Here is a 110999-nt window from a genome sequence, read left to right on the forward strand (position 1 = left end):
CTTGTCTCCCCTTTGCCCCCCCCCCCCCCGGCCGGGCCCCCCGCCCCCCCCCCCCCCCCGCCACTCTGCTTTCGGCGCACTAATCGTTCAGCGCGCCGCGGGCTTCATCCCCACGGTGACGGCATCGGCCGCGCGCGGCCTGCGCGTGGCCAGCCCCAGCACCACCTGCCATGCGAACGACACCGCGCCGACGATAAACACCACGTCGCCGAAGGTGCGCACCCAGCGCAGCGTCTGCAGGATGGGCTGCTGCATGAAGGCTTCGCTGCGCGCGTACCAGGTGCCATGCTCGACGCTGGCCAGGAACTGGATAATGCCGATCGGCAGCAGGCTGGTGCCGATCATCAGCACCAGGCCGAGGTTCAGGCCCCAGAAGGCGGTCTTCATCAGCGTGGGGCTGAGACGGTAAGCCGGCCGTACATAGCGCAGCACCAGCAGCGTGAAACCGAGCGCCAGGAAGCCATAGACCCCGAACAGCGCGGCATGGGCATGGACTGGCGTGGTGTTCTGGCCCTGGATGTAGTACAGCGCGATCGGCGGGTTGATCATGAAGCCGAACACGCCCGCGCCCAGCATGTTCCAGAACGCCACCGCGACAAAGCACATCAGTGGCCACTTCAGGTCGGCCATCCACGGCGCGCGCCGCTTCAGGCTCCAGTTCTCCCACGCTTCATGGCCCAGCACGATCAGCGGCACCACTTCCAGCGCACTGAACGCGGCGCCCACCGCCATCACCGGCGTGGTGGTGCCGGCGAAGTACAGGTGATGGAAGGTCCCGGGAATCCCGCCCAGCATGAACAGCGACGCCGACGCCAGGCTGGCCGCGGTGGCCATCGGGCGCGACACCAGCCCCAGCGTGGAGAAGATGAAGGCCAGCGCCGTGGTCGCGAAGACCTCGAAGAAGCCCTCGACCCACAGGTGCACCACCCACCAGCGCCAGTACTCCATCACCGTCAGGCTGGTGCGTTCGCCATAGGCCAGGCCCGCGCCATAGAACAGGCCGATCGCCACCACCGACGAGGTCAGCAGCGCCAGCAGGTTGCGGTCGGTGCCGCGCGCGCGCAGCGCCGGCAGGATGCCGCGCATCATCAGCACCAGCCAGATCAGGATGCCGGCGAACTTGCCGATCTGCCACAGCCGGCCCAGGTCGACATACTCATAGCCCTGGTGGCCCAGCCAGAAGTTCAGGTGCGGCGGCAGCTTCTGCGCGATCGCCAGGTAGTTGCCGGCGAACGAGCCCACTACCACGACCACCAGCGCCCAGAACAGGACATCGACGCCCAGGCGCTGGAACTTCGGGTCCTTGCCGCCGTTGATCAGCGGCGCCAGGAACAGGCCCGCGGCCAGGAAGCCCGTGGCGATCCAGAACAGCGCGCTCTGGATATGCCAGGTGCGCACCAGTGCGTATGGGAACCACTGCGAGACGTCGATGCCGTAGAACTTCTGCCCCTCGACGGTGTAGTGCGCGGTAAAGCCGCCCAGGAACACCTGGAACACGAACAGCGCCACCACCAGGAACAGGTACTTGCCCAGCGCGCGCTGCGACGGGGTCAGCGCCACGGACAGCAGCGGGTCGCGCGCGGGCGCCTGCGGCGGCGTCTCTTCCTTGCCGCGCAGGAAGGCCCACGCCCACACCAGGAAGCCCACGCCGGCCAGCAGCACCACCACGCTGATCACCGACCACACCACGTTTTCACTGGTCGGCTTGTTGCCGATCAGCGGCTCGTGCGGCCAGTTGTTGGTGTAGGTGGCTTCATGCCCGGGGCGCGCGGTCGAGGCGACCCATGCGGTCCAGAAGAAGAACTGCGTCAGCTGCTGGCGCCGCTCGGCGCTGGGCAGCGTGTTCTCCTTCATGGCGTAGTGCTCGCGCGTGGTGTGCAGCGCCGGCGCGTCGGAGAAAAGCTGGTCGTAGTAGGCGGCGGTGTCGGCGATGGCTTGTGCGCGGCGCTTAGACACGGTCAGCACGTTGCTGTCCGCATCGGTGGCATTGCCGCGGTACTCGGCGCGCAATTGCTCGCGCAAGGCGGCCTGCGCCGGCGCGTCTAGCTGCGCGAACGAGCGGCCGTGGCCGTCGCGCGCGGCCAGCTCCAGCCACGCGGTCAGTTCGCGGTGCAGCCAGTCGGCGGTCCAGTCCGGCGCCTGGTAGGCGCCGTGGCCCCAGATCGAGCCGAGCTGCATGCCGCCGACGGACTGCCATGCGGTCTGGCCGTCGAGGATGTCGTCGCCGCTGAACAGCGTGCGGCCCTCGGCCGTGACCACCTTGGCCGGGATGGGCGGGGCCTGCCGGTACACCTCGACGCCATAGTAGCCGAGCAGGGAGAAAGTGACCGCCAGCACGGCGATCAGCAGGAACCAGAGTTTGCGGTAGGGACCCATGATGCGAAGTCGTTGAGGGTGGTGTCGGGCGGGCTCAGGCGTGCGCCGAGCAACCGCAGCCGTTGGCCGGCGGGATGGCGGAAGCGGTGGCCGCCGCGGTTTCGAACAGCACGTTGTTTTCCAGGTGGATGTGTTCCATCAGGTCTTCGCGCAGCGCGCGCAGGCCCAGGTAGAGCGCGCGCCAGGTATTGCAGGCCGCGCGCGGCAGCGTGATGTCGTCGGTCAGCTCGGCCAGCCGCTGCAGGGCCACGCCGTGGTCGTCGTGCTCGGCGCGCATCACGGCGATCGGGCGGCTCGCGGCGGCATGCAGGCCGCGCAGCAGCATCGGGAACAGCACCTGCTCTTCCTTCTGCATGTGCGATTCCAGCTCGCCCAGCATCTCGCTCAGGTGGTCGGCCAGGCCAAGCGGGCACTCCGGCCGGTCGCCGTGGACTTGCTCGACGCGCCGCGCCAGGCGGATCAGCTCGGGCAACTGCTCGCGATGGCGGGCGTGGAAGCGCACCAGGATATGCTCGATCAATGCCGGCGGCGCGGCCCTGTTCCAGTCCTGCGCAGAAGGATCCGCGTCGTTCTGCAGGGCTTGCAGCTGTGCTGCGATGGCGGCCACGGCGGCGGCATCGAGCCCCTTCTGCTGCGCGGCGTCGCGCAGGGTGTGCTTGCCGCCGCAGCAGAAGTCCAGACCGTGGTCGTGGAAAATGCGGGTGGCACCGGGAATCTGGCGGGCCAGCTGGCCCAGCGAATGGTCTTGTAACGTCATGGGGGTTTCTCCGTGTGGATGTGGTGATCGCCAGACATACGCGAGCAGCGTGCCAGTTAAAAACCCCGTGTAATCAACGTCTTGGAAAACACAGGGTATTAACTACCTTATACTTGCCACGGTATAAACCACCCTTTACGGTGTTTTTCACCATGATTCCTGCCGCCGCCATGTATCCCGACCTGCTGGCCGACCTCGTCATCGACCTGCCGCACGCGGTGCGCCTGCAGCGGCTGGTCAGCGCGTTGCGCACGCATTTCCGCTGCGGCGCGGTGGCGCTGCTGCGGCTGGAGGAAGACCACCTCCGCCCGCTGGCCGTCGACGGCCTGGTGCGCGACGCGCTGGGCCGGCGCTTTGCGGTGGGCCTGCATCCGCGCCTGGCCGCGATCCTGGCGCGCCGCGGCGTGACCTGCTTCCATCACGACAGCATGCTGCCGGACCCGTACGATGGCCTGATCGACGAGCACGTGGGCGAGCCGCTGCCGGTGCATGACTGCATGGGCACCCGGCTGGAAGTGGACGGCCAGCCGTGGGGCGTGCTGACGCTGGATGCGCTGACGGTCGGCACCTTCGACGGCGCGGCCCAGGCCGAATTGCAGCGGCTGACGGCGATCGTCGAGGCCGCCATCCGCACCACCCGGCTCGAGGGCGAGATCCGCGCGCTGCAGCTCGCGCGCGGCACGCCCGATGCCGAGGAAGGCGCGGCCCCGCACGACATCGGCGCCGAGATCATCGGCCAGAGCGAGGCCATCGCCAACCTGCTGCATGAACTGGAAGTGGTGGCCGACACCGACCTGCCGGTGCTGCTGCTGGGCGAGACCGGCGTGGGCAAGGAGCTGTTCGCGCACCGCCTGCACCGCCAGTCGCGCCGGCGCGCGCAGCCGCTGGTGCATGTCAACTGCGCAGCGCTGCCCGAGTCGCTGGCCGAGAGCGAACTGTTCGGCCATGCGCGCGGCGCCTTCTCCGGCGCCATCGGCGAGCGCCCGGGGCGCTTCGAGGCCGCAGACGGCGGCACCCTGTTTCTCGACGAGGTGGGCGAACTGCCGCTGGCGATCCAGGCCAAGCTGCTGCGCACGCTGCAGAACGGCGAGATCCAGCGGCTGGGCTCGGACCGCCCGCGCCGCGTCAACGTGCGCGTGATCGCCGCCACCAACCGCAACCTGCGCGAGCATGTGCGCGACGGCTCGTTCCGCGCCGACCTGTACCACCGGCTGTCGGTCTACCCGATCCCGATCCCGCCGCTGCGCGAGCGCGGCAACGACGTGCTGCTGCTGGCGGGGCGCTTCCTGGAGCTGAACCGTGCCCGCCTGGGCCTGCGCAGCCTGCGGCTGTCAGGCGGGGCGCAGGACGCACTGCGCCACTACCGCTGGCCCGGCAACGTGCGCGAGCTGGAACACGTGATCAGCCGCGCTGCGCTGCGCGCGGTCAGCCGCGGCGCGGGCCGCAATGACATCGTGACGCTGGAGCCGGAACTGCTCGACCTCGACGGCCTGGAGTTGTCGACCGCCACGCACGCCGGCACCGGCGCGGCCAGCCCGCCCGCCGCGCCGGCGCCGGCCGCGGGCATCACCCTGCGCGACGCCGTCGAGCACACCCAGCGTGCCTGCATCGCGCAGGCCCTGCACGACCACGGCGGCAACTGGGCGCAGGCGGCGCGCCAGCTCGGCATCGACGCCAGCAACCTGCACAAGCTGGCCCGGCGGCTGGGTTGCAAGTGAACCCGGCCCGGCTCCGGGGCCGCGGCGGCATGGCAAGTCGCGCCATTACCGCATAAGCTGATCCGGATGCCCAAGCCGGGCGCCATCGTCGTGTGCAGCAACTGCCGCGCACTGCGCGCCCGGCCCGCCACTGGAGAATCCCCGTGATGATGACCGCAACGCAAATCTTCTGGCCGCCGGTGTTCTGGCCCTTCCCCACCGTCTACGCCAGCTTGCCGCAGTTCGAGGCCATGCAGGCCGACCTGGCCGGCACCTGGCACCGCATGGCCGAACTCAACCTGGACTTCACCCGCACCCTGTTCGAGAACATCCAGTTCGACGCCATGGGCACGATGATGGAGCCCGACCCCGAATCCCGCTACGCGCGCGAGATCGCCAGCGAGCTGCCGCTGCTCGGCGGTTCGCTGCATTACGCCTCGGCCATGCTGGAGCTGTATGCCCGTGCCCAGCAGAAGTGGATCGACGGCTGGGGCCACCTGCTGACGCGCGGCATGGGGTTCGAGTGGCCGGGCCTGCAGCAGGATGTCGTCGACATCCCGTTCTGGCTGGTGCGGGAAACCCCGAGGCAGGTTTGAGCGGGTCCTGATCCCGCCACGGCGCGCTTGACCGGGCGGCGGCCGCGCGGCCGCTGTTGCATCGGCGCACCCGCTGCCAAGCCAGCGATGCCGCCCGGTATCATGCTGGCTGACGAGATCGCGGAGCGCATGCAACCGGCGTGCGCCTGGCCGGGCGGCGGCACCCATGCCCGGGTCTCGAAGACGCGCGCCGCCTTCAATGCCCTCATATTCGCTGGTTCTCCTGCTTACCGTCGCCGTGGTTGCCTGCATCGGCATGGCCATCGCCACCTGGCCGCGGCGCGACGATCCGACCGTGCAGGCCTTCCTGGTGCTGGCCGCCGGCGCGGCCACCTGGAGCGGCGGCCGCCTGCTCGAGATCAGCTCGACCGACCTGGAGGGGCGCATCCTGTGGGCCAAGATCCAGTACCTCGGCATCGTCGCGGTGCCGATCGGCTGGCTGGTGGCGATGGTGCACCTGAGCCGCCCGCGCTACGTGGTGCCCTGGTCGCGGCTGTGGCTGCCGGTGCTGGCGGCGGTGGTCACGGTGGTGATGGTCTTTACCAACGAGCGCCACGGGCTGGTGTGGCCGCGCATCACGCTGATGCCGCCCGGCGTGCTGCCCGGCGCGGTGTTCGACCATGGCATCGGCTATGCCGTGGTGGCGGCGTGGTCGTACCTGCTGCTGGCGCTGAGCCTGTATTTCCTGGTCACGGCCGAGGTCCCCAACGGCGCCTTGTCGCGCCGCGGGCGCGCCATCCTGGGCGGGGGCCTGGCCCTGCCGCTGGTGGCCAATGTCGCCTATCTCAACCGCTGGACCGGGCCGCTGGGCGGCGACCTGACGCCGGCGACGTTTTCGCTGATGGCGGCGCTGGTGTGGTTCTGCGGGCTGCGCACGCACCTGGACGATATCGGCCACTACGCGCGGCTGCGCGTGTTCGATGCGCTCGGCGAAGGCTGCGTCATCGTCGACGGCCATGGCACCATCGTCGAATTCAATCCCGCGGCGGCGCAGCTGTGGCCGGCGCTGCGTCGCGGCGACCCGCTGCCAGCCGGCTGGGACACCGCACTGCGGCCTTCTCCTGCAAACGCTGAGGCACACGCCGCGGACAGTGTTGCCATGCCCTTCGTGCCGCCGGGCGCGCCGTTCGAGCTGACCGGCGAACGCGTCGCGCGCCTGGATGGCAGGCAGATGGGCAGCCTGCTGTTCCTGCGCGACATCAGCCGCTTCCAGTCGCGCGAGCTGGCGCTGAGCGCGCGGCTGGGCCAGACCGAAGAGCAGCTGTGGCAGGTGCAGGCGGACCTGGACATCGATGCCCTGACCGGCATCCGCAACCGCCGCTACTTCCAGCGCGAATCGATCGCCGCCGTGACGCGCGCGTGCGAGCGCGGCCAGCCGCTGGGGCTGCTGATCCTGGACGTTGACCAGTTCAAGCAATACAACGACCTGCATGGCCACATGGCCGGCGACGATTGCCTGCGGCAGATCGCCGGCGCCCTCAGCGGCGTGCTGCACGGCGAGCAGTTCTGCGCGCGCCTGGGCGGCGAAGAGTTCGCCGCGGTGCTGCCCGGCGCGAGCCGCGACGAAACCCGCGAGCTGGCGCGCCGCATGGTGGCCGCGGTGCGCGACCTGGGCATTGCGCATCAGGGCACGCCAGTGCAGCCGGTGGTGACGATCAGCGTGGGCGCGGTCTGGGCCATGCCCGAAACGCCGCGGCTGGAGCCGCTGCTGCACCGCGCCGACAGCGCGATGTATCGCGCCAAGCGCGCCGGGCGCAACCGCTTCATGCTGGACGGCGAGGCCTGAGCCGCGCTCAGGATGCGGCGCCGGCCCGTCCCGCGGTGGCGCCATGCAGCGCCACCAGCCGCGCCGCGGCCTGGCTGACCCACGCCGGCCGCGGCGCCGCATCGAGCCAGTACTTGACCTCCAGCCCCAGCGCAGTGTCGCCGCTGATGACCAGCCGGCGCTGGAAGAACAGGGTGTCGGTGTCGGCCTCGCCGCCCAGCAGGCGCAGGTAGTCCACGGCGCAGGCACGCAGCGTCAGCGCGGGCTCGGCGTCGGTGCTGCCGGCGCGGAAGCGCCCGCCTTCGCAGCGGAACGGCACGGCCAGCTCCAGGTCCTGCACCGTCAGCAGGAAGGCATGCCCATCCAGTGCCGCGGGCGGCTCCAGCCAGCCGGCGCGGCGCGCCAGCTCCAACGCGGCCACCAGCGGCAGCGCCCGCGCGCGTGCCGGCAGGCGCCGGTGCACGCCCGCCATCAGCTTGTGCAGCGCGCTCATGCCGGGGCCTCCCAGGCGATGCCGGCGCGGCCGTGCCAGTAGCCGTTGCATGGCTGGGCACCGGCCGGCGCGATGCCGCTGGCGGCCGGCGGTCGTTGCCCGGCGCGGATCGCCGCCAGCTGCTGCACCACCGCGAGCGTGCCCGACGAATGCGGGCTGACGCGCAGCATCCCCACGCCCATTCGCGCCATCGCCAGCGTCTCGGCGCACAGGTCAAGGCAGGTGGCGCTCTGCGTCTGCACCCCGTTCAGCGTGAAGAACGCCTGCCCTTCGCCGGTCGCGGCGACCAGGCCATCGGGATAGTCCATGCAGCGGAATTCGCAGCTGTCCTTGCGCAGGCGATGATGGCGCGCGGTAAAGCAGCGCGCCGAGAACGCCAGCGGCAGGCGGCCCCAGACGAAGGCTTCGAGCTGCATGCCGGCGGGCCGCGCCGCCGCCAGCGCGGCCAGCGTGGTGCCGTCCATTTCCACCGGCGCGACACAGCCCACCGCGCCCAGGCTGGCGAGCCACGCCAGCGTATCGGCATGGTAGGCATTCAGATGCGGGCCGCCGAGGAAGGGCCGCCCGCCCATGCAACGCACCGCGCCGGGATCGTTGGCCTCGACCAGGTAGTCGTCCTGCGCGCACACGCGCCGCATCCAGGCGATATCGGTGTCGGACTCGACCAGCACCGGCGTGGACAGCACCACTTCCTTGCCGGCATCGCGCAGCATCTGCGCAATCTCCAGCCATTGCGCATGACGGATTTCATGGCGGCGGGTGCAGACGGTTTCGCCCAGGTAGACGCGGTCGACCGGCGCGTCGGCGACCGACGCATAGAACTGCAGCACAGCCTCGCGCGGCCAGTAGTACAGCAGCGGACCGAGGGCGATGCCGAAGCCGGGCATCGCGGCGGCGTGCGGCATCGCGGCCGCGGCGGTGTGTGGCATGGAAAGCTCCATCGTGGCCGGCATGTCCAGCATGTCCGGATACAGGCAGGTGGGTGACATGGTGTCAGCGCCAGGGGCGGTCGTAGGCGCCCTGCGTAACCTGGTCGCCTTCGGCATGGCGTCCCAGCGTGCCCTGCCACTCCTGGCGCGGCGCGAAGCGCGCCGGATCGGCGCAGGCGGCGTCGATCGCCGCGCGCAGCACGCCGACCACGTCGCCGACATAGCGCGGGCTGCGCTGGCGCCCTTCGATCTTGATCGCGGCAATGCCCATGTCGATCAGCGCCGGCAGCAGCGACAGCGCGTTCAGGCTGGTGGGCTCCTCCAGCACGTAGCCGCGCTCGCCCTCGACCTCGAAGCGGCCCTTGCACAGGGTCGGATAGCCGGCCGGCTCGCCGGGCGCGTAGCTGTCGATCAGGATGCCCGACAGCCGTGCCTGCATGGTGCCGTCCTGCTCGGTCCAGCGCACCGCATGCGCGGGCGAGCACACCCCCTTGTTGTTGGGCGAATCGCCGGTGGCATACGACGACAGCAGGCAGCGCCCCTCGGCCATCACGCACAGGCTGCCGAAGCCGAACACCTCCAGCTCGACGCCGGTCTGGCGTGCCAGCTTGCCGATCTGCGCCAGCGACAGCACGCGCGGCAGCACCACGCGGCGGATATTGAAGCGCTCGCGCATCAGCTCGATGGCATCGGCGTGCGTGGCCGAGCCCTGTACCGACAAGTGCAGCCGCAGGTCCGGATGGCGCGCGCAGGCATAGCCCATCAGGCCCGCGTCGGCCATGATCACGGCATCGGCGCCCAGGTCCGCGGCCGCATCGACGGCGCGGTGCCACTGCGCCACCGCACCCATCTGCGCGAAGGTGTTGATGGCGAACAGCACCTCGGCGCCGCGCGCATGGGCTTCGGCCACGCCGGTGCGGATGTCGGCCTCGGTGAAATTCAGGCCGCCGAAATTGCGCGCGTTGGTGGCATCGCGCAGGCCCAGGTAGACCGCGTCGGCGCCGTGCTGCAAGGCCACGCGCAGCGCCGCCAGCGAGCCGGCGGGCGCAACCAGTTGCGGGCGGCGCGGCGCGCACGCGGCGGCCGGGGGGGAGTCGGATCGGGCGGGGGTGGAACAGGTCATCGGGGACTGGCGCCGGCGGCGGCGCGGGGGAAGGAAGACAGCGGCCGATGCTAGCCAAGCGCCCGCGGCAGGGGCTTGACCGTGCGCAAACCCACGCCAACGGCACCCCGGCCGCGACGGGCTATGCCGGTCGGCGTAGGCCGATGGCAGGCCACCCGGCCACGCTTGACCTGCGGCAAACGCGGGCCCGTGCCGCTGTGCCACGCTTGCGCGTCATCCCCGCGCCGGGGCCGCCGTGCGGCCCGGCGTCCATCCCCTTCCGGAGACCCGTTTATGAATCACCCCTGGCTCAAGCTGGGCGGCCGTCGCCTGCTGCCGATCGTGCAGGGCGGCATGGGCATCGGCATCTCGGCCCACCGGCTGGCCGGCGCCGTCGCGCGCGAGAACGGCGTCGGCACCATCGCCAGCATCGACCTGCGCCACCACCACCCCGACCTGATGGCACGCACCCGCGGCAGCCGCGACAAGCCGGCCATCGAAGCCGCCAACCTCGAGGCGCTGGACCGCGAGATCCGCGCCGCGCGCACCGCCTCCGAGGGCCGCGGCCTGATCGCCGTCAACGTGATGAAAGCCGTGGGCTCGCACGCGGCGCTGGTGCGGCAAGCCTGCGAAAGCGGCGCCGATGCCATCGTCATGGGCGCCGGGCTGCCGCTGGACCTGCCCGAACTGACCGCCGGCCATCCCAGGGTGGCGCTGATCCCGATCCTGTCCGAGGCGCGCGGCATCGGCCTGGTGCTGCGCCGCTGGATGAAGAAGGGCCGGCTGCCCGACGCCATCGTGGTCGAACACCCGGCGCACGCCGGCGGCCACCTGGGTGCCGCCACCATCCAGGACCTGTCCGAGCCCCGCTTCTCGTTCTCGCGCGTGCTGGGCGAATGCCGCGAACTGTTCGCGCAGCTGGGCCTGGCCTGGGACAGCATCCCGCTGATCCTGGCGGGCGGCATCGACAGCCACGCCAAGGTGCGTCACTGGCTGGGCGAAGGCGCCGCCGCGGTGCAGCTGGGTACGGCCTTCGCCGTGACCGAGGAATGCGATGCCCATCCGGCCTTCAAGCAAGTGCTGGCCACCGCGCGGCCCGAAACCCTGCGCGAATTCACCAGCGTGGCCGGCCTGCCCGCGCGCGCGGTGCTGACGCCATGGCTGCAGCGCTACCTGTCGAGCGAAGCGCGCCTGCAGCGCCGCGCCCGCGTGCGCGAATGCCTGGAAGGATTCGATTGCCTGCAGGCCTGCGGGCTGCGCGACGGCATCGCGCGCATCGGCCAGTTCTGCATCGACCTGAAGCTGGCGCAGGCGGTACGCGGCGACGTGGAACGCGGCCTGTTCTTCCGCGGCCGCGGCGCGCTGCCGTTCGGCGAGGCCATCCGCCCGGTGGCGGAGCTGATGCACTATCTGCTGACGGGGGAGAAGCCGGCCGGGCTGACACCGGCGGCCGGCTGACCGTTTGTGTGCTCCCTCTCCCGCTTGCGGGAGAGGGTTGGGGGTGAGGGCGAGAGCATCGACGAAGTAAAGGCTGTCGCTATTGCCACCGCCTGCCCTCACCCCCGCCCCTCTCCCGCAGGCGGGAGAGGGGAGCAAACCGGCGGCACGCCCATCCCCTCCACAACACGCGGCGGCAACCCTCCACACCTGCGCATCCGCCGCATGCAGCGCAGCGCCGCCAGCAATTGCCATCCCAGCCATGCATTGGCCCCCGCCAGCAGCAGCCCGCCGACGCGGGCCAGCAACGCCGGCGCCAGCGGCAGCGCCAGCAGCACCGCGTAGGCCGCCAGCAGCAGCCACGCCTGCCCGCGCTGACTGCCCGGCGCGATGATCGCCTGCATCGCCGGCACGCGCGCCCTTGGCGGCAACAGCCGGCGCAGGTGCAGCCACACCAGGAACGGCACGATCTTGCCCAGCATCGCCGTCACCGGCAGCACGCCAACGCCGACCAGCGCCATCGTGCCCGCCCACCACGCCAGCGGCAGCGCCGCCGCGGGCAGGACCACCGCCGCCGCTCCCAGCACCGCCGCGCCGAGCATGCTGGCGCATGCCACCGGCCACAACGGCCACAGCGGATCGTGGCACCGCCGCGCGCGCAGCGTGCCGGCGAGCCCGCATGCCCCCAGCACCGCCACGAACGACAGCCACACCACCAGCGCGGCCCGTGCCAGCACCGGCTCCCGTGGCCACAGCACCAGCGCGGCGCTGAACACCGCCAGCGGCGCCCAATGACCCAGCGGCAGCCAGCGTGCCAGCGCCGCCGGCGCGCGCGGCGTCTGCCAGAACATCGGCAGCACCGTGGCGGCAACCCCGCTGACCAGCGCCGCCAGCCAGCCGCCCAGTGCCCACGCCATATGCAGGCCAAGCGCCTGCGCCACCGGCCCGCGCCACAGCCCGCCCAAGGTGCCCGCCAGCGCGATGCCGGCGACCACCGCCACCATCAGCGGCGCGCCAATGCCGGCCAGCGTGCGCGTGGTGGCGTCCACCGCGGCCACGCGCCGGCCCGCGGCAAGCAGCGCCGCGCCCGCCAGCAGCAGCACCGCGCCCAGGGCAGCCGCAACCCGCAACGCCGCCGGCTCACCGCCCAGCAAGCCGAAACCGAGCGCAGCCGCGACCGCCGCGCCGGTCGCGGCCATCAACGGCGCCAGCCGCCCGGCACCGGGAACGTCCACGCGCGCCACCACCGGCATCATCTGGAACAGCGCCCCGACCATCACCGGCAGCAGCATGCCCAGCGCCAGCGCATGCACCGCCGCCAGCGCCAGCGGCGCGAAGCGATCTGGCAGACCGGTCGCCGGCCCCGCAGCCAGCAGCAGCCCCGCGGCCGCGCCCAGCCACGGCGCCGGCATCAGGCACCCGAACACCAGCGCAGGCCGCGGCGCGCGCGCGTAGTCGAGATCCGCGCCTTTCATGCGCGCCCCGTGGCGTGACGGCGGTGACGCATGCGTGCGCCGATTGAAGTGGATACGGCCATTGCTTCTTCTCTCCAGTCCCGGACAAAAGGCCCGATGCTAGGGCGCAACGCCGTGCAGGGACTTGACCGGGGCCAAGTCCGGCGCGGGCTTTACATATCACGGTGTGATGGAAACCGCCCTGGCGCCACACGCCCTGACGCGATGCGCCGCTGCCGGCACAAATTCGCGCCAAAGCCGGGTTTCCTTGATCTGGCGCAGGTAGCCCAGCCTGTCGCGCGGAGAAAATCACTTCCGACTCCTTGCGTGACCCCTGGTAGCCCCCGATACCACCATGTCAGATACCGATCCTCCTGCCGCCTCCGCCACGGCGGCATCCGCGTTGCCCGCGCTGCGGCACCGCCTTTCCACGCGCATCATCTCGCTGTCGCTGGCCGTGCTGCTGGTGGTATTGGGCATGATCTCCGGCACGCTGTGGCTGTCCTGGAAGCTGGAAGGCGCCGGCGCCGCCATCAACGATGCCGGCAGCCTGCGCATGCGCGCCAACCGCGTGGCGATCGAGCTGGCGCTGGCGCACGCGGGCCGCGTCAATGACCTGCCCGCGCAGGTGCAGGCGCTCAACGCCACCCTGGCGCTGCTGAAGAAAGGCGACGCGGCGCGGCCGCTGTTCCTGCCGGACGAGCCCGCCATCCATACGCAGATGACCCGCGTCACCCATGACTGGCAACAGCGGCTAAGACCGCTGGCCGTGGCCGGCGCATCGCCCGCCGCATACATTGCCGCGCTGCCGGGTTTTGTCGCGCAGGCCGACCGCCTGGTCGTCATGATCGAACACGACAGCGCGCGCAAGACCGACCTGCTGCGCCTGTCGCAGACCGCGCTGGCGCTGATGGCCTGCATCGGCACGGTCGCCGTGATCTACCTGCTCTACCTGTGGATCATCCTGCCGGTGCTGCGGCTGCAGGACGGTCTGCGGCGCATGGCCGCGCGCGAATTCTCGCTGCGCCTGCCGGTGGAAAGCCGCGACGAGTTCGGCACCCTCAGCGAGGGCTTCAACCGCATGGCGGGCGAGCTGCAGGGCCTGTACCACGACCTCGAAGCGCGCGTGGCGCAGAAGACCGCCGAGCTGGAGCGCCACAACCGCGACCTGGAAACGCTGTACGAGATGGCCGCCTTCCTCAACCAGGCAGCCGACGCCGAAGCCATGGCACAAGGCTTCCTGGCGCGGGTGATGCGCCAGTTCGATGCCGATGGCGGCAGCGTGCGCGTGCTCGACAGCCGCCACGGCCGCATGCACCTGCTGGCCGCCGCGGGCCTGCCGGCGGCGCTGGCCGAGGCCGATTCCTGCGCCTCGGCCGACGGCTGCCATTGCGGCGATGCCACGCGCGAGGCCGTGATCGCCATCGTCGACCTGCGCGGCGCGGCGCGTGCCGGCGCGGCCGACGAAACGCCGTGCGGCCGCGACGGCTTCCAGTCGCTGGCGGCGTTCCGCATCGAAAGCCAGCGCGGCGCCACCGGCATGTTCGCGCTGCACTTCCGCGCGCCGCGCAAGCTGCCGCCGTCGGACCGGCAACTGCTGCAGACGCTGGCGCAGCACCTGGGCACGGCGCTGGAACACCTGCGCCTGTCCGCCACCGCGCGCCAGCTGGCGGTGGTGGAAGAGCGCAACCTGGTGGCGCAGGGACTGCACGACAGCATCGCCCAGGGGCTGAACTACCTGAACCTGCAGGTCCAGCTGCTGGACGACGCGGTCGCGCGCGACGACCTGGCCGAGACCCGCGAACTGGTGCCGATGCTGCGCCATGGCGTGGAAGAGAGCTACCAGGACGTGCGCGAGCTGCTCAACAATTTCCGCTCGCGCCTGGGCACCGGCGAGCTGCGCCCAGCGGTGGAAGAAACCGTCGGGCGCTTTCGCCGGCAATGCCGCACCGAGGCCACGCTGGCCATCGACGAACGCGGCGGCGCCTGGCCGCTGTCGCCCGAGCAGCAGCTGCAGGTGCTGTTCATCCTGCAGGAGGCGCTTTCCAACGTGCGCAAGCACGCCATGGCGGCGCACGTGGCGGTGGCGCTCAGCCATGGCCGCGATTTCCGCCTGGTGGTGCAGGACGACGGCGAAGGCTTCGATCCCGACGAACTGGCCACCCGCGCCGACGCGCATATCGGCCTGAGCATCATGCGCGAGCGCGCCGCGCGGCTGGGGGCACAGCTGCACGTGCAGGCCAGCCCCGGCAGCGGCGTGCGCATCGAACTGGTGCTGCCCGTCGGCAGCCAGGGCGCCGCGCGGCGCGACCGCAGCGCCAGCCCCATCACCAGCCTTAGCCGCCTGCCCCTCCCGAGCGAGACCCAGCCATGACCATCCGCATCCTGCTGATCGACGACCACACCCTGTTCCGCTCGGGCATCCGCGCGCTGCTGCAGCGCCAGGCCGACTTCGAGATCGTCGACGAAGCCGCCGACGGCGTGGAAGGCATCAAGCGCGCCAAGCAGCACCGCCCCGACGTGATCCTGCTCGACCTGAACATGCCGGGCCTGTCCGGGCTCGAAGCGCTGCAGCTGCTGGTCGAGGACCTGCCCCAGACCGCGGTGATCGTGCTGACGGTGTCCGAGGAGGCCGAGGAGCTGGCCGCCGCGCTGCGCGGCGGCGCGCGCGGCTACCTGATCAAGAACATCGAGACCGAGGCGCTGATCGCCGCCATCCGCCGCGCCGCCGCCGGCGAGCCGGTGATCTCCGACAGCATGACCGCCAAGCTGGTGGCCCAGTTCCGCGCGCCCGCGCCCGTGGCCGCCCCGCGCCAGGAAGAAGCGCCGCGGCTGACCGCGCGCGAGCGCGAGATCGTGCAGGGCCTGGCCCGCGGCGAAAGCAACAAGGAGATCGCGCGCGACCTCGGCGTGGCCGAAAGCACGGTGAAGATCCACGTGCAGAACATCCTGAAAAAGCTGAACCTGGCCAGCCGGGTGCAGGTGGCGGTCTATGCGGTGGAACACGGGCTGAACACGGCCTGAACACCGCCCGCGCGGGCCGCGCGGGTTGCCTTGCCCGCACTTGGGCGTCGTCCGATTCCTACATCGATATCAGTCCCTGCCCGGAGGGATGCCCGCACCCCTTGTTCTACGCTGAACGGTAAGCGGATGGCTCTGCGGAGCCGCCTCGGAGTCGGAAGCCGCGCGGCTTCCCCGATCCACGAACAAGGAGCACGCCATGGGCATCGGCACCATCCTTCTGATCATCCTCGTCCTGCTGCTGATCGGCGCCCTGCCGGCCTGGCCGTACAGTTCCGGCTGGGGCTACTGGCCGAGCGGCGGCCTGGGACTGATCGTCCTGATCGTGGTGCTGCTGGTGGTGCTGGGCCGGATCTAGCGTCCGGCAGGCAGCGAACCGCGGCACGGAGCGCGCAAGCCGGTTGCGTGCCGGCCGCGCTTGTCGCGGCCGCGCCTGGCACCTATAACGAAGCGCGGGCACGCGCGACAGCGTGCGCCCGGTCCTTTCAACTTTTCACCTTTCGCAAGGAGACTCAGATGCCAGCAAAATCCAAGGCGCAACAGCAGGCCGCCGGAGCGGCACTCTCCGCAAAGCGCGGCGAAAAGAAGGCCGGTTCGCTGAAGGGACCTTCCCGCTCGATGTACAAGTCGATGAGCGAGAAGGAACTCGACAAGATGGCTTCGACCAAGACCAAGGGCATGCCGAAGCACAAGTCGGAACGTTGACCGGTACGCAACGGCCTTGCACCTGAGGCCGGGCCGCGCTGCCGGCGCGGCGGCATACCAGCACAGGGCAGGCACACGCCTGCCCTGTTGCTATCCGGCCCTGCCGTTCTTGCCCTTGCCGGTCTTCAACGGCTTCGCCGGTTTGCCGGTCTTCCCCTCCAGCGGTCCGCCGCAATATCCCGGCAGGCGCCTGGCCCGGGGACTGCGTGCAAGCTTGATCGATTCCGCCAGCGCCAGCCCGAACCCCGCAATGCTGTCCAGGTCCTGCTCCACCCGCTTGCGCAGGAAGCCGGCCCAGCAGAAGTCGCCGTAGGCGCTGTCCGGCTTGCGGTACGCGCCCGCTTCGCGGGCAAAGGCGGCCAGGCTGCGGTACGGGTCGTCGCGCATGCTGCGCACGGTCGCGGGCAAGGCCCTGGGCCCCTGGCGCTTGCCGTGTTCATCGTAGGGATGGACATGGCCCAGTTCGCGCATGCGCTTCCAGAACGCGGCGCCGTCCAGATCGCTGAAATCCGCCAGCACCCGCACCGGCGCCAGCTGGTAGCCGAGGTCCAGCCACGCGCGCGCCCAGTGGTGGTGGTCGACGATATAAAGCTCTCCGCCCGGCCCCGCCACGGTCTTGATGCGATGCCGGCGCATGAAGCGCTGCAGCGCCTCGCGGTTTTCCGGATCGGCGTGGCGCTGCGTGACTTCCATCTTGTGGTGGACGTGGATGTAGCCGAGCGTCAGCTGCGTCGGACGCAGCCGCGCCAGTTCGGCGACGGCCTTGCCGCGCGGGCAGCGCGGCACGACCACCGGCGCGAACAGGGGCTCGGCGCCGGGGGCCGGCTCGGCGGGGCGTTCAGTCGTGTTCGACACGTTTCTGGTTGACGAAGTGCTCGAGCTCGCTGCCGGGGTCTTCGTTGCCGGTGCTTTCCTCGGCGGTGGCGTCGCTGGCCAGCGGCCGCGGCCAGTATTCGCCCTCGCCCTCGCGCACCGGCTCGCCGTGCCGGGCCGGATCGAAATCGGTCCACTGCCCGCATTCCCAGGTGCCCTGCGCGCGCTCGAGCTGGCTGGCGCCGGTTTCGCGCAGCACGTCGATGACCACCGAACCCAGCCCGTTGTTGACGCACGCGGCCAGCATGACGTTGTCGGCCCGCTGCTGCGCGGCGGCGTCGTCGTCCTGCTGATCCCTGCCAGGGTCCTGCACTGACACGATGGATACCTCCCACACCGAGAAGCCGCGCGCGAACAGGATGCGCGCGGCATCCTCGGCGCTGGCGAGCGAATCGAAACGTCCCGCGATGATCGATGACATGATGCCTCCCAGAGATTGCCGATGGCGGTAGGCTGATCTCACCCGTATTGCAAGAGCCACGCCCGCGCAGGATCTGCACGGCACGGCAGGCGGCGGGACCGCTGCATGCAATATTTGCAAACGCGGCGCCGAACTACATGCACGTGCACGCGCATGGCGCAAGCCCGCTCGCTCATCCGTTCACGACCTCGCCGCCATTGATGTGCAGGATCTGCCCGGTGATATAGCTGGCCGCATCCGAGGCCAGAAACACATAGCCCCCGGCGACCTCGAACGGTTGCCCCGGGCGGCCCATGGGTGTCTTCTTGCCGAATTGCGCCACTTCCTCGGGGCTGAAGGTGGACGGAATCAGCGGCGTCCAGATCGGGCCCGGAGCCACGCCGTTGACGCGGATGCCGCGCTCCACCACCTGCAGCGCCAGCGAGCGCGTGAACGACACGATCGCGCCCTTGGTCGCCGAATAGTCGAGCAGGTGCTTGCTGCCGCGATAGGCGGTCACCGAAGTGGTGTTCAGGATCGACGCACCGGCCTTCAGGTGGGGCAGCACCGCGCGCGTCAGGTGGAACATCGCAAACACGTTGGTGCGGAAGGTGGCCTCGACCTGGCTGGCATCGACTTCCTCGAGCGATTCCTTGGGATGCTGCTCGGCGGCATTGTTGACCAGGATGTCGAGCTTGCCGTACTGCTGCAGCGTCTGCCGCGCGACCGCCTCGGCGTGGTCGCAGTCGGCGAGGTCGCCGGCGATGGCCAGGCATTTGCGGCCGGCCTGCTCGACCAGGTTGACGGTCTCGCGTGCGTCCGCATGTTCGTTCAGGTAAGCGATGGCGACATCGGCGCCTTCGCGCGCAAACGCCACCGCAATGGCGCGGCCGATGCCGCTGTCGCCGCCGGTGACCAGCGCGACGCGACCGTTGAGCCGGCCGCTGCCGACATAATCGTCCGCGCCGCTGTCCGGCTGCGGGCGCATCGGGGCTTCCAGGCCCGGCTGGCGCGACTGGTGCTGGGGCGGGACGCTCTTGGGTGTGGACATGGCAGTGTCTCCTGTCGGGGTCGGCCGCGCCATGCGACGCCGGCGTGACGGCGCGCCGCGGCCATGCAAGATGCCAGGGTGGCGCGCAAGTTCCATGCCGCAAAGCGCAAGGCGCGGGCCCCGCATGCCGGCACGCGCGGCAGCGCCGGCCCGGCGGTGCTGCCCGTAACCCTTACATCGCACGGCAAACCTTACAGCGCGCGCGTATGCGGCACTGCGCCGGCTCGTCTGCGCGCCGGGGCACGGATTTTGCGGCCTTCTCCATATCCGAAACGTCAACGGCTTCCGGCGCCTGCCGCACATGCCTGCGGGCAGTGCCGGCGCGCGGGGCCTCACCGCCAGGAGGCAGATATGTTCAACTTCCGCAATGACCGCGGCAGCCGCGGCCGGCCCGAAGCGCAACGCCGCGACCGCGGCCCCGAGCAAAGGATGCGCGATGAGAGCGAGGGGCGCGGCTCGGAGGACTGGGGGCAGGAATGGGGCGAGGACTGGCGCGGCGAAAGCAGCCCGCGCCGGGGCGAGTATGGCGGCCAGGGCTATGAAAGCCGCCAGCGCTGGGAAGAAAGCCGCCGCGACCAGGATCGCGACGAGCGCCGTCAGGAACAGCGCAACGAAAGCCGCGGCCAGGGCCGCAGCATGGGCAGCGAGCGCGAATCCTCGCGCCACGGCGGCCCGTGGTATCAGCAGGACACGCCCGCCGGCCAGCGCCGCGGCAGCTGGGGCGAGAGCGGCTATGGCGCCGCCGATGTCGGCGGCAGCGGCCATCCGTATAGCAGCGCCTATGGCGGCTACCGGCCGTCGCAGCAGGACAGCGGCTACCGCAGCCAGGAACGCGAATCGGGCTACGGCTATCGCGACGAAGACCGCTTCGGTCCGCGCGGGCGCCGCAGCGAATCCAGCGGCGAGCGCTATGAGCGCGACGAACGCAGCGAACGCAATCAGCGCGGCCAGGGCGGCTGGGGCTCAGAGCGCGGCCGCAGCGAAGGCGGCCGGGCCATGCACTGGCAGGAAGGCAGCGAACGCGACCGCGCCCAGCGGAGCGGACAGCCCAGCTACGGCGGCGGCTACTTTGGCGATTCGGGTCGTGGCGGTCAGTCGTTCAGCGGCGGGCAGCGCGTCTACCCGGACGACCCCGGCTACCGCCGCCGCACGCCGTTCGCCGGCCAGGCCAGCGCCTCCGGTACGCAGGGCGGGCAGCATGCCGGCCGCCGCGCCACCGGCCCCAAGGGCTACCGGCGCTCTGACGAGCGCGTGCGCGAGGATGTGTGCGAACGGCTGGCGATGAACCCGTATATCGACGTCGGCGAAGTCAGCGTCGAGGTAGCTAATGGGGTCGTGACGCTGGACGGCACCGTCAGCGAGCGCCGCGAGAAATACGTGGTCGAGGAGATCGCCGATGCGGTGTTCGGCGTCACCGAGGTCGACAACCGCCTGCGCGTGCAGCGCCAGCAAGGCAGCTCGTGGGCGGCAGGCTCCGAGGTGGGCGGCGACACCTCGACCGGCAGCAGCGACACGGCCTCGGCGGGCGGCACTTCGCCGGACCGCACGCTGAACAAGAGCTGAGCCTTGCCCTCCGGCCAGGCCCCCGCGCACACGGCGCCCGCCCCGCGGCGGGCGCCGCGCAAGCTGGCGCCCGACAGCAAGCTGATGGTGCCGCTGGACGCGCTGCGTCCCACCCAGATCACGGTGGGCGGCTACCACGTGGCGCAGAAGATCCACGTCACGCGCCGCATTGCGCCCGAGGCGCGCGCGGCGTTCCTGGACCGGCACCGCGTGCACCTGGTGATCGGTCCGGAGCAGATGCTCTATGTGGTCGACCATCACCACTGGGTGCGCGCCTGGCATGACCTGGGACTGACCCATGTGCCCGGCCTCGTGCGTGCCGACCTCAGCGACATGGACGTGTCTGCGTTCTGGCGCCACATGGTCGCCAATCATCTGGTCCATCCCTACGACGAGCATGGCCGCCGGCGGCCCCTGACCGAACTTCCCGAGGCCATCCACGATATGCGCGACGACCCCTACCGCAGCCTGGAGGCCTTCGTGCAGCTGGCGGGCGGCTATCGCAAGGTCAAGACCGCCTACCCAGATTTCCGCTGGGCAGACTTCTTCCGGCGCCACGTGCCGGGGCCGTTCGACACGCCGCATCACTTTGCCTTTGCGGTGGCGAGCGCGTTCAAACTGGCGCACTCGCGCCAGGCCAAGGACCTGCCTGGCTATATCGGCGCCCTGGGTTGCTGAGCGCCGGGCCGCGGACGATTAACCGCTATTGCCTTTCTTGCCGTTGGCTGGCTGGGATTGCGCCGCCGCCAGCAATTGCAGCAGCCGCGCCTCGTCCGCGCGCAGCCGCGTCATGGCGGGCGCGCGGCCGCGCGCCTGCAGCACGCCGGCCAGGTAGGCATCGATGACGTCGGGGTGGACATAGCATTTGCGGCACACCGCGACGGTGTTGCGCAGCTGGTTCGCGACCTCGCGGATGGCATCGGACACCGCCTTGCGGCGCGCAGTGTCGCTGGACGCTTCCGGCAGCTTGCGCAGGATCGCCAGCGCATGCACGCTGCCGGCCCAGGTGCGGAAGTCCTTGGCGGTAAAGTCCCCGCCGGTCACTTCCTGCAGGTAGGCGTTGACATCCGCCGAGCCGATTTCGCGGATCTCGCCGTCGCTGTCACGGTACTTGAACAGGCACTGGCCAGGCAGGTCGGCGCAGTTGCGCACGATGCGCGCGAGGCGCGGGTCGTTGACCGAGACGTCGTGCGTGATGCCGCTCTTGCCGGTGAACTGGAAACGCAGCCGGCTGCCGCGCACGGTCACGTGGCGCCGCCGCAGCGTGGTCAGGCCGTAGGTGCGGTTCTGGCGCGCGTAGCGCGGCGAGCCGACGCGCACCAGCGTGGCGTCGAGCAGCAGCACCACCGCGCCCACCACCTTTTCGCGCGGCATGCCGTTGCGGCGCAGGTCGCGCGCCACGCGCGCGCGCAGGCGTGGCAGCGCGGCGCCGAACGCCGCCAGCCGCGCGTACTTGTCGGTGTCGCGCAGCGTGGCCCATTGCGGGTGGTAGACGTACTGCTTGCGCCCGCGCGCATCGCGCCCGGTGGCCTGCAGGTGGCCGCGCGGATCGGGGCAGATCCACACCGACTCATAGGCCGGCGGGATCGCCAGTGCCGCGATGCGCGCCAGCGTGGCGGCATCGCTCACGCGCTTGCCGTCCGGGCCCGTATAACGGAAGCCGCTGCCGTGGCGCCGGCGCGTGATGCCCGGGCTGCCGTCGTCGACATAGCGCAGCCCCGCTTCGCGCAGCACCGTGTCGAGCGCGGCGGAGGCTTCGGTGGCGGGCAGCGTGCTGTCCATGGGCGCGCGAGTTCAGGCGGCGCCCGGCGCGCTGGCCGACTCGGGCTGCGGGGTTTCGAGCCCGGCGTCGGGCGCGGGCGGCGCGGGCTTTGGCGGCGCCGGTGGCACCGCGCGCTCGGCGGTGACCGGGCCGGCGCGTGCCACGGTGACCATTTCACGCAGCCAGTTGACCAGCATGCTGCTGTAGGTGCGCTGGAATTCCTCGTCGCTCAGGCCATGGTCAGCGCCCTTGATCACGCGGTAGGTCAGCGAGTTGGCATGGATGCAGGAATCGACATAGCTCATCACCACGGCATGGGGCACGATCTGGTCGTGCTCGGATTCAATCACCAGCACGTCGCCGGTAAACGCGGTGCAGGCGCGCAGCGCGCGATTGCTGGCGGGTGGCACCATGCTGCGGCGGTAGGTCACCAGGTCCTGCTCGCGGTGCAGCTGGCGCTTGGGCAGGTCCCAGCCCGTGTCCATGTACAGCGCCGGGGCCCGGAACGCCAGCCAGCGCACCTGGCGCAGGCTGCTGAGCAGCGCGGCCAGGTAGCCGCCATAGCTGCTGCCCACCACCGCGATCGCGTTGCGGTCGACCTCGGGCTGGCGCACCAGCACATCGTAGGCCGCCACCACGTCGGCAAGATTGCGCGTGCGGCTGACGGTCTCGTATTGCGCGCGCGTGCCGGCATGGCCGGTCAGGTCGAAGGTCAGGCAGACGCAGCCCAGCCCCGTCACCTTGCGCGCGCGCGCCAGGTATTGCTGCTGGCTGCCGCCCCAGCCGTGCACGAACAACACACCCGGCAATTTGGTCTCCGGGCTGATCAGGGTACCGGCAATGGTGCCGCCTTCGCTTTCGATCTGCAGCAGTTCTTCATGCGTTGCCATCGGATTCAGGCTCCAGTCGTGCGTATTTGGTCAGGGGGCCGACATGGCGGTCTTCGCCCTGGTAGTAGATCTCGGCGTCATCCGGCACGCGCACGTCGTTGCCGTAGACCTCGCGCGTCGACGCCACCACGCGCGTGCGCCCCGGGTCGTCGCGCAGCGCCGCCAGCGCTGCCAGTTCGGCACCGGTGGCACCGCCGACGCGCCAGGACTGCTCGAGCACGCCACCTAGCATCTGCCCGTCATTGGCGCCGCCGGCCGGCGCGCCGAAGGCGACGTCGTAGTTGCAGCGCGACAGCACCATGCCGCCGCCCTCGCCATAGCAGGCCAGCGCGGCCTCGTGGTACACCATCGCCGCGCGCACCGCGGCGAGGATGCGGGCGTCGAACGGGTGCTGCAGCAGCGCGTCAAAGCCGCCGCGCACCACGGTCAGGGTCGAGCCGCCGTAGACCTTCTGGCCGCGGTTGTTCTCGGTCAGCCCCTGCGTGCCGCAATAGCTCGCCTCCAGTCCCGCCAGCACGACCTTGCCGACGCTGAAGGTCTGCGGCGCGCGCAGGTCGCGCTCCACCACCAGGCCGTCGCGCTCGACCTGCTCCGGGGCAAGCGCGGCCAGCGCTTCCTCCAGCGCAGCTTCGCCGTCGACCACGCGCTGGCCCAGCCCGCCGACACCGCCGGTATCCTTCAGCCGCACCGGCCCCAGCGTCAGCAGCCGCAGCGCCGCGATGCGCGCATCGCCGAGGCTGAACGCGGTAAAGCCCGGCAGCGTGGCGCCCACCACGCGCCGCACGAAGGCCTCTGACCAGCCCCGTGGCGCCGCGGCACCGGGCTCGACCAGGCCGTGCGTGATCGCCTTGGTGGCGACGAACGCATACGGCACCACGCCGCCGAAGAGATCGCCCTCGCCCTGCACGCCCAAGCTTGCCGCCAGTTCGTGGCCGACCAGCGTCTGCGCCGGCACCAGGTACGGCGCGGGCCGTCCCGCTGCTGGCCCGGCGTAGCCGCCGGCGAACGGCTGGCCGGCAATCCGGGCCACCTTGCGGGCAATATTGGCAAGGGTCATGCCATGGTGGCTGTCGGCCCGGTCCAGGGTCTCGCAGCCGTAGGCCATCACCGGGCGGCTGCTCTGCTGCGCGGCTGCCGGACCCGCAGCCGGCAGCACCGGTTTTCGCTTGCTTGCGTTGCTGGATGCGGTCACGGCCTGCTCCTGTTTCGGTTGGTCGCATGGATCCTGCGCAAGGGGCCGCTGGCCGGCAAGCTAGGAGGCTGCCGAGGCGGGGGTTGCGGGTGTGCCGCCGGCGGTCGCGGCGGGCGGATGCCCGCGCGCAGCCCGCGCGTGACGCTTGGCGGCGTGGTTTTCGCGCGCCTCGTCGAGCGAATGGCTGGTCTTGATGCCGTCTTCCTGGTCGGCCAGCTCGGCCAGCTGGCGGTAGAAGCTGACCAGCTGGCGCAGTTCGTCTTCATCCAGGTCTTCGATCGACACCAGCATGTTGCTGGCCTCGCGGTGCGAGGCCAGCAGTTCGTTGAGCTTCAGGTGGACCGCCACGGCGTCCTTGTTCTGGCTCTGCTGGATCAGGAACACCATCAGGAAGGTGACGATGGTGGTGCCGGTATTGATGACCAGCTGCCAGGTTTCGGAGTACCCGAACATTGGGCCGGTGAGCGCCCACGCCACCACCACGCCGACCGCCAGCACGAAGGCGGTCGGCGACCCGGCATGGCGCGTGGCGCCGCCGGCAAAGCGGTCGAACAGGTGCAGCACGGTGGCACGTTTGCCGGCGCCGGGCCGATGGCCAACGCCGGGCAGGATGGGGCTGGATTTGCGCATCGTTGCACTCCCACGGATAAGTCGCCGGATTGGCCGCCGGGACGGGTGATGGCCTGGGCGGCATGCTGATTTCATTGTATGGAGCGCATCGCCAATGTGCAGCGGGCGCAGTCCTACAACGGGCGCAGCACTTGCCGCGCTCTGCACCTTTCGTTTCTACATCGGGTGATAAATCTTGCCGGCAGCGTGACCGCGTTCATGCGTGCGGGGCGTGCGCGGGCGACGGGAACGCTTCTTGCGCCGCATTCCGTGACGAAGCGGCGACTCCCGTGCGCCGGTGGCTGCCGGTTTGCCGGAACGCCGCCCTGTTGACCAGGGCCCGATCCGCACGCGGTGTCGGTCCCAAGCAAACGGAGCCAGCCATGTTCCAGTCCCCTGCCACGCAACCCCGCGCGCCGCGCCGCGTCGTCGACATCATGACGCGCCAGCCGGCCTATATCACCCCCGATGAAACCATCCAGCATGCCGCGCAGCTGATGGCGGACCTGCATGTCGGTTCGCTGCCGGTCTGCGACGGCCGGCGCCTGGTCGGCATGCTGACCGACCGCGACATCACCGTGCGCGCCACCGCCGGCGGCCAGCCGCCGCAGGCCACGCGCGTGGCCGAGGCGATGTCGCCGCAAGTGCAATGGTGCCTCGAAGACGAATCGCTCGAAGACGCGCAGCACAAGATGGAAGCCGCGCAGGTGCGGCGTCTGCCGGTGCTCGATCACGACCGTGCCCTGGTGGGCATCGTGTCGCTGGGCGACCTTGCCAGCAAGGGTGCCGATACGCGCGATGCCGGCGAGACGCTGGCGTCGATCTCCACGCCTTCGGCGCCCGCGCGCTGAAGCCGCATCGACCAGGAGCCGCGATGAGCGCAACCCCTTCCGCCGATGACGAAGCCCTGCGCGTGGCCGTACGCGCCCAGATTGCCGCGGCCTTCGATGGCCGCTTTCCTGACGGCGTGACGCTCGAGGTGGCGGACCGGCGCGTGACCGTGCGCGGCTGCGTGGAAGACGTAGACACCGCGCAGCGCGTGGAAAAGGCCGCGGCGGTCAGTCCCGGCGTGCTGGGCGTGCATAACGCGCTGTCGACGCGGCAGCCGCCCGCGCCCGAGCCGCAGGGACAGCCCGCCGGCAGCGGCAGGCACGCCGACCCGGCCGACAAGCCGGCCGGGCAGGTGAATCACAAGGTCTGAACGACAACGCTGAACGACAACGCTGAACGACAAGGCGCCGGAGGTTTGCTCCGGCGCCCTGGCGTTTACGAGGGGCTAACGGCCCGATGAGTTGGGATCAACCCCAAGGGTCATAGCGGTCGGCTTCCCAGTACGGCGAGATGCCGTAGTACTGGTGGATGCTGGTGGCCCATTGCGAATCGGCCATGGTCGGCCAGTGGTCCTTGTCGAAGCCTGGCGCGGCCTTGAGCCGGTCCTTCTCGACGCCGAGCACGAAGCACTTGCGCCGCGTGTCCAGCGTCAGCGCGGACCACGGCAGCGCGAACAGCTTTTCGCCAATGCCAAGGAAGCCGCCCATGGCCAGCACGGCATAGGCGACGCGGCCGCCGAGCACGTCGATCATGATGTGGTCGATGGTACCGATATCGTCGCCGGCCGGGTCAACCACCTTGTTGCCCTCGAGCGTGTCGGCCGCCATCACGAATGGGCCGGGTCCCGGGGAATTGCGGTCGATGCCGCCGACGATCGAGGCGCCGTGCGGATGTTCGGCGCCGGGGGTTTCAGGTTGGACTGGGTTCATGGATACCTCCGTTTGGCTGCTCGGGTAGCGGGTTGGGGCGAAATGCGTAGCACGATGCGCTAGCGGCGTGCGCGCGTGTCGGCCGGCACCGGCGGTACCAGCGGATCGAAGTCGGCCCAGCGGCCATCGACCCACTCGCCGTCGGCGCGCTCGACATCCTTGGCGCCGCCCTTGCGCAACACGGTCGCGACCGTGTCCGCCGCGGCGGTGTCTGTGCCGGTCAGGTGCGCGGCCAGCACGACCCCGGCATTGCGCACCGGCGGCTGGCCGGTGCGCGGGTTGCGCCCGGCATGGCGCGCCAGTGCCAGCGCACCCGCGAGCGAGCCCAGGTAGGCACCCAGCCCGACCGCGAATACCAGCACCAGGATCGACAGCGGTGGCGTCGCGCCCAGCGCGGCGACCAGCGCCGCACCAACTGCGGCGCCCACGGCGGCGCCGATCAGCACCCCGCTGATGGCGCCCACGCCCGCCTTGCGCGCGCCGGCGTCCGCGGCGTGGTCGCCGCCGATGGCATAGGCGGCGTGCTGCCCGGGCGGGTTCACGTAGAACAGGTTCAGGTCCTGGTCGGCAAACCCCTGCGCACGCAGCCGGCTTGCGGTGGTCTCGGCGGTGGCGAAGCTGTCGAAGCGGCCAGCGATGATGGCGGACATGGTGGCTCCTTTTCGTTCATCGATGTGTTCGGAACCGCGGCGGTGCTGGTGGCAGCCACGCCGCGGCGCTTGGACTCAAGGTGGACTAAAGGGGGCAGGCACGCTCCTCAGCGCTTGGCCGACTTGCCCGGCTTGGCGGACTTGGCCGCAGTCCTGGCCCCGGCCTTGCCCCCGGCCGCTGCTCCGGTCTTTGCGGCAGGCTTGGCTGCGCGCTTGGTAGCGGGCTTGGTAGCGGGCTTGCTAGCGGGCTTCGCAGCGGACTTGGCGGCAGGCTTGGCCGTCGCCGACCTGGTCGCAGCGGACCCGGTCATTGCGGACCTGGCCGTGGATTTGGCAGCTGTCCGGGTCGGCGGCTTGGCGCCCGGCATGTCGCTCGCCTTCGAACCCGCCTTCGCGCTCGCCTTCGCCCCGGTCTTTGCAGCAGGCTTGGCCGAGCGTCCCGGCTCCGCGGCTGCGCCCTTGCGCTGGCCGGCCGGCTTCGCGCCTACCGGCTGCTCCTGGCTGCCTTCCCTGAGCTTCCAGTCGACGTCGTCGCGCGCGGTCTGCGTCTTCTTCTCGGCGTGCATGGCAGCGCTGGGCGAGATCGGATCGCTGGCCGGGAAGGTCATCTCGAGCGAATCGTCGACGGCGGCCTGGTAGGTCTTGGCTTCCTTGCCGCGCGGCCGGGTGCCCGCGGCCGGCTTGCCGGCTGCGCCCTTGCCCGCGGACGGGCCGCTGCTGCGGGTGGCCGGCGCGCTGCCGGCACGCGCCGATGGCGTGGCCCTGGTGGACTGCGCGGACCGCGTGGCGGTCGCGGACTTCGCCCGGGACGGCTTCTGTGCAACCTGCTCGGCCTGGGCGGACTTGCGGCTGGCGTTGGGCATGGTTGTTCCCTCCTTGGTTTAGGGTGCTTGATCCATGCAAGGGGCGGGCCAGAAATTTGTCAGCGGCCTTGCACGCAGGCAGGCGCTGCGGCGCGCGTGTGAACGCAGCCATACCGTGGCGCGCGGCCACCGCGCGATGGCGCCGCGGGCAAGTGGTACGCGTAGCGTTGGCGCCGGCCGGGTAAAAACTACATCGATATCGGCGGCGGAGCCGCGTTCAGGCCTGGCGCATATGGCGCGGGAACCGGACCGCGATGCAGACGCTGACCTTGTCGCTGTCGCAGCCGTCGCTCTCCGCGCTCAGCACGGCGCCGTGCATTTCCACCATGCGCCGCGTCAGCAGCAGTGCGCTGCTTTGCCGGGACGGCGGCTCGCCCCCCTGCGGCGGACGGCGGCCGAAGAAGTCGGTCAGCGCCGCCAGCCGGCTGGCGCTGCGCTGCGAATCCAGCGGCGGGCTTTCGGTGATGCGCAGCTTGACGTAATCGGGCTCGCTGAACAGGTGCATGCTGACCGCGCCGCCGGTGGGGGCGCGCCAGATGCAGTGCACCAGCAGGTGCCGCAGCAACGGCCCCAGCCGCATGGCATCCCCGTCGATCCGGTAGGCGTCGGCATCCGCCGCGTCCGGGGCGGCGCCCGGCTCGGTCGAGCGGGTTGCCGCCTCCGCCCAGATCGCGGAGCCGTCCGCGCTCAGCGGCGACAGCAGCACGCCGCGCGCCTCGGCCGCATGGCGGCGGTCGGCAATTGCCTGCAGCGCCAGCGTGCGCAGGTCCAGCTGCTGCCAGCGGGGCGGGGTCTCGTCGGCCAGCAGCCGCACCCCCTCTTCCATTTCCTCGATCAGCGCCAGCTGTTGCTGCATGCCCGAGCGGATGCCGTCGAGCGCGCGCTGCGCCGGCGCCGGCGTGGTATCGAAGGCGCGGTCCAGCACGTAGGCCCAGCTCTGGATGGCGTTCAGCGAAGAGCGCAGGTCATGCGCGGATTGCTCGATCAGCGTGCCGACCTCCCGCACGCTACGCACCGGCTGGACGCTGCCGTTGCCGGCCGCGGCCTGCGCGTTCGGCGCCTGCGCGTCGGACGGCTGCGCGGAATCTGGCTCAGAGTTGCCCGGCAAGCCGGACGGCGGAGATAGCTGCGTCATGTGCGGATCGGCCGCAACGGCCCGTAGACATGGCAGGCCGGATCGGCCGGAGACATTGCCCTGCTCGGAAGCAAGAAACGTGCTCCACGCGCCCATGCCGCCACCGGGGCCGCCGCGCGCACCCGCCATCCCCGTGGTCCCAAGCGATGGCCCACGCTGTCATCCGGTTGCGGACGGACCCGAGTCATTGCGCGAGGCGCGCAACCACTCTGGCAATTCGCCACGGGCGGCATAATCTTCCAGCCGGTTGTACAAAGTCTTCAGGCTGATGCCGAGGATTTCCGCCGCGTGCTTCTTGACCCCCGCGCACTGCTCCAGCGTGGCGAAGATCAGCTGGCGGTCGGCATCGGCCAGCGACATCCCCACCGGCACCGACACCACCGCCGCGCCCGGCGCCTGGGTGGCCGCGACCTGCAGCGGCACCTGGGCTTCGGTGATGAGGTCGTCGTCAGCCATGATGAAGGCGCGCTGCACGAAGTTGCGCAGCTCGCGCACGTTGCCGGGCCACGCGTGCAGGCGCAGGCTGTCGAGCACATTGGGCGCGAAGCGGCGCTGCACGCCCTGTTCGGCATTGAGCTGGTCCAGCATCATGTTGGCGATCTGGATTACGTCGTCGCCGCGCGCGCGCAGCGGCGGCAGCTCCACCGGGAAGACATTGAGCCGGTGGAACAGGTCGGCGCGCAGCTTGCCGTCGGCGACCGCTTCCTCGGGGTTGCGGTTGGTGGCGGCCAGCACGCGCACGTCGGCATGGCATTCGCGGTTGGTGCCGACCCGCATGAAGGTGCCGGTCTCGAGCACCCGCAGCAGCTTGACCTGCAGCTCGGCGGGCATCTCGGTGATTTCGTCCAGGAACAGCGTGCCGCCGTCGGCGCGCTCGAAATAGCCCTTGTGCTGGCGATCTGCCCCGGTAAAGCTGCCGCGCTCGTGGCCGAACATCTCGCTTTCGATCAGCGTGGGCGAGATCGCGCCGCAGTTGACCGCCAGGAACGGCTGGCGCCGCCGCGCCGACAGCTCGTGCACGGTCTGCGCGGCCAGCTCCTTGCCGGTGCCGCTTTCGCCGATCAGCAGCACGGTAGCCTCGGTGGGCGCCACGCGCGCGAGCTGGTCGTAGACCGCCTGCATCACCTCGGAGCTGCCCATCAGGCGCCCGAAGCGGCCGTAGCGGCGCAATTCGCCACGCAGCGAATGGATCTCGGCGCGCAACTCGCCGGTGGTGGCCAGGCGCTTGAGCACGGTCTGCAGGCGCGCGACGTTGATGGGCTTGACCAGGTAATCGGTGGCGCCGGCGCGCAGCGCTTCCACCGCGCTTTCCACGCTGGCGTAGCCGGTGGTCAGGATCACCTCGACGCCGGAAGCGCCGACCTCCTCGAACAGTTCCATGCCGTTGCCGTCGGGCAGGCGCAGGTCGGCCACGATGGCTTCCGGCATGCGCCAGCCGATCTGCAGCCGCGCTTCACGCAGCGTGCCGGCGGTGGCCGAGGTGAAGCCTTCCATGGCTACGATCTCGGCCAGCGCGGCGCATGCGTTTTCGTCGTCATCGACAATCAGGATGTGGGGCATACGATCCGTCAGTGAGACCTAATGGAAACTCAAGGCAACCCCCCGGGCGCTGCCTTCCGCAACCGCAACGCCGACCGGCACCGGGTCAGCGGAAATCCGCCGGCGCGCCTCATGCGTGGCGCGTACGGCAGCCTTGGCAGGCACAGAAGGGCACGGCCCTGACTGCGGATTCTGGTCCGCGGGGGCGGGTCCACACTGCGTAATGCCAGTCTAAGCCTGGGCAGGCACGGTCGTTGCCGGTGTCCGTCTGACACAGCTGTCGGAACTTGCCGCGCAGGTGCGCGCCGCTATGGCAAGCCCCCACGCCAAAGGCTAGCATAGGAACTTCTCCCGGCAACCCGCCACCTGCAACCCTCGATCGGCCGATTTCGGGCCAGCAACCCGTGCCAGTGACCGCCAGCACTTCGCGGCGCAGCAACGCCGCCTCTTCCAGCCACGGCGCCAACCACGGCGCCGGCCACGCCGCCGGCACCGCGCCGGCCAGCGAACCCGCGCCGCGCCGCGCCGTGCCGTCGCAGGTGTCGCTGCTGTGGGAAAGCACCGCGCCCGCAATGCAACGCCTGCTGGCGCAGATCGAGCGCGTGGCGCCCACCGATGTCACCATGCTGGCCGTGGGGGAAAGCGGCTCGGGCAAGGAAGTGGTGGCGCGCGCGGTGCATGAACGCAGCGCCCGCCGCAACGGCCCCTTCATTGCCGTCAACTGCGGCGCGATCCAGCCCACGCTGATCGAATCCGAACTGTTCGGCCATGAAAAGGGCGGCTTTACCGGCGCCATCGAGCAGAAGGCGGGCTACTTCGAGCAGGCCCAGGGCGGCACGCTGTTTCTCGACGAAGTCACCGAGATGCCGCTGGAGATGCAGATCAAGCTGCTGCGGGTGCTGGAGGGCCGCACCTTCCACCGCGTCGGCGGCGATACGCTGATCGCCACCGACGTGCGCATCCTCGCGGCCACCAACCGCGACCCGGTGGAAGCCGTGCGCGGCGGCCAGCTGCGCGAGGACCTGCTGTACCGGCTGGCGGTGTTTCCCTTGCATATCCCGCCGCTGCGCGAGCGGCCCGACGATATCGTGCCGCTGGCACGCCACTTCCTGGCCGAGTACAACGCCATGGAGCGCACCGACAAGAGCTTCTCGGCAGGCTCGCTGGACCGCCTGGTGCGCTACGACTGGCCCGGCAATGTGCGCGAGCTGAAGAACGCGGTCTACCGCGCCTTTATCCTCGCCGACAAGGTGGTGGAGATCGGCAACCCCAACCTGGCCACGCAGGCGCCGCGGCCGACCACCGTCGACGGCGTGGTCAACGTGCGCGTCGGCACCACCCTGGCCGACACCCAGCGCGAGATCATCATGGCGACGCTGGCGCGCTTCGACGGCGACAAGCGCCAGGCCGCGCGCGCCCTCGGCATCAGCCTGAAGACGCTTTACAACCGGCTCGACGCCTACCGCTCCTTGTGAGGCCCCGCGGGTCTTGCCGGCACCGGCTCGGCCAGGGCCCGCGACAGGGCTTCGATCGACAGCGGCTTGGTCAGGTGCGCATCGAAGCCGGCCTGCCGGCTGCGGCGCTGGTCCTCGGCGGTGCCGCGCCCCGACAGCGCCAGGAACCGCACCGGGCGGCCGCGCAGGTCCTCGCGCAGCGCTTCCAGGACTTCATAGCCGGACATGTCGGGCATCTGCAGATCGAGCAGCACGCAGTCGGGCCGGAACGCCGCGGCCACGCCTACCGCCTGCTGGCCGCGGTGCACCGCCTGGGCCTCGTGGCCAAGCAGGGTCAGCAGTTCGGCCATGCTGTCGGCGCAGTCGGCATTGTCATCGACCACCAGCACGCGCCGGCACGGCGCCCTGCCCGGCGCCAGCGTGGCGGGCTCGGCCGGACGCGCGCTGGCGCGCGGCAGGATCACGGTGAAGGTGCTGCCCTTGCCCGCGCCCGCGCTGTCGGCCTGGATCGCGCCGCCATGCGCTTCGAGGATGGCCTTGGCCAGCGCCAGGCCGATGCCCAGCCCGCTGCGGCTGCCGGCATCGCTTTCCTGCGTGAACAGGTTGAAGATGCGGTCCAGCGCCGCGCGTTCCAGCCCGCGGCCGGTATCCGACACCGCGGTGATCACGCGCTCCGCCTCCACGCTGACCTGCACGCTGACGGTTCCCCCGCGCGGCGTGTACTTGGCGGCGTTGCTGAGCAGGTTCAGCAGCACCTGCCCGAGCCGCGCGGCATCGGCCCGCACAAAGGGCGAGACCTCCGGCAGCGCCACCACCAGTTGCTGGCCCGACGCTTCCAGCGTGGGACGGATCGCTTCCAGGCTGGTGGCGACCACTTCGTTATAGGACGTCGGCGTCAGCTCCATCTTGAGCTTGCCGGCGGTCACGCGGCCCACGTCGAGCAGGTCGTTGACCAGCCGCTCCACCTGGCGCAGCTGGCGCTCGATGATCTCGGCGCAGTGGCGCACGCGCGGCCCGGTGTCGGGGGTCAGCACGATCACTTCGACGGCATTGCGCACCGGCGCCAGCGGGTTGCGCAGCTCGTGGGCGAGGATGGCGAGGAAGGACTGCAGGCGGCGGTTGCCGGCATCGAGCATTTCCAGCCGCAGCGCATCGCTGAGGTCGCGCGCGGTCCACAGCAGGCATTCCGGGCAACCGGCCGCGTCGCGCACCAGCACCATGCGCGTGGCGCAGCGCATTACCGAGCCGTCCTTGCGCGCCAGCCGTTCTTCGCCAGCCCATTGGCCGCAGGCCCGTGCCGCCTCCAGCGCGGCCTGCGGGCGGCCCGCGGCGGCATCCTGGCGGGTATAGAGCCAGGCCAGCGGCCGGCCCGCCGCCTCTTCGGCGGTATGGCCGGCAAGCGCGTGCGCGCCGGCGTTCCAGCTGCGAATGGTGCCATCGAGCGAGAGTTCGCAGACCGCGGTGCAGGGCAGGTTCTCGGCCAGCAGGTGCAGCTTGTCGGCGGCCAGGCGCGCATGGTCGGCGGCGGCCTGCTGCACGGTGGTGTCGCGGCAGGACACGATAAAGCCCGTGCCCGCCGCGCCATCGGGCAGGTCGGCCGCGTCCATGCAGCGCATGTCGCAGCTGGCCCGCAGCAGGCTGCCGTCGCGGCGCACGCGCCAGCCTTCGTCGCGCGCCTGGCCGCTGCGCGCGGCCGCATCCAGCCATTGCTGCGCCAGGCCCGCGGCAGCGTCCTCGGCACGGTGCAGCCGCGACACATGACTGCCTACGATCTCCGCGGCACTGTAGCCGAACAGCCGGCGTGCCGGTTCGGGCCACGCCACGATCACGCCATGCGCGTCGAGCTCGAACACCGCACAATCCTCCACCGCGTCAAGCAGGCGGCGATATCGTTGCGCCAAATGCAGGGCGTCGCCCTCCGGCGCCAAGCCGCCGCACGATTCCACGAGGGTCGAGCGAACTTCCGTTGCCGCTTGCATCCCGGTCATGATCACATTCGGTAGATGGGATTGTCGACGGTCTGGCCTGCGTAGCGTGCAGCCACGGCCGGCGCAGAGGCACAGCGCCAAATGCCCGCGAGGCGCGGGCATTCAAGTCAATAATAGGCGCTCGCTGCCCTTGCGCCACCCGATATCGCGGCGCAAGCGACGCACGCCGCGTTGCGGGGAGTCCGAGAACGGCGGCCCGCCGCACGCATGCCGTCTGCGGCGGCGGGCGGCGCAGCGGCGCTAGCGGCGGCGCAGCTGGACCATCGCCGCGACCGCGGCCGAGGCCCCGACCACCAGTGCGGTGGTCAGCATGGGGTAGCGCGCGGTGGTGGTGTACGGGCAGGAATGCAGCGCGGCGTGGGTGCCGGTGCGCTCCTGCAGGCCGCTGCCGCTGCCGTAGAGCGCGTTGTCCTCGAGCGGGCCGGCCGGATGGCGGGTCTGCTGGGCGCGGCCCATGAAGCGGCGCATGAAGCGGTCGAAGGTGTGCGGCGCATGGTACGCGGCAGCCGAGAAGGCCTTGGCCGCGGCGCCCACGAACAGCTCGCGGCGCGGGTTTTCCGCGGCGAACAGGATCGCGTCGGCGGCCAGGGCCGGGTCGTACAGCGGCGGCGGCAGGCGCGGCTCGACGTCGAGGAAGTTCTTGGCGTGCATGGCCAGCGGGGTTTCCAGGCCGGCGGGCTTGATCAGCGTCACGCTGACCGGGGCCTGCTCCTGCTCCAGCTCCAGCCGCAACGAATCGGTGAAGCCCTTGATCGCATGCTGCGAGGCCGAGTAGGCGCTCTGCAGCGGCATCGGGCCGTCGGCGGCCTCGCTGCCCATGTTGATGATGGCGCCGCCATGCTCGCGCAGGTGTGCCGCGGCCGCCAGCGAGCCATGCACGGTGCCCCAGTAGTTGGTGTCGAACAGCCGCCGCTGGTCTTCCAGCGGCACATCACAATGGCGTCCGAAGATGGTCACGCCGGCGTTGTTGATCCAGGTGTCGAAGCCGCCGAAGCGCTCGATCGCGGCATGCGCCACCTTGCCGACCTCATCGTGCCTGCCCACATCCGCGACCACTGTGATCACTTCGGTACCCTGCTCGCGCAATTCTTCCGCCAGCTGGTGCAGCGACCCCTCGCTGCGCGCCACCAGCACCAGGCGTGCGCCCTGCTGCGCCGCCTTGCGCGCGGTGACCAGCCCAACGCCGCTGCTGGCGCCGGTCAGCACGATGACCTGCGAGCTGATTCTCTTCAAGGTGGGTTTCATCTGCCGCGTCCTCCAGTGGGGAGTCCCGGCCCTGCGCCGGGCGTATCGGTGGAAAGTCGCAAGGAGCGTTCCCGTCGCGGGCCCGCCGTGACCGCGGCGGCGGGGCATGACGTCCACGGCAGATTTACAACGCCTGGTAAGAACCACATGGCGCTGGGGGCGCATCGCGGCGATGTCCGCTACCGCGCCGTTCCTGGTTGCTTGCTCTGTGCAGGATGTAGGACGGGCGCCGATTTCAGCGCGGCCATGTGCTGCCTAAGCTGGATGCATCCACGCAACCGGCGACCGCCATGGCCAAGACCACTTCGCAGGACTCGCGCGCACCGCGCGCCGCTGGCAAGCGTGCGGCGAAGCCTGCCGCCAGGACGGGCAGCAAGCCCGCCAGGACGACCTCGGCGAAGCCCGCCACCAAGCCCGGCACCAAGCGCGCCGCCAGCGCCCGCCCCGCGGCACGCGGCGCGGCACCGGCTCCAGTCACGCCCGCGGCGCTCGAAAAATACCGCCGCATGCGCGACTTCGGCGCCACGCCCGAGCCCAGCGGCGCCGCTGCCCGCGCCGCACCGCGCAAGCGTGCCGCGGCGTTGTCGTTCGTGATCCAGAAGCATGCGGCACGGCGGCTGCACTACGACTTCCGTCTGGAGCTGGGCGGCACGCTGAAGAGCTGGGCCGTGCCCAAGGGGCCCAGCCTGGACCCCGCCGACAAGCGCATGGCGGTCCATGTGGAAGACCATCCGATGGACTACGCCGGCTTCGAGGGCGTGATTCCCGCCGGGCACTATGGCGCCGGCACGGTGATCGTCTGGGACCGCGGCACCTGGGTCCCGGTGGGCGATCCCGAGGCGGGCTATCGCAGCGGCAAGCTCAAGTTCGAGCTGCGCGGCGAAAAGCTGCACGGGCACTGGACCCTGGTGCGCATGCACGGCAGCCGGCAGAAGGAGCAGGACGCCTGGCTGCTGATCAAGGAACGCGACGACGCCGCGGTGCCGGCGTCGGAGTTCGACGTGGTCGAGGCCCTGCCCGACAGCGTGCTGGGCGGCACCCAGCGCAAGCCCGCGGCCAGGCGCGCCGGCGCCGGCAAGGCAGCCGCGGCCGAAACGGCTACACCGGCCGCGCACGATGCCATGCGCGCGCTGAAGCCACCGCCCGGCGCAACGCGCGCGGCGCTGCCGCTGGCGCTGGCGCCGCAACTGGCGACGCTGGTCGAGAAACCGCCGCCCGACGCCGCGGCCTGGCGCTACGAGATCAAGTTCGACGGCTACCGGCTGCTGGCGCGCGTCGACGGCAAGGACGTGCGGCTGTTCACGCGCCAGGGCCATGACTGGACCAGCAAGCTGCGCGCGCTGGCGCGCGATGTCGGCGCGCTGGGCCTGCCCGACGGCTGGCTCGACGGCGAGATCGTGGTGCTCGGCAAGCACGGCGAGACCGATTTCCAGGCCTTGCAGAATGCCTTCGATACCTCGCGCGTCGAAGCCATCCAGTACTTTGTCTTCGACCTGCCCTACTTTGCCGGCCATGACCTGCGCAAGGTGGCGCTGGTGGAGCGCCGCGCGCTGCTGCGCCGGATCTTCGGGCACAACGTCTCGCCGCGCCTGCAGTTCAGCGAAGATTTCGAAGCCAGCCCCGGCGACATGCTGGACGCGGCGTGCCGCATGAAGCTGGAAGGCGTGATCGGCAAGCGCGCCGACTCCGCCTACGTCAGCGCGCGCAGCAATACGTGGATCAAGCTCAAATGCACCTTGCGCCAGGAATTCGTGGTGGCGGGCTTCACCGATCCCAAGGGCAGCCGCACCGGCATCGGCTCGCTGCTGCTGGGCGTGCACGACAGCGGCGGACGGTTGCGCTATGCGGGCAATGTCGGCACGGGCTTCGACACCCGCACGCTCGACGAGCTGCGCGCGCAACTCGATGCGCTGCGTGCCGATGCGTCGCCGTTCCACACGCTGCCGGCCGGCGTGCGCGGGCATTGGGTCAAGCCCACGCTGGTGGCCGAAGTTTCGTTCGGCAGCTGGACCCGCGAAGGCCGCGTGCGCCATGCGGTGTTCCATGGCCTGCGCACCGACAAGCCCGCCGGCGCGGTTTCGGTGGAGCAGCCGGCGGCGCCCGCTGGCAAAGGCAAGGCGGCAGCCACGACGCGGGACAAGCCAGCAGCCAGGCCTGAGTCCAGGCCAAAGGCGGGCGCGGCCAAGCGCCAGACCGCGGTGGGCGGCAAGGTCTCGATCAGCCACGCCGAGCGCGTGATCGACGCCGACTCGGGCCTGACCAAGGGCGACCTGGTGCGCTACTACGAACGCGCCGCGCCGCTGATGCTGCCGCACCTGCGCGGACGCCCGATCGCGATGGTGCGCGCGCCGTCCGGCGTGGGTGGCGAGCAGTTCTTCCAGCGCCACAGCGACACGCTGCGCGTGGACGGCCTCAACGTGCTGGACCCCGGCCTGTGGCCGGGACATCCCGCCCTGCTGGAGATCGCCTCGGCCGAGGCACTGGTGGCGGCGGCCCAGCTCAACGTGGTGGAGTTCCATACCTGGAACGCGAGCAAGCGCAGCATCGACCGGCCCAACCGCATCATCTTCGACCTCGACCCCGGCGAAGGCGTGCCGTGGACACAGGTGCAGGAAGCGGCCGCGCTGATGAAGGCGCTGCTGGACGAGCTGGGGCTGGCCAGCTTCCTCAAGACCAGCGGCGGCAAGGGCCTGCACGTGGTGGTGCCGGTCACGCCGCGGGCGGGCTGGGACGAGCTGAAGGATTTCGCGCGCGACGTGGTGCTGCACGCGGCCGCGACGCTGCCGCAGCGCTTCGTCGCCAAGAGCGGCGCGCGCAACCGGGTCGGCAAGATTTTCATCGATTACCTGCGCAACGGCATGGGCGCGACCACGGTGGCCGCATTCTCGGCACGCGCGCGGCCCGGGCTGGGGGTATCGATTCCGGTGGCGTGGGAGGAGCTGGACACATTGACCAGCGCCGCGCAGTGGACCGTCGCCAACGTCGAAGCCCGGCTGGACGCGCTGGAGGCGGCAGACCCGTGGGCGGACTACGCCGGCACCCGGCAGGCCATCACGCGCGCCGCGGCACGCCTGGCGCGCGCCGGATAGCCCCTGTGCCGGGGCTGTCGTTGCCCGTGGCCGGCGGCACATTTCTTGCCCCTTGGTGACGAGCGTGTCCCGGCGATATCCCTGTTGCGAATCACGCCAGGACGGCAACACCCAACGGAGACAGACCATGGCCCCACTGAAGATTCTCGCGAACCTGCGCGCCGCCGGCAGCACCGGCGCGGCCCCGCGCAACCGCCGCGGCCTGCGCCGGCTGCTGGTGTCCTGCGCCATGCTGTCCTGCGCGGCAGCCCCGGTGCAGGCCAAGCTGCCGCCGCCCACGCCGGAGCAGCAGCAGGCCGCCGAAGCCAAGAAGGCCAAGGAAGCCGAAACCGCCAAGCAGCAAGCCGACGCGCTGGCCGTGGTGCAGGACCGCATTGCCGCGCGCTTTGGCAAGGGCACCGATTACAAGGGCTGGACCGAGCCGGGCAAGATCCCGCAGAAGGCTGCCGAAGCGCCGCGCTCCACCGGCCCGCAAGGCGGCACCTCGCCCAGCGCCGAGGCCCACAGCGGCGAGGCGGCGCGCCGCTAGCCCGCACGGCACTCTCGGGTCAGTCACGCCGGTCCGGACGGCGGTATGCCGCGCCGTGCCCTCCTCGCTGTCCGCGACGTTGCCCAGCCGGCACGCGTCTTGCCACTGCGAAGCGGAACGGCCCGCGCAAAACACCGCGGCCACGTTGATCAACAAGGGGACGGCGATGATCTGGGGGATGGGGGATTGCAGGATTTTCAAAGGCAGTACGGGCCACCGTGGTAAGTCTTACACGCGGCGCGCGCAGACCAGCGCGGTTTTACACGACACGGCCGCGCGGAGTTGCCCGTCATTGCGGGTGCGCACTGGCGCGCCGCGCAGGGTGCAGTCATGAAGCCGCAAGCCAACCGCGCCCCGCTGATCCTGAACGTCGAGGATCGCGAAGGGCCGCGCTACGTCAAGAGCCGCATCCTGCATCGCGGCGGCTTTTCCGTGATCGAGGCGGTCACCGGCCATTCGGCGCTGTCGCTGGTGCGCCAGCACGCGCCATCGCTGGTGCTGCTGTCGGCAAGGCTGCCCGATATCAGCGGCCTGGAAGTGTGCCGCCTGCTGAAAGAAGATCCGCAGACCGCGCGCACGCTGGTGCTGCTGACCTCGCCCGGGCTAGCCCAGTCGCGGCAGCGCGTGGAGGCGCTGAACTGTGGCGCCGACGGCTACCTGGTCGAGCCCGCCGAACCCGAGGAAGTGCTGTCCAGCATCCAGGCGCTGCTGCGCCTGCGCGGCGCCGAAGACGCCTTCCACCGCACCTCGCGCGCCCTGCACGAGCATGAAGACATGTTCCGCCAGCTCGCCGAATCGCTGGCCGACGTGGTGTGGATCCTCGATCCGTCGACGCGGCGGCTGCTGTTCGCCAGTTCCTCGCTGGCGAACATCTGCGGCCACTCGGCCGAGCAGCTGATGGACGACCCGCGCCTGTGCCTGCAGCGCGTCGCGCCGGCCGACCGCGCGCGCGTGGAAGCCGCCGTGGAGAGCATGCTGCGCGACGGCAGCATGGATCTCGAATTCGCGGTGGCCCTGCCCGGCGGCGAGATGCGCGACGTCCGCGCGCGCGCCTTCCCCATGCGCAGCCGTGGCGGCGCCGACGACACCGACACCGCGCAGGCCGGTGCCGTCGGCCAGCCGCTGCGCGTTGCCGGGATCTGCCAGGACGTGACGCTGCAGAACCGCGCCGGGCGCACCTTGCGCGACGAGGAACGCCGCAAGGACCAGTTCCTGGCGATGCTGGCGCATGAGCTGCGCAACCCGCTGGCACCGCTGCGCAGCGCCGCAGACCTGCTGCAGCAGCTCGCGCCCACGCGCGAAGACATGTTCCGCGCGCGCGACATCATCGGCCGGCAGGTGCATCACCTGACCCGGCTGGTCGACGAGCTGCTCGATATCTCGCGCTTCAACCAGGGCCGCATCACGCTGCGGCAAGACCTGGTCGAGCTGCGCACCGCGCTCAATACCGCGGTGGAAGCCGTGCGTCCGGTGCTCGACGCCTACCGGCACACGCTGCGGCTGTCGCTGCCGGAGCAGCCGCTGCCGATACGCGGCGACCTGGTGCGCCTGACGCAGATCTTCAGCAACTTGCTGCAAAACGCGGCTGCATACACCCCCGCCGGCGGCATGATCTCGGTCGAAGCCGGCTTCGACGAGAGCACGCCGGAGACCGTGCCGGATGCGTTCTCCGGCGGGCAAGTCACGGTGCGCGTGCGCGATAACGGCACCGGCCTGTCCGCAGCACTGCAGCGGCAACTGTTCGATCCGCTGGCCCCGCCCGACCCGGCCAGGGAGAACGACGCCCCCACGGAGGCACCGCACAGCGCCTTCCCGCATGACGGGCCGGGCATCGGCCTGACACTGGTGCAAAAGCTGGTGCAGCTGCACGGCGGCACCATCCGCGCCTTCAGCGCCGGCCCCGGCCAGGGCAGCACCTTCACCGTGAGGCTGCCGGTCGAGCCGTGGCAGAACTGGCATCCCGGTTCCGGCAAGGCCGGCCCGCGGCGCAGCGTGCCGCGCCGCATCCTGGTGGTGGACGACAACGTCGACGCGCTCGAGGCCATGACGATGGCGCTTCAGGCCATGGGGCACACCGTGGTGACCGCGCCCGACGGCCCCAGCGCGCTGGCGCGCGCCAGCGACGCGCGCCCGGACCTGGTGCTGCTGGACCTGGGCATGCCGGCCATGGACGGCTTTGAAACCGTGCGCCGCTTGCGCGCGCTGCCCGAGCTGCGCGGCGCCAAACTGGTCGCGCTGACCGGCTTCGGCCAGCCCGAGGACCGCCGCCGCGCACTGGCCGCGGGATTCGACCAGCACCTGGTCAAGCCCGCCGACCTGGACGCGCTGACGCGGCTGCTCGATGAGCTCGACCAGGAGCGCGCCTAGCGCCATGCCCGCGCCGGCCGGAGCCTTCACCCAGGATTCAACCAGGAGCTATCCGTGCATACCACGCCCGATCCCGACATCCCGCCCCGTGAGCCCGAAGTCCCGCCGCCGGAGCCGCCGCCCGGCCCGCCCCAACCCGTGGAAGACCCCCCCCCGGGCGACATGCCGCCACCGCCGCCGCAACGCGCCGGCGCCCGTGGCAAAGGAGCGATCAAGTGTCCCGCATCATCTGGAAAGGCGCCATTGCCTTCGGCCTCGTCAACATCCCCGTCGTCCTTCGCCCCGCGTCGCGCAGCCAATCGCTGGACCTGGACCTGCTAGACGTGCGCGACATGGCCCCGGTGGGCTACCAGCGCATCAACAAGAGCACCGGCAAGCCGGTCGACAAGGAGCATATCGTCAAGGGCTACCAGTACGCCAAGGACGAATATGTGCTGCTCAACGACGAAGATTTCCGCCGGGCCAATGTCGAGGCCACGCAGACCGTGGACATCGTCAGCTTTGTCGATGCCGAGAGCATTCCGCCGTACTACTTCGACACCCCGTACTACCTCGAGCCCGACAAGCGCGGCGAGCGCGGCTATGCGCTGCTGCACGAAACCATGCGCCGCACCGGCAAGGCCGCGCTGGCGCTGGTGGTGCTGCGCGCGCGCCAGCACCTGGCGGCGATGCTGGTGCACGACGACGCGCTGGTACTGAACACCATGCGCTTCGCCGACGAGGTGCTGCCGATCTCGGAACTGCGCCTGCCCAAGGCGCCCAGCGGCAAGGCCACCGGCGCGCGCGGGCGCGAGATCGAGATGGCCGCCAAGCTGGTCGAAGACATGACCGAGGACTGGGCCCCCGAGCAATACCGCGACACCTACCGCGACGACCTGATGGCGCGCATCGAGCAAAAGATCGAATCCGGCAAGACCCACCAGTTGACCCCGCCCGCCGAAGAGGAAGAAGCGCCGCGCCAGGGCGCCAAGGTCATCGACATGGTGGCGCTGCTGCGCCAGAGCCTGGGCAAGCGCGGCAAGGGCAGGCAGGAAGACGAGGCCGAGACCGAAACCGAAACCGAAACCGAAGCCGAGCCCGCGCGCCGCAAGACCCCTGCGCGGCACGCCGCCGCACGCAAGCAGCTCGCCGCGAAGCGCACCAGCGCCACGCCGGCCAAGCGCGCGCGCAGTACGAGTTCAAAGAGCGCCGGCACCAAGCGCGCCGGCAAGAGCGGATCGCACGCGCCAGCCGCGCGCAAGAGCGCCGGCACGACGGGCAGAAAGCGCGCGGCTTGATCCGTTTCTGCGGACTAAAACGTGCTGCTTGTGTGCTTCCCTGTCCCGCGCGCGGGACGGGGGAGAGGGCCGTTGGGATGCCACCGGCTGCGCTTACAGCCGAGAAGACTCCCCCCTCACCGCGTCGACACCTTCAAGTTGTCATTCACCGACGTCACCCCCTCGACGCTGCGTATCGTTTTCAACGCCAGGTCGTGCTGCTGCTGGGTCGGCACCGTGCCGCTGACTTCCACCGCCCCCTGTTGCGTCTTCACCTGAATGCCGGTGGACTTGAGGTCCTTGGTGCCGAGCAGCCGGGTCTTGATCTTCGTGGTGATGGCGCTGTCCTCGATGCTTTGCCTGCCCTGGCCGACCCCGGTCACAGCGCTGGTGTCCGGGTCGGGCCGGCCGGGCATGCCCGGTGCCGAGTTGACCGGCGCCACCGGTGCCTCGTCGGCCGCAACGAAGATCAGCCCGCTCTTGTCGAGCGCCAGCGCACTACCGGCAGCCGCCGCCAGCGCCGCGACACAGGCCATGCGCACGGTGCGCGCGGTGGTTCGGGAAAATCGCATGGCTTTCTCCTTGACGGTCCAGCGCAAGCCGCTGCCGGGCTGGCACGCGGCGCCACTGGCAAGGCATTTTTCAGCAAGCTCCATACCCGCCATGGCGGGCCGGGCGGTGCCGCAGCAGCCGCGCCGGATGCTATGTAAAACGGGCCACGCGTTGTAAAAGCGCCGCGGCGCACGCGTGGCGCATCGCGCGCATCGCGCCGGCCCAGGCGGCGTGGCGGCGCTGTCGTGCTTGGCATGGCGATTGCGAAGCAAGGTCTGCGGCAGTTCGCCGCGTCAAGGAGCTAGCAATGGGACAGCAGCAACAGCCGGGTCAAACGCAGTCGGGCCAATCACAATCGGGCCAGAAGCAGCAGGAACAATCGCAAACTGGTCAACGCGGCAGCCAGCAGCAACCTGGACAACAAGGCGGCGGGCAGATGGGTGACAAGGACCGCATGCAGGACCAACAGCAGCAGCAGGACCGCGGCAGCTCGCAGCCTGGCCAGCAAAGCGGCCAGCGCGGCGGCCAGCAAGGCGGCCAGGGCGGGCAGACGGGTGGTCAGCAGGGTGGACAAGGCGGACAAGGCGGACAACGCCAGCAGTAACACCCAGCCGCTACAACAAGGCAGCTATCCGGGTATGTGCGTGAGCAACATGCGGTGCTGACGCAGGGGCATACGCCGGAGATTGGCAGGCCGGAACCCTGAACGGGGCTCCGGCCCTTTTTACGGGTGGCGGGCGCGGCGACGCGCTGCGCGCATGCTGCCACCATCCCGTCACCATCGCGTCACCATCGCGTGTATGCTGGCCCTGACCCGATACCTTTTCCTTCCAGGCAGTTCCAGCCTTGTCCAGCGTCACTGACCCCGCCCCGGGCGGCGCCACGCCGCAGCGCCGCGGCCCGCTGCATCAGCTCTCCGCGAGACTGCGGGAGCAGGCAGGTGCGCACGTGCGCGCGCTGACCCGCAGCAACTCCGGCCTGCGCCTGGACTATGACAACCCGCCCGGCGACCCCGGCCTGTTCGGCCCGGAAGCGGTCTGCTGGCGCGTGCATGCGGATTTCCCGGCGATGCTGGCCGGCGGCGTCAGCGCGCTGCTGCTGCAGACGCTGCATCCGCTGGCGCTGGCCGGGGTATGGGACCATTCCAGCTTTCGCACCGACATGCAGGGGCGCCTGGGCCGCACCGCGCAGTTCATCGCCGGCACCACCTATGGCAGCCGCGCCGACGCGATGGCGCTGATCGAACGCGTGCGGCGCATCCATACCGGCGTGTCCGGCATCGCGCCGGACGGACGGCCCTACGCGGCGTCAGACCCCGCGCTGCTGACCTGGGTGCACGTGGCCGAGGTCTCTAGCTTCCTGGCGGGCTACCTGCGCTATGTCGGCCCGCTCGGCGCTGCCGAGCAGGACCGCTATTACGCCGAGGTGGCCAGCATCGCGCAGTTGCTCGGCGCGACCGAGGTGCCGCGCTCGCGCGCCGAAGTGGACGCCTATCTCGACTCCATGCGGCCCGCGCTGATGGCCAGCGAGCGCACCCGCGAAGTGGTGCGTCTGGTCAGGAAGATGCCGGTGGCCAATCCCCTGCTGCAGCCGGCGGTGAGCATCATGACCGACGCCGGCATCGCGCTGCTGCCGCCGTGGGCACGCCGCCAGCTGGACCTGGACGGGCCTTCGATCCGCCGCTCCGCGGCGCTGGCAGGCATGCACGTGCTGGCACCGGCACTGCGCTGGGCGCTTGGCGCCGGCTTGGCGGCCCGGGCCCGGCGGCGCGTGGCGCGCGGCGCGGACGCTCGAACGGGTTGAGGGTGCCGGACAGGCCCGCGAACGACGTGCGTTGCAGCCGACCAGGGCCGATCAGCGAACGCTTTCGCTGAGCAAAACGGAAATAGCGCCAGATTCCCCCGCATTTCAGCGAATCGGGCGCCGGTGAAGTGGCGTTAAATGTGGCTCGGCATTCCGAACGGCCGGTCGGGTTATTCGACCGTCCGGCCACAGCGCCGCAGAGCGCGAATCAAACGACGCGGGCAAAAAAAGAAGCCCACGCGCGGGGTGCTCGTAGGCTTTCCAGGACTGCTCGAGCCAAACAGCTCTTGTTACGAATATAAACGCGCTTACATGAGGTGTAAATCCCGCTTCTATCAGGGGATTCCCCTAGCGCGAACGCGCGCCTTCGCGTGTTTCTGGCATTTTTGCCCCTGAAATCACTTTCAGGTTACTTCTTGCAGAGGCTGGCAATTTCCTGCCATCCCAATGCCCGCTTGGCCTTGTCGGCCAGGGGCACGCCGTCTCACGCCCGCATAAGCGCCGCTCTTTACCTCAAATCTCAGGAAAAAAGCAAACAAATTAATAGAGCGTAGCCTCTAGACCACGAGCGGCGTGCCGTCCGTCAACGCTTGTAAAACTTTGTTACTCTCGCCCCTGAAGTATTCCCCTTCTCTTCTGGCAGCGCCAACCGCCGGCCATTGCACGACAATCCGGGGCCTGCATGCCGGGCCGGGTCTCGAGGCAATCCAGGCGGCCAGTCCGGTCGCCGTTACCGAGAGCGGATGTTTCCCCCGCCGCCCAGGCCGAGCCGCACCCCAAGCCGCCGGCCAACGGACCGTTATCAGCCGCCAGAACCCTTGCGGGCTCTTCCGGAGTCGTTGTGAAGAAGAAGGAAATCCGGCCCAAGCAACCCAGCCGACGGCAACTGCAGTCCCAGCAATTCGCCGCGTACCGCATCACCCAGTCCCCGGTGATCGTGCACTTGTCCAACGGCGCCCGGCTGCACGGCTTGGTGCTGGCCGCCGACGATTTCGTGCTGCTGCTCGGCCGGCGGCCAGACGACAGCCAGCCCACCGTGGTCTACAAACGCGCCATCTGCCTGGTCACCCCGGCCGGCGCGCCGGAGGTGGTAAGTGTCGCGCCGGAAACGGTGGCCGCGCCGGATTTCGTGCCGCTCTATATTCCGCGCACGCGCAAGCGCCGCTAGGCCGGCGCCTCTTCCAAACGCCTTCCCGCCTTTGCCGACCGTCGTGGTACGGCGCCTCCCCCGCCCTGCCGGCACCCCGCGAAACTATCGCGGAGATCACTCTAAACCTTTGCCTTGCCCGGTCGATAACCCAAGCAACGGAGGCACTCTACGCCCTGCAAAGCAGGCCGCCAACGTTACGGCACTAGCCGGAATGCCCAAAACTTTGCATATAGGAGTCGTACCATGGCGCAAGTCATTAACACCAATTCGTTGTCTCTGATGACTCAGAACAACATGAACGCCTCGCAATCGTCGCTGAACACGGCGATCCAGCGCCTGTCGTCGGGCCTGCGCATCAACAGCGCCAAGGACGACGCCGCCGGCCAGGCGATTGCGAACCGCTTCACCGCCAACATCCGCGGCCTGACGCAAGCCCAGCGCAACGCCAACGACGGCATCTCGCTGGCGCAGACCACCGAAGGCGCGCTGACCGAAGTCAACAACAACCTGCAGCGTATCCGTGAACTGAGCGTGCAGGCCGCCAACGGCTCGAACTCGGCTTCGGACCTGAAGTCGATCCAGGACGAAATCTCGCAGCGCCTGTCGGAAATCGACCGCACCTCGCAGCAGACCGACTTCAACGGCGTGAAGGTGCTGTCCGCCAACGCCAAGCCGCTGACCATCCAGGTTGGCGCCAACGACGGCGAGACCATCACCATCGACCTGAAGCAGATCGATTCGTCGACGCTGGGCCTGAAGGGCTTCAGCCTGAGCAGCAACGCCCTGAACGTCAGCGAAGCCATCACCCAGACCAACACCGATGGCACCCCGGAAGCGGTCGACCTGTCCTCGGCCGCCACCTCGCTGGGCGTTGCCGCCAGCAGCCTGAGCCTGCACAACGTCAAGGACGCCGCCGGCGCCGCCACCGCCAACTTCGTGGTCAAGTCGGGCGACGACTACTACGCCGCTTCGGTGGACGATGCCACCGGCAACGTCGTGCTGAACCGTGCCGACCTCGAGTTCACCGATCCGGACAACGGCGTGACCACCGCGACCGCGCTGGCTAACCAGCTGGTCAAGGTCGGCGCCGACAGCACCGGCGCAGTGACCGCCTTCGCCACGATCCAGGGCCGCAACTTCGCCGTCGGCGCTGGCGCGCTGGCCAACGGTGGCGCCACCCCGACCGACTTCGACTACACCGGCACCGACATCGTCCTGAGCGGCGCTGGCGCCACGGCCGAGTTCGCCGGCGCGTCGAGCGTCGACCCGCTGAAGAAGCTGGACGCCGCCCTGAAGATCGTTGATGACCTGCGCAGCTCGCTGGGTGCCGTGCAGAACCGCTTCGACTCGACCATCGCCAACCTGGGCACGACCGTGACCAACCTGTCCTCGTCGCGTTCGCGCATCCAGGACGCAGACTACGCTACGGAAGTGTCGAACATGACCCGTGCGCAGATCCTGCAACAGGCTGGCACCTCGGTCCTGTCGCAAGCCAACCAGACCACGCAGAGCGTGCTGTCGCTGCTGCGTTAATCGCTTCCGCAGACTGGCATACGAGGCTGGGCCGCAAGGCCCGGCCTTTTTGCCAGGGCAGCCGGAACGCGCTGGAGCGTTTCGCAGGCAGACCGCTGCCTGCCAAGCGTTTCAACCTGAACCCGCCACACGCCAACGGAGCCGAGCATGGCGCTTCCCCCTACCGTGAAACCGACCGCAGTGCGCCTGCCGTCCGATGTGCCGGCCCCCGGCACGATGGCGCCCCCCGCACGCGCCGGCTTGCGCGCGCCGGAGAAAGACACCGCGCGCGCCCCGGCGCAAGCTGTCGCCGCGTCCGCCGCGATCGGCGAGCTGGTGGAAGCGTTCAAGACCACCTCGATCGGCCTGCGCTTCGAGATCGACGAGGCCACGCACCGTGTCGTCACCAAGGTGATCGACAAGGAAACCGGCGACCTGATCCGGCAGATGCCCACCGAAGAGGTGCTGCGCATCGCCCGCGCCATCGACAAGCTGCAGGGGCTGTTCGTCAGCCAGGCGGCCTGAGACCTGATCAACAGTTGAAGACGAGACAATAAAATGGCAACGATCTCCTCCATCGGCATCGGCTCCAACCTGAACCTGAGCACCCTGCTGGACCAGCTGCAGAAGGCCGAGCAGGCGCCGCTCGAGGCCATCAACACGCAGGCCAAGAGCTACCAGACCAAGCTGTCCGCCTACAGCCAGGTGCAGAGCGTGCTGGACGCCTACAAGGCCGCCGCCACCAAGCTGTCCAGCGCCGCCACCTTCGGCGCGGTCAAGGCCACGGTCGGCACGCCGGACGTGATGTCGGTGACCACCGCGGCCAATGCCGTGCCGGGCAACTACACCATCACCGTCAACACGCTGGCGACCGCGCAGTCGCTGGTCAGCGGCAACGTGGCCGACCAGAAGGCCATGATCGGCGGCGGCGAGCTGGTGTTCGATTTCGGCGAGGCGCTGGCCACCGGCGGCGCTCCCGCCAGCACCAAGAAGGTCACCATCCCGGCGGGCTCGTCGCTCGAAGGCATGCGCGATGCCATCAACAAGGCCGGCATCGGCGTGACCGCCAGCATCGTCAATGACGGCAGCGCCAGCCCCTACCGCCTGGTGTTGACCTCGGACAAGACCGGCACGCAGGCCACCATGCGCGTGTCATCGACGGACCCGGCGCTGAACAACGTGGTTGCCTTCGACCCGGCCGCGGCACCCGCCGCCAACAAGATGGAACAGAAGGTCCCGCCCGCCAACGCAACGCTGAAGATCAACGGCATCGACGTGGTCAGCCAGAGCAATGCGGTGGTGGACGCCGCGCAGGGCGTGACCATGAACCTGTCGAAGACCGGCACCACCTCGCTGGTGGTGACGCGCGACAACGACGCGATCAAGGCCTCGATCCAGGCCTTCGTCACCGCGTACAACAACATCCAGAGCACCGCCAAGTCGCTGACGGCGTTCGATGCCAAGGCCGGCACGTCGGCCGCGCTGACCGGCGACGGCACGCTGCGCTCGATCCAGTCGAGCCTGCGTTCGATGCTGGGGGGTGCCATGGACGATGGCAACGGCGGCAAGATCACGCTGATCGACGTCGGCATCACGTTCCAGAAGGACGGCACCATGAAGCTGGACGATACCAAGCTGACCAAGGCGCTGAACGACAATCTGGGCCGGGTCACGTCGCTGTTCTCGAGCACCACCGGCGACGGCGGTATCGGCAAGCGCGCCACCACCTATATCGAAGGCCTGAGCAAGACCGACGGCGCGCTCAAGGTGGCGCAGGACGGCATCACCAAGACGCTGAAGGACCTGGAGGAAGACTATGACCGGGTCCAGGACCGCGTCACCGCCACCATCGACCGCTACAAGGCCCAGTTCACACAGCTGGACCTGGTGGTGGCGCAGATGAACCGCACCAGCAGCTACCTGACGCAGCAGTTCAACGCGCTCAACAACAGCATCAAGAAGTAACCCGTCACATCCCACCGCCACGAGGAACCCAGCCATGTTCGCCCGCGCATCCGCCAACGCCTACGCCCAGGTCGGCGTCCAGACCGGTGCCATGAGCGCCAGCCCGCACAAGCTGATCGCCATGCTGTACGACGGCGCGCGCGCCGCGATCGCGCGGGCCAGGTTCCACCTGGAAGGCGGCAGCATCGCCGAGCGCGGCAATGCCATCTCCAAGGCCATCGACATCATCGACAACGGCCTGCGCGCGGTGCTCGACCACGACGCCGGCGGCGAAATCTCTGCCAACCTCGAAGCACTGTACGAATACATGGTGCGCCGGCTGATGCTGGCCAACCTGCGCAGCGACGCGGCGCTGCTGAGCGAGGTCGACACGCTGCTGGAAGGCCTGGCCTCGGCCTGGGCGCAGATCGATGACGCGGCCGCCGGGGCCGAGCGGCAACCCGCCTTACAGGACAACTGACATGGCCTTCCCTCCAGTGTTTTCGCCGATCGTGGCCTGCTACGAGGACATCCTCGCGCTGTCCGCGCGCATGCATGAAGCCGCGCAGGGCGCCGACTGGGACACGGTCACCACTCTGCAGCAAGCCTACCTGGTCCAGGTGGAGCGCCTGCGCCAGCTCGACCACGATGCCCCGTTCTCCGATGCCGAGCGCATGCGGCGCTACCAGCTGCTGGACCGCATCCTGACCTACGACGCCCGCATCCGCGACCTGGCGCTGCCGCAACTCAAGCGGCTCGGCGACATGCTGACCAGCTCGCGCCGGCAGTTCGAGCTGAGCGCCGCCTATGGCGCGACGGCAGGGGCCACGTCGGGCGCCACCACCTGAGGCGGCCTGGGCGCCGCTCCCCTCTTCCACCGGCAGGCCGCACCGCCCGCCGTCCCTGATACACGCGACCCGTATGACCGGCATCCACCTGCCGCCAGGCCTGGCACCCGGTCAGGCCCCCGACCCCCAGACCCTGCGCACCGCCATTGCCGTCGACCAGGTCGCGGCCTTGCAGCCGGTGGCCGAGGCGACCGAGTCCAACGTCCAGAACGCCACCGGCCAGGCCATCCGCCACAGCGCGCTGGCAAGCGGTGCCAATGCCATGGCCGGCCAGGGCGCCCTGCTGCCGGGCGCGTCTACGCAAGAATCGCTGAGTGCGGCGGCGCGGGCCATCCTGGCCGTCTTGGACGGTGCCGAGGCCCAGCCGGTGCGCGGCACGGCCTCGCTGCTGCCGGCGGCACCCACGGCAGCGTCGGCGCAGGCCACCGCCGCGGCGCTGGCCCATGCGGTCGGCCAGAGCGGCCTGTTCTATGAATCGCATCTGGCGCAGTGGGTGGCCGGCGCCCGTGGTCTCGCCAGCCTGCGGCAGGAGCCGCAGGCGCAGGTTCCGGTGCCGGGGCGGCCCGCTGTCACGCCCGGCGCAGGCCAGGGCGCCGCTGCCACGCCGCCGCTGCAGCTGGCCTATGCCGGCAGCGGCGCAGGGGCGGAACCGGCGCGGCCATCCCTGCCGCCGCTGCTGCCGGCCTCGCAGGTGCTGGCCGAAGCGCTGGCCTCGGCCGGCAATCCGCGCGTGGCCCACAGCCATGCGGCGGCCGAGCAGGCGTTGCGCCAAGGCACCGCGACCACGGCCGCTTACAGCCGCGGCGCCGCTGCCGAACCGGCCGCGCAGCGCCCCTCGGCGGCAACGCTGGCCACTCAGGCCTACCAATCGACAGCCGAAGCTGGCGCGCGCCTGGCCACGCTGGACAGCCCGGCCAGCCAGCCGGCGCGCGCATCGGAGGGCGGTGTGCAGTCCGCTCCGGCCGATGCCAGCCGGCCACCGGCGGCCGCCGGCCCGGCCATCCATCCCGCCACCGAAGGCGTGGTCCGCCAGCAACTGGAGTTGCTCGCCACGCAGCAGTTCCGCTTTGCCGGCGAAGCCTGGGCCGGCGTGCCGATGGAATGGGAACTGCTGCGCGCGGAGGCGGAAGATGCGGCCTCTCATGGCGAAGGCGCGCGGCCGTGGTCGAGCCGCCTGCGGCTGCAATTGCCTAACCTGGGCGTGGTCGAAGCAGTGCTGACCTTAGGCCCTGGCGGTCTCGACGCCCGGGTGGCCACCCCCGAAACCGACGTGGCGGCGCGCTTCATCGCGGCGCGGCCGCAGCTGCGCAGCCAGCTCGAGGCGCATGGCATCGCGGTGCAGCGCCTGAGCGTGCAGACGCAGGACAGCCTGGCGCAAGGCGGGACGCAATGAGCGACGCAGCACAAGAACGCGGGGCAGCGATCGCGCTGTCGTACCAGCACAGCGAGCGCGCGCCGCGCGTGGTCGCCAAGGGCTATGGCGTGGTCGCCGAAGCCATCATCGCCCGCGCGCGCGAGGCCGGTGTCTACGTCCACGACTCGCCGACGCTGGTGAACCTGCTGATGCAGGTCGACCTGGACAGCCACGTGCCGCCGCAACTCTACGTCGCAGTGGCCGAGCTGCTGGCGTGGATCTATCACCTCGAATCCGGCCTGGATCCCGACGCGCCGCGCCCGGCCTGAGCGCCGGCCCCACGGCAAAAGCCCCCGGCCGCTTGCGCGCCCCGGGGGCTTTCCATTCCCGGCAAGGCATTGGCCTTACACCGGCATATTCATCATCTCCTGATAAGCCGCCACCAGCCGGTTGCGCACCTGCACCCCGGTCTGGAACGACACGTTGGCCTTCTGCAGGTCGATCATCACGTCGTTGAGCGCCACGCCGGGCTTGCCCAGCTCGAACGCCTCGGCCTGGCCATAGGCGCGTTCCTGCGCGGCGTTGATGCGGCCGAGCGAGCGCTGCAGCTCGCCGGCGAAGCCGCCGCCAACCGGCGCCGCGGCCTGGCCGGCGGGGTTGCCCGAGGCAACCTGGGACATCCCGCGCAATTGCTGCAGCATGCCCTCGATGGAAGAGATAGTGGTCATGGGGTCGTCATGGGCCGGCGTTCCGGCCCGGTTGGTCGTATGGCGCGCCGCTGGCGCGGTTGCGGCCTGCGACGGGCCCGCGTCAGGCGGACCCGCAGCCAGTTTCAGCCTCCGCAGAGTACCCGCCGCGGCCGCCGCCCCATGGAGGGAAATCGGCCGGAAAACCCGGTCTATTCGCCGGATTGTCGCGCTCAAGTCTGGCCGATCATTGCCACCGTGCCGCAAAAGGGCGGGCCATGGCGCCCTGCCTGCATGCCTGCCTCGCGCAAGGACCGGCCGATCCACAGACAACCACCATTCGGGAGTACGCGTGTTTTCTCTGCAGCGCAATGTGAGCCGCACGGCTAGCCGTGCCGCGCGCCGGGCCGACGACCAGGGCGAGCCGCAGCGCCGGCGCCGGCGCGCGCCTGGCCGCGCCGGATCCGGAGCACGCGCATGACCGCGGCAGTGGCACTGCCCGGGCGTCCGGCCGAAATGCTGGAGCGCCTCAAGGCCAACCCGAAGCTGCCGCTGATGCTGGGCGGCGCGGCCCTGGCCGCGGCCATCGCGGTGGGCGTGTTGTGGTCGCGCGGCCCCGACTACAAGGTGCTGTACAGCAACCTGTCCGAGCGCGACGGCGGCGCGGTGCTGCAGTCGCTGCAGCAGATGAACGTGCCGTACAAGTTCGCCGAAGGCGGCGGCGCCGTGATGGTGCCGGCCGAGAAGGTGCACGAGACGCGCCTGCGGCTGGCTTCGCAAGGCCTGCCCAAGAGCGGCACCGCGGGCATGGAACTGATGGACAACCAGAAGTTCGGCATCAGCCAGTTTGCCGAACAGGTCAATTACCAGCGCGGGCTGGAGGGCGAGCTGGCGCGCTCGATCGAGTCGATCGCCGCGGTGCAGTCCGCGCGCGTGCACCTTGCCATCCCCAAGCCGACGCTGTTCGTGCGCGAGCGCCAGAAGCCGACCGCGTCGATCGTGCTGCAGCTCTATCCGGGGCGCGCCATCGACGAAGGCCAGGTCGCGGCGATCAGCCACCTGGTGTCGTCGAGCGTGCCGGAGCTGACGCCCAAGTCGATCTCCATCGTCGACCAGCACGGCAACCTGCTGTCGAACACCGGCAACGAGCGCATGCTCGACGCCACCCAGCTCAAGTACGTGCAGGCGCTGGAGCAGAACTACCTGAAGCGCATCGAGGCGATCCTGACGCCGATCGTCGGCAAGGACAACGTGCGCGCGCAGGTCACCGCCGACGTGGACTTCTCCATCGTCGAGCACACCGACGAGAGCTACAAGCCCAACCAGGACCCGACCCGCACCGCGATCCGCAGCCAGCAGACCAGCGAATCGACCCAGCAGGGCGCAACGCCGCCGGGCGGCGTGCCCGGCGCGCTGTCGAACCAGCCGCCCGCTGCCGCCGCCGCACCGGTGACCACGCCGCAGACGCCGCGCGCGGGGCAGGCGCCGGGCCAGGCCGGTGCACCGGCCGCGGGCCAGCCCGGACAGCCGGGTCAGGCTGGCCAGGCCGCGCAGGGCGCCACCGCCGCCGCGTCCGGCGGCCCGAGCAGCAACCGCCGCGATTCCACCGTCAACTATGAGCTGGACCGCTCGGTGCGCCACGTGCAGCAGGCCCCGGGCGGCGTGCGCCGGTTGTCGGTGGCGGTGGTGGTCAACTACCGCCAGCAGGCCGATGCCAAGGGCAAGCTCGTCGCCGAGCCGCTGCCGCCGGCGCTGCTGGCGCAGATCCAGAACCTGACCAAGGAAGCGATGGGGTTCTCGGCCGATCGCGGCGACTCCATCAACGTGGTCAACAGCCCCTTCACCGCCGAGCGCGAGAAGGCCGAGCCCGAACTGCCGCTGTGGAAGCAGCCCGACATGATCGCACTGGGCAAGAGCCTGGCCGGCTACCTGCTGCTGGCGCTGCTGGCGCTGTTCGCGTGGTTCAAGGTGGCGCGGCCGATCCTGCGCCGCTACACCGCGCCGCCGTTGCCGGCGCCGGAGCCCAAGGACGAGACCGAGGCGGTGCTGCTGCCGCCGGAAGAGCCGGCCAATCCGGAAATCCTGCGGCTTGCCGCGAAGTATGAAAGCGACCTCGCGCTGGTGCGCGACGCCGCCCAGCGCGACCCCCGCCTGGTCGCCAGCGTGATCAAGAACTGGATTAGCAATGACAACCGCTAAGGGCATCTCTGAATCCGGCCTGCAGAAGAGCGCGGTGCTGATGATGGCGATCGGCGAGGATGCCGCGGCCGAGGTGTTCAAGCACCTGTCGCAGCGCGAAGTGCAGGAACTGGGCTCGGCCATGGCCACGCTCAGCTCGGTCACCCGCGAGGAAATGGCCGAGGTGCTGGGCGAGTTCCGCGCCGAGACCGAGCAGTACCTGGCGCTGAACGTCGATTCCAGCGCGTTTATCCGCAGCGTGCTGAACAAGGCGCTGGGCGAGGAGCGCGCACAGTCGGTGATCGAGGACATCCTGGAGTCGCGCGATCCGGGCGGCGGCATCGACTCGCTCAATTGGATGGACGCCACCGCCATCGCCGAGCTGATCCGCGACGAGCACCCGCAGATCATCGCCACCATCCTGATCCACCTGGACCGCCAGAAGTCGTCGGAGGTGCTGGGGCTGTTCACCGACCGCCTGCGCAACGACGTGATCCTGCGCATCGCCACCTTCGGCGGCGTGCAGCCGGGCGCGCTGCAGGAACTGACCGACGTGCTGACCAAGCTGCTGGCGGGCCAGAGCCTGAAGCGCAGCCGCATGGGCGGCGTGCGCACCGCGGCCGAGATCATCAACCTGATGAGCACCGCGCACGAAGAAGCCGTCATCGACGGCGTGCGCCTGCACGACGGCGACCTGGCGCAGAAGATCATCGACGAGATGTTCCTGTTCGAGAACCTGCTGGAAGTCGACGACCGCGGCATCCAGCGCGTGCTCAAGGAAATCGCCACCGAATCGCTCATCGTCGCGCTCAAGGGCGCGCCGCAGGAGCTGCGCGACAAGTTCATCCGCAACATGTCCACCCGCGCCGGCGAGATGCTGCGCGAGGACCTGGACGCGCTGGGCCCGGTGCGCGTGTCGCAGGTCGAGGCCGAGCAGAAGGCCATCCTGCAGGTGGTAAGGCGCCTGGCGGATGCGGGCGAAGTGCAGATCGGCGGAGGCGACGATGCCTATGTCTGAGGCAGACCCCGAGCGCGGGGCCGGGCGCCGCGGGTTGGGCGCCGATCCGCTCCCGTCCCTGGGCGGCCACTGCGCGGCCGCTGCCGGCGGCTTCGCGCCGTTCGAGCCGCCGCGCCGCGCGCGCGGCGGCGGCGCCGGCTGGCAGCGCTGGCAGATGGGCTCGCTCGATCCCCGGCATGCCGAGCCGCCCGAGAGCCTCGCCGCGATGCCCGCCGAACCGGCGCCGCCGCCAATCGACTTCGCCGCGCTCGACGCGATGCGCGAAGGCGCGCGCAAGGAAGGCTATGCCCAGGGGTACACCCAGGGCCAGACCCAGGGCTACGGCGACGGCCATCGCGAAGGCTATGCGCGCGGCCTGGAAGCGGCCCGCAACGAGGCCGCGCAGCTGCAGGCACTGGCCGGCAATTTCCGCAGCGCGCTGAGCAATGTCGACGACGCGGTCGCGCACGCGCTGGTGTCGCTGGCACTGGACGTGGCGCGCCAGCTGGTGCGTACGACGCTGGCGCAGGACCCCGCGGCGCTGCTGCCGGCGGTGCGCGAGCTGCTGACCAGCGAACCGGCGCTGTCCGGATCGCCCAGCCTGCTGCTGCATCCCGACGACGTGGCGCTGGTGGAGACCCATCTGCAAGGCGAACTTGCCGCCGCCGGCTGGAGCGTACGCGCCGATGCGTCGGTGGCGCGCGGCGGCTGCATCGCCAGCGCCGCCAGCGGCGAGCGTGACGCCACGCTGCCGACGCGCTGGACCCGCGTGGTGCGGGCGCTGGGCCGCGACGATCCGTGGGAGCCGCCGCATGCCTGAGACCGCGCAGCACAGCCACCACGCCGCGCACGACCATGCGCAACACTGGATCGGCGCGCTCAACGGCGCCGCCGCCGGCATCGCCGGGCTCGACAGCAAGCGCAGCTGCGGCCGCCTGACGCGCGCCGCGGGCCTGGTGCTGGAAGCCGTCGGCCTGCGCCTGCCGGTGGGCAGCGATTGCCTGATCGAGCTGCCCGCCGGACAGTTCACCACCGACAGCAACGCCCCGCGCACCGCGGAGGCCGAAGTGGTCGGCTTCGGCGCCGACCGCCTCTACCTGATGCCGCAGTCCGACGTGGTCGGGCTGCTGCCCGGCGCGCGCGTCTACCCGCTGGAGCCGTCGCCGCAACCGGCCGGCACCAGCGCGCCGCGCGAGCCGGGCTCCAAGCGCCTGCCGGTCGGCGCGGGCCTGCTGGGCCGCGTGCTGGATGCGGCGGGCCGCCCGCTGGACGGACTCGGCCCGCTCGCCGCGGCGATGGAAGTGCCGCTCGCCGGCGAGCAGATCAACCCGCTGATGCGGGCCCCGATCGAAACCGTGCTCGACACCGGCGTGCGCGCCATCAACGGCATGCTGACCGTCGGCCGCGGCCAGCGCATGGGCCTGTTCGCGGGCTCAGGCGTGGGCAAGAGCGTGCTGCTGGGCATGATGGCGCGCTACACCAGCGCCGACGTGATCGTGGTCGGCCTGATCGGCGAACGCGGCCGCGAGGTGAAGGAGTTCATCGAGAACATCCTGGGGCCGGAGGGCCGGCGCCGCTCGGTGGTGGTAGCCGCGCCGGCAGACTGCTCGCCGCTGCTGCGCATGCAGGGCGCCGCCTACGCGACGCGGCTGGCCGAGTATTTCCGCGACCAGGGCCAGCACGTGCTGCTGATCATGGATTCGCTGACGCGCTACGCCATGGCCCAGCGCGAGATTGCGCTGGCGATCGGCGAGCCGCCCGCCACCAAGGGTTATCCGCCGTCGGTCTTCGCCAAGCTGCCGACGCTGGTGGAGCGCACCGGCAACGGCCCCGAGGGCGGTGGCTCGATCACCGCGTTCTACACCGTGCTGACCGAGGGCGACGACCAGCAGGACCCGATCGCGGATTCGGCGCGCGCCATCCTGGATGGCCATATCGTGCTGTCGCGCAGCCTGGCCGAAGCCGGCCACTATCCGGCCATCGACGTCGAGGCCTCGATCAGCCGCGCCATGACCGCGCTGATCCCGCACGAACAGTTCGGCTCGGTGCGCCGCTTCAAGCAGCTGATGTCGCGCTACCAGCGCAACCGCGACCTGATCAGCGTGGGTGCCTACGTGCCGGGCAACGATCCGGAGCTGGACCTGGCGATCCAGCTGCATCCGCGCATGGAAGCCTTCCTGCAGCAGGACATCCACGAGCGCGCCGGCTATGCCGACGCCATCGCCGCGCTGCACAGCCTCTTTGACAGGAGTGAACATGCTCAAGCATTCACCGCTCAACACGCTGGCTGACCTGGCCCAGACCGATACCGATGCCGCCGCGCGCGAGCTCGGCCGGCTGCAGGGCTTGCGCACGCAGGCAGAGGTGCAGCTCAACCAGCTCACGCAGTACCGCCAGGAATACCGCGAGCGCATGCAGGTGGTGGCGGCGCAGGGCATTACCTCCAGCCGCTGGCAGGACTTTTCGCGCTTCCTCGATTCGCTCGACCAGGCCATCCGCCAGCAGGGCGCGGCCCTGGCCAAGGCCGAGGCCGACCTGCTGGCCGGCCGCAACCGCTGGCAGCACCAGAAGCGCCGCCTGAACTCGTTCGACACGTTGATCGCACGCGCGGAAGCGAAGCAGGAGCAGGTGGCCGCGCGCCGCGAGCAGCGCGCCAACGATGAATACGCCGCCCGCCTGGCACGCACCGCCGCCAGCCGCCTGAGCGAAGCCTGAACGATGCCTGGGCGGCAACCGCCCGCCAGGCCACACCGTAGCGAATCCCCATGATCGATATCAGCCAGATTGTCAGCAGCGCCGCCAACGCGGTGGAAGGCGCCCGGCGCGCCAGCGCCGACACCGCCGCCAGCGGCTTCCGCGACGCGCTCTCGCAGGCCCGCGACAGCCACAAGGCCGCCGCACCGGCGCCCGCCGCCAGGGAGACGGTCGCGCGCGACAAGTCCGCGGCGCGGCCGGCTGCCGCACAGGCGGACGCCGGCAAGCCGCAGCATGCCGCCGCCAACGGCAAGAAGGCCGCTGCCGGCGAAAAGGATCAGGACAAGGAAGATGCCGCCGCAGCAACGCCGACGGATGCAGCCGCCGCAGCAGCCGCCGCATTGGCGCTGATGCTTCCCGCCGCCGCGCCAGCGAACCCCGCCGCCACGCCAGCCGGCGCGGCGGGCGCTGCCGTCGCCGGCATGACCGACCCCGGCAGTGCCGCGGCCTTGCAGGCGGCGCTCAGCAACACCGTGCCGAACGCCACCGCGCAAACCCAGGTCGAAACCGGCGCCACGGCAGGCCCTGCTGACGGCACCGCATTGCCCGACCCGTTGCAGACGGTCACCGCCGAATCCCGGCCGGCGCAGCCGTCGGTCGCCGACACGCTGGCTACCATCGCGTCGCAACGCGCGGCGATGCAGTCCGGCGGCAGCGCCGGCACTGATGCAAAAACTGGCGCAACGCCGGCCGTTGCGGGCGACGCATTGGCGATCCGTCAAGCGGACTTGCCGGGTCAGGACGCTGGCGCTTCCGCGGGCGGAGCGGGGCATCGCCCTGACAGCAGTCCGGGCCAGCATCGCGCCGATCCGCTCGCGGCCGGCACAAGTGCGCCGGATTCCCGGCCCGCAGCCAACCCATTTGCCGCCGCACAAGCGACGGCACGCGCTGGAGAGACCGCGGCGGCCAGCCCCGATGGCACCCCGGCCATTGCCGCCACGCCGGCCGGCCAACCCGCGCCAGCCGCTGCCGCGGCTGCCGCCAGCCGGCCCGTGGTCGCTCCCCCGCTGTACGACAGCCAGTGGCCGCAGGCCCTGGGCCAGCAGATGATCCGCCTGGGCACGCAAGGCCAGCACAGCGCCGAACTGCAGCTGAACCCGCCCGACCTCGGGCCGCTGAAGGTGGTGCTCAACGTGGTCAACGACCAGGCCCAGGCGCAATTCGTCTCGCCCCACCAGGCCGTGCGCGCCGCGGTCGAAGCCGCGTTGCCGCACCTGCGCACCGCGCTGTCGGAAAACGGCATCCAGCTGGGCCATACCTCGGTGGGCGCCGATGGCTTTGCCAGCCAGGCCGGCAACGGCAACGGCCAGCAACAGCAGGCGCCGGGGCAGGGGCGTGAACAGGCTGGCTTTGGTGGCGCTGCGGTGGCGTCGGCTGAGCCGGGCCAGGGGTCCAGTGCTACGGCACCGCCTGCGCGAGTGCTTGGGCGGGGGGAGATTGATACGTTTGCGTGAAGACCCCCACCTCGCGGATTCGACCGCGCCTGCATGAAAGAGCAAGGCCGCCTCAAAGGCGGCCTTGTCATGTCAGCAGAAGCCAAGCATGGAAGCTCTGACACGTTGCTGCAACAAGATTGGACGTATTGCTGCTAGAATACGTAAACATTTTTGCTTACCCTGAACGCCATGGATCGGCAGGAGGTTTCGGGTGAAGCAAAGTGAATTTCGGCGATGGCTCGCCGAACAAGGCGCTACCTTCAGCGAAGGCGCAAAGCATGTCCGGGTGTATCTCAATGGCAGGCAGTCGACCTTGCCGCGGCATCCCAGCCATGAAATCGGCGAGGGGCTGCGCAAGGCGATCCTCAAGCAACTCGGCCTGTCGTGAGCCTGCAAGACTTACCCGCCCTCGTCGCCAAAGGAGTTTCAATATGCTGCGTTTTCCCGCCAACATCGTCCCCGACGGCGATGGCTTTGCGGTCTCGTTTCCCGATATTCCGGAAGCCCTGACCAGCGGCGCCACGATCGAGCAGGCCCAGGAGATGGCCGCCGATGCGCTTGCCACGGCCATGGAGTTCTATTTCGAAGATGGCCGCCCGGTGCCGCTGCCGTCGAAGGCCGCACGCGGCCAGCATCTGGTCGAGCTGCCGGCAAGCATGTCGGCAAAGGTGCTGCTGCTCAACGAGATGATCGCGCAGGGGGTTACGCAGGCGGAGCTGGCACGCCGCCTGCATACCCGCAAGCAGGAAGTCCAGCGCATCGTCAACCTCGATCATGCGACCAAGATCGACACGATCGAGGCCGCGTTCCGGGCGCTGGGCAAGCGGCTGGAACTGAAGGTCGCCTGAACCCGCCAGGCCACAGCAGCACCCTCCCAACCATGACGTTCGACCTGTTCGACGACCTGCCCGAAGACAGCGCCGCCACCCCCGCCACCGAGCCCCTCGCCGACGGCGCCGTCGTGCTGCGCGGCGCGGCGCGGGCCAATGCGGAAGTCCTGCTCGCCGATGTGCAAACCATCGTGGCGCTGGCCCCGTGGCGGCACATGGTCACCCCCGGCGGCCTGAAGATGTCGGTGGCGATGACCAACTGCGGCGCGTGCGGCTGGGTCTCCGACGCGCGCGGCTATCGCTACGACGCGGTCGATCCGCTGAGCGGACAAGCGTGGCCCGACATGCCCGCGAGTTTCCGCGAGCTGGCCGCCAGCGCGGCAGCGCAGGCGGGCTTTGCCGGTTTTGCGCCGGATGCCTGCCTGATCAACCGCTATGTGCCGGGCACCCGCTTGTCGCTGCACCAGGACCGCGACGAGCGCGATTTCTCCGCGCCCATCGTCTCGGTCTCGCTGGGGCTGCCGGCGGTGTTCCTGTTCGGCGGCATGCGCCGTGCCGACAAGCCGCAGCGGATACGGCTGGCGCATGGCGACGTGGTGGTGTGGGGCGGGCCGTCGCGGCTGGCGTTCCACGGCGTGGCGCCGCTGGCCGATGGCGATCATCCGCTGCTGGGGCCGCTGCGCATCAACCTGACGTTCCGCAAGGCGCGATAGGCGCCTGACCGGCCTTGGCACTTTGGCGGGGGTTTTCTACAGTCAATGGACTGTCCCGAACGCCACCGTGCAAAGGTCCCTCCCATGCATCTCGACGGCTCCTGCCATTGCGGCGCGGTCCACTTCTCGCTCGAGTCCGATTCGCCCTGCCCTTACATGCATTGCCATTGCTCGATCTGCCGCAAGACGGCGGGCGGTGGCGGCTATGCCATCAACATCGGCGGCGATGCCGCCACGCTGCGCGTGCGCGGGCGCAAGCACCTGGGCGTCTACCATGCCGTGCTGCGCGAGCCCGGCAAGCGCGCGCGGCGCTCGCCGGCGCAGCGGCATTTCTGCGTGAAGTGCGGCAGCGCGCTGTGGCTGTGGGATCCGCGCTGGCCCGAGCTGCTCTATCCCCATGCCTCGGCCATCGACACGCCGCTGCCGCGCCCGCCCGAGGTGGTGGAAGCCTCGCTGGACTCCGTCGCGCCGTGGGTCGACGTGCCGCGCGGCAAGGGCCATGTCCGCTGCGACACCTGGCCAGAGGAGTCGCTGGCCGACTGGCACAAGCGGCACGGCCTGCTGTCGCGCTGAATGACGGGCACGCGCGGCGTCTGCTCCAGATCAAGAGCGCCCTGAGCGCCCGCGCCGGGCGCTCATGAACGCTGTTGCCCCTCAGGCCGGCAGGAAACCTTCAACCGTCAGGTAGCGCTCGCCGGTGTCGTAGTTGAAGCCCAGCACGCGCGCGTTGGCCGGCAGCTCCGGCAGCTTCTGTGCAATCGCCGCCAGCGTGGCGCCCGACGAGATCCCGACCAGGATGCCTTCCTCGCGCGCGCAGCGGCGTGCCATCTCGCGCGCGGGCTCGGCGTCGACCTGGATCACGCCGTCGAGCAGCGCGGTGTCGAGGTTCTTCGGGATAAAGCCCGCGCCGATGCCCTGGATCGGGTGCGGCGCCGGTGCGCCGCCGGAGATCACCGGCGAGGCCACCGGCTCGACCCCGAACACCTTCACCTGTGGCCATCTGTCCTTCAGCACCCGCGCGCAGCCGGTCAGGTGGCCGCCGGTGCCGACGCCGGTGATCAGCGCGTCGAGCCCCTCGGGGAAATCGTTCAGGATTTCCTGCGCGGTGGTGCGCGCATGCACGTCGGCGTTGGCCGGGTTCTCGAACTGCTGCGGCATCCACGCGCCCGGGGTGGCGGCGACCAGTTCCTCGGCGCGCGCGATCGCGCCCTTCATGCCCTTCTCGCGCGGGGTCAGGTCGAAGGTGGCGCCATAGGCCAGCATCAGGCGGCGGCGCTCGACCGACATGCTGTCCGGCATCACCAGCACCAGCCTGTAGCCCTTGACCGCGGCCACCATCGCCAGCCCGATGCCGGTGTTGCCCGAGGTCGGCTCGATGATGGTGCCACCGGGCTTCAGCACGCCGCGGCGTTCGGCGTCTTCCACCATCGCCAGCGCGATGCGGTCCTTGATCGAAGCGCCCGGGTTGCTGCGTTCGGACTTGATCCAGACCTCGTGGCCATTGCCGAACAGCCGGTTGATGCGGATATGCGGGGTATTGCCGATCGTCTGCAGGATGTTCTGGACCTTCATCGTGTTCTCCGTGGCGGTTGCGATGCAGCGAGCCTGGCAAGCGCGTGCAGCGCAGGATCGAATGACCTGCCGATTCTAGTGCAAAGCGCTGGCGGGGGCGCTCGCGTATGATTGAGGCCGCCGCGCCTTGCCCCCCCGCTTTCTCTGGAATCCGGCCCGAAATCCCCCGCATTGCCTCCCTTGCATCGATGCCCGACCACCTGCTGCTGTCCTCCCTATTGATCTTCGGACTCGGTGGTTTGCTCGGCGCGGTGGGCGGGCTGTTCGGCATCGGCGGCGGGCTGATCGCGATTCCGGCACTGGGGCTGCTGTTCGGCATGGACCAGCAGCTCGCGCAGGGCACCGCGCTGGTGATGATCGCGCCCAATGTGCTGATCGGCTTCTGGCAATACCGCAAGCGTGCCGACATTGCGCTGCGCACGGCGGTGGTGCTGGGCTTGTCCGCGGTGCTGGCGACCTGGCTGTCGGCGCGCGCGGCCACCGCGATGGACGCGCAATTGCTGCGGCGGATCTTCGCGCTGTTCATGATCGGCATGGCGCTGTACTTCCTGTGGCGGCTGCTGCCGGGGCGCGCGGTGACGGCGCCGCAGGCGCGGGTTCCGGCGCGCTGGATCCCACTCGTGGGCGTGGTCGGCGGCTTGTTCTCCGGCTTCTTCAGCGTGGGCGGCGGCGTGGTCGCCGCGCCGGCGCTGGTCGGCCTGTTCGGGCTGCGCCAGGCCGCCGCGCAAGGCCTGGCGCTGGCACTGGTGACGCCTGGCGCGGTGGTGGCGCTGGCCACCTATGCCCATGCCGGCCAGGTCGACTGGGCCAGCGGCATTCCGCTGTCGCTGGGCGGCATGCTGACCATCTCGTGGGGCGTGGCGCTGGCGCACCGGATGCCCGAGCGCCGCCTGCGCGCATTGTTTGCCGTGTGCCTGATCGCCACCGCGGTGGTGATGCTGGTGCGCGGCTGAATCCGGTGAATCCTGAGCCGCGCACCCCGCGCGCGGCGCGCTACTTGCGCAGCACCAGGCAGAAGTTGTTGGCCGGCATCGGCACCGGCTCGTCGCAGCGCAGGCCCTGCGCCGCGCCCAGCGCGATCACGGCCTCCATGTCGCGCACGCCCCAGTCGGGGTCGGTGGCGCGCAGCTGCGCGTCGAAGGCGGCGTTGCTGGGCGCGGTGTGCGCGCCGCCGCGACGGTAAGGGCCATACAGGAACAGCACGCCCCCCGGCCCCAGCAGCTTGCCGGCGCCCGCGAACAGCGCCTCGGCCGCGGCCCACGGGGCGATATGGATCATGTTGATGCAGACCACCGCAGCCGCGGCGTCGATGCCCCACGGCTGCTGGCAGACGTCCAGCGCCAGTGGCGCGCGCACATTGGCCAGGCCCGCGTGCGCGGTCCAGGCCGCGATCGATGCGCGCGCGGCAGCGTCCGGATCGCTGGGCTGCCAGGTGATCCCCGGCAGCGCCGCGGCAAAGTGCACCGCGTGCTGCCCGGTGCCGCTGGCAATTTCCAGCACAGTGCCGCTGGCAGGCAGTACCTGGCGCAGCACGGCGAGGATGGGCTCGCGATTGCGCTCGGTGGCGGGCGCCATGCGGCGCGCGTCGGGGTCGTGGGTCGGGCCGGTCATGATGGCATGCGCAGGCGGTAGCTGGGGAATGCGCCTAGCGTAGCAGAATTGGCGCGCGGGCCAGCCGCGCGCCAGGGCCCTGCTCTGCCAACCCGCCGCTCAACCCGGCGCGCACGGGAACGCCTGCGCCACCGACGGCCGCAGCGCCGCCGTGGTCGGGTTTTCCTCGCCGCTTGCCAGCGTGTTGTCGGTGAACTTGCAGCCGTAGGCCGGGCTGGCTACGGTGGCGGCGTCCAGCACCTCGTCGCCGGCCGGCTTCACGCCGTTCTGTTCCCAGTTGACCATGTCGTCGAAGGCCCTGGCCTCTTCCGCCACGGTGAAGTCGCAATGGCTGACGCCGCGGATGGCGCGCTGCACCAGCCATTGCGCGGTGCCGTTGGCATCGGCGCGGCGCTTGTAGATCTGCTCCATGCTGAACGGCACGTACATGTCGCCCAGCGTATGCAGCGTCACCACCGGCACGCCGATGCGCGCATTGGTCCTGGGAATCCAGCGCAGGCCGTCGCTGCGCGCGCGATTGGCCTCGGCGCTGCCGCTAACGCGGAAGATGCCCGCATTGAACGACTGCTCAGCCGCCGACTGCGCCGGGTCATTGTCGAACTGGAAGGTGATGCCGGTGGTGTTGACCACGTTCTGCGTCAGGATGCCGTTGACCGAGCCGTCCTGGCCGAAAGTGCTCCACACCGCGTCCTGCAGCCCCTGCGCGCCCGGGCCGCCGAAGCCCCAGTCGAACAGCGGCCGCTGCCCGCCGGTCAGGTTGCGCACGATCGCCTTGAGGGTATCGCCCTGCGCCGTGGTCTGGCCGGGGTAGGTGGTGAACAGCGCCGCGCGCACCGCCGGCGCGATCTGCGCCCAGTTGGCCGCCGGCCACGCCGTCACCGGATAGCCGGCCAGCTGCTGCGCCGCGGTCTGGTAGGCGCCGAAGTAGTTGAACAGCTCGGTATCGCCCAGCACCCCGCACATCGGCACCGCGCCGTGGTAGCGCACCTTGTGGTTGGCCGCCTGGATGTTCTCTTCATCGACCGCCGCGGCCGAGATATGGCCGCCCATCGAATGGCCGACGATGTAGAGGCGCGCCGGCGCCGCCAGCGTGCGCCCGTTCTGCGCGGCAATGCGCGTGAAGGCCAGCGCCAGGGCATTGGTGTCCTCAAGGCCGGCGCGCACGTCATAGTAGTTTTTGGCGTAACTGGACGCGGCCCAGGCGTAGCCGCTGGCCAGCAGGTGCCGGCGGATCCTGGGAGGGGTCACCGACAGCGCCGCGCCGGTGCCCGCGTAGCCGTGGGCATACATCACCAGCCGGCCGTTCCAGTTCTTCGGCACCTCGATGCGGTAGCCGGCGCCATCCTGCACGCCCCACCAGCGGTCGGCCTCGGGCGCGCCGGCCAGCGCCGCGAACGGCAGCGTGGCGGCATCCATGGTGAAGGTGCGGTCGTCCTGCGGGCGCTTTTCCTCGGCCTGCGGCGGCGGGTTCTGCGCCGGCTCGTCGTCATCGCCGCCGCAGCCATACAGCAGCGTGGCGGCGAGGCACAGCATCGCGGCTTTCCCGACAACTCGTTTCATGCCTGGTCTCCTTGTTATGCAGTTCTTGTTGTCCTGGCGGATAGCGCGCCGGCAGCGAAGTGCCGTTGCCGGCGCCCCCACCACTGTAGGACACGGTGGCGCAAGCCGCATGGAGGCCATCCTCGACACGCTGGGGCCGTTGCAACGGATGCGGGTTAGCCCCGGCTCGCCTGAACCGGTGCCGCGTGTTAGCGGACCAGGGGCGGATGAGCGACGACCGCGCCCCAATGCAAACGGCGGGCCGAAGCCCGCCGCTGTCATGGCCGCACGTCCCCGCGCGTCAGGCCTTGGCCAGCCTGACGCCGGTCGGGTCGCCGGTCAGGTAGCCGACCGCCGCGCCGTAACGGTCCTTGTAGTTGGCGCGCACCAGCGGGTCGAGCTGCGCCTTGACCTTGTCGTGCAGCGGGGACTCCCAGTCGCCGACATGCTGGAAGTTGCTCATCACGTAGGTCCAGCCATTGATCTCGTCCACCGCATGCAGGCCGGTGGACTCGGCGCCGGCCGGGCACGACAGCACCCGGCTGAGCACCCTGGTGTCGACGTTGTACGCCCACAGGAAATTGTTGACGTGGGTGTTGCTGTCCTCGCCGACGAACAGCGTGCGCAGCTTTTCCGAGAACTTCAGGTTGTCCGGCGTGGCCACCTTGTCGGGATTGGCAAAGTTGCCCAGCGCATCCTGCTGCTTCATCTTGCCGCCGCCCAGGTCTTCGCTGATCAGCGCCGGCACCGCGGCCATGTCGACCGGCACCCATTCGCTCGCCATCGCCGTGCCGCTCTTGTCGGCCTGGCCGCCCTTCAGGTTGAGCTCATAGACCGCGCCGGAGTACGGGCCTTCCACCTGGATGTCGCCGGCATTGGCGGCGTTGCCCGCGAGCATGCTCGACTCGATGCGCGACATCGCCGAATAGGCCTTCTTGTCCTTGATGTTGACGGTGGTGCCTTCCATCTTGGTAAAGCCCAGGCTGCCGCCGACCAGCGCGGCATAGCGGTGGGTCTCCAGGAAGGCCGCGGCCTTTTCCATGCCCGGCATCAGCTTCACCCAGTTGGGCTTGCCGTTGTAAATGATGCGGGTGTAGCTGGCATCGGCCGGGTCGGCGGTCTTGACGTCCATGATGTCGGCCAGCCGGATGCCGCCGTCGACCAGCGCGCGGATCTCGGCGCTGGTGGCGTGGCCCAGGCGGATCCACGACAGCGTGGCGCTGCCCGGGCCCGTGCCCGAGGTCTGGTGCCACTTGGCCACGTACAGCGTGCCGGCGGACAGGTCGCGCGCCTGGTCGGCGATAAACAGGAACAGGCCGCCGTTGGTGGCATCGTCGCCCATCAGCACGGTGCGCTCGTCCGGCATGACCTGCACCAGCTCGTGCGAGATGCGGCCCAGGCAGTAGTGCTTCTTGATGGTGCCGGTGCCGTCCGGGTGCACCGTGACCTCCGGCAGGTGGCCGTAGTTGTAGGCATTGGCGCGGGCCGGGTCGCCGTACAGGTTGCTGCTGTAGCCCTGCAGCTGCGTGACCGCGTTGGCGTCCATCAGGTCGGTCTCGTACTCCTCGCTCGACAGGTGCGTGTTCCACGGCGACAGGCTGGCGCCACAGGTGATCCACAGGCCGTTGACGCCCGAGGTGTCGACGTTGTGGTACCTGACCGGGGTCAGCTTGCCTGTGGCCGGGTCCTGGTCCAGCGTCAGCACCGCGATCGGCGACGGCAGCAGACCGTACATGCTGGCATTGCCCTGGTTGCGCGTGGTGTATTCGAACTGCACCACCGCGAACACGGTGTTGCCCCTGACGCCCGGCACGGTCGGGTTGGCCAGCGTCAGCAGCGAGCTGCCGTCCGGCGCATCCGAGAAGAACTGGCGCTCCTTGCCGGCGACCGAGGTATCGATGATCGGCTGGTTGTTGATGTCGTAGTACCCGCCCGCCACGATGGTGCCGCCCTTGCCGTCGGGCAGGGTGTCGCCGGTGACGAAGAAGGGCTGGTAGGCCAGCTTGTAGGTCTGGCTGCTGCCGTCGCTGAAGGAGACCTTGAGGCTGGAGCCGACCGTGGTGGTCGCCATGGCCTCTGGCGTGGCCAGCGTCGGCGCGCTCATCGGCACGAATTCGGCGGTGGTGAAGGTGGCGGCCGGGCCGGGCGCGGGAGCCGGGGCCGGCACGGCGGCGGCGTCATCGCCGCCACCGCAGCCTGCCAGCAGGCTGGTGGAGGCGAAGCCGAGCGGCAGCATGGGCGCGCCGGCCAATAGCTTCAGGGCCTTGCGACGGCCAGCATTGGGTTGTTCAAGCATGTTTTCGATCCGGGGAAAGGAAAGGGATGGTTCACTGCATGTTTGCGCCAGTCCCGGGGGCGGGACCAGGCACCTGTTGCACAGGCGGCGGCGGGCGTCATCGCGCACGTCCGGGGCGGATCGTAGGCGCCGTTTGTGACACCAAGTTGACGATGCAACACAAAGCGCGGCGGGCTTCGGGCCGGCCGGGTCCGCTGCGGTACACTGCCGCCTTGCTTCCGCGGCCCGGCCGGCGCGGATTTCCGTACCAGTCCCGTTGCCCGTGCCCACCTACACGCTAGCCAACCCCGTCCACGCCGAGATCGAGATCCGCAAGAGCCGCTTCCTGGCGCTGGCGCTGCCGGTTGCCGACCGCGACGCCGCCATGGCCGCGCTGCAGGCGCTGCGCGCGGAGCATCCCACCGCCACCCACGTGTGCTGGGCGCTGCTGGCCGGCGGGGCCTCGGGCATGTCCGACGATGGCGAGCCCTCCGGCACCGCCGGCCGGCCGATCCTGGAAGTGCTGCGCCACCACGATCTCGACGGCGTGCTGGCGGCGGTGGTGCGCTACTACGGTGGCGTCAAGCTGGGGGCAGGCGGGTTGGTGCGCGCTTACACCGATGCGATCGCCGCAGCCCTGAAATCCGCCGAACGGGTCGAGCGCATCGCCTACGGCACGTTGGCGATCGCGGTCGACTATGCCGACGAGCCGCGCGTGCGCCGCTGGCTGGACTACGAGGCGCCCGCGGGCTGCACGCTTGCCGAGACCAGCTATGGCGCACTCGCCACGCTGGTGCTGCGCATGCCCGCGACCCAGCTCGACGCCGCGCGCGAAGCGTTGCGGGATGCCACCCACGGCCGCGCGCAGTTTCCGCAGACAGAGGACGACAGCCATGGCTGACATCGAGCCTTCGGACGAAAGCGCTGAATTCACCGCTCAGGTGCTGCCGGGCCCTGCGCGCTTCCCCGCGCCGGCGGTGCTCAGCCTGCTTGAGGCGGCCTTGCTCGAAGGTGTGGCGCTGCCCAATTCGTGCCGCAACGGCACCTGCCGCGCCTGCGCCAGCCGGCTGCACGCGGGGACGATCCGCTACCGGATCGAGTGGCCGGGGCTGAGTCCGGACGAGAAGGACGAGGGTCTGATATTGCCCTGCGTGGCTTGTCCGGAGAGTGATGTGGTGTTTGAACCGGTCAGTCTCGGCTAGCTGCGATCAGACCAGCCGAATGGGCCCAGGGTATTGGCCAACAAGCGGGTCCGAGGTCAGCAGCGTCAGGCCTTCCACGGTTGCCTGGGCGACGAGAAGCCGGTCAAACGGGTCCTTGTGAATCGGCGGAAGGCAATCAATCGCCACCGCATGATCACTGCGGATCGGCAGCTCACTGTAGCCGTTATCAAGCAAGCCTCTGCGAAAGACCCGGGCGTTGATCTGGAAGTCCGCACGGCCAAGCCCTTGCTTGACGCCGATCTCCCACAGGCTGGCGGCGCTGAAAACCAGCACCGTGTCGTCGGCATTCAATAGCGCATGCGCGTCTGGCGAGATGCGCTCAGGCGTCAGAGCCATCCACAGCAGCAGGTGCGTATCCAGCAGGAGTTTCATGACTCGCCGCCAAACATGGCTTCAATCTCGCGCTGGCCCATGCGATCGAAATCATCGGGCACCTGCCCCTGTCCGGCCATGAATCCCAACCGCTTGACCTGCGCTTTCTCCGGCACATGCAGCGCCACGACTTTCACAAGGGGCTTGCCTGCCTTGGCGATCACAAAAGGCTCGCCGTTGGCCGCCTGATCGACCAGCCGCGAGAGATGGGTCTTGGCCTCGTGGATGTTGATGGTTTGCATGACGCGCCTCACTAAACTAAGTCCACTTAGTTTAGTCCATTCATCATCCTGCGGCAATCGCCGTTCCTCTAAACCCCAACCGCCAGAAAAAACCGCAACGCCAGCTTCAACCCGTCCGGCCCGGCCGGGTCCGAGAACGCGTGCCCGCCGGCGCCGCCGCTCCACGCGTGGCCCAGGCCTTCCACGCGCACCAGGCGCAGGTAGGGCGAGCTGCCCTCGTACCAGTCGAACACATCGACGGCGCGGCGCATGCCGCGCTGGATGCGCCGGGCCGGCACGCCGGCCAGTGGCGGCGTGCCTTCGGGCTGCAGGTGCATCCACATGCCGGCGGCGGCGGTGGCGTTGCTGAAGTCGACCATGTGGTCGGCATCGCCATGCAGCAGCAGCAGCGGCGGCGGGCGGCGTCCCGCCAGGCCGAAGCGCAGCGCCTGCATGGTCTTGGCGTCGGGCCCGCGCTGCCCGCGCATGGCGCGCGTGGCCTGCGTGGCATTGGCGGCGCTCCACGGCACCGCGCCCGAGTGCGAGCCCACCGCGGCAAAGCGTGACGGATAGCGCAGCCCCAGCATCAGCGCCATCGCCCCGCCGGCGGACAGGCCCAGCACGCTGACGCGGTCCGCCGCCACCGGATGGCGGCGGCAGGCCTGGTCGATCAGCGTCATCAGCAGCCCGGCTTCCGCGGCGCCCTGCGCGGCGGGCCGGAACCAGTTCCAGCAACGCTGCCCATTGGCCTGCGAACTCTGCTCGGGCAGCAGCACCACCCAGCCGGATTCGCGCGCCACCGCGGCGGCGCGCGTGACCGCGGCAAAGCTGGCGGCGTCCTGGCCGCAGCCGTGCAGCAGCACCAGCATCGGCGCACGGCGCGACGCGGTGGCGCCGGCCGGGACGAAAATGCGGTAGCGACGCGGCGCCAGCGGCGCGCCCCATGCGCCCTCTTCCCAGCGCCCGCTGCCACGGCTCTGCGGCGCCGCCACCGGCGACACCACGCCCGACAAGGCACGCTGCGTGGCCGCCGTGACTGCAGCGGATTGCTTCACCGCGTTGCGCACGATGGCCTCGGTCATCGGCTTGGTGAGGTTCTTGTTGACGGCGCGCTGCATCTGGCGCGCATGGCGGGACGCGGCCTTGTTCAGCGTGGACCAGAGTTTCGCGCCGGGTGAGCGGGGCATGCGGCTTCCTGTGCAAGGGATCACCGCCACATGATATGCGCTGCGGCCGGCGCAACTTGCATGCAACGCGCGCCTGATGTCTGCCTACAATGCAAGGACCGTGTCGCCCCCAGACACGAACCGGAGGCAAGCATGAGCGATGTAAGCGAGTTCAGGCCCCTGGATCCGGGCCGCATCAACCTGATGGATCCGCTCGAAGTGCAGTACTGGTGCAGGGAGCTCGGCTGCAGCACCAGTGACCTGGAAAACGCCGTCGACCACGCCGGCGATCATATCTCGGCGGTGCGCGCGCAGCTGGAACAGCAGCACGCGGGCGCGCGCTCCGGCTGACATCCCCCACCCTGGCGGGATGCCAGCGCGCCGCGTCGCGCCCAGCTGGCGTCCTAGCCCCCCACGTTGAGCGCCTTGGGCAGCCGGATCTGGATGAACTCGCTGTCATCCGGCATCTTGCTGCCGACATGCCGCCCCACGCTGAACGGGAAGTTGTTGTCGTCGATCACCAGCAGCGTGGTCGGGTCCAGCACCAGCACGTCTTCGATGGTGTTGAACGGCATGCCGAACGGATCGCCCAGCGCCACGTCGCCCGGGGCACCGCCGGTGCTGATGCCGGACGGGTCGCGCAGCGCCATCAGGTTGGCCAGTTCGGACTTGACGACATAGTCGCCCGGCTTGCCCAGCGTCACCTGGAACAGCTTCTTGAAGCCGTTCAGGTCGCCCTGCGAGCCGTCGCGCTCGATGACAATGCCCTCGCTGGCGTTGAACAGGATGAAATCGCCGATATTGGTGCCCTTGTCGTCGAGCCGGTACTTGTATTGCACCCCGGTGTACCGGCGCGTGGCGATATCGAACTCCGAGATCAGCAGCGTCTTGCCGTCGTGGCCGGCCAGCGGCAGTTCCAGCAGCGGATAGAGCTTGCTGCCGTCCGGGCTGATCGCCATGCCCTCGAAGCCGCCCGAGCGCTTGGCGCGCATGGGGTTCGACGTCACGGTGGCGCGGTACGGCCAGTACAGGCCCGCCATCCATGGCGTGTTGGCGCCGGCCTCGTCCTGCATGTTGGTGCCGTCGTCGCTGTTGGCCGCGTCGCCATAGATCGGGAAGTCGCCGAACAGATACACCGTGCGGATCGCCGGGAACTTCTCCTGCACGCGCAGCAGCGTGCGGAAGTCGAAGCTCTGGATATCGGCGCGCTGGGCCATGCCGGCGGCATTGATCACGCCCGCCAGCGTGTCGGCCATCTGCTCGGCGCCGACGGTGCGGTCCTTGTAGACATTGCCCTTGCCGTCCTTGTCGCTGCGCGGGTTGAGCTTGGTCTCGAGATTGAAGCGCACCGCCTGCGCGTTCTTCACCCGCTGCGCCGCCTGCGGATGACCCTGGCCGGCGCCGGTGCCGTAGTACGCGACATAGGCGCTGACCAGGTCGAATACGTCCTGCGCGCGCGGCACCACGTACGGGCTGGCGTAGCCCTTGCCGGCCGCCACCGCCGCCGACACCGGTGACAGCGCCACGTCGTTGCGCTGGCTCGGGCCTCGGAACAGCTTGTCGCAGATATAGGTGGACTGGATCTGCGCCGCGGTCAGGTTCCTGATCAGCACTTCGTCGGCGGTGCCGTAGGGCGCGCCATCGGCGCGACGGCACTTGACCGATTCGATATAGGGATCGTGCTTGAGCACCGCGACGCCATCGGCGGTGATGCCGACATCGGTCTCCAGCGTGGTCATCAGGTTGTCCAGCGCGGCCTCCATCGCCGGCAGGGTGTTCTCCGGGCGCAGGTCGCGCGCGCCACGGTGGCCCTGCGCATCGAACCTGGCGGCGTCGATCAGGCCGTCGGCGCTCAGGTAGTCGCCGGCCTTGCCGTCGCCGTTGGCATCGTAGGCGGCGACGGCCGCGTACAGCAGGTCAGGCCGGTCCGAGATGATGCCGTTGACGCCAGCCTTCAGCAGCTCGGTCATCTTGGCGCTGTCGTTGACGGTCCAGGTCACCACGCTGTAGCCGGCGGCCTTGAGCGAGGCCACGTCGAGCGTGTCGGACACTGCCGGCACCAGCCCCGGCTGCGGGTTGCCGCCGCGCGCGTAGTGCGCGTCGGGGCTCGACTTGACGCCGTTGACGTCGTACTTGAGCTGCACGTAATACGGCGCAAACACCGGCGCGCGCGCGCCGCCATGCGCGAAGGCATGCGCGCGCACCGCGTTCATGATGCGCACCGGCGTGGCCTCTTCGTTGAACGGGTTCTGCGGCGAGCGGATCTCCTTGCCGGCGTTCTCGAAATCCGGCAGCGGGATCGGCGCTTCCAGCAGCACGCCGTTGGCGTCGGTATGCAGCAGGAACGGGCCAAACTCATCGCCGAACCACAGCGTGCCGTCGCTGGCGCGCTGCATGCTCTCGATATCGAAGTCGGCGCCGGTCAGCACGCGCTCGGTGGTGAACTGGTTCGCGATGGCGAACTTGACATGCCGGTTCGGGTCCTTCAGCTCGATAAAGCTGCGCACCGCCACGCTGCCCGCGCCGCCAGCCGCAGTCTTGAACGTGGGCGCCACCGTGTAGACGCGCAGGTTGAAGTCGGCCGAGTTTTCCAGCGAACCGTAGCCGTTGTCGGCCATCACCATGAAGCTGCCGTCCGGGTTGCGCAGCACCGCCGAGAAACCCTGCACCGGCTGTGAAGCAAACGGCGCGCTCTGCCCGTTGAGGTCGCCGGTGACATAGCGCCCCGACTGCGGCCCGCTGGCAAAGGTGGCGGCGGGCAGCACGGCGCGGCCCACCAGCGTAGGGGCGGTGACCGCGGGCGTGCCGTTGCCGCTGTCGTTATCGTCGCCGCCGCATGCCGCCAGCAGCGATGCCGCCACCGCGGCAGTAGCCAGTGCCGCTCGGGTCCGGCGCGAAGGGAAGACGCTCAGGCGCATTGCAGGGTTCCTGGAGTTGGGCAATGCGCCATGGTGGTGGGCCGATATGTCGGCTTGATGTCGCTTGCGTGACAGCATGAGCGACACGCATCAATCGCGCAGAGACATGCAGCCCTTACCCGCGTTAAGCGCAGTGCAGACCGGAATTCAGCAATGCCTTATTCGCCTGCCGGCAGTTTTGCTGCATGATTTCCGGCCCGGGCCCGGACCCGGCACTCAAGACTGGGACAGATCGATAACACCACGTCGGAAAACAAGGGGTTTACCAACACGAGGACGCATCGACACATGAACACCAAGCTGCCGCTTTTCACCCTCTGCGCCGCCTTGCTCGCACCGGCCGCATGGGCCGGCAACGAACCGCACTGGAGCTACACCGGCCCCACCGGCACCAGCCACTGGGCCGAGCTGGACCAGGCCTACCAGACCTGCGCGCTGGGCAAGCACCAGTCACCCATCGACATCCGCACCGGCAAGGCCAGGCCCGCCAACCTGAAGCCGATCAGCTTCGGCTACGCCGCGGCGCCCGGCACCGTGGTCAACAACGGGCACACCGTGCAGGTCAACCTGCCGGCGGCGGGACAGATCGAACTGGACGGCGTGCCGTACAAGCTGTTGCAGTTCCACTTCCACACGCCGAGCGAAGAGAAGATCAACGGCAAGACCTATCCGCTGGTGGCGCACCTGGTGCATCAGAACGCCGAAGGCAAGCTGGCGGTGGTGGCCGTGCTGTTCAAGTCGGGGCGCGAGAACGCAGCGCTCAAGCCGGTGTTCGCCAGCCTGCCGGCCAAGGGCGGCGAATCACGTGAACTGGCTGCGCCGCTGGACGTTGCGGCGCTGCTGCCGACGCAGCAGGCCTATTGGTCCTTCACCGGTTCGCTGACGACGCCGCCATGCAGCGAGGACGTGCGCTGGCAGGTGCTGAAGACTCCGGTGGAAGTGTCGCCGGCGCAATTGGCAGCGTTCCGGAAGCTCTATCCGATGAACGCGCGGCCGGTGCAGCCGCTGAATGGCAGGACGGTGCAGGCGAGCCGCTGAGATATTTCCAAGGCAGGGAAACGACCAACACCGGTTGGGTACTCCCTCTCCCGCTTGCGGGAGAGGGGAGCAACCGACCGCAAGCGAAAGAGCTCAACGCCCCTCACCCCAACCCCCGCATCGCCAGTTCCCCACCCAACACCAGCAACCCGCAGAAAAACAGCTTGCGAAAGCGCTCCGCACTGATCCGGTGGCGCAGCCACTGCCCCAGGAACATCCCGCCCAGCGCAGGCACCAGCGCCAGCGCTGACGCCCCAAGCACCGGCATATGCAGCAGCGCTCCGCCCAGCGCCAGGCTGACCGCCAGCGCCACGGTCGACACCGTGAACGACAGGCCCAGCGCCTGCACCAGGCTCTCCTTGTCCAGCCCCAGCCCTTGCAGGTAGGGCACGGCCGGAATCACGAACACGCCCGTGACCGCGGTGATGCCGCCGGTGACCAGCCCGACCAGCGGCCCGAGCCAGCGTTCCGCGCCGGCCGGCACCGTCAGCTTTACCGCCGCCAGCCCCACCACCGCGTACAGCACCAGCGCCACGCCCAGCGCGGACGTCGCGTGCGTCATCATGCCGGCCGGCACCAGTGCCGCGCACAGCCAGGTGCCGGCGCAGATCGCCGCCAGCATCGGCCACAGGCGCCGCACCAGCAGGCCGAAGCGCGGGCCGCTGAACAGCTGCACCACGTTGGTCACCATCGACGGCGCCACCAGCAGCGCCGCGGCCTGCGCCGGCGGCATCACCAGCCCCAGCATGCCCACCGCGACCGTGGGCAGGCCCAGCCCCACCACGCCCTTGACGAAGCCCGCCAGCAGGAATGTCAGGCCGATAAAGGCGGCCTGCGCGCCGATCGATTCCATCGTCATCGCCACACCTTCAGCCCGCATCGCGGTCGTGCACCGCGCGGCTGTCCGCCGGCGCCTGCTCGCGCGCATCGAGCCCGTAGTCGCGCAGCACCTGCGCCACGCGCAGCCGGTAGCCGGCAAACACGCCGCCGCGTCCGGCGGCCTGCGCCTGGCGATGCGCCAGCGTATTGCGCCACGCGATCACCGCGGCCTCGTCGCGGAAGAACGACAGCGACAGCAGCTTGCCGGGGTTGGTCAGGCTCTGGAAGCGCTCCACCGAGATAAAGCCGTCGATGGCCTCGAGCTGCGGGCGCAGGTGCGCGGCGATGTCGAGGTAGGCGTCCTGCCGGCCCGGCGCGGGCTCGACTTCGAAGATGACGGCGATCATGTTGGTCTCCATGAGATCAAAGGAAATGCGGAATGCGCGCGTTCAGCGACGGACGATAGCGGAATGCGCGCGCCAGCGCAGCCGGCTCGGCGCCGCGCGCGCACAGCGCCGACACCGTCGCCACAGCCAGCGCTTGCGCCAGCCGGTCCCCGGGGCAAGCATGGCGGCCATGGCCAAAGGTCCACGCGCGCGCATCGTCGGCAAGGCCGCTGGTCGACGCCGCGGCCAGCAGCACCAGCACCGTGTCGCCGGCCTTGACGGCGTGGCCGCAAAGCCCGGTGTCCGCAGCAAGAAATCGGCGCGTATTCTGCACCGGCGGGTCGTCCTGCGCGACGCGCGCCACCACGCCCTGCAACGGCATACCGCCGGCCGATGGATTGCGGCCCAGCCGCAGCAGCGTATTGCCGGCGAGCCCGGCAGTCGCTTCGCAGGCCTGGACCAGCAGGCCGATGATATTGGCGGCGACCGCCTGCGCCTCGATGCCGGCAGCCAGTGCCGCGCGTTGCAGCGCCGGCAGCGGGCCGTCAGCTGCTACGCTGCTGGCGAGCGAGGCGTCCAGCCACGTGCCCAGCCACCGCGCCGCCTCGACGCCGCCGCGCACGGTGTCCGCGTCCGCCAGCGGCGACTGGGCCGCGGCGAATGCGGCAACTTGCTGCGCGACTTCAACCGCCGTGCCGCGGTCGCGCGTCACCGGCAGGCCGAGCACGGCTGCCACCGTGACGACCGGCAGGGCGAAGAGCCAGCGGTTGACCGACGCGGCCGTCATGGCAGCGTGCGCGTGCTCGCCCGGATCCATCATTTGCGCCATCGCGGCGGCGTGTTGCGCCGCGACGCCCGGATCCACGGCCGCCAGCATCGGCATCAGCAGCGCCTTCAGCGGCGCATGCGCGGCGCCATCGTTCATGCGGACCAGCCGGCCGAACAGGTCGCCGGCCGCGGTGCCGGCCAGCGCGGCCGGCACCGGCTGCGTGGCGGGGCGCACGCGGCAGTCGGGATGGGCCAGCACGGCTGCCACTTCGCTCGGCCCGGCGGCAATCCACAGCCCCAGGCGTTGCTCGCGGAAGAAGGGCCGGGTGGCGGCCAGTTCACGGTAGTAGGGATAGGGGTCGGGATGCATGACGGCGCTGAGCGGATCGATCCCGGTAACGGTGGCTGTGATGGTCTCTGGCATGGCGGCGCGAATCGCATGTATTGGCTGATTGCGCCGCAAGCTCGGGCGCACCTCGGCATCATGCCGCCGCGGCCGGGCCGGAAGCTTCACGGTGTCGTGAAGCGTCGAATGCAGTGGCGCTGCGGCCCGTCGATTGGTTGTATGCTTTGAGCACGGCGTGCCGGGCGCCTCGCGCGGCCACGCCATACCAAGTACGGCGGTGACGACATGAAGCATGTTCACGCACTGGTTGTGGCCAGCCTCATGTTGGCGGCATGCGTTTCCACCGGCGTCGACGTGAAGCCCGAGCACTTGTCGAACTTCCTGCCCGGTTTTTCCACGCTCGACGAGGTCACTGCGCAGCTCGGCCCGCCCTCCTCGAAAGCGACGCTGCGCGACGGCTCGACCATCCTGGTCTACTCGTTCGCCGCCTCGCAGCCCCACCCCGAGAGCTTCATCCCCTTCATCGGGCCATTGTTTGCCGGCGGCGCGATCCGCACTTCGACGGTGCTGTTCGAATTCGACCAGAACGGTGTCCTGATGAGCCAGCGCCGCACCACCTCGAGCGGGGTCTCGGGAATGAGCGTGCTGACGCCCGGGGCGCTGCCCGGCGCGCCGCCCGGCACGCCGCAATAGGCCGCCGGGCGCGCTTGTCACCTCTCCATCGGCGCCACCTGCCCATCGGCGCGCACCGCCGCCGGCGCATCGTTGCGATGCGCCAGCCGGTACAGCACCGGCAGCACCAGCAGCGTCAGCGCCGTCGACGACAGGATGCCGCCGATCACCACCGTCGCCAGCGGCCGCTGCACCTCGGCACCGGTGCCGGTGGCCAGCGCCATCGGCACGAAGCCGAGCGAGGCCACCAGCGCCGTCATCAGCACCGGGCGCAGGCGCGTCAGCGCGCCTGCGCGGATGGCGTGGTCCAGACCGTGGCCGGCCTCGCGCAGCGAGCGGATGAACGACAGCATCACCAGTCCGTTGAGCACCGCCACGCCGCACAGCGCGATAAAGCCCACCGCCGCCGAGATCGACAACGGGATACCGCGCAGCCACAGCGCCAGGATGCCGCCGGTCAGCGCGAACGGAATGCCGGTGAAGACCAGCAGCCCGTCCTTGACGTTGCCGAACATGGCGAACAGCAGCACGAACACCAGCCCCAGCGCCAGCGGCACCACCACGCGCAGCCGCGCGGTGGCGGATTGCAACTGCTCGAAGGTGCCGCCCCAGCTGGTCCAGTAGCCGGCGGGAATCGCCACGCGCGCGCGGATGGCGGCCTCGGCCTCGGGCACGAAGCTGCCGATATCGCGCCCGCGCACATTGGCGCTGACGACGATGCGGCGCTTGCCGTTCTCGCGCGAGACCTGGTTGGGACCCGGCGCCATCTCCACGCTGGCGACTTCGCTCAGCGGGATGTAGCTGGTGCGCGCACCGGCATCCTTCGGAAGCGCCACCGGCAGTCGCCGCAGCGCGTCGATGTCCGCGCGCACGGCCTCGGGCAGGCGCACCACGATATCGAAGCGCCGGTCGCCGCTGAAGAAAGTGCCGGACACCTTGCCGCCGATGCCGATCGACACCGCGTCCTGGATATCGCTCAGGTTCAGCCCGTAGCGCGCGGCCTGGTTGCGGTCGATCTGCACCGTCAGCATCGGCAGCCCGGTGGTCTGCTCGACCTTGACCTCGGCCGCGCCGGCAATGTCCTGCAGCACCGCGGCGATGCGGTTGGCGGTTTGCTCCAGCACGGCGTTGTCGTCGCCGAACACCTTGACCGCCACGTCCGAGCGCACGCCCGAGATCAGCTCGTTGAAGCGCAGCTGGATCGGCTGCGAGAACTCATAGTTGTTGCCCGGCAGCTTGCCCACCTCGGCGCGGATCGCGGCGATCAGCGCGTCGCGCGTGCGGCGCGGCTCGGGCCACTGCGATTCGGGCTTGAGCATGATGTAGCCGTCGGAGATATTCGGTGGCATCGGGTCCGAGGCAATCTCCGCGGTGCCGGTGCGGGCAAAGATGCGCTCGATCTCCGGGAACTTGGCCTTGAGCGCGGTCTCCACCTGCTGCTGCATCGCCACCGATTGCGTCAGGCTGGTGCCGGGAATGCGCAGCGCCTGCACCGCGAGGTCGCCTTCGTTGAGGCTGGGCACGAATTCGCTGCCCAGGCGCGTGGCAATGGCCAGGCACAACACCACGGCCACGCCGGCGCCGGCCAGCACCACCGGCGTCGACGCCAGCACGCGCTCCAGCAGCACCGCGTAGCGGCGGCGCGCCCACGCCATCAGCCGGTTGTCGCGCTCGGCCACGCGGTTGCCGATAAACAGCGCCACCGCCGCGGGCACGAAGGTCACCGACAGCACCATCGCTCCCAGCAGCGCCAGCACCACGGTAAAGGCCATCGGATGGAACATCTTGCCCTCGACCCCGGTGAGCGCGAAGATCGGCAGGTACACCACCATGATGATCAGCTGGCCGTACAGCAGCGGCCGGCGCGCCTCGCGCGCGGCGGCAAAGACTTCCTGCAGGCGTTCGTCGCGCGTCAGCACGCGTCCCTGGGCGGCCTGCGCATGCGCCAGCCGGCGCACGCAGTTCTCGACGATCACCACCGCGCCGTCGACGATGATGCCGAAGTCCAGCGCGCCCAGGCTCATCAGGTTGGCGCTGATGCGGTAGTGGACCATGCCGGTGAAGGTGAACAGCATCGACAGCGGGATCACCAGCGCGGTGATCAGCGCCGCGCGCAGGTTGCCGAGGAACAGGAACAGGATGGCGATCACCAGCACCGCGCCTTCCAGCAGGTTCTTCTTGACCGTGGCGATGGCCTTGTCGACCAGCGTGGTGCGGTCGTACACGGTGACGGCCTTCACCCCCGCCGGCAGCGTGCGGTTGATCTCGGCCATCTTGCGGTCGACCGCTTGCGACACCGCGCGGCTGTTCTCGCCGATCAGCATGAACACCGTGCCCAGCACCACCTCGCGGCCGTTCTCGGTGGCCGCGCCGGTGCGCAGCTCGCCGCCGGTCTGCACCGTGGCCACGTCGCGCACGCGGATCGGCTGGCCCTGCGCGCTGCCGACGATGACGTCGCCGATCTCGTCGAGCGAGCGCACCTGGCCCGGCACGCGCACCAGGTACTGCTCGCCGCGGCGCTCGATATAGCCGGCGCCAACGTTGTCGTTGTTCTTCTCCAGCGCGCCCACCACATCGGCCAGCGACAGCCCGTACGAGGCCATGCGTGCCAGCTCGGGCGCCACCACGTAGGCGCGCGCATGGCCGCCGATGGCGTTGACCTCGGTCACGCCCGGCACGTTGCGCAGCTGCGGCCGGATCACCCAGTCCTGGATCTCGCGCAGGTCCGACAGCGTGTAGGCGGTGCCATCGGGCTTGCGCGCGCCGGGGTCGGCTTCGACCGTCCACAGGTAGATCTCGCCCAGCCCGGTCGAGATCGGCCCCATCGCGGGCGTGATGCCGGGCGGCAGCTGGTCGCGCGCCTCCTGGATGCGCTGGTTGACCAGCTGGCGCGCAAAGTGGATGTCGGTGCCGTCGCGGAAGATCACCGTTACCTGCGACAGCCCGTAGCGCGACAGCGAGCGGGTCTGCTCCAGGCCGGGCAGCCCCGCCATCACGGTCTCGACGGGGTAGGTGATGCGCTGCTCGGTCTCCAGCGGCGAATAGCCCGGCGCGGCGGTGTTGATCTGCACCTGCACGTTGGTGATGTCGGGCACCGCGTCGATCGGCAGCCGGGTGTAGCTGTACAGGCCCAGCGCGGCCATGCCCAGCACCGCCAGCAGCACCAGCCAGCGTTGCGCAATGGCAAAGCGGATCAGGCGTTCGAACATGCGCGCCTCCCGCTCAGTGCTCATGCCCGGCGCTGGCTTTGCCCAGCTCGGACTTGAGGATGAAGCTGTTGGCCGCGGCGTAGCGCGCGCCGGCCTGCAGGCCCTGGGTCACCTCGACCAGCTTGCCGTCGGTGCGCCCGGTCCTGACCGGCTGCACCGCAAACCCGTCCGGCACCGCGACGAACACCACGCTCTGGCCATCGACCTGCTGCACTGCATCCGCCGCGACCGTCACCGGCACCTGCACCGGCGCGCCCAGCACGCTGACCGTGACGAACAGCCCCGGGCGCCATGCCGTGCCCGGATTGGCCAGCGTCACGCGCGCCTTGGCGGTGCGGGTCTGCTCGCCCAGCAAGGCGCCGACGTAGGACACCTTGCCTTCGGCCTGCGTGGCGGAGGCGCTGGAGCGCACCGTGACCGCCTCGCCCACGCGCACCCGGTCCAGGTCGCGCGCGGACACCACGAACTCGGCCCAGACCGAACTCAGGTCCGAGATCGTGAAGACGCTGGCGTCTTCCTTGACCGCTTCACCCAGCGACAGGTGCTTCTCGACCACGATGCCGTCGAACGGCGCGCGCAGCGCGAACTGGTTCAGCGCGCCGCCGGCCCCGCCGCGCTCGGCGGCGCCGATCGCGGTGAGCTTCTGGCGCGCGTTCTGCACCGCGATCTGCGCCTCTTCCAGCGCCGTGCGCGCCTGCTGGTAGTCCTGCTCGGCGGAGATCTTTTCCTGCCACAGCGTCTTCTCGCGCGCATAAGTGGCCCGCGCCAGCGCCTCGCGCTTCTGCGCGACCAGCAGTTCGCTGCGCTGCTCCGCCACCGTGGTGCTGGCGATCAGCGCCAGCACCTCGCCCTTGCGCACCGCCTGGCCCAGGTTGGCCGGCACCGCCTGCGCCACGCCCGCGACGCGCGGCACCACGTGCGCGGTGCGGTCATCGTTGAAGCGGATCTCGCCGGGGAAATCGACGCTGCTGCGCAGCGCCGCGGCCGCGGCGGTAGCCATGCCGATGCCGGCCCGCTCGATCTGCGCGGGCGTCAGCGCGATCTCGTGCGGCTTGCCTTCCGCCTGCGGCTGCGCCGGGGCCGCGCTCGCGCCGGCATGTGAATCGGACTTGTCCCCTGCCTTGGCCTCCGCCTTGTCGCCCGCCTTGTCGCCCTCCTTGCCGTGCTCGTGCCCGTGCTCGTCGCCATGCTCGGCATGCCCGTGCGCGGCCTCGCCGCTGGTGTGGCCGCCCTTGCCGGTGAACAGGATCGCCGCGCCGCCCAAAAGCCCCGCGACCAGGATGGCCACCACCGCGGCCCGTTGTTGCTTGCTCATTGCCATGTCTGCAGCTTCCGTATCAGTGTCCGAGGATGCGATCGATGCTGGCGGCCGCGTCATAGGTGCGGGCCAGCACGTCCAGGTAGCGGATGCGCGCCTGGAACAGCGTGCGCTGGGCATCCAGCACGTCGAGGAAATTGAACTTGCCGGCCTCGAACCCGCGCGAGGCGGCAGCGTAGGCCTGTTCGGCCGCCGGCAGCACCGAGGCCTGCAGCGTCTGCGCCGCGGCGCGCGACACCGACAGCTGCGTCGAGGCCTGCTGCAGTTCGCCCTGCAGGCGCACGCGCGTGGCGGCGTGCGCATCCTGCGCGCCGTCGGCACGGCGCAGCGCCGCGTACAGGTTGCCCTGGTTGCGGTCGAACAGCGGCAGCGGAATCGCCACGCCCAGCACCGCCATGTTGCGGTTGGCCTCGTTGTCGCGCTTGGCGCCCAGGCTCACGGTCACGTCGGGATACTGGCGGCTGCGCTGCACCGCCACTTCGGCACGGCTGCGCTCCGCCGCCAGGCGGCTGGCTTCGAGCAGCGGCGAATCTTCCAGCGCCGCCTGCAACGCGGCCGGCGCTGGCCGCGACGGCAGCGCATCGAGATCGCCCTGTGCCTTGTCGAAGCGCGGCACGCTGTCACCCCACAGCGCCGCCAGCGACTGCCGCGCTGACTGCAGCGCGCCGGTGGCCTCGGCCAGCTCCAGCTCGGCATTGGCCTGCTCCACCCGGGCGCGCGTGGCTTCCAGCGGTGCCACCTTGCCCGCGGCCACGCGCCGGCCCGCGGCGTCGGCGGCCTGGCTGGCGATGCCGACCGAACCTTCGGCCAGGCGGACGCGCTCCTGCGCCACCAGCACGCCGAAGAAGCGCGCGATCACCGTGGCGCGCAGCCCGGCGCGGGTGCTGCCCAGTTCGGCCTGCGCCAGCTCGCGCCCGCGCTCGGCCAGGCCGATGCGCGCGGCGCGCTTGCCGCCAAGTTCGATCGGCAGGTTGACCTGCCCGGTGGTCGAGCGCGAGGCCTTGCGCGTGTCTTCCATCGACACCGCCAGTTCCGGATTGGGGATTACGCGCGACTGGATCAGGTCGCCTTCGGTGGCGTCGAGCTCCTTGCCGGCGGCGGACAGCGTGAAGCTGCCGGCTTCAGCCAGCGCCAGTGCGGCATCGAGGGTCAGGATAGGGGCCAGTGCGCCGGCCGGCGCGGCAGCCGATGGCAGCGCCACGGCGGCGGGCGGCGTCTGCGCGACGCCGGGGAATGGGCTGGATAACACGGCCGCCAGCCCGAGCGGCAGCAAAAGTCTTCGCATCGAATTGCACCAGAAGAAAACCGGGGGAATTCGGCGAGACGCCCGGCGTCATGCGGTCATGACGCCAGGAGGCGATCGGAATGGATCGGGATAGCGGGGAAGCGTCGTCTCGCCGGCTAAGCGAGACGCAGCCACTGCGGGCGGTCGGGCGCCCGCGCGCTGTGCGAGGAGAAGCGGGGTTGGGGCACTGGCGGCGCCAGCTCCACCCGGCGCAGCGCGGGTACGTCCTGCGCATCGGCCGGCGCGAAGGGCAGCGAGGCGATATGGCAGACGCCGCAGTCCGGATCAGCCAGGTTCAGCTTGGCCTTGTCCTGCGCGGGATTGGCGGGCTGCTCCGGCATGCCGCTGCCGGCCTGGTGCCGGTGCTCATGGTGCCCGAAATGGGCCTTGGCGGCCGCGGCGACCTCGTGCCCGCAATACGCGGCGGCTCCCGCCCAGGCGAACTGGAGCGGCAGGACGAGCGCGAGGAGAACGAGGATCAGGCGTTGCATGAATGGTGAGGGCGGCGCTGCGGACACCGATGGTGGCCGGCCAGCGAGCGGCAAGTTTAACCGAGGCACCGCGGTCATTCAGGCAACGGGGTCATTACATTTGCGTCATGGCGGCGGCGCGAGCGGCCGTTCGCAACAATTCAATATTTTTGAATAACTCATCCGGCAAAGCGCCCGCTTACGCTGCTCTTTGACTCCTATAGTTCCGTACATGAACGGCACGCACACAAAGCAACGCCTTCTGACAAATTCAACAAGCTAATGGAGAAACCATCATGACCAAGACCGCCCGCCTCGCTTCCGCCCTGCTCCTGACCCTGGCCGCGCTGGGCGCCGCCCAAGCCGCCATCGCCGCCGACGCGCTGCCCGGCGACAAGTACGGCTACAGCTTCCGCAGCACCGTGCCGGGTGACAAGTATGGTTATGAATTCCGAAGCCATGACGCCTTCACCGACGGCGCCCGCGCCGGCAAGGCCGACCCCTTTACCGACGGAGCCCGCACCGGCAAGGCCGACCCCTTCACCGACGGGGCCCGCACCGTGGCCGGCCTGGACCGCAGCGGCGTGTCGGCATCGCCTGCCCGCGGCTTCGACACCTTTACCGAAGGCAGCCGCACCGGCAAGTTCGACCCCTACGGCGAAGGCGCCCGCGCCTGAGCGGACCACGCCGCACGCCGGCGACAAATCCTGCAGAGAGGCCAGCGCCAGCGCTGGCCTTTTGTCATTCGTCGCGCCCCAGCCGGTGCATGGCTTCGCGCAGCGTGCGCATCTGCGCGCTGAAGCGGGTGCAGGCATCGCAGATGGCCAGGTGCGAGCGCACGCGCAGCCGCTCCGCCCACGACAGCGGCAGGTCCAGGCTCTTCATGGTCAGGTGGTGGACCTCTTCGCAATCCGGCAGCAGCCGGCGCGGCGGGCGGGAGGGTGGGGTTTCCGGCATCTTTGTCCGTGACGGTTCGCGCGCGTGGGCGGAGGCAGGCTCAGCCGGCCTTGCCGGGCCGGCCACGCTGCCCGAACCAGTGCAGTTCGAGGCATTCGCGCAGGCGCATGCGGGCGCGGTAGAGCATCGCCCAGGCATTGGTCGCGCTGATCTGCAAATGCTGACAGATTTCTTCGGTGTCCAGCTCCAGCCATTCCCGCATCATGAAGATACGGCCGGTGCGCGCCGGCAGGCGGTCCACACATAGCTGCAGGATCTCGAAAAACTCGCGGCGCTCGAACGCGCGCTCCGGATCGCCCCAGTCGGAGGGTGGATCCTGGTAGTGGCCGTTGCGCGTGAACAGGGCGTCGAAGGCGTCATCGTCGGACTGCGGCTGTCCATCGCCGTCGGTAGCCAGCGCCAGCCTGACCTCGCGCCTGCCGCTGCGCAGCGCGTCGATGATCTTGTGCTTGAGGATGCCGACCAGGTAGGTGCGCAGCGCCGACTGGCCGGCAAAGCGCTCCGGATGCTCGAGCGCGGCCAGCAGCGTTTCCGAGACGGCATCCTCGGCCACCGCCTCGTCGCGCAGCTGCAGGCGCGCGAAGCGCAACAGGTAGGGGCGTAGCGCCTGGAGTTCGGCGGGGTCGAGGCTCATCGGGGATCGGGGCGGTTGCCTGGACAGATGCGCCATCATACCCGCGCCCTTCCCTTTGCCGGTATGCCGCGGTGGTCAGCTGCCGGTCAGCGCGGAGTTCGTCCTTATTTACCCCTAAAGGCTGGGTCAAAATTTGCCGATATTTTCGGTAAACTTCCGGGCTTTTCCACCTTCCCTGCCCGGCCCTGGTCAGGATGTCCATCAATTTAAACCGCCGGTCGCGCACTGGGTTTAGCCCGTATTCGAGTCGAAATTTCCGACTTCGGCACGGACATTTTTGATCGGGAAGATTCTTCAAGAATTATCGGAACGACCTGGAATGCCGGGTAGCCCGGTCAGAAACAGCAGAAAGCAATACAGCAGTGAGCAACAAATATGTCAAAGCAGTGGAAGGTATGGCTGGCAAATATCTGCATTGGGGCCTACCGACTCCTTAGTATCGGGCGCAACGCCGCATGCTCGCCGGTGCGCGAGCAGAAGTTCAGCCGGCTCGTCGTATTCTCGACCACGGCCCTGGGTGACTTCATGCTGAATACCCCTGCCATCCGGGCCCTGCGGAACCGATATCCGGACGCCAGGATTACGCTGGTGGCAAACCCGAGGAATCGGGACCTTGTCAGCGCATGTCCGTATGTCGACGATATCGTTTGCTGGGACCATAAGGCCAAAAGCATCGTGCCCACCATTTGGCGACTGCGAAAGCGCAAGCCGCAGTTGGCGGTCATCCTGCACTCGAAAGGGCCCTATGACCTGATCGCGGCGGTCTTCGCCGGGTGTTCTTACCTGTTCAAGAACATCTACGATGATGAACTGCCTGGCCAGGAACGGTGGCTAGAAGCGGCCACCTGGACACGGGACGAGGGTCACCTGATCCAAAGCAAGCTGGACCTGGTGGGCCAGTTGGGCTGCGACACATCCAACACCGAAATGTTCGTGCCCGCCCGTCCTGTCACCGGTGCAGCGCCGGCGAGCATCATCGGTTTCCAGTTGGGCGCCTCGCAGCCGGTCAGGTGCTGGCCGATCGAGCATTTCATCAAGTTGGCCAAGGCTCTGCTCGCCGAAGCGGAGGACACCGCGATCGCGCTGATCGGATCAGATCGGGAAAGGAGTCTGGAGACCAGGTTCATGGCCGGGCTGACGTCGCAAGAAAGGCAACGTGTCACCAGCTACGTCGGCCGAACCACGCTGCCCACACTGATTACCGTGATTCAGCGCATGAAGGTGCTGGTCACCGGCGATACCGGCCCTCTCCATCTGGCTATCGCACTCAAGGTAAGGACCGTCAGCCTTTTTGCCACCGCGAGCCCGAAGAAAACCGGCCCCTATCAGGACACGGCCTTGCACAAGGTGTTGCACGTAGCGATGGACTGGCGACAGCCGGCCGGGGCTGAGCCTCTCCACCCGATGGCGTACATCAAGGCCGACGAGGTCCTGCACGCTGTGGTGGCCTCGATGCGAGGTGCCGAAACCGGGCATCCGCAGTTGTTACCGGCGGCCGCCCGCCCGGGGCAACGGACGGCCAGATCGGAAGTGGCCGTCCTGGCGGTCTCGTAACGGCTCGCGCCGGGCTGTCAAGGCGCCAGGCAGGGCGCTGGAAAATGCAGCCCGCTTACCCGATCCCGCGGAACTGCCCGCACAGGCGGAACACGTCCATCGACAGCGGAATCTCCTTGGCCTTGCCGTAGCGCGTTGCCAGCTTCAGCAGTTCCTTGATGTCGCGCCCGCTCGCCGCGGGGTAGGCGTCGGCCAGCGCATCGATCAGCGCATCGTCCAGTTCCGCGCCGAACTGCGCCGCCTGCAGCCGCCACAGCCGCACGGCATCCTCGCGGCACGGCGTGGTGTAGTGGATGGTGGCGATGCAGCGCGACAGGATGGCATCGTCGACGTCGCCGATGCGGTTGGTGGTCATGAACAGCAGGCCGCTGAAGTACTCCAGCGTGCGCAGGAACTCGGCGACGATGGCATTGTGTTCGAGGTCGTTGTCGCGGCGGCGGATATAGACGTCGGCCTCGTCCAGCAGCAGGATTGCGTTCCAGCGCATGGCGCGGCGCAGGATGGTCATCAGCGTGGCCCCCACCGACGCCGCGGTGGTGCCCAGCTGCCCGGAGTGCACGCGGTACAGCGGCTTGCCCACCACCTCGGCATAGACCTCTGCGGTCAGCGTCTTGCCCAGGCCGGGCGCACCCTGGCACAGGATGGTGGTGCCGCCGGACTTGCCGGGCACGAAGTCCGGCGCCAGCATGTCCATGTGCGAGGTCAGGATGTCGATCAGGTCGCGGTGGTGCGCGGGGAGCACCAGCTTGTCGCGCAGCGCGGGCTGGTAGCGGTAGTCGGCCAGGTGCTGCACGTGGACCCAGATATTGCGGTGCCACTCCAGGTGGAACAGGTGCACGTAGCCATGCAGCGGCACCCGCTCGAAGCCTTCCATGATGCCCGCCTCGCGCCAGAACGACGGGTCGCAGGTCATCTCGAATCGGCGCTCCAGCCGCTCCTCGTCGTTCACGCAGCGCGCGCCCGCGGCATCGGCGATCGGGATCAGCTCGGCCGCGCCCTTGCCATCGACCGCGAACGCCGCGCGCGTCGCCACGAACTGCGCGCCGAAGCCGCGCTGGCAGCGCACGAAGCGCTGCGCGTGCTGTTCATACTCCTGGCGGAATTCCGCGCACTCCTTGTAGAAGCCGAATTCGGCCAGCAACTCCGGGATGGTGCGGTTGGCAATATCGTCGCGCGTGATCACCATCGACGTAGTCATGCCCGAGCGCCGCAGGTGGTGGTCGGTCAGCGCGGAGTTGGCCGACTGCATGGTATTGGCGAGCAGGTCCACCACTACGTACGCCATGCCTTGCTCGGGCAAGACATAACGCATTCGGCGTACCAGCCAGGGCAGCAGCACGCCGTCGCGGTTGCGCTGGTACAGCCAGCCGTCGATGGCATCGCGCGACAGGTACGCGGCCAGCCCCGCCACCAGCTGGTCCAGCCCCGGAATCACGCGCGCCTGCGGCGCGTTGTAGATGTTGTCCAGCGCCAGCATCTGGAACATCAGCGCGCGCTCGTTCTGGGTCTTGCTGAGCGTATAGAGCGAACTGAGCGCATGCGCGTCGAACAGCTTGCTCGACACCAGCATATTGCCGTGGCACACACCATGCTGCTGCAACTGCCGGGCCAGCGGCGAACCGGTTTCGATCATCGCCAGCAGGGGATGGATCAGCGCCTCCGGAATCTCGAAATCCATGTACCGCGCTCCCGTTCAATGGCGTGGCCGCGCCCGGCCAGCGGCCAGGGTCTTACTGCAGGAAGAAGTCGATCGCGCGCTCGACCACCGGCGCATGGATGACATGGGGCCCGTCGAACTCGACATATTCCACGTCATAGCCCGCGGCGCGCAGCCTGGCCGCATGCGCGCGCGCGCTGGCAATCGGCAATTGCTCATCGGCCAGCCCGTGTGCGACGAACACCTTGGGAATGCCGGTCTGCATGAACACCGACATGAAGCCGCCGGAGAACGCGATCACATGGCTGGCGATATCGCCGTTGGTAATGCCCAGCGACAGCGCATAGCTGGCGCCGTCAGAGAACCCGGCAAAGGCCAGCCGCTGCGGATCGATCCGGTAGCGCGACGTCACCGCGGCCAGCGCCTGGTGCAGCCGCTGCAGGTCCGGCCCGTTGCCGCCGATGACGATGTCCCAGGTGGGATAGAGCGAATGCGGCGCCAGCACCAGGAAGCGATGCCGCTGCGCATGGGCTTCGAGATGCGGCAGGACTTTTTCGGGGAAGCCGCCGGCGCCGTGGAACATGACCATCAGCGGCACCGGCTCATGGGGTGCAAGCCCTTCCGGGACGAACAGCACGGCATCGCGTTCCTCGGCTACGCCGAGCCGGTGCCGGCCGGCTGGCAGCGGCCCGGCATGCGGCGTCGCGGCGGCAAAGGACATGCGGCCGAACAAGGACGGGTCGAGCATGGCGTCTCCGGCGGGCGGCTCTGGCCGCACCGATATGGTGATATTTTGTATATTACATACAAACGCCACTCGACGCTAGCCGATCCCCATGGCGCCTAAGTCGGCGGCAATCCGATTTTTACCGTCGATCCTTGCCGGCGACTCCCGCTTTTCCACTCTGGGTCTCATCCGCAACCACGTTGCGGTCAGCGACCAGCCTGCTCCAACGTGCCAGCTCCTGTCGAATAAATGCCTGGAAGTCCGCAGGGCCCGCGTGCACGACCTTGAAACCGTAACCTGAAAGCACCTCGTTCTTCGACAAATCAGACAGGACATGCTTCACCGCCCGATCGAGTTTCTCGATTCTTTCCCGCGCAGTCCCCTTGGGGGCCAGAACGCCATACCACCCGGTGACATACATGTTCTGCAAGCCGGCCTCCGCAAAGGTGGGCGTCTCAGGCGCGATCGGCAGGCGAGTGTCGTTCGCAATCGCCAGAGCACGCAACTTCCCGGATTTGACGTACCTGAGACTATCGGCCCCCGCGAACACTGCGTCCACGTCACCACTGATCGCGGCCGTGACCGCCTGGACGCCGCCGTGGTACGGCACATGGGTCACTCGAATCGAGGCGGATTGCGAGAGCAACTCGATGGCGAGATGGCTGGTATTGCCGTATCCGGACGATGCCACGGTCACCGGATGGGACCTTGCGCGCACGATCAGTTCGGATACAGAAGTGATTTTCGAAGTGGCGCCCACATAGAGCACCAATGGTTGCTTTGCCAGCAGAGAGACCGGCTGGAAATCACTGACTGGGTCGTAGCCGGCCGACCGACTCACGAGTGGCCCGATCGCGTAGGCCGCCAGGGCGAGCACGAGGGTATAGCCATCGTTGCTGGCGCGTTGAACGTGGCGCAAGGCGATCTGTCCGCCCGCGCCTGGCTTGTATTGAAGCACCACAGGCACTCCCAGCGCGGTCTGCAGTCCCTCGCCGAGCGGGCGCGCCATAAGATCCGCGGGCCCTCCCGGAGGATAAGGCACGACCATGGTGATGGGTTGATCCGGGTAGCCGGCCCACGCCGGCTGAACCGACGCGATCGCTCCTCCCACCACCAACCATCCGCCGCATCGCATTATTGCTGCGAGTCTTTGCACAATCAAAAAAAGGTGAAAAATCAAGCCATTGTCGCAAGGCGAGCGGGGCCGGCAAGTATTTAAGGATTGACTGAGCTGATCACGGCACGCTGACACGCGATCAGTCCAACACCGCAGGCGCATCAGCGGCTGTTGATTATGTGTCGACATGGGCGATTTGGTAAGATGCGGCCTCCCGGCTGCGCCTGCAAGCTAGCCGTTTTTTTGCACATTGGTCCCGATAACGGTGCTTTCCATGTTTTTCCCGCAGGCGGGAGTACGCTTACGCTTTGATTCCACATGGGAGGCAGGCGACCGGCTGTTCGGCCGCGGCTGGCTGATGCAGGACGATGGTTGCAAGGTGTCCGTGCTCGGTGTCTGGCCTGCCAATGATCCCTCCGCCCCGGCCGCGCTTGACCGGCTCGGTCACGAATATGCGCTTCGTGACGCCATCGATGCGACCTGGGCCGCCCGCCCGCTAAGGCTGCTGCGCGAGCGCGATACGGCAATGCTGCTGCTCGACGATCCGGGCGGCGAGCCACTCGCCCACCTGGTGGGTGGGCCGATGGACCCGGCGATGTTTCTCGACATTGCCGTGGCGGTAACCATGGCTGTCAGCCATCTCCATCAGCGCGGCCTGATCCACAAGGATTTGAAGCCCGCCCATGTTTTGGTGGCGCCGGACCGGCGCCAGGTCTGGTTGACGGGCTTCGGCATCGCGTCGCGAGGGCCGCGCGGCGCCCAGGCTCGTGCGGACATCAGTGACATCTCCGGTACGTTGCCCTATATGTCGCCAGAACAGACGGGCCGGATGAATCGCGCGATCGACGCACGCAGCGACCTGTATGCCTTAGGTGTTACCTTCTACCAGATGCTCACCGGTGTGCTGCCCTTCGTCGCCAGTGAACCCCTGGACTGGGTCCATGCACACCTGGCGCGCTCGCCGTGGCCGCCGGCCGAGCGCAACCCAGCCGTGCCTGCAATGCTTTCGGCGCTTGTCATGAAGCTCCTGGCGAAGGCTCCCGAGGAGCGCTACCAGACGGCCGCAGGCCTGGTGCGCGACCTGCAGCACTGCCGGCGGGCGTTGTCGGCGCAGGGGCAGATTGCAGCGTTCGAACTGGGGCAGCGCGACCTTTCGGAGGCCTGGGCCATCCCCGACCACCTCTATGGTCGCGACCAGGCCATGGCGACGCTGGTGGAAGCGTACGAGCGCGTGGCCTCCACCGGGCGCAGCGAAATCGTGATGGTTTCCGGCCATTCTGGCGTAGGCAAGACGTCGCTCATGCGGTCGTTTGCGCGCGCGGTTGCCGGGCGCGGCGGGATCCATGCCGCCGGCAAGGCCGACGCGCCGGCTGACTTGGCGGCCGAGGCGCCCATCGATACGGGCGTACGGCTGCCCTATGCAACGCTCGCGCGAGCGCTCAGCGGCCTGTTGCGCAATGGACTGGCAGATCACGCGACCGACATGGCTCCGTGGCGCACCGTCATCGCGCAGGCGCTGGGGCCGAACGCCGGTGCGCTTGTGCCCTTGCTGCCCGAACTGAAGACGCTGCTCGGTCCGGTACCGTGGATGCGGGAAACGCCGTCGCGCGAAACCGGGCCGCAAGTGCGGCTTGCGCTGCGCAACCTCGTGGCCGCTCTCGCGCGAAGCGCGCGGCCGCTGACGCTGTGCCTCGACGACTTCCAGTGGCTCGACGACGAAAGTGTCACGCTGCTGCACCAGATGCTGACTGATCCGGGCACGGCAGACCTGCTGGTGGTCTGCACCTGTCGCAGCCACGAAGTCGCAGACGACCAGAGCGCGATCCACGGTGTCGATGCGTTACGCGCGGACGGCGCCGCCGTGGTCCATGTCGAGCTGGGTTGTCTCGGCGAATCCGACCTGCGGCAGCTCGTCGCCGACGCGCTCCATTGCAATACCGACACGAGTGCGCCGCTTGCGCGACTGGTGATGGAGAAGACGGCAGGCAATGCGTTCTTCGCCACGCAGTTCATCAGCGAGCTGTTCCACGAGGGGCTGCTGCACTTCGATCACGGTGCGGCACGCTGGACCTGGGACCTCGACCAGCTCGCAGCCAAGGCGCTGACTGACAACGTGGTAGCGCTGATGGTGGGACGGATCGACCGGCTGGCGGCCAGTACGCGATCGGCACTGGCCCTGCTTGCATGCCTTGGCAACGACACCACGGTCGACACGCTGGCGCGCGGCTGGACCGGCGACGCCCGCGAACTGGAGCCCGCGATCCGGGAAGCCGTGCACGCGGGGCTGGTCTCGTGCAGGGAGAACGTGCTGCGCTTCTCCCACGACCGAGTCCTCGAAGCGGCCTATTCGCGCATCGCCGAGCCAACGCGGCAGGCGTTCCATTTGCGAGTCGGCCGGCTGCTGCTCGAGCGCACGCCGTCCGACGAGATCGAGGCGAGCGTCTTTACCATCGTCGGACAGCTGAACCGCGCGACCGAGAACATCGAGGTACAGGAAGAGCGCGACAGGCTCGCGGAACTCAACCTGGCTGCCGCGCTGCGCGCCAAGTCCGCATGCGCCAACACCGCGGCGCTGCACTATCTGTCGATCGGGCTCGCGCTGCTGGGCGATCACGGCTTCGCGCGGCACCAGGCCCTCGCCTTCGACTTGACGCTGCACATGGCCGAATGCGAGTTTCTCACGGGAGATTCGGCGCGCGCCGAGCATCGGCTGGAGTCACTGGCCGCGCGCACCTCGTCGCTCACCGCGCTGGCAGTCCTCACGCAACTCCAGCTGGGCCTGCTGATGACCGGCGGGCGCCGGGCCGAAGCGGTCACGGTTGGGCTTGCCTACCTGCAGCGTGCCGGAGTCGAATGGGCCTCGCATCCGACTGCAACGGCATTGGCGCACGAAGAGGCGCTGTTCGCCCGCCACCTCGGCGAGCGCGAGATCGCCGAACTGGCTGCGCTGCCCCCGATGACGGACCCCGGTTCGCTCGCGACGATGCGCGTGCTGATTGCGCTGGTGCAGCCGGCCTGGTACACCGACGATCAGCTGCGCAGGCTTGTGCTGCTACGCATGGTCAACCTGAGCCTGTCGCATGGCAACAGCGACGAATCGGCCCTGGCCTATGCATGGATGGCCATGCTGCACGTGGCCGCCTCCACCGATGAACCGGCCGGCGTCGCATTCGAGCGGCTATCGATAGAGGTTGCGGAACGGCGGGGCATCGATCGGATACGCGCACGCGCATATCAAGTCGTCGGCGGGAATCTTCTGCACTGGTCCAAGCCGCTGCGCGTCGCGCGCGGCCTGCTGCGCCAGGCGCTGACATTGACGCAGCAGATCGGCGACCTCACCTATGCCGCCTACATCCGCAGCAACCTGATGACGCATGCGCTGGCGATCGGTGATCCGCTCGCCAGCGTGCAACGCGATGCCGACTCGGGCAGCGTGTTTGCCTGGGGGCCGCGCTTCACGTTGGTGGCGGACCGCCTTGCGCCTCAGCGCCAGCTCGTACGTACGCTGCGCGGGGTCACGCCGGTGTTCGGGCGCTTCGACGCCAAGGATTTCAGCGAAGCCTCGTTCGAAGCCCGCTTGCGCGGTGACGTGGGCCTGCTGCTGGTGTCATGCTGGTACTGGATCCGCAAGCTTCAGGCTCGCTATCTGGCTGGCGCCGCGGCCGAGGCACTGGATGCGGCCGAGCAGGCACGCCCGCTTCTGTGGACCTCCCCGGCCTACTTCGAGCAGGCCGAGTACCATTTTTACGCGGCGCTGGCACGCGCGGCGTGCTGCAATCCGGCCGTCGAGGGCGAACTCGCAGCGCATCTTCCCGACCTGGCCGGGCACCATTGGCAGTTGGCGCAATGGGCACGGCGCTGTCCGGCGACGTTTGCGCACCGGGCCACGCTGGTCCAGGCAGAGATTGCCCGGCTCGAAGGACGCGACATCGACGCGATGCGCGGGTACGAGTCGGCTATCGCCTCGGCACGCGAAAGCGACCTGATCCACATTCAGGCGCTAGCAAACGAACTGGCGGCGCGCTTTTATCTGGATCGCCGGCTCGATAACGTCGCGCTGGTGTACTTGCGCCAGGCGCGTCACGGTTACATGCGCTGGGGTGCAGACGCCAAGGTCTGGCAGCTCGATATGCAATATCCCGCGCTGGCGGTCGATGCGGGAGCCGCCCTTGCCTCAACCCCGTCGATGGGCACGATTGGCGCGCCGCTCCAGCATCTGGACCTGGCCACGGTTATTGCGATCTCAGAGGCGATTTCGGGCGAGACCGGGCTGGAACGGCTGCTGGCGACGCTGATCCGGACCGCCATCGAGCAGGCCGGCGCGACGCGGGGGCTGCTCATCTTGCCCGAAGGCGCCGAACATCACGTTGCAGCCGAAGCTGCCGTGCGCGAAGAATCGGTCGTGGTGACATTGTCCGTGCGACCGCTCGATGCAGCCGATATGCCGTTGGCGATGGTCGAGCACGTGCTGGATTCTCGCGAGCACGTGGTCATGAACGATGGATCCGCCAGCGGGGCCTTTTCCGCCGACCCCTTTGTTCGCCAACGCCGGGCACGTTCGATGCTGTGCCTGCCGCTGCTGAATCAAGGCAGGCTGACCGGAGTGCTTTATCTTGAAAACGCACTTGCGCCAGGTGTGTTCGTTCCCGCGCGGATCGAGGTGATCAAGCTGCTGGCGTTCCAGGCGGCCAGTGCCATTGAGAACAGCCGGCTTTCCGAGCACCGCCGGCGCGCAGATGAATCCCTGCGCCAGGCCCATGCAGAGTTGGCGCACGCAAGCCGCGTCACCACACTCAACGCGCTGACAGCGTCAATCGCCCATGAGGTGAGCCAGCCAATCGCGGCATTGACCATCGAGGCACGCGCCGCGCTACGGTGGCTCAAGCGCCAGCAACCGGACGTCGAGCAGGCGGTCGCAGCCCTGGACGCCATTGTCGAGCAAGGAGAACGCGCTGGCAGCGTTATCGCGGGCATGCGCGCGATGCTGCGCAAGGCCGGGCCGCAGGCGCAGCGCATCAATCTCAACCAGATGATCGCCGACACGCTGCCGCTCTTTGCCGGCGAACTGGATCGCACCCAGGTCATCCTGAAAACGGAACTGCTGCCCGCGCTACCCCTGGTGTGGGCTGACAAGATCCAGCTCCAGCAAGTGTTGCTGAATCTGGTGATCAATGCGGTCGAGGCAATGCGCGAGATCCTCGAGCATTCACGCGAACTCACTGTACGCACCGCAGTCAGCCCAGCGCGTGAAGTTGTGGTCACGGTGCACGACGTCGGTGTCGGCCTGCCTGCCGATACGGAGCAGGTGTTCCAGCCTTTCTACACGACCAAGGCCGAAGGCCTGGGCATGGGCCTGTCGATCTGTCGCGCCATTCTCGAAGCGCATGGCGGGCGCCTGCACGCGTGGCCGAACCGGCCACGGGGCGCCGTATTCGAGTTCACATTACAGGCGGCCGAAACTGCGCCCGAAGGAATCTGTGACGCTCCGTCGTAATTGTTTTTGCGCGGGCCTTCAGATGAGGTATTAGCGAGCCAGATCACATACTGACTTGCAGCCGTAAGCCAGGGTTCCTGTCTGCCCTGGACAGCGGCAGCTTCACTGTTGCGATCGGCCAGGAACCGGAACCCAATTCAATCAGCGTCCCGCATCGACTCACGGAGGCGCTCTGTCACCTCCGCAAGAAGCCCCTCGGCAGCAGCGCTAACCTCGCGTTCCCTGCCCGGCGGTATCCACGTCGATTCGACTTCGACGAAGGTGCCTCTGCACTCACGTCCCGCGCAAGCGTCGGTAACATGCCGTGCCACCGCGGCTGCAATGGCCCTGCAGGCCGGCTCGCCTCTGAACAACATCAGCGCAGCGGCTTCCTTCGCGACGCACCTGGCGTCTTCGGACTGCACATCCGTATCCGCATGTGCCGGCCTGGTGTCCATCATCTCCCTCCTCTGGCGGCCTAGTCGATAAACGCGTCTGCTTGCTTGATGACGGGGCTCCACCGCGCCATCTCGCTACGCAGATGGGCGGACAACGCTTCCGGCGTCGCTCGGTCTTTCGAAACCGGAATGGCCCCCAACTTCTGCATCCCTTCCCTGAACGCGGAATCGGTCACTGCGTCCTGCAACGCCTTGACCAACCTGGCGACCACCGGTTGCGGTGTCCCCTTCGGCGCGTAGATGCCATGCCATACGGTTACCTCGAACTCTCCCAGTCCTTGCTCGCGCAGCGTCGGCAGCCTGGGCAATGCCGCGAGCCGTGAAGGCGTCGTGCTCCCATACGCTTTGACCCGGCCCGTGTTGATCGGCTGGAGCGTCGTCGTCACCTGGTCACAGAGCAGATCGACCTGACCACCCTGAACATCTACCATCGCCGGCGCGGCGCCCTTGTAAGGAACGCTTGTCATCGCGGATTGAAGCTGACTCATCAGCATCAGCCCGCAGAGATGCGACGCCGTACCGATTCCTGCGTTCGCGAGGTTGATCTTCTTCTGGTTTGCCGAGATGTAGGCGCGCAACTCGTTAAAGCCATTGGGCGCGAGGTTCGGGCGCGCGACAAGCGTCATGGGAACGTCTGCTACGAGCCCGATATACTCGAAATCCTTGGTTGGATCGAAGCGCAGCGTTTTGCTCAATGCCGGCAGAGTGGCCATGCCAATGTTATGGATCAGGAGGGTGTAGCCATTCGGTTCGGCACGCACCACCGCCTCCGACCCCACGATACCGCCCGTGCTCGCGCGATTCTCCACGACGACAGTCTGTGCCAGGGCACGTCCCATCGCCGCACCCAGATGGCGCGCGACAACGTCGGTGGGACCGCCCGGGGAAAACGGGACCACCAGCGTCAACGGGCGCGTGGGGAATGACTGCCCAAACGAGGGGCTGCATGCCAGCCAGCCGATAGCAAGTGCCGCAACGTACTTCATAGCCTGTCTCCTTACATCGTCGTTTTGCGCGAATGAGTAACCGATGCTCCTTGTCCCACGACCCTCAAGCGTGGCTTCGCATGGTGACGAACTCCTCCGCGACACTGGGGTGCAGCGCAACGGTTCGGTCGAACTCTCGCTTGGTGATGCCTCGCTGCAATGAAATGGCACCCATCTGAATGATTTCAGCAGCATCGCGACCCACCATGTGCATACCCAGGACGCGATCACTGCGCTTATCGACGACGAGTTTCATCATGACGCGCTCCGCGCTGTCAGCGACTGCTGCTCGCAGCGGACGGAAGTTGGTCCGATAGACCGCAATATCGGGAAGCGCCGTCCGTGCCTCCCGCTCTGTCATCCCGACACTGGCAATCTCGGGCGTGGAAAACACGGCCGTCGGCGTGAACCCGAAGTCCGGTGCCCGACACTCGGCCCTCCCGAACAGCGACTCGGCAAGCCACTGCCCCTGGCGTATTGCAACGGGGGTGAGGTTCAACTGGCCGATCGCGTCGCCGATGGCATAGACCCCTTCCAGGGACGTTGCATAGCGCTCATCCACGTCGATGGCTCCACTTGGCGTGAGTGCCAGCGCGCCCGCTGCGGCCTGCGTGTTGGGCCGACGGCCGGTCGCGTTCAGGACGACGTCTCCTTCATAAGCGGTACCGGCTTGATCTGTTACCCGATAGCCAACAGGCAACGCTTCAATGCGGTGGACGTTGGTGTTCAGACGCATATCAATGCCCTGAGCGAGGTAGGCACCGGTAATGCCGCTCTGGATATCCGGATCGAATCCCCTGAGAACGGAGGCGCCCCGGTGCAGTACGGTCACGTCCGCGCCAAGCCCCTTGAATATCCCGGCAAACTCGAGCGCGATATACCCACCACCAATGATCACGACGCGGGCCGGCAGATGCGGTAACGCAAAGACATCGTCCGACGTGATGCAATGCCCGGCGCCAGGAATATCCAGCGGTGTGGGCATCGCGCCAGTTGCCACGATGATGTGCGCGGCCGATATCGCCTGGCCGGAGGCAAGACGAACGCGCCCTGCGCCTTCCACGGCGGCCCGTTCGTCAAAAATGGTGACCCGGTTTCCGTCCAGACCCTTGCGGTACAGACTTTCCAGTCGACCGACTTCCTCACTGATCCGGTCGCGCAGCGCACTCCAGTTGTGGTCGATGCTTCCGACGCCCCATCCAAAGCCAATGGCATCGGTTGCTTCCGAACGAAAGCGGCTTGCCGTGACGAGAAGCTTCTTCGGCACACAGCCTCGAATCACGCAGGTACCACCAACCCGCGACTGCTCTGCAATCGCTACGCGTGCACCGAGGATGGCGGCGGCGCGGGCGGCGCGTACGCCCCCGGATCCGGCGCCTACGACAAACAAGTCGAAGTTCTTCATCTGTCTTCCCACCCGATCACCGTGCAATCGCTGCCTCTTCAGCCGCCTCGCCAGCCGGTTCCAGCAACCGGTCGCGCACCAGTACGCCTTCGGCGTACAAGGCGTCGATCTCCGCTTCGCTCAGCCCGGCGATGTCTTTCAGAACCTGCTCGTTGTGTTCACCCAGCAGGTCGGCCTTCAGAGCGGACCCGTACTGCCAGGCCGAAAACCGGGCCGGCGGCCCAGGGATCTGGAACTCGCCCACGTAAGGATCGGAGACAGTGCGGACGACGCCGCGCTCCTGCAGGTGCGGATGGTTTATCGCTTCACGCAGACTGAGCACCGGCGCACATGGAATTCGCTGTTGCTCCAGGGCTGCAATCGCGGCGTCGCGGGATGGAAAGCCGGAGAGCCACGCCTCCAGGATTTCCTTGAGCTGCTCGTTGTTGTCGCGGCGCAGCGCGGCGGTGGCAAAGCGCGGATCGGTCAACAGGTCCGCTCGCCCCAGAGCCGTGGCGAATTGCTCCCATTGGTGCGGCAGCGTGGCCAGCGTGAGATACGTCCCGTCACCGCAGCGAAAGATGCCGGTAGGCCCACCATCAGGATGCTGCGAACCGGTGCGCTTAGGCTCATAGCCTTTGCGCAGACCGACGCGTGGAATAGACACCTCATGCATGTTGAAGTAGGTATCCAGCAGCGATGTCTCGATGTACTGCCCCTCTCCTGTTCGCTCGCGATGCAGCAGCGCGAAGCCTACAGCCATAGCGGCTGCCACACCGGTTGACGCATCGCCAATCGCCATCGTGATCAGCGCCGGGTTGCCGTCCGGCTCGCCGATGAGATCTGTCACCCCGGCGTAAGCCTGCGCCACGTAGTCGTAGCCAGGCTTGTTGGCCAGCGCCCCCTTTTGTCCAGCCAGGGAAATGGAACACATCACAAGCCGCGGATTGAGCTTCTTCAGCACGTCGTAGCCAAGGCCGAAGCGGTCCATGACTCCCGGCGAGAAGTTCTCGACCAGCACGTCGAACTGCGGAATCATCTTGAGAATCAGCGCGCGGGCCTTGTCGTGCTTGAGATTGAGTGCAAGACTCTTCTTCGAATGGTTGTGCTGAACGAAGTAGGTGCTCTGGGAGCAGCGTTTGTACTCCGGCTTCTGACTGCGCAGCCCGCCGATTCGGGTGCGGTCGCCGAACGGCGCCAGCTCGAGCTTGATGACATCGGCCCCCATTTCGGCAAGGATGCGGGTGCAGGTCGGTCCGGCCACGATCTGGGTAATGTCCAGCACGCGATAGCCGGTCAGCATCGGGGATTTTGTTTGCGGCATGTTGTCTCTCCTATCGCGGGGCGAACTGGCTCTTGCCAAACAGGTTGTCCCACCGTTCACCGCTGGGCTTCGCGCCGGTCTTGTCGACCTTCTCCTCCAGCACAGCAATGCCACGTTGCACCGCGGGGCGTTCGCGCACGGCGGAGTACCAGCGCTGAAGGTTGGGATAGTCCGCAAGGTTCTGGCCCTGCCATTTGTGGGCACGCAGCCAGGGATAGGTAGCCATATCGGCGATCGAGTATTCCCCGGCCAGATATTCCGCGTCCGCGAGACGACGGTCGATCACGGTGTAGAGGCGACGCGCTTCGTTCGTATAGCGATCAATCGCGTAGGCGATCTGCTCTGGCGCGTACTTGCGGAAATGGTGGGCCTGCCCGAGCATCGGGCCAACACCGCCCATCTGGAACATCAGCCACTGCACGACCTCATAGCGTCGGCGCGTATCCTGAGGCATGAATCGGTAGCCGCTCTTCTCGGCCAGGTACATCATGATGGCGCCCGACTCGAACATCGAGATCGCCTGCCCGTCAGGCCCGTCGTGGTCGATAATCGCGGGGATCTTGTTGTTCGGACTGACAGCCAGGAATTCCGGGGCAAACTGCTGGCCCTTGCCGATATGCACAGGGATGACGTTGTAGGGGATCGCCAGTTCTTCAAGGAGGATGGAGACCTTGTAGCCGTTCGGGGTGCTCCAGAAATAGAGATCGATCATCTCGATAAGGTGGCTGGTTACTGGTGAAGCCATCTTAGAAATGTCAAGATCGTTGCGCCAATACTGTGTCCCGCTTGGGGCATGTCAAAAACTTATGGCTATCTCGCCATCGTTCGCTCGCTACAACTCGCCATGGAATTCCGACAACTGAAGTACTTCGTACGCATCGTTGAGCTAGGGAGCGTCTCGCGTGCGGCCGCCGATCTCTACACCGCGCAGCCTGCGCTCAGCCAGCAAATCGCCAAGCTGGAAGACGAACTGAAGGTGAAGTTGCTGGCCAGAAGCGCCCGGGGCGTCGTGGCGACGGAGGCGGGCGAGGTCTTCTATCGACATGCGCGTGCCATGCTGCGGCAAGCAGAGCTCATGAAAAGCGAGGTCCAGCATGCCGGAGAGCATCCCCAGGGAATCGTTTCCGTTGGCCTGCCGACCAGTGCTGCCACGATTCTTGCACCGCGGCTGTTCGCAGAGGCAGCCAGGCAGTATCCGGATATTCAGCTCCAGATTACCGAGAGCCTCAGCGGTCACCTTCAGGAACTGGTCGTAAACGGCCGCATCGAGATGAGCCTGCTGTTTGAGCGTGTGGACGGGGCCGGCGTGGTCCGCGAGACGAGGCTCGGCACGCATCTCGAGGTGATGCCGCTACTGACCGAGAGCTTGATTCTGCTGTCATGCGAACAGCCAGGCGATGCCTTGCCTGAAGAAGTCAGCATCGCGGAGGCGGCGAAGCGCCCGCTGATCCTTCCCGGCAAGTCCAACATCACGCGGCAGATTATCGACGAAGCATTCGAAGCCGCGGGCGAGCGACCGCTCGTGCGGGCGGAACTCGACTCTCTCGCAACCATCCGAGCGGTCGTTGCCAGCGGCGTCGGCTCGACCATCCTCTCGCCCTCCATCCCGGGAGGAACGACCGGCCTCACCGTCCAGCGCATCGCGGGTGCAGCACTGCAACGACGGCTGTCGCTGTGCACATTCGACATCATGCCGCTAAGTTCCGCGGCGAGGCGGATCATGGAGTTGATCCGCGAAACTGCGCTGGCGTTGATCGCAGAAGGCGCTTGGCCAGGCGCCTCGCGGATTGAGTAGCCATACGGAATCGCAATACCGCCACCGCAAAGTCCTATTGGCCGGTACGCCGTTTGCCTGTCTAGACTGCTCATGCGTCTAAGCAGGCAAACGGCACCCCATGACAAAACGGATTCTCGAAGGCATCAAGGTTCTCGACCTCACCCGGTTCTTTTCCGGCCCTCAATGCACCTTGTTCCTGGCAGGACTTGGAGCAGAGGTCATCAAGGTCGATGACCCGTGGGTCGGTGACCCCACTGCGTTCTCGCCGCCTTTTGCCGGCCCCCAAGGCGTCTCCTTTGAAAAGCGCTCCCCCCATGACATGGGTATCGCCTATCTGAAGCGCGCCCGTTCCAAGAAGTCCGCCACCCTGAACCTGAAGAGCGCCGAGGGCAAGGAACTCTTCATGCGCATGGTGAAAAATGCCGACGTCGTCGTGGAAAACTTCAGCGCCGGCGTAGCCGATCGTCTCGGCGTGGGCTACGACGTGTTGCGCGAGATCAATCCGGCCCTCGTCTATTGCTCCCTGACCGGCTACGGCTCCACAGGGCCGGCGCGGAACCTGAAGGCCTATGATCTGATGGTGCAGGCGGCCGTCGGCTTGATGAGCATCACCGGCCACCCTGACGCGGGGCCGACTAAGGCGGGTACCCCGCTGTCGGATGCCATCGCCGGGCTGTTTGCGGCCTTCGGGATCGTGGCGGCGTTGAACTACCGACAGCGGACCGGCCACGGGCAATCGGTCGACGTTTCCATGGCGGATTGCCTGCTGTCCTTGATCCTCGACGAGCCGCTGGACTGCTATCGCGAACTCGGACTCTCCTTCCAGCAGGGAAATCGCATCATGCGCTTTTCCCCATTTAATGCCTACAAAAGTGCGGATGGCTGGGTTACCCTCGGAACCGCCAATAACGACGACTGGGGGACGCTCCTGGATTTGATGGGACGCTCGGACCTCAAGGACGATCCGGACGTCATGTCCGTTGCCTGGCGACTGTCGAACAATGCGGTGGTCGACGAGATCGTCTCGACGTGGACGGCAACGCTTCCCACCGCGGAAATCGAACAACAGATGCGGTCCGCGAAGATCCCCTGCAGTCCGGTACGCACCATCGATGACGTTCTCGCGTGGGAACAAACCGTCGCGAGAAACATGGCGGTCTCGCTCTGGAACCCCTTGGCGAAGGCCGCGATGAACGTCAAAGGCGCCGCTTTCCCATTGCGCTTCGGCCATGCCGACGTTGGTTATGACACGCCCGCACCCGTGCCCGGCGCACATACTGAAGAGGTGCTGCGCGAGATGGCCGGCGTAGACGCCGTCGAGTTCCGACGTCTGCGGGAACACCGGATCATTTGAGCTTCAGAGGGGCGGCGAGCGCCCCTGCCGATTGCCTGGCCAAACGGTGGAGCCATCCGAGTATTGGGCAGGAAAGAAGATCGGCCGCAGTTGCCGCCCGCTAACGCAATGCGAGAACCGCAACCAGGAAACAGGCGGCGCTCGCGCCAGGCGCGCGCCGTAGTGGGGGTCGGCACAACACGAAGACGACCTGTGGCGCTCGTTGGGTGCTGCGCGGCGGCAGCGTTCGCGCGAGTCGTCGACTTCAATTGCGGGCTGCCCAACTATCGGAGCCGTAGCGCCGGGCAGTCCCCCGCGCAGCCTGTACTACGCGGCGCGCGCCAGTTCTTCTTCCATGAAGTCGAGACGATCTTTGCCCCAGAACATCTCGTCTCCCACATACATCATGGGCACGCCAAACACGCCGCGCTCCACGGCCGCGTCGGTGCTTTGCGCAAGCTCGGCGCCGATTTCGTCGCTGGAAGCGATCTCCTCAAACCAGGCGAAGTCCACCCCGAGGGACTCCACGATGGATCGCACGCCTGCATACTCGACGATGCCGGCATCGCCCCGCTCCCAGTATGCTTCCATGACCCGCTCTACGAATTCCAGCTCCAGTCCCTTGCGTCGCATCGCCAGCGATCCGCGCAGCACCCTGCTCGATTTGATCGGAAACTGCCTGGGAATTTGGAACGGTAGATTGTATTTCTCGGCCCAACGCATCAGGTCTCGCTTGCGGTAGCGGAGCTTCGACTTGGGCTCCTTCATCAGTTCGTACTCGTTGTTCCGGAAGACGTAGCCCAGGTTGTAGGGATGCAGCACGAGTTCTGCATTGTGGCGCTCAAGGATCGGCTTGATCAGCTTGATGGCGAAATAGGTGTTCGTGCTGCCGACATCCCAGTACAGGTCAACTCGCTTCTTGTCCATTTCGACTCCTGTTGATTTGAAACAGGTTCAGTCTATGGAAGACGCCAGTGTCCGGCTAATACGGTTTGGCGATTCGGGTATACCGGAAAACTATTGGCGACTCGCTGCCTGAACTCGGCATCATGCGCATTGCCGACCGTCGCCCCCAACTGGATCGGCCATATCGGGACGTGACCGAGAGCTTCCCTGCCGAATGATGTCAGGAGGCTACGACCGAGCGCGCAGCCATGTGGCGACCATCGCGTGGGCCACAGAAACAGACGCCACCTACGGCTATCGGCAAAACTTGCATGCAATGAATCACCAGAAGCCCTATGAGCGGCATCATGCACACCAACCCGCCCGCGAAGTCGCGACGACTTCCTTCACAGGACAAGCCGCCGGCTCGGCTTCGGATCGGGTTATCCCGCTATCCAACTGCGACGGACCTGCTGCATTGCATTCGGGCGTCTGTTCGGCAAATACAGCGCGAGACTGGAAACTCCCACCATGACACCACACTTGAGATCGAGCGTCGGCTGGGCTGGCTGCTTGCACGGGCCATGGTGACTCGATCGCCGTTCGATATAGCGATCGTTCTGGGGAGCGGCGCCGAACTGATGATGTTTCCGGATGCGCCAACGTTTGACCAATGCGCCGCAGTCGTCGACGCTGCCGAGCAGCGCGCCTTGCGCAGCGTCGTGTGGGTGGTCCGCCATCGCTGCTGCAAAGCAGGACACGGAGTCCGGCGCTTTACCATCGATCCCTGGTTGAAGGCCCTTCGCGGCCCGGCTCCTCGTTGAGGCACGCTTCCCAGCCGTTTGCTGCCGCAAAACCGAGGTGGCGAACTTTAAACGCCTTTAGTGGCATGCACTAGCGCGGCCGCTATCGCTAGGGCCCGGCGCCCTCGCCTCCGGCATTGAAGCGGTGAACCGGCCACTGACCGCCCTCTACCAGTCGTCCGGTAATCGAGAGAAGACGTTGCCATACCGACGTCACGGCCAACGAAGCGGGTAGGGTCGCGGCACGGCAAAGGTAGACCTGCCGCGTGAATCCTTCTTCGGCAATACGGGCACAGGACACAATGCCGCCTCGCCATTCTTCCTGCACTGACGCGTGAGACAGGATCGTGAATCCGGCACCTGCAGCGGCGAGCGCAATCAGTTCCGGGATCGCATTGACCTCCGCGATGACCTGAAGCTGAGTTTCTTGGGACGCGCTGAACCGGTCTATGAGGCTGCGCAGGCCATGCAGTCCTGCCGGGAGAATCAATGGATAGCTATCCAAGCGGGAGAACGGTACGCTGACGGCAGCGTCGATACCGTCTCGGCCGTGCGCCGACAACTTACCCGGCGGGCCGACAAGCAATAGCCGTTCTTCGAGCACGCGATCGGCGCGCAATCCCGGCTCTGGCGTGCCGCCAAAGGTCATGCCGATATCCAGATGCCCGGTCAGCAGCCCTTGGGGGATGTATCCCGTGCTCTGTTCGATGATTTGCAGGTCAATCCCTGGCCACTCTGCGCAGACTTCTTTCACGAGCGGCACGGTCAATAGCTTTGCCAAGGACTGCGGCAACCCGACGGCCACCCTGCCTTGCGGTTGCTTGATGGCTGTCCGAATGTCCTCGTATGCCACCTCCACGCGCCGAAGAATATCGGTCGCATGCGCGAGCAACATCTCGCCTGCGGCTGTGGCTACAACCCCGCGTGGTGTTCGCTCAAGCAAGGCTGCGCCGAACTCCTCCTCCAGGTTTTTCATCTGCAGGCTTAGCGCCGGTTGCGCGATGTGCAAGCGCTCCGCAGCGCGAGAAATCGAACCTGCCGCGCATACCGTGACAAATCCCCGCAGGGTACGAAGTTCGAGCGCCATGAATCGCCCCGCAGAAGTGGCTATAGCGGAATCCTATATCGGATATCTCAAACCTGTCTTGGACTTATATGTCGGAGGTCGCCATGCTACGGCCAGAACCATTGGAGACGATGATGAATCCGACACGACGAACACTGCTGCTGGGGGCTGCCGCCTCCCTATTGGCAGGCCCTCTCCTTGCCGCTGACTGGCCGACCAAGCCCGTCCGAATTGTTGTGCCGTTTGCTGCCGGCGGGCCCACCGACTTCATTGCCCGCCTGCTGGCGACGGCACTGTCGAAAGAACTGGGACAGCCAGTGGTGATCGATAACCGGCCCGGCGCGAGCGGCAATATTGGCGCCCAGCATGTGCTCGATAGCGGCAACGATGGCTACACACTCTTGCACAACACCGTAGCCATGCAGGCTGTGAACCCGCTGATGTACCCCCACGCTCGCTTCCTGCCGGAACGAGACTTCGTGCCCATCGCGACCACCGGCTCGATGCCGAACGTCCTGGTCGTCCATCCCGACAAACTCAAGATTAAGACGCTTGCTGAGCTGGTTCAATTAGGAAAGGCAAAGCCTGACGCCCTGACCTACGCGACCTTTGGCGCTGGCTCCTCGCCGCACATTTATGGCTCTCTACTGCAGAAGAAGGCCAACTTCAAGGCGGTAGCGGTGCCGTACAAAGGTAGCTCTCCGGCTCTCACGGACGTGATGGCAGGCCAAGTCGATTTTGTATTCGACTCGTTCACGACGTGCATTGGCCAGATTCAGGGCGGCAAACTGAAGCCGCTTGCCATTACCTCCTCGCAGCGCTCTCCGATGCTGCCGGACGTCCCGACACTCAAGGAAGCCGGATATCCAGGAGCGGACCTGAAATTCTGGTTCTCCGTGCAAGCCTCCGCACAGACGCCCAAGGCGATTGTCGAGCGTTTGCGGGCGGCTTCGGCAAAGGCAGTCAACGACCCGGAATACGTAGCAGCGCTACGCAATCGTGGCGCCGAGCCGATGCCGACACGTCCCGACCAGCTCGTCAGCTTCGTCAGAATGGACTCCGAGCGCTGGACGAGCATTGCGCGTGGGCTTGGCATTCAGCCCGAATGAATAGGGAGTTCTAGCAATGCAACCATTGAAAGGCATTCGGGTTCTGGACCTGAGCAAGGTCTTGGCTGGTCCCTTATGCGGCCAATATTTGGGCGAACTGGGCGCCGATGTCATCAAGGTCGAACCCCCGGGTTCTGGCGACGACACACGTGGGTGGCTCCCTCAGGATGAGGGCCAGTCCGCCGTATTCCTGGCCGTCAATCACAACAAGCGCAGCATCGCGCTGGATCTCAAGACCCAAGCCGGCCAACGTGTCGCGCAGCAACTGGCAGCCAGCGCTGACGTTGTACTGCAGGGCTTCGGTGGCGGTACCGCCAAGAAGCTCGGCGTGGACTACGCCACGTTGAGCGCCGGGAATCCCCGTTTGATCTACTGCGAGATCTCCGGCTACGGGCGCGATGGCCCCTTGGGCAATGAGCCCGGCTATGACGTAATGCTGCAAGCGTTCAGCGGCATGATCAGCACTATGGGAGACCCCGGCGGGAAGTTTGCGCGGGCAAGCTTTTCACCCGTCGACATCGGCACCGGCATGCATGCGCTCAGTGGCATCCTGGCAGCCCTGCTCGAACGCCATACGACTGGCAAAGGAACGTATCTGGAAGTGGCGCTCATGGAGACTGCCCTTGGCTTCATGGGGTACATGGCGCAGAACTATTGGCGCAGCGGAAAGGCACCACAGCGAATGGGCACAGCCCATCCGTCAATGTCGCCCTATCAGGCGTTCGACGCCGCCGATGGGCCGCTGATGCTCGGCGTCGGCAATGACGCCCAATGGAAGCGCTTCTGCTCAGTCGCCGGCCTCGAAGACTGGGTCGATCATCCAGACTTTGCCACCAACGCCGCTCGGGTACGGAACTTCTCCCGAACGGTTGAATTGGTGCAATCCCGCCTCTCGATCCAGCCGCTCGCTTACTGGCTCGAAACCCTACAAAAGATCGGTGTGCCCTGCTCGCCTATTCAGACGCTGGACCAAGCGCTGGCACACCCACAGGTGCAGGCCCGACAATTGATCGTCGAGACTGAACATCCCGTGCTGGGCACTGTCTCCAACGTCGGCTTACCGGTGCGCTTCGGCCGAGAAGCACGCCAGGCAAGTCGTCCCGCCCCGCTGCTCGGTGAACACACCGACGAAATCTTGCTGGAGGCCGGGTTCACACGAGAACAGATTGAAGGTATGCACCGCGCCGGCACCGTGGCTACTGCGACGGCGGCCGGCTAGACCAACCCCATACTGAGCAGACTATGTCCCTGGTTACCTACACCGTCCGCGAGCACATCGCCGAAATCCGCCTGGATAACGCTCCTGTCAATGCCCTCACGGTTCCGATGGTCGACGCACTGATTCGCGCCTTGGAGCGCGCGGCCGCTGATGACGCGGTTCGGGCCGTCATCGTTGCCAGCGCCGTACCCAAGCGATATTGCGCCGGACTTGATATTGCAGCCTTGCAGGGCGCATCGGCGGCTACCGTTTACACGCTCCTGGACAAACTCTACGTCCAGCTATCAGAAGCGCAGTATCGTCTCGGCAAGCCATCGATCGCCGCGGTAGGCGGTGCGGCGCGGGGGGGCGGCATGACCCTGGCGATCTCCTGTGATCTGATTGTGGCTTCCGAGGATGCCAGCTTCGGATACCCCGAAATTGACGTCGGCATGCTACCGGCTATCCACTTTACTCACTTGCCGCGCATCGTCGGCCGTCATGTCGCTTTCGATTTGCTCTTCACCGGGCGCTCCTTCGGCGCGATCGAGGCGCAGGCGTTGCACCTGGTGAATCGCGTCGTCCCGGCGGACAAGGTGCTCGGGGAGGCACGGTCACTCGCCGCCAGCCTGGCCGCCAAGTCAGCATCCGCGATGAGCATGGGCAGAGCCGCATTCCACCGGGCCATCGACAGCGACTACCGTCGTGGTGTTTCCTACGCGGTCGATACGTTCTGTCGCGTCGCCGGCACCGACGATGCGCGCGAAGGTATCGCCGCGTTCGTGGAAAAGCGTACTGCAAACTGGCGCTAACGAAGGTTCGGCTGAGGGCCTTCGGGGGCCCTTTGACGCTGGCGGCATAGAAACACGTCAGAACTTAAATTTACTGGTAAGAACATGGTTTGCTAGTAAGGACTAAATTTGCACCGGGCATTCATCCCCCGCCTTCGTCCTATACTCCGCATCACACCCTTCACCCAAACCCAAACCATGGATTACACCCCCGGCATCAGCCACCTCGCCAGCCTGCTCGCCGACCCGGGCCGTGCCGCCATGCTATGGGCGCTGATGGACGGCAGCGCCCGGCCCGCCGGCGAGCTGGCGTTGATCGCCGGCCTGTCGGCGTCTTCCACCAGCGGGCACCTGGCGCGCTTGTCCGAAGGCGGCCTGCTGGTGGCGGAGACGCGCGGGCGCAATCGCTATTACCGGCTGGCGGCGCCGGAGATCGGCGTGGCGATCGAGGCGCTGGCGTCGGCGTCGCTGGCGAGCCAGCCGCCGCGGCTGCGCGCGGTGCCGGTGTCGCGCACGGCGCCGCCGGCGCTGCGCCAGGCGCGCACCTGCTATGACCACCTGGCGGGCGAGCTGGCGGTGGGGCTGTTCGAGCGCATGACGCAGTCGCGCTGGCTGATGCTGGACGGGGCGCGCGTCGCGCTCAGCGGCGATGGCGCGCAGGCGCTGGCACGGCTGGGCGTGGATGTGGGTGCGGCGCGCCGCAAGCGGCGGCAGTTTGCCTGCACCTGTCCGGACTGGAGCGAGCGCAAGCCGCACCTGGGCGGCGCGCTGGGCGCGGCGCTGCTGGGCAGCCTGCTGGCGCGCGGCTGGGTCGAGCCCACGCGCACCTCGCGCGCGCTGCGCGTGACACCGGCGGGCCAACGCGAGATCATCCGCATCGCGGCCTAGCGCGCCGCGGCAACAGGAGAAAAAAGATGGCCACACCGCTGGACGACGACACGCAGGACGCGATCGCGCGTTTCTTCGCCCTGATCAACCTTGGCGACAGCGCCCAGACCTCGGCCCAGATGGCGATATTCGAGGATGCCCTGCTCGATGCCGAGGACGACGACACCGACGGGCCGGAACTGCTGTGGGTGATCCGCGAGGTCATCGACTGGCAGTCCGGCTTCTTTGTCGACTGGAAGGACGCGCAGTCCTTTATCGGCTGCCTGACCCAGCTGTGCGAGCGCATGGACCTGGAGCTCGACTGGGGCACCGACGACCCCGAGGACGAGGCCTTCCTGGAGAGCACCAGCGTGCCGGAACTGATGG

At 68.5% G+C, this 110999-nt stretch carries 102 protein-coding genes (1 of these 102 cut by a window edge); 53 read left to right on the forward strand and 49 right to left on the reverse strand.

Annotated elements, in window-relative coordinates:
- Positions 1-87: 87 nt before the first annotated feature.
- Both AC3FMM_RS09620 and ytfE read right to left on the reverse strand, forming a co-directional pair.
- The gene (locus tag AC3FMM_RS09620) at positions 88-2376 is read right to left on the reverse strand and encodes a nitric-oxide reductase large subunit (RefSeq protein ID WP_116313921.1); all 2289 of its coding nucleotides are present in this window, start codon (positions 2374-2376) and stop codon (positions 88-90) included.
- A gap of 34 nt (positions 2377-2410) precedes the next feature.
- Entirely contained in the window at positions 2411-3133 is a 723-nt protein-coding gene (gene ytfE / locus AC3FMM_RS09625; protein WP_414248538.1) for an iron-sulfur cluster repair protein YtfE, read from the reverse strand.
- Between the two features lie 152 nt (positions 3134-3285).
- Here ytfE and norR point away from each other — a divergent pair, with 152 nt between their 5' ends.
- The 3 genes from norR (at position 3286) to AC3FMM_RS09640 (ending at position 7212) form a co-directional block, all read left to right on the forward strand.
- Complete coding sequence (gene norR, locus AC3FMM_RS09630; protein WP_488686499.1) at positions 3286-4851, forward strand: nitric oxide reductase transcriptional regulator NorR; 1566 nt, start codon at positions 3286-3288, stop codon at positions 4849-4851.
- Between the two features lie 146 nt (positions 4852-4997).
- The gene (locus AC3FMM_RS09635; protein WP_115714015.1) at positions 4998-5426 is read left to right on the forward strand and encodes a polyhydroxyalkanoate granule-associated phasin; all 429 of its coding nucleotides are present in this window, start codon (positions 4998-5000) and stop codon (positions 5424-5426) included.
- Positions 5427-5625: 199 nt separating this feature from the next.
- Positions 5626-7212 carry a histidine kinase N-terminal 7TM domain-containing protein gene (locus AC3FMM_RS09640; RefSeq protein ID WP_115714016.1) on the forward strand — a complete coding sequence of 529 codons (1587 nt, stop codon included), beginning with the start codon at positions 5626-5628 and terminating at the stop codon, positions 7210-7212.
- Between the two features lie 7 nt (positions 7213-7219).
- Here AC3FMM_RS09640 and ubiT read toward each other — a convergent pair whose 3' ends face one another.
- The 3 genes from ubiT to ubiU form a co-directional block, all read right to left on the reverse strand.
- Positions 7220-7684, reverse strand: coding sequence for a ubiquinone anaerobic biosynthesis accessory factor UbiT (gene ubiT / locus AC3FMM_RS09645; RefSeq protein ID WP_115714017.1), 465 nt, complete (start codon positions 7682-7684; stop codon positions 7220-7222).
- Positions 7681-8613: a U32 family peptidase gene (locus AC3FMM_RS09650; protein WP_116314733.1), complete on the reverse strand. Its 933-nt coding sequence runs from the start codon at positions 8611-8613 to the stop codon at positions 7681-7683. The genes ubiT and AC3FMM_RS09650 overlap by 4 nt, the downstream gene beginning before the upstream one ends.
- 64 nt (positions 8614-8677) lie before the next feature.
- Positions 8678-9736, reverse strand: coding sequence for a ubiquinone anaerobic biosynthesis protein UbiU (gene ubiU, locus AC3FMM_RS09655; protein WP_240987770.1), 1059 nt, complete (start codon positions 9734-9736; stop codon positions 8678-8680).
- 273 nt (positions 9737-10009) lie between these two features.
- Between ubiU and AC3FMM_RS09660 the strand changes: the two genes are divergently transcribed.
- Positions 10010-11173, forward strand: coding sequence for an NAD(P)H-dependent flavin oxidoreductase (locus AC3FMM_RS09660; protein ID WP_115714018.1), 1164 nt, complete (start codon positions 10010-10012; stop codon positions 11171-11173).
- A gap of 98 nt (positions 11174-11271) precedes the next feature.
- Here the strand turns inward: AC3FMM_RS09660 and AC3FMM_RS09665 are convergent, their stop codons facing one another.
- Positions 11272-12627 (reverse strand): hypothetical protein, encoded by a 1356-nt coding sequence (locus AC3FMM_RS09665; RefSeq protein WP_326346378.1) that lies wholly within the window; start codon positions 12625-12627, stop codon positions 11272-11274.
- Positions 12628-12961: 334 nt separating this feature from the next.
- On the opposite strand from AC3FMM_RS09665, the gene AC3FMM_RS09670 reads away from it, so the two are divergent.
- From AC3FMM_RS09670 to AC3FMM_RS09685, 4 genes are all read left to right on the forward strand, one after another.
- Positions 12962-14980, forward strand: a complete 2019-nt coding sequence (locus AC3FMM_RS09670) for a type IV pili methyl-accepting chemotaxis transducer N-terminal domain-containing protein (protein ID WP_488686500.1) — start codon at positions 12962-12964, stop codon at positions 14978-14980.
- On the forward strand, positions 14977-15630 hold the full coding sequence (locus tag AC3FMM_RS09675) for a response regulator (RefSeq protein WP_111516618.1): 654 nt from the start codon (positions 14977-14979) through the stop codon (positions 15628-15630). The genes AC3FMM_RS09670 and AC3FMM_RS09675 overlap by 4 nt, the downstream gene beginning before the upstream one ends.
- A gap of 196 nt (positions 15631-15826) precedes the next feature.
- Positions 15827-15985 (forward strand): DUF3309 family protein, encoded by a 159-nt coding sequence (locus tag AC3FMM_RS09680; RefSeq protein ID WP_012356889.1) that lies wholly within the window; start codon positions 15827-15829, stop codon positions 15983-15985.
- 158 nt (positions 15986-16143) lie between these two features.
- On the forward strand, positions 16144-16332 hold the full coding sequence (locus AC3FMM_RS09685; RefSeq protein ID WP_012356890.1) for a DUF3008 family protein: 189 nt from the start codon (positions 16144-16146) through the stop codon (positions 16330-16332).
- A 90-nt stretch (positions 16333-16422) separates the two neighbouring features.
- Here AC3FMM_RS09685 and AC3FMM_RS09690 read toward each other — a convergent pair whose 3' ends face one another.
- The 3 genes from AC3FMM_RS09690 to AC3FMM_RS09700 all read right to left on the reverse strand — a co-directional run bounded on the left by AC3FMM_RS09690 (position 16423) and on the right by AC3FMM_RS09700 (position 18656).
- On the reverse strand, positions 16423-17187 hold the full coding sequence (locus tag AC3FMM_RS09690; RefSeq protein WP_488686501.1) for a ParB-like protein: 765 nt from the start codon (positions 17185-17187) through the stop codon (positions 16423-16425).
- Positions 17171-17626: a hypothetical protein gene (locus AC3FMM_RS09695; protein WP_115714022.1), complete on the reverse strand. Its 456-nt coding sequence runs from the start codon at positions 17624-17626 to the stop codon at positions 17171-17173. The genes AC3FMM_RS09690 and AC3FMM_RS09695 overlap by 17 nt, the downstream gene beginning before the upstream one ends.
- 172 nt (positions 17627-17798) lie before the next feature.
- Entirely contained in the window at positions 17799-18656 is an 858-nt protein-coding gene (locus AC3FMM_RS09700; protein WP_115714023.1) for an SDR family oxidoreductase, read from the reverse strand.
- Positions 18657-19007: 351 nt separating this feature from the next.
- On the opposite strand from AC3FMM_RS09700, the gene AC3FMM_RS09705 reads away from it, so the two are divergent.
- Both AC3FMM_RS09705 and AC3FMM_RS09710 read left to right on the forward strand, forming a co-directional pair.
- The gene (locus tag AC3FMM_RS09705) at positions 19008-20219 is read left to right on the forward strand and encodes a BON domain-containing protein (RefSeq protein ID WP_115714024.1); all 1212 of its coding nucleotides are present in this window, start codon (positions 19008-19010) and stop codon (positions 20217-20219) included.
- Positions 20220-20222: 3 nt separating this feature from the next.
- A complete protein-coding gene (locus AC3FMM_RS09710; RefSeq protein ID WP_198036041.1) occupies positions 20223-20897 on the forward strand; it encodes a ParB-like protein in 675 nt (224 codons plus the stop codon).
- Between the two features lie 18 nt (positions 20898-20915).
- On the opposite strand, the gene AC3FMM_RS09715 is transcribed toward AC3FMM_RS09710, so the two are convergent.
- The 4 genes from AC3FMM_RS09715 to AC3FMM_RS09730 form a co-directional block, all read right to left on the reverse strand.
- Entirely contained in the window at positions 20916-22001 is a 1086-nt protein-coding gene (locus AC3FMM_RS09715) for a DNA topoisomerase IB (protein WP_488686502.1), read from the reverse strand.
- Between the two features lie 12 nt (positions 22002-22013).
- On the reverse strand, positions 22014-22871 hold the full coding sequence (locus AC3FMM_RS09720) for an alpha/beta hydrolase family protein (protein ID WP_115702244.1): 858 nt from the start codon (positions 22869-22871) through the stop codon (positions 22014-22016).
- Positions 22858-23976, reverse strand: a complete 1119-nt coding sequence (locus tag AC3FMM_RS09725; RefSeq protein WP_198036088.1) for a DUF3182 family protein — start codon at positions 23974-23976, stop codon at positions 22858-22860. Before AC3FMM_RS09725 ends, AC3FMM_RS09720 begins: the two co-directional genes overlap by 14 nt.
- A 147-nt stretch (positions 23977-24123) precedes the next feature.
- On the reverse strand, positions 24124-24693 hold the full coding sequence (locus AC3FMM_RS09730; RefSeq protein WP_115681909.1) for a low affinity iron permease family protein: 570 nt from the start codon (positions 24691-24693) through the stop codon (positions 24124-24126).
- A gap of 362 nt (positions 24694-25055) precedes the next feature.
- On the opposite strand from AC3FMM_RS09730, the gene AC3FMM_RS09735 reads away from it, so the two are divergent.
- Both AC3FMM_RS09735 and AC3FMM_RS09740 read left to right on the forward strand, forming a co-directional pair.
- Positions 25056-25523 (forward strand): CBS domain-containing protein, encoded by a 468-nt coding sequence (locus tag AC3FMM_RS09735; protein ID WP_473704588.1) that lies wholly within the window; start codon positions 25056-25058, stop codon positions 25521-25523.
- 23 nt (positions 25524-25546) lie between these two features.
- Entirely contained in the window at positions 25547-25873 is a 327-nt protein-coding gene (locus AC3FMM_RS09740; protein ID WP_115681911.1) for a BON domain-containing protein, read from the forward strand.
- A 97-nt stretch (positions 25874-25970) separates the two neighbouring features.
- Here the strand turns inward: AC3FMM_RS09740 and AC3FMM_RS09745 are convergent, their stop codons facing one another.
- The 5 genes from AC3FMM_RS09745 to AC3FMM_RS09765 all read right to left on the reverse strand — a co-directional run bounded on the left by AC3FMM_RS09745 (position 25971) and on the right by AC3FMM_RS09765 (position 30640).
- Positions 25971-26432: a PRC-barrel domain-containing protein gene (locus AC3FMM_RS09745; protein ID WP_018005539.1), complete on the reverse strand. Its 462-nt coding sequence runs from the start codon at positions 26430-26432 to the stop codon at positions 25971-25973.
- A 59-nt stretch (positions 26433-26491) separates the two neighbouring features.
- A complete protein-coding gene (locus tag AC3FMM_RS09750; RefSeq protein ID WP_488686504.1) occupies positions 26492-27082 on the reverse strand; it encodes a hypothetical protein in 591 nt (196 codons plus the stop codon).
- Positions 27083-27189: 107 nt separating this feature from the next.
- Positions 27190-27945 (reverse strand): hypothetical protein, encoded by a 756-nt coding sequence (locus tag AC3FMM_RS09755; RefSeq protein WP_488686505.1) that lies wholly within the window; start codon positions 27943-27945, stop codon positions 27190-27192.
- A gap of 217 nt (positions 27946-28162) precedes the next feature.
- Positions 28163-29080 carry a sensor histidine kinase gene (locus AC3FMM_RS09760; RefSeq protein ID WP_488686506.1) on the reverse strand — a complete coding sequence of 306 codons (918 nt, stop codon included), beginning with the start codon at positions 29078-29080 and terminating at the stop codon, positions 28163-28165.
- 159 nt (positions 29081-29239) lie between these two features.
- The gene (locus AC3FMM_RS09765; protein WP_018005543.1) at positions 29240-30640 is read right to left on the reverse strand and encodes a sigma-54-dependent transcriptional regulator; all 1401 of its coding nucleotides are present in this window, start codon (positions 30638-30640) and stop codon (positions 29240-29242) included.
- A 383-nt stretch (positions 30641-31023) separates the two neighbouring features.
- Here AC3FMM_RS09765 and AC3FMM_RS09770 point away from each other — a divergent pair, with 383 nt between their 5' ends.
- A complete protein-coding gene (locus AC3FMM_RS09770; protein ID WP_115714032.1) occupies positions 31024-32094 on the forward strand; it encodes a sigma-54 interaction domain-containing protein in 1071 nt (356 codons plus the stop codon).
- On the opposite strand, the gene AC3FMM_RS09775 is transcribed toward AC3FMM_RS09770, so the two are convergent.
- Positions 32079-34061, reverse strand: a complete 1983-nt coding sequence (locus AC3FMM_RS09775) for a hybrid sensor histidine kinase/response regulator (protein WP_488686507.1) — start codon at positions 34059-34061, stop codon at positions 32079-32081. The genes AC3FMM_RS09770 and AC3FMM_RS09775 overlap by 16 nt on opposite strands.
- A gap of 240 nt (positions 34062-34301) precedes the next feature.
- The gene (locus tag AC3FMM_RS09780) at positions 34302-35306 is read right to left on the reverse strand and encodes an SDR family oxidoreductase (protein ID WP_115681917.1); all 1005 of its coding nucleotides are present in this window, start codon (positions 35304-35306) and stop codon (positions 34302-34304) included.
- Positions 35307-35596: 290 nt separating this feature from the next.
- Here AC3FMM_RS09780 and ligD point away from each other — a divergent pair, with 290 nt between their 5' ends.
- From ligD to ku, 4 genes are all read left to right on the forward strand, one after another.
- Entirely contained in the window at positions 35597-38395 is a 2799-nt protein-coding gene (gene ligD, locus AC3FMM_RS09785) for a DNA ligase D (protein ID WP_488686508.1), read from the forward strand.
- 127 nt (positions 38396-38522) lie between these two features.
- On the forward strand, positions 38523-38924 hold the full coding sequence (locus tag AC3FMM_RS09790; protein WP_115681919.1) for a hypothetical protein: 402 nt from the start codon (positions 38523-38525) through the stop codon (positions 38922-38924).
- 330 nt (positions 38925-39254) lie between these two features.
- A complete protein-coding gene (locus AC3FMM_RS09795) occupies positions 39255-41291 on the forward strand; it encodes a hybrid sensor histidine kinase/response regulator (protein WP_488686509.1) in 2037 nt (678 codons plus the stop codon).
- Between the two features lie 215 nt (positions 41292-41506).
- Complete coding sequence (gene ku / locus AC3FMM_RS09800) at positions 41507-42568, forward strand: non-homologous end joining protein Ku (RefSeq protein WP_488686510.1); 1062 nt, start codon at positions 41507-41509, stop codon at positions 42566-42568.
- Positions 42569-42684: 116 nt separating this feature from the next.
- Here the strand turns inward: ku and AC3FMM_RS09805 are convergent, their stop codons facing one another.
- Complete coding sequence (locus AC3FMM_RS09805; RefSeq protein ID WP_488686511.1) at positions 42685-43203, reverse strand: BON domain-containing protein; 519 nt, start codon at positions 43201-43203, stop codon at positions 42685-42687.
- 245 nt (positions 43204-43448) lie between these two features.
- On the reverse strand, positions 43449-43673 hold the full coding sequence (locus AC3FMM_RS09810; RefSeq protein ID WP_197717968.1) for a hypothetical protein: 225 nt from the start codon (positions 43671-43673) through the stop codon (positions 43449-43451).
- A gap of 272 nt (positions 43674-43945) precedes the next feature.
- On the opposite strand from AC3FMM_RS09810, the gene AC3FMM_RS09815 reads away from it, so the two are divergent.
- The 9 genes from AC3FMM_RS09815 (at position 43946) to AC3FMM_RS09855 (ending at position 52039) form a co-directional block, all read left to right on the forward strand.
- Positions 43946-44902, forward strand: coding sequence for an oxygenase MpaB family protein (locus tag AC3FMM_RS09815; RefSeq protein WP_115714039.1), 957 nt, complete (start codon positions 43946-43948; stop codon positions 44900-44902).
- Positions 44903-45743: 841 nt separating this feature from the next.
- Positions 45744-46070 carry an RNA chaperone Hfq gene (locus AC3FMM_RS09820; RefSeq protein WP_414248526.1) on the forward strand — a complete coding sequence of 109 codons (327 nt, stop codon included), beginning with the start codon at positions 45744-45746 and terminating at the stop codon, positions 46068-46070.
- Between the two features lie 225 nt (positions 46071-46295).
- Positions 46296-47585 (forward strand): FliC/FljB family flagellin, encoded by a 1290-nt coding sequence (locus tag AC3FMM_RS09825; RefSeq protein ID WP_252666035.1) that lies wholly within the window; start codon positions 46296-46298, stop codon positions 47583-47585.
- Positions 47586-47732: 147 nt separating this feature from the next.
- Positions 47733-48089 (forward strand): flagellar protein FlaG, encoded by a 357-nt coding sequence (locus AC3FMM_RS09830; protein WP_488686512.1) that lies wholly within the window; start codon positions 47733-47735, stop codon positions 48087-48089.
- A 33-nt stretch (positions 48090-48122) separates the two neighbouring features.
- The gene (gene fliD / locus AC3FMM_RS09835; protein WP_414248524.1) at positions 48123-49529 is read left to right on the forward strand and encodes a flagellar filament capping protein FliD; all 1407 of its coding nucleotides are present in this window, start codon (positions 48123-48125) and stop codon (positions 49527-49529) included.
- A 34-nt stretch (positions 49530-49563) separates the two neighbouring features.
- Positions 49564-49989: a flagellar export chaperone FliS gene (gene fliS, locus AC3FMM_RS09840; RefSeq protein ID WP_488686513.1), complete on the forward strand. Its 426-nt coding sequence runs from the start codon at positions 49564-49566 to the stop codon at positions 49987-49989.
- A 1-nt stretch (position 49990) separates the two neighbouring features.
- Positions 49991-50356: a flagellar protein FliT gene (locus tag AC3FMM_RS09845; protein ID WP_326346364.1), complete on the forward strand. Its 366-nt coding sequence runs from the start codon at positions 49991-49993 to the stop codon at positions 50354-50356.
- Between the two features lie 73 nt (positions 50357-50429).
- A complete protein-coding gene (gene fliK, locus AC3FMM_RS09850; protein ID WP_414248523.1) occupies positions 50430-51749 on the forward strand; it encodes a flagellar hook-length control protein FliK in 1320 nt (439 codons plus the stop codon).
- Positions 51746-52039 (forward strand): EscU/YscU/HrcU family type III secretion system export apparatus switch protein, encoded by a 294-nt coding sequence (locus tag AC3FMM_RS09855; protein WP_326346362.1) that lies wholly within the window; start codon positions 51746-51748, stop codon positions 52037-52039. The genes fliK and AC3FMM_RS09855 overlap by 4 nt, the downstream gene beginning before the upstream one ends.
- A gap of 75 nt (positions 52040-52114) precedes the next feature.
- Here the strand turns inward: AC3FMM_RS09855 and fliE are convergent, their stop codons facing one another.
- Positions 52115-52438 carry a flagellar hook-basal body complex protein FliE gene (gene fliE / locus AC3FMM_RS09860; protein WP_092314531.1) on the reverse strand — a complete coding sequence of 108 codons (324 nt, stop codon included), beginning with the start codon at positions 52436-52438 and terminating at the stop codon, positions 52115-52117.
- 435 nt (positions 52439-52873) lie between these two features.
- Here fliE and fliF point away from each other — a divergent pair, with 435 nt between their 5' ends.
- From fliF to AC3FMM_RS09910, 10 genes are all read left to right on the forward strand, one after another.
- Positions 52874-54595, forward strand: a complete 1722-nt coding sequence (fliF, locus tag AC3FMM_RS09865) for a flagellar basal-body MS-ring/collar protein FliF (RefSeq protein WP_115714054.1) — start codon at positions 52874-52876, stop codon at positions 54593-54595.
- On the forward strand, positions 54582-55592 hold the full coding sequence (gene fliG / locus AC3FMM_RS09870; RefSeq protein WP_062803757.1) for a flagellar motor switch protein FliG: 1011 nt from the start codon (positions 54582-54584) through the stop codon (positions 55590-55592). The genes fliF and fliG overlap by 14 nt, the downstream gene beginning before the upstream one ends.
- Positions 55579-56391, forward strand: a complete 813-nt coding sequence (gene fliH, locus AC3FMM_RS09875) for a flagellar assembly protein FliH (protein ID WP_488686515.1) — start codon at positions 55579-55581, stop codon at positions 56389-56391. The genes fliG and fliH overlap by 14 nt, the downstream gene beginning before the upstream one ends.
- Positions 56384-57862: a flagellar protein export ATPase FliI gene (gene fliI, locus AC3FMM_RS09880; protein WP_116313903.1), complete on the forward strand. Its 1479-nt coding sequence runs from the start codon at positions 56384-56386 to the stop codon at positions 57860-57862. The genes fliH and fliI overlap by 8 nt, the downstream gene beginning before the upstream one ends.
- The gene (gene fliJ, locus AC3FMM_RS09885; protein WP_115681934.1) at positions 57828-58286 is read left to right on the forward strand and encodes a flagellar export protein FliJ; all 459 of its coding nucleotides are present in this window, start codon (positions 57828-57830) and stop codon (positions 58284-58286) included. Before fliI ends, fliJ begins: the two co-directional genes overlap by 35 nt.
- A gap of 50 nt (positions 58287-58336) precedes the next feature.
- The gene (locus AC3FMM_RS09890; protein WP_488686516.1) at positions 58337-59779 is read left to right on the forward strand and encodes a flagellar hook-length control protein FliK; all 1443 of its coding nucleotides are present in this window, start codon (positions 58337-58339) and stop codon (positions 59777-59779) included.
- A gap of 193 nt (positions 59780-59972) precedes the next feature.
- A complete protein-coding gene (locus tag AC3FMM_RS09895; protein ID WP_326346360.1) occupies positions 59973-60149 on the forward strand; it encodes a type II toxin-antitoxin system HicA family toxin in 177 nt (58 codons plus the stop codon).
- Positions 60150-60192: 43 nt separating this feature from the next.
- The gene (locus AC3FMM_RS09900) at positions 60193-60609 is read left to right on the forward strand and encodes a type II toxin-antitoxin system HicB family antitoxin (RefSeq protein WP_240071237.1); all 417 of its coding nucleotides are present in this window, start codon (positions 60193-60195) and stop codon (positions 60607-60609) included.
- 32 nt (positions 60610-60641) lie between these two features.
- The gene (gene alkB, locus AC3FMM_RS09905) at positions 60642-61304 is read left to right on the forward strand and encodes a DNA oxidative demethylase AlkB (protein ID WP_326346358.1); all 663 of its coding nucleotides are present in this window, start codon (positions 60642-60644) and stop codon (positions 61302-61304) included.
- Between the two features lie 84 nt (positions 61305-61388).
- Positions 61389-61877 (forward strand): GFA family protein, encoded by a 489-nt coding sequence (locus AC3FMM_RS09910; RefSeq protein WP_111516584.1) that lies wholly within the window; start codon positions 61389-61391, stop codon positions 61875-61877.
- Between the two features lie 81 nt (positions 61878-61958).
- On the opposite strand, the gene cysK is transcribed toward AC3FMM_RS09910, so the two are convergent.
- Positions 61959-62876, reverse strand: a complete 918-nt coding sequence (gene cysK / locus AC3FMM_RS09915; protein WP_414248519.1) for a cysteine synthase A — start codon at positions 62874-62876, stop codon at positions 61959-61961.
- A 188-nt stretch (positions 62877-63064) separates the two neighbouring features.
- Here cysK and AC3FMM_RS09920 point away from each other — a divergent pair, with 188 nt between their 5' ends.
- On the forward strand, positions 63065-63829 hold the full coding sequence (locus AC3FMM_RS09920; RefSeq protein WP_115714060.1) for a sulfite exporter TauE/SafE family protein: 765 nt from the start codon (positions 63065-63067) through the stop codon (positions 63827-63829).
- A gap of 40 nt (positions 63830-63869) precedes the next feature.
- Here AC3FMM_RS09920 and AC3FMM_RS09925 read toward each other — a convergent pair whose 3' ends face one another.
- The 3 genes from AC3FMM_RS09925 to AC3FMM_RS09935 form a co-directional block, all read right to left on the reverse strand.
- The gene (locus tag AC3FMM_RS09925; protein ID WP_115681941.1) at positions 63870-64487 is read right to left on the reverse strand and encodes a DUF938 domain-containing protein; all 618 of its coding nucleotides are present in this window, start codon (positions 64485-64487) and stop codon (positions 63870-63872) included.
- Positions 64488-64586: 99 nt separating this feature from the next.
- A complete protein-coding gene (locus AC3FMM_RS09930; RefSeq protein WP_326346355.1) occupies positions 64587-66047 on the reverse strand; it encodes an alpha/beta hydrolase family protein in 1461 nt (486 codons plus the stop codon).
- Between the two features lie 280 nt (positions 66048-66327).
- A complete protein-coding gene (locus tag AC3FMM_RS09935) occupies positions 66328-68322 on the reverse strand; it encodes a PhoX family protein (protein ID WP_488686517.1) in 1995 nt (664 codons plus the stop codon).
- Positions 68323-68584: 262 nt separating this feature from the next.
- Between AC3FMM_RS09935 and AC3FMM_RS09940 the strand changes: the two genes are divergently transcribed.
- On the forward strand, positions 68585-69202 hold the full coding sequence (locus tag AC3FMM_RS09940) for an IMPACT family protein (protein ID WP_488686548.1): 618 nt from the start codon (positions 68585-68587) through the stop codon (positions 69200-69202).
- The gene (locus tag AC3FMM_RS09945; protein ID WP_488686518.1) at positions 69195-69503 is read left to right on the forward strand and encodes a 2Fe-2S iron-sulfur cluster-binding protein; all 309 of its coding nucleotides are present in this window, start codon (positions 69195-69197) and stop codon (positions 69501-69503) included. Before AC3FMM_RS09940 ends, AC3FMM_RS09945 begins: the two co-directional genes overlap by 8 nt.
- 6 nt (positions 69504-69509) lie before the next feature.
- Here the strand turns inward: AC3FMM_RS09945 and AC3FMM_RS09950 are convergent, their stop codons facing one another.
- The 3 genes from AC3FMM_RS09950 to AC3FMM_RS09960 all read right to left on the reverse strand — a co-directional run bounded on the left by AC3FMM_RS09950 (position 69510) and on the right by AC3FMM_RS09960 (position 71304).
- A complete protein-coding gene (locus tag AC3FMM_RS09950; protein WP_488686519.1) occupies positions 69510-69896 on the reverse strand; it encodes a type II toxin-antitoxin system VapC family toxin in 387 nt (128 codons plus the stop codon).
- Positions 69893-70138, reverse strand: a complete 246-nt coding sequence (locus tag AC3FMM_RS09955) for a type II toxin-antitoxin system Phd/YefM family antitoxin (RefSeq protein ID WP_012356952.1) — start codon at positions 70136-70138, stop codon at positions 69893-69895. Before AC3FMM_RS09955 ends, AC3FMM_RS09950 begins: the two co-directional genes overlap by 4 nt.
- Positions 70139-70206: 68 nt before the next feature.
- A complete protein-coding gene (locus AC3FMM_RS09960) occupies positions 70207-71304 on the reverse strand; it encodes an extracellular catalytic domain type 1 short-chain-length polyhydroxyalkanoate depolymerase (protein ID WP_488686520.1) in 1098 nt (365 codons plus the stop codon).
- A 132-nt stretch (positions 71305-71436) separates the two neighbouring features.
- On the opposite strand from AC3FMM_RS09960, the gene AC3FMM_RS09965 reads away from it, so the two are divergent.
- Positions 71437-71634, forward strand: coding sequence for a DUF3606 domain-containing protein (locus AC3FMM_RS09965; protein ID WP_115702313.1), 198 nt, complete (start codon positions 71437-71439; stop codon positions 71632-71634).
- A gap of 53 nt (positions 71635-71687) precedes the next feature.
- Here the strand turns inward: AC3FMM_RS09965 and AC3FMM_RS09970 are convergent, their stop codons facing one another.
- Positions 71688-74201 (reverse strand): esterase-like activity of phytase family protein, encoded by a 2514-nt coding sequence (locus AC3FMM_RS09970; protein WP_116313898.1) that lies wholly within the window; start codon positions 74199-74201, stop codon positions 71688-71690.
- A gap of 288 nt (positions 74202-74489) precedes the next feature.
- Here AC3FMM_RS09970 and AC3FMM_RS09975 point away from each other — a divergent pair, with 288 nt between their 5' ends.
- On the forward strand, positions 74490-75239 hold the full coding sequence (locus tag AC3FMM_RS09975) for a carbonic anhydrase (protein ID WP_115714067.1): 750 nt from the start codon (positions 74490-74492) through the stop codon (positions 75237-75239).
- A gap of 103 nt (positions 75240-75342) precedes the next feature.
- On the opposite strand, the gene AC3FMM_RS09980 is transcribed toward AC3FMM_RS09975, so the two are convergent.
- Genes AC3FMM_RS09980 through AC3FMM_RS09990 form a run of 3 tightly spaced genes read right to left on the reverse strand, consistent with a single transcriptional unit; the run spans position 75343 to position 77636 of the window.
- On the reverse strand, positions 75343-76098 hold the full coding sequence (locus AC3FMM_RS09980) for a sulfite exporter TauE/SafE family protein (RefSeq protein ID WP_116313896.1): 756 nt from the start codon (positions 76096-76098) through the stop codon (positions 75343-75345).
- 10 nt (positions 76099-76108) lie between these two features.
- Entirely contained in the window at positions 76109-76465 is a 357-nt protein-coding gene (locus AC3FMM_RS09985) for an antibiotic biosynthesis monooxygenase family protein (protein WP_115681952.1), read from the reverse strand.
- 16 nt (positions 76466-76481) lie between these two features.
- On the reverse strand, positions 76482-77636 hold the full coding sequence (locus AC3FMM_RS09990; RefSeq protein ID WP_488686522.1) for a cytochrome P450: 1155 nt from the start codon (positions 77634-77636) through the stop codon (positions 76482-76484).
- A 207-nt stretch (positions 77637-77843) separates the two neighbouring features.
- Here AC3FMM_RS09990 and AC3FMM_RS09995 point away from each other — a divergent pair, with 207 nt between their 5' ends.
- A complete protein-coding gene (locus tag AC3FMM_RS09995; RefSeq protein ID WP_414248515.1) occupies positions 77844-78251 on the forward strand; it encodes an META domain-containing protein in 408 nt (135 codons plus the stop codon).
- Between the two features lie 17 nt (positions 78252-78268).
- On the opposite strand, the gene AC3FMM_RS10000 is transcribed toward AC3FMM_RS09995, so the two are convergent.
- The 4 genes from AC3FMM_RS10000 to czcI all read right to left on the reverse strand — a co-directional run bounded on the left by AC3FMM_RS10000 (position 78269) and on the right by czcI (position 84533).
- On the reverse strand, positions 78269-81439 hold the full coding sequence (locus tag AC3FMM_RS10000) for a CusA/CzcA family heavy metal efflux RND transporter (RefSeq protein ID WP_488686523.1): 3171 nt from the start codon (positions 81437-81439) through the stop codon (positions 78269-78271).
- A 13-nt stretch (positions 81440-81452) separates the two neighbouring features.
- Positions 81453-82760, reverse strand: coding sequence for an efflux RND transporter periplasmic adaptor subunit (locus tag AC3FMM_RS10005; RefSeq protein WP_488686524.1), 1308 nt, complete (start codon positions 82758-82760; stop codon positions 81453-81455).
- A gap of 16 nt (positions 82761-82776) precedes the next feature.
- Positions 82777-84042 carry a TolC family protein gene (locus tag AC3FMM_RS10010; RefSeq protein WP_488686525.1) on the reverse strand — a complete coding sequence of 422 codons (1266 nt, stop codon included), beginning with the start codon at positions 84040-84042 and terminating at the stop codon, positions 82777-82779.
- Positions 84043-84158: 116 nt separating this feature from the next.
- Positions 84159-84533: a cation efflux protein, CzcI family gene (czcI, locus tag AC3FMM_RS10015; protein ID WP_488686526.1), complete on the reverse strand. Its 375-nt coding sequence runs from the start codon at positions 84531-84533 to the stop codon at positions 84159-84161.
- 275 nt (positions 84534-84808) lie between these two features.
- Between czcI and AC3FMM_RS10020 the strand changes: the two genes are divergently transcribed.
- Positions 84809-85189: a hypothetical protein gene (locus tag AC3FMM_RS10020; RefSeq protein ID WP_488686527.1), complete on the forward strand. Its 381-nt coding sequence runs from the start codon at positions 84809-84811 to the stop codon at positions 85187-85189.
- Positions 85190-85253: 64 nt separating this feature from the next.
- On the opposite strand, the gene AC3FMM_RS10025 is transcribed toward AC3FMM_RS10020, so the two are convergent.
- Together AC3FMM_RS10025 and AC3FMM_RS10030 are read right to left on the reverse strand one after the other, a co-directional pair.
- Entirely contained in the window at positions 85254-85469 is a 216-nt protein-coding gene (locus tag AC3FMM_RS10025; protein WP_112775749.1) for a zf-HC2 domain-containing protein, read from the reverse strand.
- Positions 85470-85509: 40 nt separating this feature from the next.
- A complete protein-coding gene (locus AC3FMM_RS10030; RefSeq protein WP_115681961.1) occupies positions 85510-86103 on the reverse strand; it encodes a sigma-70 family RNA polymerase sigma factor in 594 nt (197 codons plus the stop codon).
- 375 nt (positions 86104-86478) lie between these two features.
- Between AC3FMM_RS10030 and AC3FMM_RS10035 the strand changes: the two genes are divergently transcribed.
- Positions 86479-87657: a glycosyltransferase family 9 protein gene (locus tag AC3FMM_RS10035; RefSeq protein WP_488686528.1), complete on the forward strand. Its 1179-nt coding sequence runs from the start codon at positions 86479-86481 to the stop codon at positions 87655-87657.
- Positions 87658-87712: 55 nt separating this feature from the next.
- Here the strand turns inward: AC3FMM_RS10035 and AC3FMM_RS10040 are convergent, their stop codons facing one another.
- The 3 genes from AC3FMM_RS10040 to AC3FMM_RS10050 form a co-directional block, all read right to left on the reverse strand.
- Positions 87713-89335: an ATP-binding protein gene (locus tag AC3FMM_RS10040; protein WP_326346347.1), complete on the reverse strand. Its 1623-nt coding sequence runs from the start codon at positions 89333-89335 to the stop codon at positions 87713-87715.
- 52 nt (positions 89336-89387) lie between these two features.
- The gene (locus AC3FMM_RS10045) at positions 89388-90062 is read right to left on the reverse strand and encodes an alpha/beta hydrolase (protein ID WP_488686529.1); all 675 of its coding nucleotides are present in this window, start codon (positions 90060-90062) and stop codon (positions 89388-89390) included.
- A gap of 118 nt (positions 90063-90180) precedes the next feature.
- The gene (locus AC3FMM_RS10050) at positions 90181-91050 is read right to left on the reverse strand and encodes a tripartite tricarboxylate transporter substrate binding protein (RefSeq protein ID WP_488686530.1); all 870 of its coding nucleotides are present in this window, start codon (positions 91048-91050) and stop codon (positions 90181-90183) included.
- Between the two features lie 382 nt (positions 91051-91432).
- Here AC3FMM_RS10050 and AC3FMM_RS10055 point away from each other — a divergent pair, with 382 nt between their 5' ends.
- Positions 91433-96652 (forward strand): trifunctional serine/threonine-protein kinase/ATP-binding protein/sensor histidine kinase, encoded by a 5220-nt coding sequence (locus AC3FMM_RS10055; RefSeq protein ID WP_488686531.1) that lies wholly within the window; start codon positions 91433-91435, stop codon positions 96650-96652.
- A 457-nt stretch (positions 96653-97109) separates the two neighbouring features.
- Here the strand turns inward: AC3FMM_RS10055 and AC3FMM_RS10060 are convergent, their stop codons facing one another.
- The 4 genes from AC3FMM_RS10060 to AC3FMM_RS10075 all read right to left on the reverse strand — a co-directional run bounded on the left by AC3FMM_RS10060 (position 97110) and on the right by AC3FMM_RS10075 (position 101495).
- Positions 97110-98075: a tripartite tricarboxylate transporter substrate-binding protein gene (locus tag AC3FMM_RS10060; protein ID WP_326346343.1), complete on the reverse strand. Its 966-nt coding sequence runs from the start codon at positions 98073-98075 to the stop codon at positions 97110-97112.
- 64 nt (positions 98076-98139) lie between these two features.
- Positions 98140-99480 (reverse strand): glutathione-disulfide reductase, encoded by a 1341-nt coding sequence (gene gorA, locus AC3FMM_RS10065; RefSeq protein WP_326346342.1) that lies wholly within the window; start codon positions 99478-99480, stop codon positions 98140-98142.
- 16 nt (positions 99481-99496) lie between these two features.
- Entirely contained in the window at positions 99497-100783 is a 1287-nt protein-coding gene (locus AC3FMM_RS10070) for a CaiB/BaiF CoA transferase family protein (RefSeq protein WP_326346341.1), read from the reverse strand.
- Positions 100784-100793: 10 nt separating this feature from the next.
- Entirely contained in the window at positions 100794-101495 is a 702-nt protein-coding gene (locus AC3FMM_RS10075; protein WP_326346340.1) for a glutathione S-transferase N-terminal domain-containing protein, read from the reverse strand.
- An 81-nt stretch (positions 101496-101576) separates the two neighbouring features.
- On the opposite strand from AC3FMM_RS10075, the gene AC3FMM_RS10080 reads away from it, so the two are divergent.
- Both AC3FMM_RS10080 and AC3FMM_RS10085 read left to right on the forward strand, forming a co-directional pair.
- Positions 101577-102578, forward strand: coding sequence for a LysR substrate-binding domain-containing protein (locus AC3FMM_RS10080; RefSeq protein ID WP_488686532.1), 1002 nt, complete (start codon positions 101577-101579; stop codon positions 102576-102578).
- A gap of 100 nt (positions 102579-102678) precedes the next feature.
- The gene (locus tag AC3FMM_RS10085; protein ID WP_326346338.1) at positions 102679-103914 is read left to right on the forward strand and encodes a CaiB/BaiF CoA transferase family protein; all 1236 of its coding nucleotides are present in this window, start codon (positions 102679-102681) and stop codon (positions 103912-103914) included.
- A gap of 306 nt (positions 103915-104220) precedes the next feature.
- On the opposite strand, the gene AC3FMM_RS10090 is transcribed toward AC3FMM_RS10085, so the two are convergent.
- Positions 104221-104820 carry a 2-hydroxychromene-2-carboxylate isomerase gene (locus tag AC3FMM_RS10090; RefSeq protein ID WP_326346337.1) on the reverse strand — a complete coding sequence of 200 codons (600 nt, stop codon included), beginning with the start codon at positions 104818-104820 and terminating at the stop codon, positions 104221-104223.
- Positions 104821-105134: 314 nt separating this feature from the next.
- On the opposite strand from AC3FMM_RS10090, the gene AC3FMM_RS10095 reads away from it, so the two are divergent.
- Positions 105135-105602 carry a hypothetical protein gene (locus AC3FMM_RS10095; protein ID WP_326346336.1) on the forward strand — a complete coding sequence of 156 codons (468 nt, stop codon included), beginning with the start codon at positions 105135-105137 and terminating at the stop codon, positions 105600-105602.
- An 88-nt stretch (positions 105603-105690) separates the two neighbouring features.
- Here the strand turns inward: AC3FMM_RS10095 and AC3FMM_RS10100 are convergent, their stop codons facing one another.
- Complete coding sequence (locus tag AC3FMM_RS10100) at positions 105691-106668, reverse strand: LysR family transcriptional regulator (protein ID WP_326346335.1); 978 nt, start codon at positions 106666-106668, stop codon at positions 105691-105693.
- A gap of 113 nt (positions 106669-106781) precedes the next feature.
- Here AC3FMM_RS10100 and AC3FMM_RS10105 point away from each other — a divergent pair, with 113 nt between their 5' ends.
- The 5 genes from AC3FMM_RS10105 to AC3FMM_RS10125 form a co-directional block, all read left to right on the forward strand.
- A complete protein-coding gene (locus AC3FMM_RS10105; protein ID WP_488686549.1) occupies positions 106782-107756 on the forward strand; it encodes a Bug family tripartite tricarboxylate transporter substrate binding protein in 975 nt (324 codons plus the stop codon).
- A 16-nt stretch (positions 107757-107772) separates the two neighbouring features.
- Entirely contained in the window at positions 107773-108975 is a 1203-nt protein-coding gene (locus AC3FMM_RS10110) for a CaiB/BaiF CoA transferase family protein (RefSeq protein WP_326346333.1), read from the forward strand.
- 23 nt (positions 108976-108998) lie between these two features.
- A complete protein-coding gene (locus AC3FMM_RS10115; RefSeq protein ID WP_326346332.1) occupies positions 108999-109766 on the forward strand; it encodes an enoyl-CoA hydratase/isomerase family protein in 768 nt (255 codons plus the stop codon).
- Between the two features lie 177 nt (positions 109767-109943).
- Positions 109944-110633, forward strand: coding sequence for an ArsR/SmtB family transcription factor (locus AC3FMM_RS10120; RefSeq protein ID WP_488686533.1), 690 nt, complete (start codon positions 109944-109946; stop codon positions 110631-110633).
- A 26-nt stretch (positions 110634-110659) separates the two neighbouring features.
- A protein-coding gene (locus AC3FMM_RS10125) for a DUF6630 family protein (protein WP_115699220.1) crosses the window boundary here: on the forward strand, positions 110660-110999 show its 5' portion. 167 nt of this gene lie beyond the right edge of the window; only the first 340 of its 507 coding nucleotides appear in the window; its start codon is at positions 110660-110662; the stop codon falls past the right edge of the window.

The organism is Cupriavidus sp. 207A1, assembly GCF_057798955.1.

Bases quoted from the DNA above. Each gene is read 5' to 3' on its own strand.
- AC3FMM_RS09620 (WP_116313921.1), bottom strand. From the start codon at position 2,376: ATGGGTCCCTACCGCAAACTCTGGTTCCTGCTGATCGCCGTGCTGGCG.
- ytfE (WP_414248538.1), bottom strand. From the start codon at position 3,133: ATGACGTTACAAGACCATTCGCTGGGCCAGCTGGCCCGCCAGATTCCC.
- norR (WP_488686499.1), top strand. From the start codon at position 3,286: ATGATTCCTGCCGCCGCCATGTATCCCGACCTGCTGGCCGACCTCGTC.
- AC3FMM_RS09635 (WP_115714015.1), top strand. From the start codon at position 4,998: ATGATGACCGCAACGCAAATCTTCTGGCCGCCGGTGTTCTGGCCCTTC.
- AC3FMM_RS09640 (WP_115714016.1), top strand. From the start codon at position 5,626: ATGCCCTCATATTCGCTGGTTCTCCTGCTTACCGTCGCCGTGGTTGCC.
- ubiT (WP_115714017.1), bottom strand. From the start codon at position 7,684: ATGAGCGCGCTGCACAAGCTGATGGCGGGCGTGCACCGGCGCCTGCCG.
- AC3FMM_RS09650 (WP_116314733.1), bottom strand. From the start codon at position 8,613: ATGCCACACACCGCCGCGGCCGCGATGCCGCACGCCGCCGCGATGCCC.
- ubiU (WP_240987770.1), bottom strand. From the start codon at position 9,736: ATGACCTGTTCCACCCCCGCCCGATCCGACTCCCCCCCGGCCGCCGCG.
- AC3FMM_RS09660 (WP_115714018.1), top strand. From the start codon at position 10,010: ATGAATCACCCCTGGCTCAAGCTGGGCGGCCGTCGCCTGCTGCCGATC.
- AC3FMM_RS09665 (WP_326346378.1), bottom strand. From the start codon at position 12,627: ATGAAAGGCGCGGATCTCGACTACGCGCGCGCGCCGCGGCCTGCGCTG.
- AC3FMM_RS09670 (WP_488686500.1), top strand. From the start codon at position 12,962: ATGTCAGATACCGATCCTCCTGCCGCCTCCGCCACGGCGGCATCCGCG.
- AC3FMM_RS09675 (WP_111516618.1), top strand. From the start codon at position 14,977: ATGACCATCCGCATCCTGCTGATCGACGACCACACCCTGTTCCGCTCG.
- AC3FMM_RS09680 (WP_012356889.1), top strand. From the start codon at position 15,827: ATGGGCATCGGCACCATCCTTCTGATCATCCTCGTCCTGCTGCTGATC.
- AC3FMM_RS09685 (WP_012356890.1), top strand. From the start codon at position 16,144: ATGCCAGCAAAATCCAAGGCGCAACAGCAGGCCGCCGGAGCGGCACTC.
- AC3FMM_RS09695 (WP_115714022.1), bottom strand. From the start codon at position 17,626: ATGTCATCGATCATCGCGGGACGTTTCGATTCGCTCGCCAGCGCCGAG.
- AC3FMM_RS09700 (WP_115714023.1), bottom strand. From the start codon at position 18,656: ATGTCCACACCCAAGAGCGTCCCGCCCCAGCACCAGTCGCGCCAGCCG.
- AC3FMM_RS09705 (WP_115714024.1), top strand. From the start codon at position 19,008: ATGTTCAACTTCCGCAATGACCGCGGCAGCCGCGGCCGGCCCGAAGCG.
- AC3FMM_RS09715 (WP_488686502.1), bottom strand. From the start codon at position 22,001: ATGGACAGCACGCTGCCCGCCACCGAAGCCTCCGCCGCGCTCGACACG.
- AC3FMM_RS09720 (WP_115702244.1), bottom strand. From the start codon at position 22,871: ATGGCAACGCATGAAGAACTGCTGCAGATCGAAAGCGAAGGCGGCACC.
- AC3FMM_RS09725 (WP_198036088.1), bottom strand. From the start codon at position 23,976: ATGGCCTACGGCTGCGAGACCCTGGACCGGGCCGACAGCCACCATGGC.
- AC3FMM_RS09730 (WP_115681909.1), bottom strand. From the start codon at position 24,693: ATGCGCAAATCCAGCCCCATCCTGCCCGGCGTTGGCCATCGGCCCGGC.
- AC3FMM_RS09735 (WP_473704588.1), top strand. From the start codon at position 25,056: ATGTTCCAGTCCCCTGCCACGCAACCCCGCGCGCCGCGCCGCGTCGTC.
- AC3FMM_RS09740 (WP_115681911.1), top strand. From the start codon at position 25,547: ATGAGCGCAACCCCTTCCGCCGATGACGAAGCCCTGCGCGTGGCCGTA.
- AC3FMM_RS09745 (WP_018005539.1), bottom strand. From the start codon at position 26,432: ATGAACCCAGTCCAACCTGAAACCCCCGGCGCCGAACATCCGCACGGC.
- AC3FMM_RS09750 (WP_488686504.1), bottom strand. From the start codon at position 27,082: ATGTCCGCCATCATCGCTGGCCGCTTCGACAGCTTCGCCACCGCCGAG.
- AC3FMM_RS09755 (WP_488686505.1), bottom strand. From the start codon at position 27,945: ATGCCCAACGCCAGCCGCAAGTCCGCCCAGGCCGAGCAGGTTGCACAG.
- AC3FMM_RS09760 (WP_488686506.1), bottom strand. From the start codon at position 29,080: ATGACGCAGCTATCTCCGCCGTCCGGCTTGCCGGGCAACTCTGAGCCA.
- AC3FMM_RS09765 (WP_018005543.1), bottom strand. From the start codon at position 30,640: ATGCCCCACATCCTGATTGTCGATGACGACGAAAACGCATGCGCCGCG.
- AC3FMM_RS09775 (WP_488686507.1), bottom strand. From the start codon at position 34,061: ATGACCGGGATGCAAGCGGCAACGGAAGTTCGCTCGACCCTCGTGGAA.
- AC3FMM_RS09780 (WP_115681917.1), bottom strand. From the start codon at position 35,306: ATGAAACCCACCTTGAAGAGAATCAGCTCGCAGGTCATCGTGCTGACC.
- ligD (WP_488686508.1), top strand. From the start codon at position 35,597: ATGGCCAAGACCACTTCGCAGGACTCGCGCGCACCGCGCGCCGCTGGC.
- AC3FMM_RS09790 (WP_115681919.1), top strand. From the start codon at position 38,523: ATGGCCCCACTGAAGATTCTCGCGAACCTGCGCGCCGCCGGCAGCACC.
- AC3FMM_RS09795 (WP_488686509.1), top strand. From the start codon at position 39,255: ATGAAGCCGCAAGCCAACCGCGCCCCGCTGATCCTGAACGTCGAGGAT.
- AC3FMM_RS09805 (WP_488686511.1), bottom strand. From the start codon at position 43,203: ATGGAGCTTGCTGAAAAATGCCTTGCCAGTGGCGCCGCGTGCCAGCCC.
- AC3FMM_RS09825 (WP_252666035.1), top strand. From the start codon at position 46,296: ATGGCGCAAGTCATTAACACCAATTCGTTGTCTCTGATGACTCAGAAC.
- AC3FMM_RS09830 (WP_488686512.1), top strand. From the start codon at position 47,733: ATGGCGCTTCCCCCTACCGTGAAACCGACCGCAGTGCGCCTGCCGTCC.
- fliD (WP_414248524.1), top strand. From the start codon at position 48,123: ATGGCAACGATCTCCTCCATCGGCATCGGCTCCAACCTGAACCTGAGC.
- fliS (WP_488686513.1), top strand. From the start codon at position 49,564: ATGTTCGCCCGCGCATCCGCCAACGCCTACGCCCAGGTCGGCGTCCAG.
- AC3FMM_RS09845 (WP_326346364.1), top strand. From the start codon at position 49,991: ATGGCCTTCCCTCCAGTGTTTTCGCCGATCGTGGCCTGCTACGAGGAC.
- fliK (WP_414248523.1), top strand. From the start codon at position 50,430: ATGACCGGCATCCACCTGCCGCCAGGCCTGGCACCCGGTCAGGCCCCC.
- AC3FMM_RS09855 (WP_326346362.1), top strand. From the start codon at position 51,746: ATGAGCGACGCAGCACAAGAACGCGGGGCAGCGATCGCGCTGTCGTAC.
- fliE (WP_092314531.1), bottom strand. From the start codon at position 52,438: ATGACCACTATCTCTTCCATCGAGGGCATGCTGCAGCAATTGCGCGGG.
- fliF (WP_115714054.1), top strand. From the start codon at position 52,874: ATGACCGCGGCAGTGGCACTGCCCGGGCGTCCGGCCGAAATGCTGGAG.
- fliG (WP_062803757.1), top strand. From the start codon at position 54,582: ATGACAACCGCTAAGGGCATCTCTGAATCCGGCCTGCAGAAGAGCGCG.
- fliH (WP_488686515.1), top strand. From the start codon at position 55,579: ATGCCTATGTCTGAGGCAGACCCCGAGCGCGGGGCCGGGCGCCGCGGG.
- fliI (WP_116313903.1), top strand. From the start codon at position 56,384: ATGCCTGAGACCGCGCAGCACAGCCACCACGCCGCGCACGACCATGCG.
- fliJ (WP_115681934.1), top strand. From the start codon at position 57,828: ATGCTCAAGCATTCACCGCTCAACACGCTGGCTGACCTGGCCCAGACC.
- AC3FMM_RS09890 (WP_488686516.1), top strand. From the start codon at position 58,337: ATGATCGATATCAGCCAGATTGTCAGCAGCGCCGCCAACGCGGTGGAA.
- AC3FMM_RS09900 (WP_240071237.1), top strand. From the start codon at position 60,193: ATGCTGCGTTTTCCCGCCAACATCGTCCCCGACGGCGATGGCTTTGCG.
- alkB (WP_326346358.1), top strand. From the start codon at position 60,642: ATGACGTTCGACCTGTTCGACGACCTGCCCGAAGACAGCGCCGCCACC.
- AC3FMM_RS09910 (WP_111516584.1), top strand. From the start codon at position 61,389: ATGCATCTCGACGGCTCCTGCCATTGCGGCGCGGTCCACTTCTCGCTC.
- cysK (WP_414248519.1), bottom strand. From the start codon at position 62,876: ATGAAGGTCCAGAACATCCTGCAGACGATCGGCAATACCCCGCATATC.
- AC3FMM_RS09920 (WP_115714060.1), top strand. From the start codon at position 63,065: ATGCCCGACCACCTGCTGCTGTCCTCCCTATTGATCTTCGGACTCGGT.
- AC3FMM_RS09925 (WP_115681941.1), bottom strand. From the start codon at position 64,487: ATGACCGGCCCGACCCACGACCCCGACGCGCGCCGCATGGCGCCCGCC.
- AC3FMM_RS09930 (WP_326346355.1), bottom strand. From the start codon at position 66,047: ATGAAACGAGTTGTCGGGAAAGCCGCGATGCTGTGCCTCGCCGCCACG.
- AC3FMM_RS09935 (WP_488686517.1), bottom strand. From the start codon at position 68,322: ATGCTTGAACAACCCAATGCTGGCCGTCGCAAGGCCCTGAAGCTATTG.
- AC3FMM_RS09945 (WP_488686518.1), top strand. From the start codon at position 69,195: ATGGCTGACATCGAGCCTTCGGACGAAAGCGCTGAATTCACCGCTCAG.
- AC3FMM_RS09950 (WP_488686519.1), bottom strand. From the start codon at position 69,896: ATGAAACTCCTGCTGGATACGCACCTGCTGCTGTGGATGGCTCTGACG.
- AC3FMM_RS09955 (WP_012356952.1), bottom strand. From the start codon at position 70,138: ATGCAAACCATCAACATCCACGAGGCCAAGACCCATCTCTCGCGGCTG.
- AC3FMM_RS09960 (WP_488686520.1), bottom strand. From the start codon at position 71,304: ATGCCCCGCTCACCCGGCGCGAAACTCTGGTCCACGCTGAACAAGGCC.
- AC3FMM_RS09965 (WP_115702313.1), top strand. From the start codon at position 71,437: ATGAGCGATGTAAGCGAGTTCAGGCCCCTGGATCCGGGCCGCATCAAC.
- AC3FMM_RS09970 (WP_116313898.1), bottom strand. From the start codon at position 74,201: ATGCGCCTGAGCGTCTTCCCTTCGCGCCGGACCCGAGCGGCACTGGCT.
- AC3FMM_RS09975 (WP_115714067.1), top strand. From the start codon at position 74,490: ATGAACACCAAGCTGCCGCTTTTCACCCTCTGCGCCGCCTTGCTCGCA.
- AC3FMM_RS09980 (WP_116313896.1), bottom strand. From the start codon at position 76,098: ATGACGATGGAATCGATCGGCGCGCAGGCCGCCTTTATCGGCCTGACA.
- AC3FMM_RS09985 (WP_115681952.1), bottom strand. From the start codon at position 76,465: ATGATCGCCGTCATCTTCGAAGTCGAGCCCGCGCCGGGCCGGCAGGAC.
- AC3FMM_RS09990 (WP_488686522.1), bottom strand. From the start codon at position 77,636: ATGCCAGAGACCATCACAGCCACCGTTACCGGGATCGATCCGCTCAGC.
- AC3FMM_RS09995 (WP_414248515.1), top strand. From the start codon at position 77,844: ATGAAGCATGTTCACGCACTGGTTGTGGCCAGCCTCATGTTGGCGGCA.
- AC3FMM_RS10000 (WP_488686523.1), bottom strand. From the start codon at position 81,439: ATGTTCGAACGCCTGATCCGCTTTGCCATTGCGCAACGCTGGCTGGTG.
- AC3FMM_RS10005 (WP_488686524.1), bottom strand. From the start codon at position 82,760: ATGGCAATGAGCAAGCAACAACGGGCCGCGGTGGTGGCCATCCTGGTC.
- AC3FMM_RS10010 (WP_488686525.1), bottom strand. From the start codon at position 84,042: ATGCGAAGACTTTTGCTGCCGCTCGGGCTGGCGGCCGTGTTATCCAGC.
- czcI (WP_488686526.1), bottom strand. From the start codon at position 84,533: ATGCAACGCCTGATCCTCGTTCTCCTCGCGCTCGTCCTGCCGCTCCAG.
- AC3FMM_RS10020 (WP_488686527.1), top strand. From the start codon at position 84,809: ATGACCAAGACCGCCCGCCTCGCTTCCGCCCTGCTCCTGACCCTGGCC.
- AC3FMM_RS10025 (WP_112775749.1), bottom strand. From the start codon at position 85,469: ATGCCGGAAACCCCACCCTCCCGCCCGCCGCGCCGGCTGCTGCCGGAT.
- AC3FMM_RS10030 (WP_115681961.1), bottom strand. From the start codon at position 86,103: ATGAGCCTCGACCCCGCCGAACTCCAGGCGCTACGCCCCTACCTGTTG.
- AC3FMM_RS10035 (WP_488686528.1), top strand. From the start codon at position 86,479: ATGTCAAAGCAGTGGAAGGTATGGCTGGCAAATATCTGCATTGGGGCC.
- AC3FMM_RS10040 (WP_326346347.1), bottom strand. From the start codon at position 89,335: ATGGATTTCGAGATTCCGGAGGCGCTGATCCATCCCCTGCTGGCGATG.
- AC3FMM_RS10045 (WP_488686529.1), bottom strand. From the start codon at position 90,062: ATGCTCGACCCGTCCTTGTTCGGCCGCATGTCCTTTGCCGCCGCGACG.
- AC3FMM_RS10050 (WP_488686530.1), bottom strand. From the start codon at position 91,050: ATGGCGCGCCCGCTCGGCGAGGGACTGCAGACCGCGCTGGGAGTGCCT.
- AC3FMM_RS10055 (WP_488686531.1), top strand. From the start codon at position 91,433: ATGTTTTTCCCGCAGGCGGGAGTACGCTTACGCTTTGATTCCACATGG.
- AC3FMM_RS10060 (WP_326346343.1), bottom strand. From the start codon at position 98,075: ATGAAGTACGTTGCGGCACTTGCTATCGGCTGGCTGGCATGCAGCCCC.
- gorA (WP_326346342.1), bottom strand. From the start codon at position 99,480: ATGAAGAACTTCGACTTGTTTGTCGTAGGCGCCGGATCCGGGGGCGTA.
- AC3FMM_RS10070 (WP_326346341.1), bottom strand. From the start codon at position 100,783: ATGCCGCAAACAAAATCCCCGATGCTGACCGGCTATCGCGTGCTGGAC.
- AC3FMM_RS10075 (WP_326346340.1), bottom strand. From the start codon at position 101,495: ATGATCGATCTCTATTTCTGGAGCACCCCGAACGGCTACAAGGTCTCC.
- AC3FMM_RS10080 (WP_488686532.1), top strand. From the start codon at position 101,577: ATGTCAAAAACTTATGGCTATCTCGCCATCGTTCGCTCGCTACAACTC.
- AC3FMM_RS10085 (WP_326346338.1), top strand. From the start codon at position 102,679: ATGACAAAACGGATTCTCGAAGGCATCAAGGTTCTCGACCTCACCCGG.
- AC3FMM_RS10090 (WP_326346337.1), bottom strand. From the start codon at position 104,820: ATGGACAAGAAGCGAGTTGACCTGTACTGGGATGTCGGCAGCACGAAC.
- AC3FMM_RS10095 (WP_326346336.1), top strand. From the start codon at position 105,135: ATGAGCGGCATCATGCACACCAACCCGCCCGCGAAGTCGCGACGACTT.
- AC3FMM_RS10100 (WP_326346335.1), bottom strand. From the start codon at position 106,668: ATGGCGCTCGAACTTCGTACCCTGCGGGGATTTGTCACGGTATGCGCG.
- AC3FMM_RS10105 (WP_488686549.1), top strand. From the start codon at position 106,782: ATGAATCCGACACGACGAACACTGCTGCTGGGGGCTGCCGCCTCCCTA.
- AC3FMM_RS10110 (WP_326346333.1), top strand. From the start codon at position 107,773: ATGCAACCATTGAAAGGCATTCGGGTTCTGGACCTGAGCAAGGTCTTG.
- AC3FMM_RS10115 (WP_326346332.1), top strand. From the start codon at position 108,999: ATGTCCCTGGTTACCTACACCGTCCGCGAGCACATCGCCGAAATCCGC.
- AC3FMM_RS10120 (WP_488686533.1), top strand. From the start codon at position 109,944: ATGGATTACACCCCCGGCATCAGCCACCTCGCCAGCCTGCTCGCCGAC.